Source organism: Sphaerisporangium sp. NPDC004334, from assembly GCF_053602655.1.
Genome location: NZ_JBSGDZ010000019.1, coordinates 1 through 111,049 on the forward strand (window position 1 = coordinate 1; position 111,049 = coordinate 111,049).

General features: G+C 70.8%; 114 protein-coding genes, 1 tRNA gene and 3 pseudogenes (1 of these 118 cut by a window edge). 36 read left to right on the forward strand and 82 right to left on the reverse strand.

Annotation, left to right across the window (positions count from 1 at the left end):
- Positions 1 to 158: 158 nt before the first annotated feature.
- The 11 genes from ACWEN6_RS24595 to dacB all read right to left on the reverse strand — a co-directional run bounded on the left by ACWEN6_RS24595 (position 159) and on the right by dacB (position 10,411).
- Positions 159 to 614, reverse strand: coding sequence for a DUF3180 domain-containing protein (locus ACWEN6_RS24595; protein WP_452573133.1), 456 nt, complete (start codon positions 612 to 614; stop codon positions 159 to 161).
- Positions 615 to 818: 204 nt separating this feature from the next.
- Positions 819 to 1,325 (reverse strand): 2-amino-4-hydroxy-6-hydroxymethyldihydropteridine diphosphokinase, encoded by a 507-nt coding sequence (gene folK, locus ACWEN6_RS24600; RefSeq protein ID WP_452573135.1) that lies wholly within the window; start codon positions 1,323 to 1,325, stop codon positions 819 to 821.
- Positions 1,325 to 1,681: a dihydroneopterin aldolase gene (gene folB, locus ACWEN6_RS24605; protein WP_354925488.1), complete on the reverse strand. Its 357-nt coding sequence runs from the start codon at positions 1,679 to 1,681 to the stop codon at positions 1,325 to 1,327. Before folB ends, folK begins: the two co-directional genes overlap by 1 nt.
- Positions 1,682 to 1,897: 216 nt before the next feature.
- Entirely contained in the window at positions 1,898 to 2,341 is a 444-nt protein-coding gene (locus ACWEN6_RS24610; RefSeq protein WP_452573136.1) for a nuclear transport factor 2 family protein, read from the reverse strand.
- Entirely contained in the window at positions 2,338 to 3,195 is an 858-nt protein-coding gene (gene folP / locus ACWEN6_RS24615; RefSeq protein ID WP_452573138.1) for a dihydropteroate synthase, read from the reverse strand. Before folP ends, ACWEN6_RS24610 begins: the two co-directional genes overlap by 4 nt.
- A 189-nt stretch (positions 3,196 to 3,384) precedes the next feature.
- Complete coding sequence (folE, locus tag ACWEN6_RS24620) at positions 3,385 to 3,972, reverse strand: GTP cyclohydrolase I FolE (RefSeq protein ID WP_354844294.1); 588 nt, start codon at positions 3,970 to 3,972, stop codon at positions 3,385 to 3,387.
- A 3-nt stretch (positions 3,973 to 3,975) separates the two neighbouring features.
- Positions 3,976 to 5,994, reverse strand: a complete 2,019-nt coding sequence (gene ftsH, locus ACWEN6_RS24625; protein WP_354925491.1) for an ATP-dependent zinc metalloprotease FtsH — start codon at positions 5,992 to 5,994, stop codon at positions 3,976 to 3,978.
- A gap of 282 nt (positions 5,995 to 6,276) precedes the next feature.
- The gene (hpt, locus tag ACWEN6_RS24630) at positions 6,277 to 6,834 is read right to left on the reverse strand and encodes a hypoxanthine phosphoribosyltransferase (RefSeq protein ID WP_354844288.1); all 558 of its coding nucleotides are present in this window, start codon (positions 6,832 to 6,834) and stop codon (positions 6,277 to 6,279) included.
- A gap of 13 nt (positions 6,835 to 6,847) precedes the next feature.
- Positions 6,848 to 7,825, reverse strand: coding sequence for a tRNA lysidine(34) synthetase TilS (gene tilS / locus ACWEN6_RS24635; RefSeq protein WP_452573140.1), 978 nt, complete (start codon positions 7,823 to 7,825; stop codon positions 6,848 to 6,850).
- Between the two features lie 62 nt (positions 7,826 to 7,887).
- Positions 7,888 to 8,979: a zinc-dependent metalloprotease gene (locus ACWEN6_RS24640; RefSeq protein ID WP_380827616.1), complete on the reverse strand. Its 1,092-nt coding sequence runs from the start codon at positions 8,977 to 8,979 to the stop codon at positions 7,888 to 7,890.
- Between the two features lie 28 nt (positions 8,980 to 9,007).
- A complete protein-coding gene (gene dacB / locus ACWEN6_RS24645; protein WP_452573142.1) occupies positions 9,008 to 10,411 on the reverse strand; it encodes a D-alanyl-D-alanine carboxypeptidase/D-alanyl-D-alanine endopeptidase in 1,404 nt (467 codons plus the stop codon).
- 99 nt (positions 10,412 to 10,510) lie between these two features.
- On the opposite strand from dacB, the gene ACWEN6_RS24650 reads away from it, so the two are divergent.
- On the forward strand, positions 10,511 to 11,035 hold the full coding sequence (locus tag ACWEN6_RS24650; protein ID WP_354844277.1) for an inorganic diphosphatase: 525 nt from the start codon (positions 10,511 to 10,513) through the stop codon (positions 11,033 to 11,035).
- A gap of 277 nt (positions 11,036 to 11,312) precedes the next feature.
- On the opposite strand, the gene ACWEN6_RS24655 is transcribed toward ACWEN6_RS24650, so the two are convergent.
- From ACWEN6_RS24655 to ACWEN6_RS24675, 5 genes are all read right to left on the reverse strand, one after another.
- Complete coding sequence (locus tag ACWEN6_RS24655) at positions 11,313 to 11,975, reverse strand: hypothetical protein (RefSeq protein WP_452573144.1); 663 nt, start codon at positions 11,973 to 11,975, stop codon at positions 11,313 to 11,315.
- Complete coding sequence (locus tag ACWEN6_RS24660) at positions 11,959 to 13,629, reverse strand: RNA polymerase sigma factor (RefSeq protein WP_452573146.1); 1,671 nt, start codon at positions 13,627 to 13,629, stop codon at positions 11,959 to 11,961. Before ACWEN6_RS24660 ends, ACWEN6_RS24655 begins: the two co-directional genes overlap by 17 nt.
- 290 nt (positions 13,630 to 13,919) lie before the next feature.
- Entirely contained in the window at positions 13,920 to 15,023 is a 1,104-nt protein-coding gene (locus tag ACWEN6_RS24665; protein WP_354844268.1) for a saccharopine dehydrogenase family protein, read from the reverse strand.
- A gap of 86 nt (positions 15,024 to 15,109) precedes the next feature.
- A complete protein-coding gene (locus ACWEN6_RS24670; RefSeq protein ID WP_452573148.1) occupies positions 15,110 to 15,934 on the reverse strand; it encodes an FxLYD domain-containing protein in 825 nt (274 codons plus the stop codon).
- 184 nt (positions 15,935 to 16,118) lie between these two features.
- Positions 16,119 to 17,729: an ABC-F family ATP-binding cassette domain-containing protein gene (locus tag ACWEN6_RS24675; RefSeq protein ID WP_452573486.1), complete on the reverse strand. Its 1,611-nt coding sequence runs from the start codon at positions 17,727 to 17,729 to the stop codon at positions 16,119 to 16,121.
- Positions 17,730 to 17,914: 185 nt separating this feature from the next.
- Here ACWEN6_RS24675 and ACWEN6_RS24680 point away from each other — a divergent pair, with 185 nt between their 5' ends.
- Entirely contained in the window at positions 17,915 to 19,135 is a 1,221-nt protein-coding gene (locus ACWEN6_RS24680) for an MFS transporter (RefSeq protein ID WP_452573488.1), read from the forward strand.
- Here ACWEN6_RS24680 and ACWEN6_RS24685 read toward each other — a convergent pair.
- Positions 19,125 to 20,588, reverse strand: coding sequence for a multicopper oxidase family protein (locus ACWEN6_RS24685; protein ID WP_452573149.1), 1,464 nt, complete (start codon positions 20,586 to 20,588; stop codon positions 19,125 to 19,127). The two genes, ACWEN6_RS24680 and ACWEN6_RS24685, sit on opposite strands and share 11 nt — an antisense overlap.
- A 301-nt stretch (positions 20,589 to 20,889) precedes the next feature.
- Here ACWEN6_RS24685 and ACWEN6_RS24690 point away from each other — a divergent pair, with 301 nt between their 5' ends.
- Positions 20,890 to 21,375, forward strand: a complete 486-nt coding sequence (locus tag ACWEN6_RS24690; protein WP_354844260.1) for an MSMEG_6728 family protein — start codon at positions 20,890 to 20,892, stop codon at positions 21,373 to 21,375.
- 240 nt (positions 21,376 to 21,615) lie between these two features.
- Positions 21,616 to 23,022: a glycoside hydrolase family 6 protein gene (locus tag ACWEN6_RS24695; protein WP_452573151.1), complete on the forward strand. Its 1,407-nt coding sequence runs from the start codon at positions 21,616 to 21,618 to the stop codon at positions 23,020 to 23,022.
- Between the two features lie 166 nt (positions 23,023 to 23,188).
- Here ACWEN6_RS24695 and ACWEN6_RS24700 read toward each other — a convergent pair whose 3' ends face one another.
- Both ACWEN6_RS24700 and ACWEN6_RS24705 read right to left on the reverse strand, forming a co-directional pair.
- A complete protein-coding gene (locus ACWEN6_RS24700; protein ID WP_452573153.1) occupies positions 23,189 to 24,409 on the reverse strand; it encodes a CU044_5270 family protein in 1,221 nt (406 codons plus the stop codon).
- Entirely contained in the window at positions 24,406 to 24,933 is a 528-nt protein-coding gene (locus ACWEN6_RS24705; protein ID WP_452573155.1) for an RNA polymerase sigma factor, read from the reverse strand. The genes ACWEN6_RS24700 and ACWEN6_RS24705 overlap by 4 nt, the downstream gene beginning before the upstream one ends.
- Positions 24,934 to 25,216: 283 nt before the next feature.
- On the opposite strand from ACWEN6_RS24705, the gene ACWEN6_RS24710 reads away from it, so the two are divergent.
- Complete coding sequence (locus ACWEN6_RS24710; RefSeq protein WP_452573157.1) at positions 25,217 to 25,954, forward strand: SDR family NAD(P)-dependent oxidoreductase; 738 nt, start codon at positions 25,217 to 25,219, stop codon at positions 25,952 to 25,954.
- 25 nt (positions 25,955 to 25,979) lie between these two features.
- Here the strand turns inward: ACWEN6_RS24710 and ACWEN6_RS24715 are convergent, their stop codons facing one another.
- Positions 25,980 to 26,810 (reverse strand): alpha/beta fold hydrolase, encoded by an 831-nt coding sequence (locus ACWEN6_RS24715; protein WP_452573159.1) that lies wholly within the window; start codon positions 26,808 to 26,810, stop codon positions 25,980 to 25,982.
- Between the two features lie 301 nt (positions 26,811 to 27,111).
- On the opposite strand from ACWEN6_RS24715, the gene ACWEN6_RS24720 reads away from it, so the two are divergent.
- From ACWEN6_RS24720 to ACWEN6_RS24740, 5 genes are all read left to right on the forward strand, one after another.
- On the forward strand, positions 27,112 to 29,103 hold the full coding sequence (locus ACWEN6_RS24720) for an FHA domain-containing protein (protein WP_452573161.1): 1,992 nt from the start codon (positions 27,112 to 27,114) through the stop codon (positions 29,101 to 29,103).
- A 189-nt stretch (positions 29,104 to 29,292) separates the two neighbouring features.
- Complete coding sequence (locus tag ACWEN6_RS24725) at positions 29,293 to 30,537, forward strand: MFS transporter (RefSeq protein WP_452573163.1); 1,245 nt, start codon at positions 29,293 to 29,295, stop codon at positions 30,535 to 30,537.
- A gap of 39 nt (positions 30,538 to 30,576) precedes the next feature.
- A complete protein-coding gene (locus tag ACWEN6_RS24730; RefSeq protein ID WP_452573165.1) occupies positions 30,577 to 31,371 on the forward strand; it encodes a methyltransferase domain-containing protein in 795 nt (264 codons plus the stop codon).
- 107 nt (positions 31,372 to 31,478) lie between these two features.
- On the forward strand, positions 31,479 to 32,333 hold the full coding sequence (locus tag ACWEN6_RS24735) for an arsenate reductase/protein-tyrosine-phosphatase family protein (protein WP_452573167.1): 855 nt from the start codon (positions 31,479 to 31,481) through the stop codon (positions 32,331 to 32,333).
- Complete coding sequence (locus ACWEN6_RS24740; RefSeq protein WP_452573169.1) at positions 32,330 to 32,755, forward strand: VOC family protein; 426 nt, start codon at positions 32,330 to 32,332, stop codon at positions 32,753 to 32,755. Before ACWEN6_RS24735 ends, ACWEN6_RS24740 begins: the two co-directional genes overlap by 4 nt.
- Positions 32,756 to 32,779: 24 nt before the next feature.
- On the opposite strand, the gene ACWEN6_RS24745 is transcribed toward ACWEN6_RS24740, so the two are convergent.
- From ACWEN6_RS24745 to ACWEN6_RS24760, 4 genes are all read right to left on the reverse strand, one after another.
- Positions 32,780 to 33,667, reverse strand: coding sequence for a cellulose binding domain-containing protein (locus tag ACWEN6_RS24745; protein ID WP_452573171.1), 888 nt, complete (start codon positions 33,665 to 33,667; stop codon positions 32,780 to 32,782).
- A gap of 201 nt (positions 33,668 to 33,868) precedes the next feature.
- Positions 33,869 to 34,633 carry a hypothetical protein gene (locus tag ACWEN6_RS24750; RefSeq protein ID WP_452573173.1) on the reverse strand — a complete coding sequence of 255 codons (765 nt, stop codon included), beginning with the start codon at positions 34,631 to 34,633 and terminating at the stop codon, positions 33,869 to 33,871.
- A 139-nt stretch (positions 34,634 to 34,772) separates the two neighbouring features.
- Complete coding sequence (locus ACWEN6_RS24755; protein WP_452573175.1) at positions 34,773 to 36,920, reverse strand: prolyl oligopeptidase family serine peptidase; 2,148 nt, start codon at positions 36,918 to 36,920, stop codon at positions 34,773 to 34,775.
- A gap of 459 nt (positions 36,921 to 37,379) precedes the next feature.
- Positions 37,380 to 39,065, reverse strand: coding sequence for an MDR family MFS transporter (locus tag ACWEN6_RS24760; RefSeq protein ID WP_452573177.1), 1,686 nt, complete (start codon positions 39,063 to 39,065; stop codon positions 37,380 to 37,382).
- 378 nt (positions 39,066 to 39,443) lie between these two features.
- Here ACWEN6_RS24760 and ACWEN6_RS24765 point away from each other — a divergent pair, with 378 nt between their 5' ends.
- Together ACWEN6_RS24765 and ACWEN6_RS24770 are read left to right on the forward strand one after the other, a co-directional pair.
- The gene (locus ACWEN6_RS24765; RefSeq protein ID WP_452573179.1) at positions 39,444 to 40,469 is read left to right on the forward strand and encodes an ATP-binding cassette domain-containing protein; all 1,026 of its coding nucleotides are present in this window, start codon (positions 39,444 to 39,446) and stop codon (positions 40,467 to 40,469) included.
- Positions 40,466 to 41,302 (forward strand): ABC transporter permease, encoded by an 837-nt coding sequence (locus tag ACWEN6_RS24770; RefSeq protein ID WP_354924748.1) that lies wholly within the window; start codon positions 40,466 to 40,468, stop codon positions 41,300 to 41,302. The genes ACWEN6_RS24765 and ACWEN6_RS24770 overlap by 4 nt, the downstream gene beginning before the upstream one ends.
- Before the next feature lie 1,689 nt (positions 41,303 to 42,991).
- Here ACWEN6_RS24770 and ACWEN6_RS24775 read toward each other — a convergent pair.
- Positions 42,992 to 44,545, reverse strand: a pseudogene (locus ACWEN6_RS24775) (AfsR/SARP family transcriptional regulator); the annotation flags it as partial.
- Between the two features lie 407 nt (positions 44,546 to 44,952).
- The gene (locus ACWEN6_RS24780; RefSeq protein ID WP_452573181.1) at positions 44,953 to 45,312 is read right to left on the reverse strand and encodes a hypothetical protein; all 360 of its coding nucleotides are present in this window, start codon (positions 45,310 to 45,312) and stop codon (positions 44,953 to 44,955) included.
- Between the two features lie 200 nt (positions 45,313 to 45,512).
- Here ACWEN6_RS24780 and ACWEN6_RS24785 point away from each other — a divergent pair, with 200 nt between their 5' ends.
- The 6 genes from ACWEN6_RS24785 to ACWEN6_RS24810 all read left to right on the forward strand — a co-directional run bounded on the left by ACWEN6_RS24785 (position 45,513) and on the right by ACWEN6_RS24810 (position 50,970).
- On the forward strand, positions 45,513 to 45,875 hold the full coding sequence (locus tag ACWEN6_RS24785; RefSeq protein ID WP_452573183.1) for a nuclear transport factor 2 family protein: 363 nt from the start codon (positions 45,513 to 45,515) through the stop codon (positions 45,873 to 45,875).
- A gap of 197 nt (positions 45,876 to 46,072) precedes the next feature.
- The gene (locus tag ACWEN6_RS24790) at positions 46,073 to 46,957 is read left to right on the forward strand and encodes an ABC transporter substrate-binding protein (RefSeq protein WP_452573185.1); all 885 of its coding nucleotides are present in this window, start codon (positions 46,073 to 46,075) and stop codon (positions 46,955 to 46,957) included.
- Positions 46,948 to 47,841: an amino acid ABC transporter permease gene (locus ACWEN6_RS24795; RefSeq protein ID WP_354844204.1), complete on the forward strand. Its 894-nt coding sequence runs from the start codon at positions 46,948 to 46,950 to the stop codon at positions 47,839 to 47,841. The genes ACWEN6_RS24790 and ACWEN6_RS24795 overlap by 10 nt, the downstream gene beginning before the upstream one ends.
- 11 nt (positions 47,842 to 47,852) lie before the next feature.
- Positions 47,853 to 48,605: an amino acid ABC transporter ATP-binding protein gene (locus tag ACWEN6_RS24800; RefSeq protein WP_452573490.1), complete on the forward strand. Its 753-nt coding sequence runs from the start codon at positions 47,853 to 47,855 to the stop codon at positions 48,603 to 48,605.
- A complete protein-coding gene (locus ACWEN6_RS24805; protein WP_452573187.1) occupies positions 48,602 to 50,191 on the forward strand; it encodes an N-acyl-D-amino-acid deacylase family protein in 1,590 nt (529 codons plus the stop codon). Before ACWEN6_RS24800 ends, ACWEN6_RS24805 begins: the two co-directional genes overlap by 4 nt.
- Positions 50,188 to 50,970, forward strand: coding sequence for a serine hydrolase (locus ACWEN6_RS24810; RefSeq protein WP_452573189.1), 783 nt, complete (start codon positions 50,188 to 50,190; stop codon positions 50,968 to 50,970). The genes ACWEN6_RS24805 and ACWEN6_RS24810 overlap by 4 nt, the downstream gene beginning before the upstream one ends.
- A 137-nt stretch (positions 50,971 to 51,107) precedes the next feature.
- Here the strand turns inward: ACWEN6_RS24810 and ACWEN6_RS24815 are convergent, their stop codons facing one another.
- Complete coding sequence (locus tag ACWEN6_RS24815; RefSeq protein WP_354844195.1) at positions 51,108 to 52,019, reverse strand: LysR family transcriptional regulator; 912 nt, start codon at positions 52,017 to 52,019, stop codon at positions 51,108 to 51,110.
- Positions 52,020 to 52,834: 815 nt separating this feature from the next.
- Here ACWEN6_RS24815 and ACWEN6_RS24820 point away from each other — a divergent pair.
- Positions 52,835 to 53,335, forward strand: a complete 501-nt coding sequence (locus ACWEN6_RS24820) for an NBR1-Ig-like domain-containing protein (protein ID WP_452573191.1) — start codon at positions 52,835 to 52,837, stop codon at positions 53,333 to 53,335.
- Between the two features lie 85 nt (positions 53,336 to 53,420).
- On the opposite strand, the gene ACWEN6_RS24825 is transcribed toward ACWEN6_RS24820, so the two are convergent.
- Complete coding sequence (locus tag ACWEN6_RS24825; protein ID WP_452573193.1) at positions 53,421 to 54,317, reverse strand: peptidase inhibitor family I36 protein; 897 nt, start codon at positions 54,315 to 54,317, stop codon at positions 53,421 to 53,423.
- Between the two features lie 136 nt (positions 54,318 to 54,453).
- Positions 54,454 to 55,299, reverse strand: a complete 846-nt coding sequence (locus tag ACWEN6_RS24830) for a peptidoglycan-binding domain-containing protein (RefSeq protein WP_452573195.1) — start codon at positions 55,297 to 55,299, stop codon at positions 54,454 to 54,456.
- A 578-nt stretch (positions 55,300 to 55,877) separates the two neighbouring features.
- Between ACWEN6_RS24830 and ACWEN6_RS24835 the strand changes: the two are divergent.
- The 3 genes and pseudogenes from ACWEN6_RS24835 to ACWEN6_RS24845 all read left to right on the forward strand — a co-directional run.
- Positions 55,878 to 57,347, forward strand: a pseudogene (locus ACWEN6_RS24835) (ricin-type beta-trefoil lectin domain protein); the annotation flags it as partial.
- A 232-nt stretch (positions 57,348 to 57,579) separates the two neighbouring features.
- Positions 57,580 to 58,548 (forward strand): glycoside hydrolase family 2 TIM barrel-domain containing protein, encoded by a 969-nt coding sequence (locus ACWEN6_RS24840; RefSeq protein ID WP_452573197.1) that lies wholly within the window; start codon positions 57,580 to 57,582, stop codon positions 58,546 to 58,548.
- Positions 58,549 to 58,902: 354 nt separating this feature from the next.
- Entirely contained in the window at positions 58,903 to 60,393 is a 1,491-nt protein-coding gene (locus ACWEN6_RS24845; RefSeq protein WP_452573199.1) for a hypothetical protein, read from the forward strand.
- A gap of 18 nt (positions 60,394 to 60,411) precedes the next feature.
- On the opposite strand, the gene ACWEN6_RS24850 is transcribed toward ACWEN6_RS24845, so the two are convergent.
- The 3 genes from ACWEN6_RS24850 to ACWEN6_RS24860 form a co-directional block, all read right to left on the reverse strand.
- On the reverse strand, positions 60,412 to 60,789 hold the full coding sequence (locus tag ACWEN6_RS24850; protein WP_452573201.1) for a GntR family transcriptional regulator: 378 nt from the start codon (positions 60,787 to 60,789) through the stop codon (positions 60,412 to 60,414).
- Positions 60,786 to 61,610, reverse strand: coding sequence for a hypothetical protein (locus ACWEN6_RS24855; RefSeq protein WP_452573203.1), 825 nt, complete (start codon positions 61,608 to 61,610; stop codon positions 60,786 to 60,788). Before ACWEN6_RS24855 ends, ACWEN6_RS24850 begins: the two co-directional genes overlap by 4 nt.
- 188 nt (positions 61,611 to 61,798) lie before the next feature.
- Complete coding sequence (locus ACWEN6_RS24860; RefSeq protein WP_452573205.1) at positions 61,799 to 64,393, reverse strand: tetratricopeptide repeat protein; 2,595 nt, start codon at positions 64,391 to 64,393, stop codon at positions 61,799 to 61,801.
- Positions 64,394 to 64,404: 11 nt separating this feature from the next.
- On the opposite strand from ACWEN6_RS24860, the gene ACWEN6_RS24865 reads away from it, so the two are divergent.
- Entirely contained in the window at positions 64,405 to 64,707 is a 303-nt protein-coding gene (locus ACWEN6_RS24865) for a hypothetical protein (RefSeq protein WP_452573207.1), read from the forward strand.
- A 355-nt stretch (positions 64,708 to 65,062) separates the two neighbouring features.
- Positions 65,063 to 65,533 carry a hypothetical protein gene (locus ACWEN6_RS24870; RefSeq protein ID WP_452573209.1) on the forward strand — a complete coding sequence of 157 codons (471 nt, stop codon included), beginning with the start codon at positions 65,063 to 65,065 and terminating at the stop codon, positions 65,531 to 65,533.
- A gap of 86 nt (positions 65,534 to 65,619) precedes the next feature.
- Here ACWEN6_RS24870 and ACWEN6_RS24875 read toward each other — a convergent pair whose 3' ends face one another.
- Complete coding sequence (locus ACWEN6_RS24875; protein WP_452573492.1) at positions 65,620 to 66,123, reverse strand: NADAR family protein; 504 nt, start codon at positions 66,121 to 66,123, stop codon at positions 65,620 to 65,622.
- 863 nt (positions 66,124 to 66,986) lie between these two features.
- Here ACWEN6_RS24875 and ACWEN6_RS24880 point away from each other — a divergent pair.
- Positions 66,987 to 67,205, forward strand: a pseudogene (locus ACWEN6_RS24880) (tyrosine-type recombinase/integrase); the annotation flags it as partial.
- 336 nt (positions 67,206 to 67,541) lie between these two features.
- On the opposite strand, the gene ACWEN6_RS24885 reads toward ACWEN6_RS24880, so the two are convergent.
- Positions 67,542 to 68,162, reverse strand: coding sequence for a DUF6461 domain-containing protein (locus ACWEN6_RS24885; RefSeq protein ID WP_452573211.1), 621 nt, complete (start codon positions 68,160 to 68,162; stop codon positions 67,542 to 67,544).
- A 402-nt stretch (positions 68,163 to 68,564) separates the two neighbouring features.
- Here ACWEN6_RS24885 and ACWEN6_RS24890 point away from each other — a divergent pair, with 402 nt between their 5' ends.
- Positions 68,565 to 68,780 (forward strand): hypothetical protein, encoded by a 216-nt coding sequence (locus ACWEN6_RS24890; RefSeq protein ID WP_452573212.1) that lies wholly within the window; start codon positions 68,565 to 68,567, stop codon positions 68,778 to 68,780.
- Between the two features lie 367 nt (positions 68,781 to 69,147).
- On the opposite strand, the gene ACWEN6_RS24895 is transcribed toward ACWEN6_RS24890, so the two are convergent.
- Positions 69,148 to 69,399 carry a hypothetical protein gene (locus ACWEN6_RS24895; protein WP_452573214.1) on the reverse strand — a complete coding sequence of 84 codons (252 nt, stop codon included), beginning with the start codon at positions 69,397 to 69,399 and terminating at the stop codon, positions 69,148 to 69,150.
- Between the two features lie 105 nt (positions 69,400 to 69,504).
- Between ACWEN6_RS24895 and ACWEN6_RS24900 the strand changes: the two genes are divergently transcribed.
- From ACWEN6_RS24900 to ACWEN6_RS24925, 6 genes are all read left to right on the forward strand, one after another.
- Positions 69,505 to 69,690, forward strand: a complete 186-nt coding sequence (locus ACWEN6_RS24900; protein WP_452573216.1) for a hypothetical protein — start codon at positions 69,505 to 69,507, stop codon at positions 69,688 to 69,690.
- A gap of 116 nt (positions 69,691 to 69,806) precedes the next feature.
- Entirely contained in the window at positions 69,807 to 70,469 is a 663-nt protein-coding gene (locus ACWEN6_RS24905) for a DUF6907 domain-containing protein (protein WP_452573218.1), read from the forward strand.
- A 158-nt stretch (positions 70,470 to 70,627) separates the two neighbouring features.
- The gene (locus ACWEN6_RS24910) at positions 70,628 to 71,398 is read left to right on the forward strand and encodes a DUF2637 domain-containing protein (protein WP_452573220.1); all 771 of its coding nucleotides are present in this window, start codon (positions 70,628 to 70,630) and stop codon (positions 71,396 to 71,398) included.
- Entirely contained in the window at positions 71,395 to 71,628 is a 234-nt protein-coding gene (locus tag ACWEN6_RS24915; protein ID WP_452573222.1) for a hypothetical protein, read from the forward strand. The genes ACWEN6_RS24910 and ACWEN6_RS24915 overlap by 4 nt, the downstream gene beginning before the upstream one ends.
- Complete coding sequence (locus ACWEN6_RS24920) at positions 71,625 to 72,008, forward strand: hypothetical protein (RefSeq protein WP_452573224.1); 384 nt, start codon at positions 71,625 to 71,627, stop codon at positions 72,006 to 72,008. The genes ACWEN6_RS24915 and ACWEN6_RS24920 overlap by 4 nt, the downstream gene beginning before the upstream one ends.
- Positions 72,008 to 74,044, forward strand: a complete 2,037-nt coding sequence (locus ACWEN6_RS24925; RefSeq protein ID WP_452573226.1) for a hypothetical protein — start codon at positions 72,008 to 72,010, stop codon at positions 74,042 to 74,044. The genes ACWEN6_RS24920 and ACWEN6_RS24925 overlap by 1 nt, the downstream gene beginning before the upstream one ends.
- A 311-nt stretch (positions 74,045 to 74,355) precedes the next feature.
- Here the strand turns inward: ACWEN6_RS24925 and ACWEN6_RS24930 are convergent, their stop codons facing one another.
- Both ACWEN6_RS24930 and ACWEN6_RS24935 read right to left on the reverse strand, forming a co-directional pair.
- Positions 74,356 to 74,625 carry a hypothetical protein gene (locus tag ACWEN6_RS24930; protein ID WP_452573228.1) on the reverse strand — a complete coding sequence of 90 codons (270 nt, stop codon included), beginning with the start codon at positions 74,623 to 74,625 and terminating at the stop codon, positions 74,356 to 74,358.
- Positions 74,622 to 74,888, reverse strand: a complete 267-nt coding sequence (locus ACWEN6_RS24935) for a hypothetical protein (RefSeq protein WP_452573230.1) — start codon at positions 74,886 to 74,888, stop codon at positions 74,622 to 74,624. The genes ACWEN6_RS24930 and ACWEN6_RS24935 overlap by 4 nt, the downstream gene beginning before the upstream one ends.
- Positions 74,889 to 75,091: 203 nt before the next feature.
- On the opposite strand from ACWEN6_RS24935, the gene ACWEN6_RS24940 reads away from it, so the two are divergent.
- Positions 75,092 to 75,349, forward strand: coding sequence for a GntR family transcriptional regulator (locus ACWEN6_RS24940; RefSeq protein ID WP_452573232.1), 258 nt, complete (start codon positions 75,092 to 75,094; stop codon positions 75,347 to 75,349).
- Between the two features lie 82 nt (positions 75,350 to 75,431).
- On the opposite strand, the gene ACWEN6_RS24945 is transcribed toward ACWEN6_RS24940, so the two are convergent.
- The 41 genes from ACWEN6_RS24945 to ACWEN6_RS25145 all read right to left on the reverse strand — a co-directional run bounded on the left by ACWEN6_RS24945 (position 75,432) and on the right by ACWEN6_RS25145 (position 106,151).
- Positions 75,432 to 75,632, reverse strand: coding sequence for a hypothetical protein (locus ACWEN6_RS24945; RefSeq protein ID WP_452573234.1), 201 nt, complete (start codon positions 75,630 to 75,632; stop codon positions 75,432 to 75,434).
- Between the two features lie 90 nt (positions 75,633 to 75,722).
- Entirely contained in the window at positions 75,723 to 76,103 is a 381-nt protein-coding gene (locus ACWEN6_RS24950; RefSeq protein WP_452573236.1) for a hypothetical protein, read from the reverse strand.
- Entirely contained in the window at positions 76,100 to 76,909 is an 810-nt protein-coding gene (locus ACWEN6_RS24955; protein WP_452573238.1) for a peptidoglycan recognition protein family protein, read from the reverse strand. The genes ACWEN6_RS24950 and ACWEN6_RS24955 overlap by 4 nt, the downstream gene beginning before the upstream one ends.
- Positions 76,899 to 77,234: a putative phage holin gene (locus ACWEN6_RS24960; protein WP_452573240.1), complete on the reverse strand. Its 336-nt coding sequence runs from the start codon at positions 77,232 to 77,234 to the stop codon at positions 76,899 to 76,901. The genes ACWEN6_RS24955 and ACWEN6_RS24960 overlap by 11 nt, the downstream gene beginning before the upstream one ends.
- The gene (locus tag ACWEN6_RS24965) at positions 77,215 to 77,427 is read right to left on the reverse strand and encodes a DUF7620 family protein (RefSeq protein ID WP_452573242.1); all 213 of its coding nucleotides are present in this window, start codon (positions 77,425 to 77,427) and stop codon (positions 77,215 to 77,217) included. Before ACWEN6_RS24965 ends, ACWEN6_RS24960 begins: the two co-directional genes overlap by 20 nt.
- A 7-nt stretch (positions 77,428 to 77,434) precedes the next feature.
- Positions 77,435 to 77,749 (reverse strand): hypothetical protein, encoded by a 315-nt coding sequence (locus ACWEN6_RS24970; RefSeq protein ID WP_452573244.1) that lies wholly within the window; start codon positions 77,747 to 77,749, stop codon positions 77,435 to 77,437.
- Positions 77,750 to 77,973: 224 nt separating this feature from the next.
- Positions 77,974 to 78,396: a hypothetical protein gene (locus tag ACWEN6_RS24975; protein WP_452573246.1), complete on the reverse strand. Its 423-nt coding sequence runs from the start codon at positions 78,394 to 78,396 to the stop codon at positions 77,974 to 77,976.
- The gene (locus ACWEN6_RS24980; protein WP_452573248.1) at positions 78,393 to 80,225 is read right to left on the reverse strand and encodes a hypothetical protein; all 1,833 of its coding nucleotides are present in this window, start codon (positions 80,223 to 80,225) and stop codon (positions 78,393 to 78,395) included. Before ACWEN6_RS24980 ends, ACWEN6_RS24975 begins: the two co-directional genes overlap by 4 nt.
- A gap of 21 nt (positions 80,226 to 80,246) precedes the next feature.
- On the reverse strand, positions 80,247 to 82,043 hold the full coding sequence (locus ACWEN6_RS24985) for a LamG-like jellyroll fold domain-containing protein (protein ID WP_452573250.1): 1,797 nt from the start codon (positions 82,041 to 82,043) through the stop codon (positions 80,247 to 80,249).
- A 13-nt stretch (positions 82,044 to 82,056) separates the two neighbouring features.
- On the reverse strand, positions 82,057 to 82,566 hold the full coding sequence (locus ACWEN6_RS24990; RefSeq protein ID WP_452573252.1) for a hypothetical protein: 510 nt from the start codon (positions 82,564 to 82,566) through the stop codon (positions 82,057 to 82,059).
- 10 nt (positions 82,567 to 82,576) lie between these two features.
- Positions 82,577 to 83,020: a hypothetical protein gene (locus tag ACWEN6_RS24995; protein WP_452573254.1), complete on the reverse strand. Its 444-nt coding sequence runs from the start codon at positions 83,018 to 83,020 to the stop codon at positions 82,577 to 82,579.
- Positions 83,020 to 83,409 (reverse strand): hypothetical protein, encoded by a 390-nt coding sequence (locus tag ACWEN6_RS25000; protein ID WP_452573256.1) that lies wholly within the window; start codon positions 83,407 to 83,409, stop codon positions 83,020 to 83,022. The genes ACWEN6_RS24995 and ACWEN6_RS25000 overlap by 1 nt, the downstream gene beginning before the upstream one ends.
- Entirely contained in the window at positions 83,406 to 83,654 is a 249-nt protein-coding gene (locus tag ACWEN6_RS25005; RefSeq protein WP_452573258.1) for a hypothetical protein, read from the reverse strand. Before ACWEN6_RS25005 ends, ACWEN6_RS25000 begins: the two co-directional genes overlap by 4 nt.
- Positions 83,655 to 83,688: 34 nt before the next feature.
- Positions 83,689 to 86,307 carry a phage tail protein gene (locus ACWEN6_RS25010; protein WP_452573260.1) on the reverse strand — a complete coding sequence of 873 codons (2,619 nt, stop codon included), beginning with the start codon at positions 86,305 to 86,307 and terminating at the stop codon, positions 83,689 to 83,691.
- A gap of 35 nt (positions 86,308 to 86,342) precedes the next feature.
- Entirely contained in the window at positions 86,343 to 86,693 is a 351-nt protein-coding gene (locus tag ACWEN6_RS25015; protein ID WP_452573262.1) for a phage tail assembly protein T, read from the reverse strand.
- Positions 86,690 to 87,070 carry a hypothetical protein gene (locus ACWEN6_RS25020; protein ID WP_452573264.1) on the reverse strand — a complete coding sequence of 127 codons (381 nt, stop codon included), beginning with the start codon at positions 87,068 to 87,070 and terminating at the stop codon, positions 86,690 to 86,692. The genes ACWEN6_RS25015 and ACWEN6_RS25020 overlap by 4 nt, the downstream gene beginning before the upstream one ends.
- Positions 87,070 to 87,582: a hypothetical protein gene (locus ACWEN6_RS25025; protein WP_452573266.1), complete on the reverse strand. Its 513-nt coding sequence runs from the start codon at positions 87,580 to 87,582 to the stop codon at positions 87,070 to 87,072. The genes ACWEN6_RS25020 and ACWEN6_RS25025 overlap by 1 nt, the downstream gene beginning before the upstream one ends.
- A 9-nt stretch (positions 87,583 to 87,591) precedes the next feature.
- The gene (locus ACWEN6_RS25030) at positions 87,592 to 88,005 is read right to left on the reverse strand and encodes a phage tail tube protein (protein WP_452573268.1); all 414 of its coding nucleotides are present in this window, start codon (positions 88,003 to 88,005) and stop codon (positions 87,592 to 87,594) included.
- Positions 88,006 to 88,014: 9 nt separating this feature from the next.
- Positions 88,015 to 88,416: a DUF3168 domain-containing protein gene (locus ACWEN6_RS25035; RefSeq protein ID WP_452573270.1), complete on the reverse strand. Its 402-nt coding sequence runs from the start codon at positions 88,414 to 88,416 to the stop codon at positions 88,015 to 88,017.
- Positions 88,413 to 88,772 carry an HK97 gp10 family phage protein gene (locus tag ACWEN6_RS25040; protein ID WP_452573272.1) on the reverse strand — a complete coding sequence of 120 codons (360 nt, stop codon included), beginning with the start codon at positions 88,770 to 88,772 and terminating at the stop codon, positions 88,413 to 88,415. The genes ACWEN6_RS25035 and ACWEN6_RS25040 overlap by 4 nt, the downstream gene beginning before the upstream one ends.
- Complete coding sequence (locus tag ACWEN6_RS25045) at positions 88,769 to 89,104, reverse strand: head-tail adaptor protein (protein ID WP_452573274.1); 336 nt, start codon at positions 89,102 to 89,104, stop codon at positions 88,769 to 88,771. Before ACWEN6_RS25045 ends, ACWEN6_RS25040 begins: the two co-directional genes overlap by 4 nt.
- Positions 89,101 to 89,631, reverse strand: coding sequence for a hypothetical protein (locus ACWEN6_RS25050; protein ID WP_452573276.1), 531 nt, complete (start codon positions 89,629 to 89,631; stop codon positions 89,101 to 89,103). The genes ACWEN6_RS25045 and ACWEN6_RS25050 overlap by 4 nt, the downstream gene beginning before the upstream one ends.
- A gap of 3 nt (positions 89,632 to 89,634) precedes the next feature.
- Positions 89,635 to 89,817, reverse strand: a complete 183-nt coding sequence (locus ACWEN6_RS25055; RefSeq protein ID WP_452573278.1) for a hypothetical protein — start codon at positions 89,815 to 89,817, stop codon at positions 89,635 to 89,637.
- A 67-nt stretch (positions 89,818 to 89,884) separates the two neighbouring features.
- Positions 89,885 to 91,207 (reverse strand): phage major capsid protein, encoded by a 1,323-nt coding sequence (locus tag ACWEN6_RS25060; protein ID WP_452573280.1) that lies wholly within the window; start codon positions 91,205 to 91,207, stop codon positions 89,885 to 89,887.
- A 14-nt stretch (positions 91,208 to 91,221) separates the two neighbouring features.
- Complete coding sequence (locus ACWEN6_RS25065) at positions 91,222 to 91,968, reverse strand: HK97 family phage prohead protease (protein ID WP_452573282.1); 747 nt, start codon at positions 91,966 to 91,968, stop codon at positions 91,222 to 91,224.
- Complete coding sequence (locus ACWEN6_RS25070; RefSeq protein ID WP_452573284.1) at positions 91,968 to 93,902, reverse strand: phage portal protein; 1,935 nt, start codon at positions 93,900 to 93,902, stop codon at positions 91,968 to 91,970. The genes ACWEN6_RS25065 and ACWEN6_RS25070 overlap by 1 nt, the downstream gene beginning before the upstream one ends.
- On the reverse strand, positions 93,899 to 94,120 hold the full coding sequence (locus ACWEN6_RS25075) for a hypothetical protein (RefSeq protein WP_452573286.1): 222 nt from the start codon (positions 94,118 to 94,120) through the stop codon (positions 93,899 to 93,901). Before ACWEN6_RS25075 ends, ACWEN6_RS25070 begins: the two co-directional genes overlap by 4 nt.
- 24 nt (positions 94,121 to 94,144) lie before the next feature.
- The gene (locus tag ACWEN6_RS25080) at positions 94,145 to 95,890 is read right to left on the reverse strand and encodes a terminase large subunit (protein WP_452573288.1); all 1,746 of its coding nucleotides are present in this window, start codon (positions 95,888 to 95,890) and stop codon (positions 94,145 to 94,147) included.
- Complete coding sequence (locus ACWEN6_RS25085; protein WP_452573290.1) at positions 95,862 to 96,320, reverse strand: phage terminase small subunit P27 family; 459 nt, start codon at positions 96,318 to 96,320, stop codon at positions 95,862 to 95,864. The genes ACWEN6_RS25080 and ACWEN6_RS25085 overlap by 29 nt, the downstream gene beginning before the upstream one ends.
- Positions 96,321 to 96,823: 503 nt before the next feature.
- Positions 96,824 to 97,897 (reverse strand): hypothetical protein, encoded by a 1,074-nt coding sequence (locus ACWEN6_RS25090; RefSeq protein ID WP_452573292.1) that lies wholly within the window; start codon positions 97,895 to 97,897, stop codon positions 96,824 to 96,826.
- Positions 97,894 to 98,256, reverse strand: a complete 363-nt coding sequence (locus ACWEN6_RS25095) for a hypothetical protein (protein WP_452573294.1) — start codon at positions 98,254 to 98,256, stop codon at positions 97,894 to 97,896. Before ACWEN6_RS25095 ends, ACWEN6_RS25090 begins: the two co-directional genes overlap by 4 nt.
- A 142-nt stretch (positions 98,257 to 98,398) precedes the next feature.
- Positions 98,399 to 99,094 carry a GIY-YIG nuclease family protein gene (locus tag ACWEN6_RS25100; protein WP_452573296.1) on the reverse strand — a complete coding sequence of 232 codons (696 nt, stop codon included), beginning with the start codon at positions 99,092 to 99,094 and terminating at the stop codon, positions 98,399 to 98,401.
- Positions 99,072 to 99,740, reverse strand: a complete 669-nt coding sequence (locus tag ACWEN6_RS25105) for a hypothetical protein (RefSeq protein ID WP_452573298.1) — start codon at positions 99,738 to 99,740, stop codon at positions 99,072 to 99,074. Before ACWEN6_RS25105 ends, ACWEN6_RS25100 begins: the two co-directional genes overlap by 23 nt.
- Positions 99,741 to 99,806: 66 nt before the next feature.
- Positions 99,807 to 100,142 carry a hypothetical protein gene (locus ACWEN6_RS25110; RefSeq protein ID WP_452573300.1) on the reverse strand — a complete coding sequence of 112 codons (336 nt, stop codon included), beginning with the start codon at positions 100,140 to 100,142 and terminating at the stop codon, positions 99,807 to 99,809.
- 73 nt (positions 100,143 to 100,215) lie between these two features.
- The gene (locus tag ACWEN6_RS25115) at positions 100,216 to 100,503 is read right to left on the reverse strand and encodes a hypothetical protein (protein WP_452573302.1); all 288 of its coding nucleotides are present in this window, start codon (positions 100,501 to 100,503) and stop codon (positions 100,216 to 100,218) included.
- A gap of 11 nt (positions 100,504 to 100,514) precedes the next feature.
- Positions 100,515 to 100,760, reverse strand: a complete 246-nt coding sequence (locus ACWEN6_RS25120) for a hypothetical protein (protein ID WP_452573304.1) — start codon at positions 100,758 to 100,760, stop codon at positions 100,515 to 100,517.
- Complete coding sequence (locus ACWEN6_RS25125; protein WP_452573306.1) at positions 100,760 to 100,948, reverse strand: hypothetical protein; 189 nt, start codon at positions 100,946 to 100,948, stop codon at positions 100,760 to 100,762. The genes ACWEN6_RS25120 and ACWEN6_RS25125 overlap by 1 nt, the downstream gene beginning before the upstream one ends.
- Positions 100,949 to 101,189: 241 nt before the next feature.
- Positions 101,190 to 103,808, reverse strand: coding sequence for a hypothetical protein (locus ACWEN6_RS25130; RefSeq protein WP_452573308.1), 2,619 nt, complete (start codon positions 103,806 to 103,808; stop codon positions 101,190 to 101,192).
- Positions 103,805 to 105,400, reverse strand: coding sequence for a DEAD/DEAH box helicase (locus ACWEN6_RS25135; protein ID WP_452573310.1), 1,596 nt, complete (start codon positions 105,398 to 105,400; stop codon positions 103,805 to 103,807). Before ACWEN6_RS25135 ends, ACWEN6_RS25130 begins: the two co-directional genes overlap by 4 nt.
- Complete coding sequence (locus ACWEN6_RS25140) at positions 105,397 to 105,756, reverse strand: hypothetical protein (RefSeq protein WP_452573312.1); 360 nt, start codon at positions 105,754 to 105,756, stop codon at positions 105,397 to 105,399. Before ACWEN6_RS25140 ends, ACWEN6_RS25135 begins: the two co-directional genes overlap by 4 nt.
- A gap of 71 nt (positions 105,757 to 105,827) precedes the next feature.
- On the reverse strand, positions 105,828 to 106,151 hold the full coding sequence (locus ACWEN6_RS25145) for a hypothetical protein (RefSeq protein ID WP_452573314.1): 324 nt from the start codon (positions 106,149 to 106,151) through the stop codon (positions 105,828 to 105,830).
- Positions 106,152 to 106,946: 795 nt separating this feature from the next.
- On the opposite strand from ACWEN6_RS25145, the gene ACWEN6_RS25150 reads away from it, so the two are divergent.
- Positions 106,947 to 107,546 (forward strand): helix-turn-helix domain-containing protein, encoded by a 600-nt coding sequence (locus tag ACWEN6_RS25150; protein WP_452573316.1) that lies wholly within the window; start codon positions 106,947 to 106,949, stop codon positions 107,544 to 107,546.
- Complete coding sequence (locus tag ACWEN6_RS25155) at positions 107,539 to 108,807, forward strand: tyrosine-type recombinase/integrase (RefSeq protein ID WP_452573318.1); 1,269 nt, start codon at positions 107,539 to 107,541, stop codon at positions 108,805 to 108,807. The genes ACWEN6_RS25150 and ACWEN6_RS25155 overlap by 8 nt, the downstream gene beginning before the upstream one ends.
- A gap of 177 nt (positions 108,808 to 108,984) precedes the next feature.
- Here the strand turns inward: ACWEN6_RS25155 and ACWEN6_RS25160 are convergent.
- Positions 108,985 to 109,057, reverse strand: a tRNA-Arg gene (locus ACWEN6_RS25160).
- Positions 109,058 to 109,214: 157 nt separating this feature from the next.
- Positions 109,215 to 109,448 (reverse strand): RNA-binding S4 domain-containing protein, encoded by a 234-nt coding sequence (locus ACWEN6_RS25165; RefSeq protein WP_354844155.1) that lies wholly within the window; start codon positions 109,446 to 109,448, stop codon positions 109,215 to 109,217.
- Positions 109,449 to 109,632: 184 nt separating this feature from the next.
- Between ACWEN6_RS25165 and ACWEN6_RS25170 the strand changes: the two genes are divergently transcribed.
- Entirely contained in the window at positions 109,633 to 110,202 is a 570-nt protein-coding gene (locus ACWEN6_RS25170) for a sensor histidine kinase (protein WP_452573320.1), read from the forward strand.
- A gap of 265 nt (positions 110,203 to 110,467) precedes the next feature.
- On the opposite strand, the gene ACWEN6_RS25175 is transcribed toward ACWEN6_RS25170, so the two are convergent.
- Positions 110,468 to 110,923, reverse strand: coding sequence for a MaoC family dehydratase (locus ACWEN6_RS25175; protein WP_452573322.1), 456 nt, complete (start codon positions 110,921 to 110,923; stop codon positions 110,468 to 110,470).
- A gap of 9 nt (positions 110,924 to 110,932) precedes the next feature.
- Positions 110,933 to 111,049, reverse strand: the 3' end of a protein-coding gene (locus ACWEN6_RS25180) for a TIGR03668 family PPOX class F420-dependent oxidoreductase (protein ID WP_452573324.1). 348 nt of this gene lie beyond the right edge of the window; 117 of the gene's 465 nt are visible here — the last part of the coding sequence; the start codon falls outside the window, past its right edge; its stop codon occupies positions 110,933 to 110,935.

Sequence of the window (111,049 nt, forward strand, 5' to 3'; positions counted from 1 at the left end):
CCCCGCCTCGTGCGTCCGGCCCCGCCTCGTGCGTCCGGCCCCGCCTCGTGCGTCCGGCCCCGCCTCGTGCGTCCGGCCCCGCCTCGTGCGTCCGGCCCCGCCTCGTGCGTCCGGATCCGTTCGGGACGGAGGGCGCCGCTTCGCAGCGGGCGTCCTGATCAGGCTCGGGTGTCCTCGCCGGGCTGCTTCGGCACCTTGCAGCAGTGCTCCAGGTACAGGGCCGCGCAGATGAGGATCACGCAGGAGAGCAGCGAGCCGCCCGCCAGGAAGAAGTCGCGCCGCGGCGTGTCCTGGTCCAGCATCTGCAGGACGTGGAGGACGACCCCGGCGAACATCCCGGCGAAGGCGGCCCCGACGTAGGCCGACGCCTTGGCCAGGGCCGCCAGCCGGGCCACCGCGAGCGGTTCCACCGGCTTGGTGTCGGGCTTTCGCTCGATGCGCGCCCGGGTCATCCACCCGCTGTAGGCCTCGCCGACCGCGAGCAGCAGCACGGTGGGGATCGCCGTCCACGGGACGGTCGGCAGGTCGGAGTAGACCTTCTGCAGCAGAGCCCACGTCACGACCGCGAAAGCGACCAGCAGCAGGACGAGCACGCCGGGACGGCTCGGTTTCACACGATCCTCCTCGTTCGCCGGCGGCGGACCGGTCTCGGCCCCGCCGGTCGGTCCGCCGTCATCGCCGGCCGGCCCGCAACCGGGACACGACCCTGCCCACAACAACCCCGCACCATGGGGAAAACGTTCCGGCCCGCCCCTGGCGGTGTCGCCACCGAGCTCAGGCGGACGCCCGCCCCCCTGGGAGAGGCGCCTGCACCACGCTCAGCCGGGCGGCTGGAGCGCCAGATCGGGGCGGAGCCGGACGCCCTTCTGGTCGAGGTCGGCGAGCAGGCCGGCGACCGACCCCCGGCCCGGGAGCACCGCCCCGGGGTCGGCCTGCGACCACGGGACCAGCACGAACGCGCGCTCATGCGCCAGAGGATGCGGAAGCGTGAGCTCAGGATCGTCCGACAGCAGCTCACCCACCATGATCAGATCGACGTCGAGGGTGCGCGGCCCCCACGGCTCGGTGCGCACCCGGCCGAACGCGGTCTCCACGCCGAGCGCGCGCTCGAGGATGGCACGGGGCCCGAGCGTCATGGTGCTCCCGATCACGACCGCGTTCAGATAGGGCCGCTGATCGGGCGGGCCGCCGACCGGGTCGGTCTCGTACACCGGGGACACCGCCACGAAGTCGAGCCCGGGCGCGTCGAACAGCGCGTCCACCGCGCCTTGCAGCGTCTCGAAACGGCGGCCGATGTTGCTGCCGAGCGCCAGAACGACCTTCATTACCGCCTCCTCCTGACTGTCACCACCACGTCGTCGAACGGAACGGGGATGGGTGCGGCGGGCTTGTGCACTTTGACCTCGGCCTCCTCGACCAGCTCGGCGGCCAGGCAGGCGTCCGCCAGGCGATGCGCCAGCGTCTCGATGAGGTTGACCGGCTCACCCTCGACGATGGCGGCCAGCCGCAGCGCCAGCTCGCCGTAGTCGACCGTCTTGGTCAGGTCGTCGCCCGCGGCGGCCGGGGCCGTGTCGAGGTGGAGCGTGACGTCCACCACGAACTCCTGGCCCAGCTCGCGCTCGGCGGGCAGGCACCCGTGCCTGCCACGTGCCCGCAGGCCGACCAGGCTCACGCTGTCCATGGTGCTCATCCCCCTGACCGATCGCCCATCACTATCCCCGCCACCCGGCCGCGGAACCGGCCCCGCCCGCGCCCGCCCGCGCACGACGGGACCCACGGGCGGAAGAACCCGGCAGAGCATAACGACACCCGCGCGCCGCGAAGCCCGCCCGGACGCTCTCCCCGCGGCCCGCAGGCCCCCGCAGGGCCGCGAGGAGGGGGAAGAGCCGCGGGAAGGTCACTCGTCGCTCTCTTCTTCGTCGTCGTCGCCGTCGGCCTGCAGGACCGGGGACCCGTGGTGGAACCACAGCCGCCAGCCGCCGGTGGTGCGGACGAAGGTGTTGGTCGCCACCACCCGGCCCGCCGCGAAGGTGGCGTCCTCGGTGTCGGCGGCGGTCAGGATGTTCTCGGCGCAGGTCAGCACCGCCACATCGCCGATCACCGTCGTGCGCACGTCGGTCAGCACGAACTGGATGTAGGGGGTGTTGGCCATGATGAGCGCCCACGAGCGCAGCACCTCGGCGCGCCCGGTGAGCATGGGCCAGCCCGGATGGACGCACATCGCCACCCGGCCCTCGCCGTCGTCGGCCCAGATCTCGGTCATGCGGTCGAGGTCGCCGCCTTCGATGGCGGTGTAGAACGCCTCGTTGAGCTTCTCGATCTCAGCGTGGGTCGTGCTCATCGAACCCCCTCCGCGCCCCGCCAGGCCGCCGCGACGCGGACGGCGTCGGCGTTGGGCCGCACCTGGTGGACCCGGACGCACCAGGCGCCGGCGTGGGCCGCCAGCGCCGTGACGGCGAGTGTGGCGTCGTCTGACCGGTCGAACGGCCTCGGCGTGCCGTCGGGACCGGCGAGCAGGCGGCCGAGGAACCGTTTGCGCGAGGCGCCGATGATGACCGGGTAACCGAGCTCGCCGAGCCTGCCGACGGCGGCGAGCAGCGGCCAGTTGTGCTCGGCCCGCTTGGCGAAGCCGAGCCCTGGATCGACGACGATCTGCCGCTCGTCGACGCCCTCGGCCAGCACGGAGTCGACGCGCTTGCGAAGCTCTTCGGTGACCTCGGTCACCACGTCGGAGTAGACGGCCCTGGCTTCCATCTCGTGGCTGTGGCCCCGCCAGTGCATCACGACGTAGGGCACCCCGGCGGCGGCGACCACGCGGGGCATCGCCGGGTCGGCCAGGCCGCCGCTGACGTCGTTGACCAGGGCGGCGCCGGCCCGCACGGCCGCCTCGGCGACCTCGGCGCGCATGGTGTCGACGCTGACCGTCACCCCGTGCTCGGCGAGCGTGCGGATGACCGGCTCGACCCGGCGCAGCTCCTCGGCCAGGGGGACGCGCGCGGCGCCGGGGCGGGTGGACTCACCGCCCACGTCGACGATGTCGGCGCCCTGCTCGACCAGGTCAAGGCCGTGTCGCACCGCGACGTCGGGATCGAACCACTCCCCGCCGTCGGAGAAGGAGTCAGGGGTGACGTTGACCACGCCCATGACCAGACAGCGCCCCTCGTGGAGCAACCCCGGCACCCTCCATGCGGTCATGGCGTCAAGCCTAGGTGCTCCCCGATGACGATCTGTGCCATGGGTCCGGCTTGTGGATAACGAATCGACCCGACACGGACCCGCCCGGGATGTCCCCATCGCCACCTGTGCGTGCGCCGGGCTCTCGCCTGACGCGCCCGACCGGCCGACGGGCGTCACGCGGAAGCCTGGGTGGGCCGGAGGAAGGGATCAGTGACGGCCGAGGATGAGGGCCATGGCCTCGGCGCGGGTCTTGTCGCTCTCGCGGAAGTCGCCCCGCACCGCCGAGGTGATGGTCTTGGCGCCCGGCTTGCGCACGCCGCGCATCGTCATGCACAGGTGCTCGGCCTCGATCACGACGATGACCCCGCGCGGCGCGAGCACGCCCATCAGCGCGTCGGCGATCTGCGAGGTCATGCGCTCTTGCACCTGGGGGCGCCGGGCGTAGACGTCGACGAGCCTGGCGAGCTTGGACAGACCGGTGATCTGCCCCTTCTCGTTCGGGATGTAGCCGACGTGGGCGACCCCGTGGAAGGGCACCAGGTGGTGCTCGCAGGTGGAGAAGACCTCGATGTCCTTGACCAGGACCATCTCGTCGTGGTCGGCGTCGAAGACGGTGGTCAGGACCTCTTCGGGACTCTGCCCCAGCCCGGCGAACTGCTCGGCGTACGCGCGGGCGACCCGGGCCGGGGTGTCGAGCAGGCCGTCTCGGTCCGGATCTTCACCGATCGCGAGCAGGATCTCGCGAACGGCCTTCTCGATCCGGTCCGAGTCGACCTTGAGCGGCTTCACGGACACCCGTCAGGCCTCGTCCTGGGGCGCCGGGTGGTGGTCGTTGGTCAGGCCCGTGCCCGGGACGGCCGGGGAGCCGGCCGGGAGCGCGGCCCCGTTGCCGTTGCCCGCGATCTCCTTGGGCGTCAGGATGGGCGGGCGGTCGGAGGGGAGCCGCTTGCCGTAGCCGGAGTAGGACGGCCGCTTCTCGCGCACGACCACGGAGGCGAAGATCTGCAGCACCTGCTCGCGAGAGAGGGTCTCCTTCTCCATGAGCTCGAGCACCAGGTTGTCCAGCACGTCGCGGTACTGGACGAGGATCTCCCACGCCTGGTCGTGCCCGGCCTCGATGAGGCGCCGGACCTCCTCGTCGATCGTGGAGGCGATCTTCTCGGAGTAGTCGCGCTCGTGGCCCATGTCGCGGCCGAGGAAGACCTCGCTGTTGCCGGTGCCGAACTTGCGGGCGCCGAGGTGCTCGCTCATGCCGTACTCGGTGACCATGCGCCGGGCGATCGAGGTGGCCTTCTCGATGTCGTTGGCCGCGCCGGTCGTCGGCTCGTGGAAGACGAGCTCCTCGGCCGTGCGCCCGCCGAGCAGCATGGCGAGCTGGTCGAGCATCTCGGACCGGGTGGCGAGGAACTTGTCCTCCATGGGGAGGGTCATCGTGTAGCCCAGCGCCCGGCCCCGGGACAGGATGGTGATCTTGTGCACCGGGTCGGAGTTCGGCAGGGCGTGCGCCACCAGGGCGTGGCCGCCCTCGTGGTAGGCGATGATCTTCTTCTCCTGGTCGGACATGACCCGGCTCTTGCGCTCGGGACCCGCCATCACGCGGTCGATGGACTCCTCGAGGGTGTTCATCGTGATGAGCTTCTGGTCCTGGCGGGCGGTCAGCAGCGCCGCCTCGTTGATCACGTTGGCCAGGTCGGCGCCGGTGAACCCGGGCGTGCGCCGCGCGATGACGTCGAGGTCGACGTCCTGCGCGAACGGCTTGCCGCGCCCGTGGACCCGCAGGATGCCCTTGCGGCCCTCGAGGTCGGGACGGTCGATGACGACCTGGCGGTCGAACCGGCCGGGACGCAGCAGGGCCGGGTCGAGGATGTCGGGCCGGTTGGTGGCCGCGATGAGGATCACGCCGCCCTTGACGTCGAAGCCGTCCATCTCGACGAGGAGCTGGTTGAGCGTCTGCTCGCGCTCGTCGTGGCCGCCGCCGAGGCCCGCGCCGCGGTGCCGGCCGACGGCGTCGATCTCGTCGATGAAGATGATCGCGGGGGCGTTGGCCTTGGCCTGCTCGAACAGGTCGCGGACCCGGGAGGCGCCGACGCCGACGAACATCTCGACGAAGTCGGAGCCGGAGATGGAGTAGAACGGCACGCCCGCCTCGCCCGCGACGGCGCGGGCCAGCAGGGTCTTGCCGGTGCCGGGCGGGCCGTAGAGCAGCACGCCCTTGGGGATCTTGGCGCCGATCGCCTGGAACTTGGCCGGGGCCTGCAGGAACTCCTTGATCTCCTGGAGCTCCTCGATGGCCTCGTCGGCGCCGGCGACGTCGGCGAAGGTGGTCTTGGGGGTGTCCTTGGTGATGAGCTTGGCCCGGGACTTCCCGAAGTTCATCACCCGGGAACCGCCGCCCTGCATCTGGTTCATGATGAACAGGAAGATCAGGACGATGATGACGATCGGCAGGAAGCTGATCAGCAGGCCGACGAGGAAGTTCTCGGTCGGCACCGTGATCTTGTAGCCGTTCGGCAGCTTCTTGGCGTCGACCTGGGCCTGGAGCTGCCGCTGCAGCTCGACGCCCTGACCCTGGACCCAGTACGCGTAGAAGCGGTCCTCTCCGTTGACCTTCTGGAGAGTCTTGATCTCTATGCGCTGGTCCTTGTCGACGATCACCGCGTTGTCGACATTGCCACTCTGGATCTGGCTGATGACGAACGAGGTGTCCTTCTGGGCATAGTTGCTGTTGCCGCTCCAGAATGTGGAGGCGAGCAGGAGCAGCACGACGATGCCCAGGATCCACAGCAGTGGCCCACGTGTAAATCGCTTGAGATCCATCCGATGCGGAACCCCTGCGGGCCCGTCCCTTCCTGAACACGGCCTGACGCCCCGGGCGAACCCGGGGTTAGCGGCATCCCGAACCGCTCCTGCAAATGACCACCCGGAGGCGATCACACCTCCGGAGACCTCCGAAGGTACACCGGGCCGCCGCGCAGGGTCACTGCTCCGGCGACACCGGCTTTGTCCTACCAACGTACGTCAGGCGGTCCCGTGTTCCCCACGGCGAGACCGATTGACGGTGTATTACAGCACTTGGCGAGTTGGAACTTCGCTCAGGGCTTACTCGGCCCCGTAGACGTGGCGGGCGAGGGTGCCGATGAAGGGGAGATTGCGGAAGCGCTCGGCATAGTCCAGCCCATACCCGATCACGAATTCGTTGGGGATGTCGAAACCGACATATTTCACATCGATCGGCACCTTCACCGCGTCGGGCTTGCGGAGCAGGGTGCAGATCTCCACCGACGCCGGGTTGCGCGACTGCAGGTTGTGCACCAGCCACGACAGGGTCAGCCCCGAGTCGATGATGTCCTCCACCACCAGCACGTGCCGCCCGGCGATGTCGGTGTCGAGGTCCTTGAGGGTGCGGACCACGCCCGACGACTTGGTGCCCGCCCCGTACGACGAGACGGCCATCCAGTCCATCTGCACCTCGACGTGCAGGGCGCGCGCCAGATCGGCCATGATCATGACCGCGCCCTTGAGCACCCCCACGATCAACAGGTTCTTGCCCGCGTAGTCCGCGTCGATCTGTCCGGCGAGCTCCTTGATCTTCGCCTGAAGTTCTTCCTCGGGAATGAGGACCTTCTCCAGGTCCATGCCCATGTCGGCTGCGTCCACCTGCGGTTTTCCTTCATGTGAGGGTGCTGGCGAATATCAGGGTGCCATACCGCCGCACCACGCCCACCCCCCCGGGTAGCTCCACCATCCGCTGGCCCCGCCAGGCGGTGATCAGGCGGTCCACCTGCTCGATGTGCACGGCCGCCAGCGCCGAGCCCGCCGCGCCCGCCGCCAGGGCCGCCCGCTGGATCACCCGGCGGCGCACGGCGGCCGGCAGACCGCTCAGCTCGTCGACGGCCAGCCCGGCGCCGGTGTCACCGAGCCGCGCGCAGACCTCGTCGGCCCAGGCGTCCAGCGCGTCGGCGTCGTCCCTGCAGAGCCCGGCGGTTCGGGCCAGCGCCTCGGTGACGCCCGGCCCGAGCGCCCGTTCGAGCACCGGCAGCACGTCGTGGCGGACCCGGACCCGGGTGTAGGCGGGATCGGCGTTGTGCGGGTCCTCCCAGGGCACCAGGCCCAGCGCCTCACACGCGGCGCGGGTGGCGCGCCGGGCGACGCCGAGCAGCGGCCTGCGGTACAGCCCCGCGGCCGCCGGCATCCCCGCCAGCGACCGGGTGCCGCTTCCCCGCGCGAGCCGCAGCAGCACGGTCTCGGCCTGGTCCTCACGCGTGTGCCCCAGCAGCACGGCCGACGCGCCGAGCCGCTCCGCCGCCGACGACAGCGCCCCGTACCTGGCCTCCCGCGCGGCGGCCTCCGGGCCGCCCGCCGTGCCCACCGTCACCGTGAGCGCCTCGGCCGGCTCCAGCCCGAGCCCGGCCGCCAGGCGGGCGACCTCCTCGGCCCGTTCGCGGGAACCCTCCTGCAACCCGTGGTCGACCGTCAGCAGCCCGGCGCGCAGGCCCAGGCGCGGCGCGGCGAACCCCAGGCAGGCCGCGAGCGCCAGCGAGTCGGCGCCCCCGCTGCACGCCGCCAGCACCAGGGCTCCCCTCGGCAGGCCGGCCAGCGACAGGCGCAGCTCACGGCGGATCTGGGCGACGGCGGGATGAGGTCCCATGCGTCCTAGTGTGGTGCGCCCGGCCGGCGGCGCCGACCACCGGCCGGGTCAGGACGCCGTGGTCAGGCGTGCCCGTTGGCGGAGGGCAGTTCGGGGGCGCGCACCACGCGCGCGATCCACGCCTCGGGGTTGCGGATCTCGCTGTGGTCGGGCAGCGTCGTGGGCGATCCCCACACGCGGTTGAACCCGTCGACGCCGACCTCCTCGACGACCTTGCGCACGAAGGCCGACCCCTCGGCGTACTGCTTGAGCTTGAGGTCGACGCCGAGCAGCCGCCTGACCGTCCTGTCGAACCGCGAGCCGCCGTGCCTGCGGTGCTGGAACTTGGCGCGGATGTCGGCCACCGAGGGCACCACGGCCGGCCCGACGGCGTCCATCACGTAGTCGCCGTGGCCCTCGACCAGGGTCATCACGGCCGTCAGCCGGTCGAGGATCTCCTTCTGCTCGGGGGTCTGGATGGCGTCGATGAGGTTGCCCTCGCCGCCCTTGATGGCGTCGGCGACGGCGTCGGAGGCCGCGCGCAGGCGCTCGAGCATGGTTCCGAGGTCGATGTCGGAGGCGAGCAGGAACTCGGTCATCTGCGCGCGCACGTACTCGCGCAGCCACGACACGCCGGTGAACTGCACCCGGTGGGTCTCTTCGTGCAGGCAGACCCACAGCCGGAAGTCACGGGGGTCGACGCCCAGCTCGCGCTCGGTGTGGACGATGTTGGGCGCGACCAGCGTGAGCCGGCCGGTGGGCGCCTGTCCGCTCGGGTCGGGCGGAAGGAACAGCTCGTACTGCCCGAGGACGCGCGTCGCCAGGAACGCCAGCACCGCGCCGACCTCGACGCCGGTGACCCGCGAGCCCACCGCGCCCACCAGGGCGGGGATCTGCGTGCGCCGGGCGTTCATGCGCTCGGTCAGGGGCTCCAGGACGACCCGGAACCCTTCCACGTTGGCGCGGATCCAGCCCGGCCGGTCGACGACCGTCGCCTCCTCGGGCTCGGCCGCGCCGTTGATGCGCGCGAACTCCTGTACGTGCCCCTCGGCCTCGCGCGAGAGCCGCCGGAGCTCGGTGACGGCGTGGCGGGCCTCCTCTCGGCTCACCTGCGGCCCGGGGCGCACAAGACGGACACCGGTCGAGACGGCCAGATCCCAGTCGATCACCTGCATGTTCACCACCGTACGTCGTGCGGTGCGATTATGGGCAACCGCATCCGCTGACGAGCGCGGCCAGCCGGTCGAGCGCCGCCACGGCCCCGTCGGGATCGCTCACCTTGTCGGCCATGAACGCGAAGGCCACCAGCCGGCCGTCGGCGGTCCTGGAGAGACCGGTCAGGGTGTTCACCCCGTTCAACGTGCCCGTTTTGGCCCGTACCACTCCCGCAGCCGACTTGCTGTCCTTTTTGTCGTACCGGTGGCCGAGCGTGCCGGTGAACCCGGCGATGGGCAAGCCGCTGATGACGGCGTGCAGGCGGGGATTGGCCGGGGACGCCGACAGGGCGATCAGGCGGGCGAGCGCGGCGGGGGTGATGCGGTTGCGGGTGGACAGCCCGCTGCCGTCGAAGACCGTGACGCCTCCGGCGACGCCCAGCCGCTTCAGCGTCCCGGTGACGGCCCGGGCGACGCCCGTGAACGTGCCCGGCGCGCCCTCCTTGACCGCCACCAGGTGGGCGAGCCCCTCGGCCAGGTCGTTGTCGCTCTGGGTCAGCATGTGCTCGACCAGCTCGTACACCGGCGGCGACTCCACCCTGGCGACCTCGCGGGCGGCGGCCGGGGCGCCGGACCGCCCGGGCGACTTGGCGACCTTGATGCCGCCGCGGCGCAGCAGGGACGCGAACGCCTCGGTCGCCGAGCGCGGCGGGTCGGCGTACCGCGCCGAGCCCCGCGGGTCCTGGCGGCCCTCGTCGATGGTCAGCGCCGTCACCGGCGCGACGCTGCCCTCCGGCACGTACCCGGGCTTCCACCCCGGCGCGGTGCGGGGCCCGCTGAACAGGGAGTCGTCGTAGGACAGGCGCACGGAGGACACGCCCGCGGCCTTCAGCGCCTGCGCCGTGCGGGAGGCCAGCATGGCCAGCGAGGCGAAGCGGGGATAGGAGGCGGACAGGTTCGCCCTCGGCCCGGCGAGCGTCGGGTCGCCGCCGCCGACCAGGATGATCTCGCCGGGCTTGCGCTGGACGACGCGGGTGGCCACGCGGGTGTCGGGGCCGAGGGAGGTCAGCGCCGCGACGGCGGTCGCGACCTTGGTCGTGGAGGCCGGGGTGAGGCCGGTGTCGGCCCTGCTGCCGTACAGGGTGCCCCCGCCTGCGACGTCGACCACGACCGCGCCCACGCTGCCGCCGAGCGCGGAGTCGCCGAGGGCACTGGAGAGGCGGGAGGCCAAAGTACCCTTCGCGGGGAGAGGCCCGTCGGGTGCGGCGGCCAGCACCGGGCCCGCCGTCACGATGGCGGCGGGCGGGGAGGTGCGTGGCGAACCCGCGACCGGTGGCTTCGCCCGAGGGGAGCCCGGCTCGCCGCGGGTGAGGAAGTACGCGCCCGCCGCGCACACGAAGAGCTGGAGCAGGGCGAGGGTCGTCACCGCGACCAAGCGCTCGCGCCGCACCACCTCACCGACCTCTTTCCCGAATGCGTCATCCTGGATATACGCCTACGAGACATTAACGCCGCCCCGGACCATCCGGGAGGCTTGAGCGGAGGAACCGCAGTGGAGTTCGACGTTGTCGTTGAGATCCCCAAGGGACAACGCAACAAGTACGAGGTCGATCACAAGACGGGCCGCATCCGGCTGGACCGCCTTCTTTTCACCTCCACGCAGTACCCCGCCGACTACGGCTTCATCGAGAACACCCTCGGCGAGGACGGCGACCCGCTCGACGCGCTGGTGCTCCTCCAGGAGCCGACGTTCCCCGGCTGCCTGATCAGCTGCCGGGCCGTGGGCATGTTCCGGATGACCGACGAGAAGGGCGGCGACGACAAGGTGCTGTGCGTCCCGGCCACCGACCCTCGCATGGAGCACATCCGCGACATCCACCACGTCCCGGAGTTCGACCGGCTGGAGATCCAGCACTTCTTCGAGGTCTACAAAGACCTCGAACCCGGCAAGTCGGTCGAGGGCGCCAACTGGGTCGGCCGCACGGAGGCCGAGATCGAGATCCAGCGCTCGATCAAGCGCCACCTCGACCACGAGGCCGCCTTCGGGAGCGAGCACCCCGGCGCCGACGGGCACTGACCGTCCCGGCACATGACCCGGCACACGTCGCGGCGCATGGCCCGGCACACGTCCAAGCGCAGGTCGCGGCACATGGCCCGGCACACGTCCAAGCGCAGGTCGCGGCACATGGCCCGGCACACGTCCAAGCGCAGGTCGCGGCACATGGCCCGGCTCGCGCCCCGGCCGCCGCGGCGGGCGGGCGCGCCCGGGCCCTCCCCGGGCGAGCGGCGGTCGCGGCGTCGTGTGGCACATCTCACGGGTTTTCCCCGCGTCGGTGGCGCACACACCCGGACGACTACGCTGAGTCACCATCCAGGCGGAGCAGGCGGGAGATCCACGGCCGCACCCCGGCCGGTGGGGGGAGCGGGGCGCGCGGGTAGGTGAAGACGGGGGCCGGGCGCCCGTACGCGGCGCCCAGCTCGGCGGCCTTGCACCAGTCGGCGAGCGTGCGGCACACGGCCCAGGCGGCGCCCAGGGCCGGCCTGGCCTCCGCGTGCCGCTCCCAGATGCGCATCAGCGTGACGGTGGCCTGGGCGGCGGTGTAGCCGTCGTCGGCATAGGCGGTGCCCGCCAGGTAGGGGGCGGTGACCTGGCCGGCGAAGCGCGTGTCCAGCACCCAGGTCCAGTTGGCGACGACCAGGCCGAGCACGGGGCCGGGCACCGCGGAGGCGGCGCCGTACATGAGCTGCTGGCGCGGCCCGGCGAGGCGGCGGCCCGGCCACAGCCAGCTCACGTCGGCCGGAGGTTCGCCGTCCGACAGCCAGGAGAGCACCGCGAGCCCGCGGGCGGTCTGCAGTCGGCACAGTTCGAGCACGTCGCGCAGCATGCGCGGCCCCGGGTCCAGCCAGACCGGCCAGTCGGCGCGGTGGACGCGGGGGACCAGGACGGTCAGGCCGGACGCGACGGGCCGAGGGAAGACCCGGCAACCCAGGGGTGAGTCGTCACTGACGGTGAACACGGCCCGCGCCCTGGGGCCGGGCCGCCCGGACGACCATGCGCCCGGCCGGAGCGGACCGGCCCGACCCGGCCGACGCGGAGGAGGACGACCGGCCGGAACCGGCCGACGCGGAGGAGGACGACCCGCTCGAATCGGTCGGCGCGGAGGAGGACGACCCCGCCGAGCCGGTCGGCGCGGGGGACGACCCCCCGGTCGGCGCGGGGGACGACCCGCCCGAGCCGGTGGGCGTGGGGGTGGCGGCCGGCGCCGGGCGCGTCCTTTGGGGGCACGGGGTGCGCCTGGGGTGGTTCTGGTGGGTGTGCGACGGCCGGGGGACGGGGGGCCGCTCGCGCGGCGGGCGGGGAGGCGTGGGGGGCGCCGAGGGCGGGGCGGTGGGCGGGCCCTGCCCCGGAGGCGTGGCGGTCGGCGGGGCGGACGGACGGGGGGTCGGGGCGGAGGGCCGGGCGGTCGGGGCGGGCGAGGACGGCCGCGGCGGCCGGGGGGCGCGCGTGGTCGGCGAGGCCGGGAAGGAGACGCGCGGCGGGGCGAAGGCGGCGGCCGTGGGCCCGATGGCCACGACCGGCGCCACCGGCAGGACCACCGACCGCCCGGGCGGGGCGGAGGAGGTGCCTGCGGCGATGGGCGTGAGCGAGGTGTGCGGCCGCGTGGAGGCGCCCGGCGAAGCGGGGACGGAGGAGGACGCGTCCGGAGCGGGCAGAGCGACGAAGCCGGTGCTCACGGCCGGGCCTTCGGCGTCGCGCACCGCGCCGACCAGCGCGGCGGCGGCTACGACGATCGCCAGCGCCGCCACAGCGCCCGCAACCAGCGCAGGCGCCCGCCGAGCCCTTTTGGTCTCGTGGACGGGAAACCCGGCGGGGTCGAGCAGGCCGGTGCGGCGGGCGACCAACCGGCGGTAGGGCACGAGCTCGGGATCGATGAAGCAGCTCATCACGCGCACGCGCAACGTCTCGGGCAGCTCGGGGAGGGGCAGCAGGTTGAACACCTTGGCGGCCGAGACCTGGCGCTCGCGGTGGGGGGCGCAGACCGTGCAGTGATCGATGTGCTCCAGCAGCAGCTCGCGCGTCCGCTGGTCGAGCTCGCCGGTGAAGCCGTCCAGGACGCGCTCCCTGCCGTCGCAGTCGGGCGAGGCGTTGCGCGTGAGGATCTCGGTGGTGACGAGATCTTGCAGGCGGTGGCAGGCGGACTGGTGGAGCTGCTCTGCGTGCTCGGCCGTGGTGCCGAGCACGGCGGCGAGCTCGTGCTCGGGGATGCCGTGCCGGGTGAGCAGGTCGAGGACCTCCCGCTCGTCCTCGGGCAGGGCGGCGACGGCGTTCACGGCGACCAGCCGGAGATCGCCGTCCGCACCGCCGGGAGCCGCCGGCGCGGCCTCGGTCTCGTCGCCGGCCTCCATCGCCCGCAGTGCCGACCGCCTGCGCACGCACTCGCCCCGCGCCAGCGCGTAGAGCCAGACGCGCAGCCGCCCGGGGTCGGCCAGGGCGTGGACGTGGGCCTCCGCCGCGATCAGCGTGTCGCGCAGCGCGACCTGGGCGCTGTCGGGGCCTTCGAGCAGTGTCCGGGCGTATCTGTAGATGCTCTCGGCGTAGGTGTCGTAGAGGGCAGCGAGGGCCCCAGGATCGCGGGCGCGGAGCGCCTCGACCAGGACGCTGTCATTCATGTGACCGACAGTAAAGGCTTGGTAACTGCTCGCTCCACCGTTTCCCGGACAATGACCTGCCTTGTATTAATACCGTAATGAACACCGGCAAGATTGTCCGGGACTCCTAGCCGACGATATGCGCATCTAATTCGACAAATCACCATTAGATGGCCAGCAAGGCGATGAGCTGGGCAGATGTTCGCCGAATGGAGGTGACCCCGCGGCGCCGGACACCCTTTCATCACCTTATGACGGGTGATTTCCGGCACGGCCGAAAGACGCATCGGGGATTCCCGGGACACGCCCGTTCAGGTCGCCGCCCGCATCCCCGCCTCCTCGCAGCCGCGGGCGAGGGCGTCCAGGCCGAACGCCTCCGCCGGTCCCACCGCTCCACAGGCGCCCACGCCGCCCGTGGCCGCGGTGACGGCCGCCCACGCCAGCACGCGCGCGGTGAAGTCGTACGGGTCTCCGCCGTGCAGCTCGACCTCGGCCAGCCGTCTGCCGCTGACGTCGTAGGCCTCGGCGACGATCTGCGAGGTGATCCCCTCGCCGCCCGGGACCGCCGCGCCGTGACCCCCCGACCGGACGATCCGGTCGGCGGCGGCCTCGGTGACCCGCTTGGCGCCCGGGATCGCCGCGATGAACGGCGTCGCCTTGGACAGCACACCCGCGGCCCTGGTCAGGCCGCCGAGCCACCCGAGATAGACGTTGACCTCCCGCAGCCCCGAATGCGTGCGAGGCAGGGCGAAGTGCTCGGAGGCGCCCACCGACAGCGCGTGCCTGTCCCGGCCGTCCACGGTGAACAGGCGGGTGCGCCCGTGCTCGCGCAGGATGCGACCGTCGCGGAAGCCGTACATCGGCTCCAGGACCATGCCGAGGGCCGAGGCCCGCGTCCCCGCGCTCGCCCGGCGGGCCATGTTGCCGCGGACGAAGTACCCGACGTCGACCCGGACCGCTTCCGGGCCCGCCTTGCGCAACGCGAGCTCGGCCGCGAGGTTGCCCGGCACGTAGTCGTACCCGAAGGCCGTGAGCAGCGTGGCGCCCGACGCGGCCGCGGCCGGCCCGTACCGCTGGAAGATCCGCCGGATGAACGTCGGTTCTCCCGTGGAGTCCAGGTAGACGCCGCCCGCCTCGATGGCGGCCTCCACGGCGGGCTCACCCCACCGGGCGAACGGCCCCACGGTCGAGATCAGCACCGTCCCCGGCTCGATGATGCGCCGCAGCGTCGCGGGCCGGTTCACGTCGGCGACCGCTGTGGGCAGTTCCACCGGCAAGGACGAGGCCAATGCCGCCAGGCGCCGCGGGTCACGTCCGGCCAGGACCGGGTGGGCGCCGCCGGCGAGCAGGGCCTCGGCCGTGAGCCGGCCGGTGAACCCGGTGGCGCCGAAAAGGACTATCCGGGGGGATGTCATGTAAGTACCGTAACCCGCCGGTGATTTCAAGATCCATAGTGCGGCCGGGCGTCCGTCGCCGGGGACGGGTCCCGCCAGCCCGGCGCTCACGGCCGTCGGTCGACCGGCATCGCCTGGTATCCGCGATCCCTGGTGAAGGGCGGGGTCCGCGGACGGACGGTGCTCGCCGGGACGGCGCCGCTCAGGGCCAGCTCCTCGTAGGGCCTGCCGCTCGACCCCCACGTGCGGGCGGTGATGTCGGTGCTCGCCACCGCGCCGGCCCCGTTGAGGCTGTCCACGGTGAGCACGAACCGGCGGGGGGCGCCCGCGTGCACGTCGTCCACGTACGTGCTGGCGCCGCCGACCAGCTTGCCCGCCCCGTCGCGCAGCAGCGCGGTCACCACCAGGCTGGTCGCGGCCTTCGCGTACGGGTTGGCGACCGCGCCGGTCACCAGGTAGGAGCCGTTGCCGAGCTTCTCGGTGCCGGCCGAGGAGATCGGGAACGGCACGTACGCCGACGGCACGCGCGAGGCCCGCCGCCAGACGGCCGGCTTGTAGGTGAGCTTCACGTCGACGGGCCGGGCCGAGGCCGTGGCCTGGCCGGTGAACTTCAGCGCCCCCGACGGCGGCACGGCGTCCAGAGGCTGCTCCATGCGCACGACCTCCTTGCCGGCGGCGTCGCGGCCCACCACGGTCGCGGCGACGTTCTCGCCGAAGTACCAGCGGTTCGGGTTGGCGACGACGCCCGCCCACGTCACCACGTAGCCACCCGCCCCCTGGGTGACCGACGACGTCTGCTCCTTGATCACGAGTGGCTTGAGCCGGGGCCCCTCGGGCCCGCGCTCGTCGCCGCCGCACCCGCCGAGCGGCGCGGCCGCCGCCAGGACGAGTGCCAGTGCGAGTGCTGTCGTGTGTCGACTACGCTGGGTCACAAGGCCGTCATAGCCCGGCCAGTCGGGCGCGACTCCTCCGACACGCGCAAGCCGCACCAAATCTTTACGAGCCGGCCACCCCGCCCACGCCTCGGCGCCCGCGCCCGCCCCGGCCCACGCCACGGCGCACGCACACCGCGATGGCCCACGCTGCAGCGTTCGTGGACCCGCGATGGTCCACGCCTCAGCGCTCGCGGACCACCCTGGCCTCGTCCCAGACCGGCTCCGGCGCCTCGTACACCCGGCCGTCGGCGCCGAAGACCAGGAAGCGGTCGAAGTCGGCGGCGAACCACCGGTCGTGCGTCACGGCCATCACCGTGCCGTCGAAGTGGCCGAGCCCTTCCTGCAGCGCCTCCGCGCTCGCCAGGTCGAGGTTGTCGGTCGGCTCGTCCAGCAGCAGGAGCGTCGCGCCCGACAGCTCCAGCAGCAGGATCTGCAGGCGGGCCTGCTGGCCGCCCGACAGCGTCTCGAAACGCTGCTCGGCGACGGCGCCGGCCAGCTCGTAGCGCGCCAGCGCCTTCATCGCCTCGTTCTTGAGCCTGGCGTGCTCGCTCATGACGATCTCGCAGGGCGTGCGCCCGCGCAGCTCGGGCCGGGCGTGCGTCTGGGCGAAGTGCCCGGGGACGACCCGCGCGCCCAGCCTGGCGACGCCGCTGTGCCGGACGTCGTCGCCGCCGAGCAGGCGCAGGAAGTGCGACTTGCCCGAGCCGTTCGAGCCGAGCACGGCGACGCGCTCGCCGTACCAGACCTCCAGGTCGAAGGGGCGCATGAGGCCGGTCAGCTCGAGCCCTTCGCAGATCACCGCCCGCTTGCCGGTGCGACCGCCGCGCAGGCGCATGCTGATGAACTGGTCCTTGGGCGCGACCTCGGGCGGCCCGGCCTCCTCGAACCGCCGCAGGCGCGTCTGGGCCGCGTGGTAGGCCGGGGCCATGCCGTCGTTGTACATGGCCTTCTGCTTGAGCATCGCGACCAGGCGCTTGATCTTGGCGTGCTCCTCGTCCCAGCGGCGGCGCAGCTCGTCCAGGCGCTCGTTGCGCTCTTTGCGGGCGGCGGCGTAGGTGGCGAAGCCCCCGCCGTGGATCCACACGTTGCCCGACTCGACGGTGACGATGCGGTCGGCGGCGTTGGCCAGGAGCTGGCGGTCGTGCGAGACGAGCAGGACGGTCTTGGGCGTTTCCCTGAGCGCCTGTTCGAGCCACAGCTTGCCCGGCACGTCGAGGTAGTTGTCCGGCTCGTCCAGCAGGAGCACCTGGTCGGGCCCGCGCAGCAGGGCCTCCAGCACCAGGCGCTTCTGCTCGCCTCCGGACAGCGTGTTGACCTCGCGGTACTTAACGTTGTCGTACGGGGCGCCGAGCGCGGCCATGGTGCAGGTGTCCCACAGGACCTCGATGTCGTACCCGCCGGCGTCGGTGAAGTCGGTGATGGCCTGGGCGTAGCGCATCTGCGTCTTCTCGTCGTCGCGCTCCATCATTGCCAGCTCGGTCTCGTTGAGCCGGTGCGCGGCCTCGCGCACGCGCTCGGGAGCCACCGAGAGCAGCAGATCTTGGACCGTGCGGCCGTCGCGGATGCCGCCGATGAACTGGCGCATGACGCCGAGGCCGCCGGAGGAGGCGACGCTGCCCTCGACCGGCCGCACATCGCCGGCGATGAGCCGCATCAGCGTCGTCTTGCCCGCCCCGTTCGGCCCGACCAGGGCCGCCTTGACCCCCTCACCGACGCGGAAGGACACCTCGTTCAGCAACGGGCGTCCGTCCGGCAGCACGTACGTCAGACGGCCGACCTCTACATGCGCCACGACGACCTCCCCAGCCTTCACCGCGGAGAGTATCCAGCGCGGGCCCGCCGGCGCACCTTCATTTCCCGCCGCCCGAATATCACTTCCGCCGGGCCCGCGCACGCGCGTATGGTCGGGTCATGAAGTGGCGACATTGATCCTCACCTGAGAACCGTCTTGCGGGAACGCTGTACGCCTACGCGTTCCTGGGCGATTTCGTCCTCCTCTATCCGGTGTACGCCCTGCTGTTCGCGGCCGCCGGGCTGTCCACGGCCGAGATCTCCTCGCTGTTCGTAGTGTGGGCGCTCACCTCGACCCTGGTCGAGGTTCCGTCCGGAGTGTGGGCCGACGCCTACTCCCGCAGGCGGCTGCTGGCCCTGGCCCCGCTCGTCACCGCCGCCGGCTACGCCGCGTGGACGTTCTTCCCGTCCTACGGCTCCTTCGCGCTCGGCTTCGTGCTGTGGGGCGCCGGCGGGGCGATCAGATCGGGCACGCTGCAGGCGCTGGTGTACGAGGAACTGGCCGCCCTGGGCCGGGCCGGCTCGTACGCGCGGCTGACCGGCCGCGCCGAGGCGATCGGCATGATCGCCGTCATGGCGGCGACCGGCCTGGCGACGCCGGTGATGGCCGCGGGCGGCTATCTCGCGGTGGGCGTCGCCAGCGTGGCGGCCCTCCTGCTCGGCGCGCTCGTCGCGCGCCGCTTCCCCGAGTCCCGCGCCGCACCGGGCCCGGCCCCCTCCTCTGCCGCGGCCGAGCCCGGGGCCATACTCGCGACCGAACTCGGCGCGGATTCCGCGGTCGAGCCGAGCGGACCGTCCGGGGACGGGTCCGGCGCCGGGTCCGGGCACGAGAAGGGCCTTCGCGCGGTGCTGCGCGCCGGCCTCGCCGAGGTGCGCCACACGCGCGCGGTCAGAAGCGCCATGGTGCTCGTCGTGGTGCTCATGGGCGTGTACTCGCTCGACGAGTACCTCCCGCTGCTGGCCGGGGCGACCGGCGCCGGCGACGCCGCCGTGCCGCTGCTGGTGCTGCTGGTCACGGCGGCGACCGCGCTCGGCGGGTGGTTCGCCGGGCGCGGCACGCGCTGGGCGGCGCCGGCGCTGGCCGTCGCCGCCGTGGCACTGGCGGCCGGCGCCCTCAGCGGCCGTCCCGCCGGCATGATGCTCGTCGCCGCCGCCTACGGGGTCTTCCAGTGGAGCATGACCGCCGCCGAGACCCGCCTGCAGGGACACCTCACCGACCGGTCCAGGGCGACGGTGACCTCGATCGCGGGCCTCGGCGCCGACCTGGTGACCACGCCGGTGTACGCCCTGTACGGCCTGGGGTCCACCTGGCTCGGCCCCGGCCCGCTGTTCGCCCTGGCGGCCGTGGTCTACGTGCTCATCGCCCTTGGCCTGTGGCTGGGCGGCCGGCGTCCCGCTAAGGAATGATCTCCATCTGAGCCATCATCCCGATCGAGGAGTGCTCCAGGTAGTGGCAGTGGTACACGTACCGCCCGACGTAGTCGGTGAAGGTGGCCTGGACGCGCACCGACCCGTTCGCGGGGAGGTGCACCGTGTCCTTCAGCCCGGCGTCCTGCGGCAGCGGCGCCGCCCCGTTGCGGTCGAGCACCCGGAACTGCACCAGGTGCATGTGGAAGGTGTGGTCGACGCCGATGGTGTCGGCGTTGCTGACCCGCCAGATCTCGGTGGAGCCGCGCTTGATCTGGAAGTCGACGCGGTTGGGGTCGAAGGGCTGGCTGTTGACCATGCCGATGGGGTTGGTCCCGGTCAGGTCGAAGCTCATCGCCACGTCCCGCGTGACCGTCGCCGCGGGCAGGGCGGGCAGCGGGCGCAGCGTGCCGGGCAGGCGGCTGTCGTCGGTCGCCGTCCGGGTGACGTCGAAGCGCAGCACCGGCGTGGAGCCGTTGGACAGCACGAGCTGCGAGCCGACCGGGTAGCGCGCGAAGTCGATCACGATCTCGGCGCGCTCGGCGGAGGCGAGCACCAGCTCGGTCAGCGGCACCGGCGCGGGCAGCAGGCCGCCGTCCGAGGCGATCTTCACCATCTCGCGGCCGCCCAGGTTGAGCTGGAAGACGTGCTCATTGGAGGCGTTGAGCAGCCGGAACCGGTACTTGCGCGCGGCGACGGGGAAGTACGGCTGGATCGCGCCGTTGGCGAGGATGGTGGTGCGGTTGGCCGGGTCGTCGAAGAAGAGCAGCTCGCCGTTCTGCTCGAACTCGACGTCGCGCAGCATGATCGGCACGTCGTACGCGCCGGAGGGCAGGCGCAGCGACCGCTCGGCCTCGTCCTCGATCAGGTAGAACCCGTGCAGCCCGCGGAAGACGTGCTCGGCCTCCGTGCCGTGGCTGTGGTCGTGGTACCACAGCGTCGCGCCCTGCTGGGTGTTGGGATAGTCGTACAGCCGCGCCTCGCCGGGCTGGATGAGGTCCATCGGGTGGCCGTCGCTGGTCGAGGGCACATGGCCGCCGTGCAGGTGCACGTTCGCGGGCGCGTCCAGCCGGTTGCCGTACACGATCTTGACGGGGCGTCCCGTCCTGGCGCGGATGGTCGGGCCGACGAACTGGCCGCCGTAGGTGAGCACCGGGGTCTGCACCCCGGGAAGGATCTCGGCCACGGCGGGCTTGATGACCACCTTGTAGACGTCGGCGGAGCTGGTCGACTGCGCCGGCTGGAGCACCTGCGGCACCGGCATCCGCACCGAGAACGGGCTGACGGACGGGGTGAGGGCCTTGGCGGTCCCCCGGGCGCCGAAGCGGCGCGCCTTGGCGGCGGGCGCCTTGACGTCGTTCGCGCCCGCCCCGGTCAGGCCGGTGAACGGGAGCAGCATCGCCCCGCCCACGGTCGTGGCGCCGGCCGCGATCAATCGTCGTCGGTTCAGCATCGGTTCCCCAATCGCTGCGCGTCCGGGGCGGCCCCCTGCGAACCGCCGCATCCCCCTGGCGAGACACTCGCCCACCAAGAACGTGCCATCCGCGGCTATTGGCGTGCTTCCTCCAAATTGCTCGCCCTGGCGGTCCGACGGAACGTCAACTCGGCGGTGAAGCCGGGGAACGCGGCCACGGCCCGCCGAGGCGGGCTCCGAGCGGCGGCCGCGCACGAGCTTCGTAGGATGGAGAACGACGGCCGCGCACGGGCTTCGCAGGACGGAGAACGGGCTTCGCCGGAACGCCCGGAGGGCGGCGATGCAGACCTTCCTTCCCTATCCCGACTTCACCGCCACGGCGCGGGTGCTGGACCCGCGCCGGCTCGGCAAGCAGCGGGTCGAGGCGCTCCAGGTGCTGCGCGCGCTCACCGTGCGCGGGTACGGCTGGCGCCACCACCCCGTCGTGCGCATGTGGGCCGGCTATGAGGAGGCCCTGGTCGCCTACGGCGTCGCCGTGTGCCATGAGTGGTGCTCCCTGGGCCGGGCCGACACCTGCCTGGGCACGATGACCCGTGAGCTGGCCGAGCACTGCGCCGTCGCCGCGCCCCGGCCGCAGTCGCTGCTGGGCGGGGCCGACGAGCTGCCGCCGTGGCTGGGGGACCGCGCCCTGCACCTGAGTCACCGCTCGGCGCTGCTGCGCAAGGCCCCGGAGTTCTACCGGCCGATCTTCGGCGACGAGCCCGACGACCTTCCTTATGTCTGGCCCGCCTCCGACCGGCTCCCGGCCTGCCTTCCGCCGGAATGACCTGGCTTCCGCCGGAGTGACCTGGCGCGAACGGAGCCGGATGTGCCCGCCCATCACTGCCCGCGCAGGGCGGTTGTGCTGAAAGTTTCAGCTGCGATACCGGTCCTGGAGGCGTTCTTCCTGCGGGTATAGGGGCCGGCGGCCACCTGCGCCATATGGGGCCTTCTGGGAGGGGCACGCGGCTACCTACCATCCGGACAAAGCGGTGGGAGCGCTCCCACCTTAGACGGGAGTTATCGCATGGCTCGCAGAAAGACCCTGTGGACGACCGTCCTGGGCGCGGCCACCACGGTCGCGGCCGGGGCGGTCGTCCTCGCCTCACCCCCCGCCCAGGCCGCCGACTCCGCCTTCTACGTCGACCCGCAGACCAACGCCGCCAAATGGGTGGCCGCCAACCCCAATGACAGCAAGACCGCGGTGATCAGGGACCGCATCGCCGCCGTCCCGCAGGGCCGCTGGTTCGCCAGCTACAACCCCACCACCGTGCGGAGCCAGGTCGACGCCTACGTCGGCGCCGCCGCCTCGGCGGGCAAGATCCCGATCGTGGTCGTGTACGAGATGCCGAACCGCGACTGCGGCGGCGCCAGCGCGGGCGGCGCGCCCGACCACTCCTCCTACCGGGCCTGGATCGACCAGGTCGCGGCCGGCCTCGGCGGGCGCCCGGCGACGATCATCCTGGAGCCCGACGCCCTGGCGATCATGCCCAACTGCATGAACTCCTCGCAGCAGGCCGAGGTTCAGGCGTCCATGGCCTACGCCGGCAAGAAGTTCAGGGCCACCTCCTCGCAGGTCAAGGTGTACTTCGACATCGGCCACGACGCGTGGCTGTCGCCCTCCGAGGCCGCCAACCGGCTGAGGGGCGCCGACGTCGCCAACAGCGCCAACGGCATCGCCCTCAACACCTCCAACTACCGGGCGACCTCGGGCCTGGTGTCCTACGCCAAGAGCATCATCTCGGCGACCGGCGTCTCGGGGCTGAAGGCCGTCATCGACACCAGCCGCAACGGCAACGGGCCGGCGGGCAGCGAGTGGTGCGACCCGGGCGGGCGTGCCACCGGCACTTGGAGCACGACCAACACCGGCGACTCCGCGATCGACGCCTATCTGTGGACCAAGCCGCCGGGCGAGTCGGACGGCTGCATCGCCCCCGCGGGGCAGTTCGTGCCGCAGCGGGCCTACGACCTGGCCATCGCCGCGCCGCCGCCCACCAACACCCCGACGCCGACCCCGACGCGGACTCCCACTCCCACTCCCACGCCCACTCCGACTCCGACTCCGACTCCGACTCCCACGCCGACGCCGACCCCGACTCCCACTCCCACCCCGACCCCGACTCCCACCCCGCAGCCCGGAGGATGCTCGGCGGCCTACAAGCTGACCAACAGCTGGTCGGGCGGCTTCCAGGGTGAGGTGACGGTGACGGCGGGCAACGCCGCCATCCGCGGCTGGCGGGTCCAGTGGACCTTCTCCGGCGGCCAGTCGATCACGCAGGTGTGGAACGGCACCCTGTCGGCGAGCGGCGCCAACGTCAGCGTCACCAACGCGAGCTACAACGGCAGTCTGGGGGCCGGCGGGAACACCAACTTCGGCTTCCTGGCCAACGGCAACGCCTCGGGCACGCCTTCCCTGACCTGCACCGCCTCCTGAACCCGGGCGGGCCCCGGCCCGTCCCGTGAACCGCCGAGCCTCTGCGCACCGCCCGCCGCGCAGAGGCTCGGTCACGTCCGGGGCCGGGCGGGCCCGGGACCCCGTCCGCGGGAGAATCGGGCGGCACCTACGTCCGCCAGGCGGACCGCCCTTCCGCGAGCCCCCGTCAGGAGGCGCTGGACCGGGCCGGGCCGGGGGTGTCGTAGTGGTCCGGCTTCACCGGCTTGTCGTCGGTCCATCCGGCCTTGGTGATGGCGTGCCACCAGGTGGCGGTGCCGGGCTCGGCCCAGGCGTAGGCGCCGCCGGGGTGGACGGCGACGATCTGGTCGGTCAGCAGGACCCCCGTCGCGGGGTCGATGATGATCTGCCGCTCGAAGTCGCCGCCCGACCAGCTCTCGGCCCGCGCGATGCCCTGGCCCTCGCGGCCCAGCGCGTCGGTGACCTCGCCCAGCGATCGGACGCCGCCCAGCCCGGCGAGCACCTTGTACGCCGCCGCCCGCACGGCGGGCTTCACCGGCATGTCGCTGAGCAGGCCGGAGGTGACCTGGTAGAGCCAGGAGTCGGCGTCCATCTTGTCCCCGGACTCGGTGCCGTGACCGGCGTAGCCCTGGAGCAGGCGCCGCTTCAGCGCGTCCGCGGTCGTGGGCAGTGCCTGCAGTTCGGCCACCGACACGTTGCGGCCGGCCAGGTCGGCGACCTTGTCCCCGACGTTGATGGGGTTGCCGAACGGCCTGCCCGGCTCGCTGTCGAGCTCAAGGCGCTTGGAGGCGGGCCTGTCGCCCTTCTTGGGGACGGGCAACTCGACCGTCCACCTGCCCGGCGAGCCGTCCCGTTTCCACGCCTCCTCCGCGCCCGGCGCGGGCCGGGTGCCGAGGTCCTGGCTGACCCACCAGCTCGTGCCCCGCGGCGAGCGTGCCGTCCACGTGCGGTCCCGGCTGGTGCTGTGCACGATGTACCGGACGGCGTCGCCGGCCTCGTAGGCGCTGCCGCCCTGGGACTCGACGTACCAGTACGCCCCGGTCGTGGCCGGGGCCTTCAGCGACGACTCGGCCGCGGCGAGCAGCACCTGCTCGGCCGACAGCCGGACGACCGGCCCGCCGGTCGAGGTCGAGGTCGAGGGAGCGGGCAGGGCGAGGCTCGGCGCCGGCGCGGAGCCGCCGGTGCCCGCCACGGCGACGGCGACGGCCGTGGCGGCGGCCGCGGCGGCCAGACCGCCCAGGACCCACGCCGGTCTGCCGTCACGTGCCCGGCGCGTCCGGCCGGCCGCACGCCGCGGCGCGGGTCCCGCCATGGCGGCGGAGAGCTCGGCGGCCCGGGTGCGCGCGTCCACCGGCGCGTCGTCGAGGTGCGCCGGGCGTGCCGCCCGCAGCTGATCCATCGGGTTCATGACCACTCCTCACTGAGATTGCGCACCCGGGTGGGACGGTGGGGCGCCGGCGCCGTCCTCATCGCCTGGACCAGCCGCTTGCGGGCCCGGTGCAGCCGCACGCGGTAGGTCGCCTGCGAGCATCCGACGACCCGCGCCGCGTCGCGCGGGGTCAGGCCGTGCCACGCCACGAGGATCAGCAGCTCGCGATCCTCCTCGGTCAGGGAGGTCATCGCCCTCAGGACGGCCAGTCGCTCGGTCACCTGCTCGGCGGGGTCCTCCTCGGTCCAGGCGCGCAGCTCGGCGGCGAGCGACTCGCGCCTGATCTCCGCGCGGATGTTGTCGCGCAGCACGTTGCGGGCGACGACCAGCAGCCACGGCAGCGCGGGTTCCGGCATGTCGCCGAACCTGCGCCAGGCGATGGCGAAGGTCTCGCTCACCACCTCGTCCGCGACCTGCCGGCCTGCCTGGCCGACCACGTAGGCCCATACGCGCTGGCGGCACTGGTCGTACATGGTGGTGAACCGCTGGGCGTCATCCGTCACCGCCCGCCCCCTTCGTCCCGGGTGTTCGTTCCGACACGAGGTAGTGGGCCGAGCCCGCCGAGTGTTACAAAAAAGCTCAAATCCCCCGAAGTCTCCCGACGTTACCAACCACCGCCCCGTGCCAGGGATGACTTGTCCCTGGATACGGACGACATGGATCCGCCCGGCCGCAGCCGTCAGTGTGGAAGGCGCCGGAAATCGCGCGGTCCGGCCGGCGGGAGCGAGGCCACCCGTCGCGCCCGCGCCGCACCGGCGTCATCCACACGAGGGGAAGGAAACAGCGATGAGTGATTCGCTCCATGGGAAGGTCGTCCTGGTCACGGGGGCCTCGTCGGGCATCGGCGAGGCGACCGCGCTGGCGCTGTCCAAGGCCGGCGCCCGGCTGGCGGTGGGCGCGCGGCGGGCCGATCGGCTGGCCGACCTCGCCGGACGCGCGCCCGGTGAGGTGCTGACGCTCGATCTGGACGTCGCCGACGAGGCCTCCTGCCGCGCGGCGGTGGCGGCGGCCGTCGAGCACTACGGCGCGCTCGACGGGCTGGTGAACAACGCCGGGGTCATGCTGAGCGGCCCGATCGCCGGCGCCGACACCGCCGAGTGGACCACGATGGTGCGCACCAACCTGCTCGGCACGATGTTCACCACGCACGCCGCGCTGCCCCACCTGCTGCGCAGCAAGGGAACCGTCGTGCAGATCTCCTCGACGTCGGGCCGGGTGGCCTCCGCCGGCGGGGGCGTCTACTCCGCGACCAAGTTCGGCGTGAACGCCTTCTCCGAGGCGTTGCGCCAGGAGGTCACCGGCGAGGGGGTGCGCGTGGTCCTGGTCGAGCCGGGTTTCGTCGCCACCGAGCTGACCAGCCACATCAGCGACCCCGCGATGCGGGCCATGGCACGGCGATTGGCGGACTCCATGCGCACGCTGCGGCCCGAGGACGTGGCGGGCGCGGTGCTGTACGCCCTGGCCCAGCCCGACCACGTGGCCGTCAACGAGATCCTGGTCCGCCCCACCGACCAGACGGTGTGACCGCCGCGGGGCGCGCCACCCCGCCTCAGGAACCGGTCTCGCCCTTGATGAAGTCCAGCAGGTCGGCGTTGAGCCGGTCCTTGTGGGTGACGAAGATGCCGTGGCCGCCCGTGGGGTACTCCTTGTAGGCGCAACCCGGCACCAGCGCGGCGGTGCGGCGTCCGGTCACCTCCACCCGCGCCGACTGGTCGGCGGCGCCGTGCACCACCAGCGCCGGCACGGTGATCGCCCGCAGCGCCGCCCGGTGGTCGGCGCGGAAGCTCGCGCGCCAGATCTGGACGGTCGCCACCGGGGAGGTGGCCAGACAGCGCTGGACGCCGAGGCCGACCAGGGCCGGGGAGACGTCGTTGCCGAGGTGGGTGGCGAAGAACCCCTGGGCCCGGTCGTGGAACCACTTGGGCCGGTCGGTGAGGAACCGCCCGACCGCCGCCTCGGACAGTTCCTCGGGAGCGCCCTCCGGGTTGTCCTCGGTCCGCATCATGAACGGCAGGACGGCCGAGACGAACGCGACCCTCGCCACCCGCTCCTCGCCGTGGCGGGCCAGGTAGCGGGCGACCTCCGCGCCGCCGGTCGAATGGCCCACGAGCGTCACCTCGCGCAGGCCGAGGTGCTCGATGAGCGCGGCGAGGTCGTCGGCGAGGGTGTCCATGTCGTACCCGCCGGACGGCCGGTCGGAGCGGCCGTGCCCGCGCCGGTCCAGCAGGACGCACCGGTATCCCCGCTCGACGAAGAACGGCACCTGGTACTCCCACATGTCGGCGTCCAGCGCCCAGCTCGCCGCGAACACGATGGGGGCTCCGGTGCCGTAGTCCTCATACGCCAGACGGGTGCGGTCGGCGGTCTCGAAGAACGGCATCGTGGTCTCCTTCCGGCCTGCCGGCCGTGCGTTCGACGCGGCCTCCCGGTCCATCCGGCGGCCGATGAGGGAAGCATGGCGGCCCGGCGGGACGTTCGTCGATTACCTGGCAGGTAGCCCGCTATGGACCGTTTCCTACGGAAGCCTGGCGTGGCACGATAGGGAGTCGCCCGAGCATTCCCATAGAGAAATCTCGTGGTGTACCTGGTCGACCGGCACACGGAGTAGTGCACAGCGCTTCTGCGACCGATGTTCGTATCGATCGCATCAGTTCTCTGACCTATGGAAAGTGGTGCGACCCATGCCAGCTGCGATCGTCGGGCGTGAAGGTCCTCTCGCCGGTCAGCGATTCGTGATCAGCGACACCCCGATCACCTTCGGCCGCAAAGACGACAACAGCGTGGTGATCGCCAGCGGCCGGGCTTCGCGTCACCACGCGCAGGTCCTGCGGGAGAACGGCGAATACGTCGTCAAGGACCGCGGCAGCCGCAACGGAACCATGGTCAACGGCACTCCCGTCACATCCCAGGTGCTCCACCCCGGCGACGTGATCACCATCGGCGACGAGACCTTCTCCTTCGAGGCGGCCGGCGACATGGAGACGATCATGGACGCCCCGCTGCCGAAGGCGTTCGCCCGATCTCAGGCGCGCATCGACCCTGGCCCCGTGCTCAACGTCACGATCTCGGGCGGCGGGCCCGTGGGACTCGGTTTCGCCCTGCTCCTTGACCACCTCATGGGCCGGCGCGTGTCGGTCACCGTCTACGACGGGCGCTGGACGCAGGACGGCCCCCGCATCGTCTGGAAGAGCGAGAAACAGGGGAACATCCGGCGGCAGCAGGTCGTGACCGTGCAGAGCCGGCAATATCTGAACCTGCCGGAACCCGTTCAGGAACGGCTGTTCACCGAGGGCGCGTACACCGAGATGTGGCCGACCGGCCCGGACTCCATTCGCGGATACGGGCCGCGCAACATCCGCATCGCCTATATCGAGGACACGCTGCTCGATATGGCGAACGACAAACCCGACCGCATCCGGCTGGTGCCCGCCAACTTCTATCCCACCGAGCACCATGAGACCGTCGTCAAGGACCATGTTCTGGCCATCTGCGAGGGCGGGCGCTCGGGAACGCGCGACTTCTTCACCAACAAGTTCGGCAACGCCGACAAATCCATTTACTCGCTGGAAGGCACCCATATCCAGGACGTCGTCCTCGGCTTACGGGTGAAGTCCGACCTGTCGGACCCGATGACCGTTCTGCTGACCGTGGCGCAGAACCGTTTCCTGCTGAACGCGCTGCGCGGCGAGGGCTTCCTCAACATGCGCCTCACCGACGAGGAGGCCAAGGAGGTCGTCGGCATCGACCCCGTCCGGCACGTGTTCACCGAGTGCATCGCCTCCCGCCCGTGCCTGATGGGACGGACAGACCAGGGCGAGTACCTCTGCTCGACCCACAGCACCCTGTTCCTGCCGGCGCTGATCAAGAGCTCGGCGCTGTGGAAGCGGGTGATGGAAGGGCTCGCGCTCTTCGGTGTCGCCGAGGAGAACCTGCGGGCCGTCACGGCGTTCCGGCTGGACATGGTGCAACGGCCGAGGTTCACCGCGCAGCTGTACTCCGCGACGTCCAGCACCCCGGGCACCTACGGCTTCCTGCTCGGCGACGCCGCCAACGCCATCCACTTCTGGCCGGGGCGCGGGCTGAACAGCGGGCTGGCGTCGGCCATCTCGCTGGCCCGCGCGCTGGACCGGGCATGGCGCGGACGTCCCTTCCGCGACGCCGACTTCCTGCGCCACGAAGCGGCGATGTCGATGCTCCAGTACCGGCACAAGAGCCGCGCCTGGAAGGCGATGGTGACCACCGACGAGAACGGGGTCACCTGCGCGATCAAGGACAAGATCGTCCAGGGCATCGAAGAGGGAGGCGCCGACGCGGAGCGGGAGGCCGACATCGAGGCGCTCATGGAGCGGCTGCGGCAGATCAGGAGCCGCCTCGCGCCGCGCATCCCCGGCATGCCCGATGACGAGACTCTGCGCGCCCACCTGGGAGGGCTCAAGGACGAGACCTTGCACACGCTGCTGGTCAGCGGACCCTGGGAGACGCTGATCGTCGGCGGCGAGGAGGTCGACATCGACATCTTCGACCAGGACCCGCCCACCGCCCCCCAGCCGGAACCGGCCCCGGTGGCGGGCTCGGTGGCGGGCTCGGTGGCAGGCTCGGCGCGCGCCGAGGAACTCCCTGAGCACACCAGGTTGATCTCGCGGGGACCGACCGACTCGGTCACCCCCGGCTGACCCTCCGACCTGGGCATCCGACCGCCCGTCTCCCGGTGAGCGTCTTGCCGCGATTTCCCTTTGGGATACTTAGGGGGGGATGCCGGGTAGCAGGGTTGACGTCACCCTGGTCGCGTCTTGGGGTGAGCGTCCGAATAGGCTCACTCGGGCGTGCGGTCATCCAGGGAGGTCGAGGCGAGGCCGGTGCCGGTGAGTTCACCTCGGGTGTCCCTCAAGAGCGTGGCGCCCGCGGTCTTCCTGCCCGCGCTGGTCTTCGAGACCGGGATGGGCGCGCTCACCCCCATGATCGCGCTGAGCGGGCGGGCGCTCGGCGCCTCCGTCGGCGAGGCCGGGCTGGTCCTGGCGCTGCTGGGCGTCGGGCAGATCCTGGGAGATGTGCCCGCGGGGGCCCTCGCGGCCCGGCTCGGCGACCGCAGGGCGATGCTCGTCGCGGCCGGGGTGGCGATCGTGACGCTCACGGGGTGCGCCATGGCCCGCACGGTCTGGCAGCTCGGACTGGCGGTCGCGGCCACCGGGGCGACCAACGCCGTGTTCGTCCTTGCCCGGCAGGCGTACCTCACCGAGATCATCCCCATGGCGCTCCGGGCCCGCGCCCTGTCCACTCTGGGCGGCATGAGCCGGGTCGGGGCCTTCATCGGGCCGTTCATCGGCGCCGTGGTCGTCCACGACCGGCCGGTGGGCGCCGTCTTCTGGCTCACCGTGGGGTGCACGGTCCTGGCCGGGCTGATCGTCCTGCTGGTCCCGGACGTGGCGGGCCCCGCCGCGGACCGGGCGCGCCGTTCCCGGCCGGTCTCGGTCCGGTCGGTGGTGGCGCGGCATCACCGGGTGTTCCTCACCCTCGGCGTGGCCGTGTTCCTCGTCGGGTCGGTGCGCGCCACCCGGCAGACCGTCCTGCCTCTGTGGGCGGAGCATCTCGGCCTGAACCCCTCGATGACGAGCGTCGTGTTCGGCATCGCCGGCCTGGTGGACACCCTGACGTTCTACCCGTCCGGAATGGTCATGGACCGGGCCGGCCGGCTGTGGATCGCCGTTCCGTCCATGCTCGTGCTCGGGATCACCCAGGGTCTGCTGCCGCTGACCTCCGGACCGGTGTCGCTGACCGTCGTGGCGATGCTCATGGGATTCGGCAACGGCATCGGCGCGGGCATCCTGATGACCCTCGGCGCGGACGTCGCGCCTCCGCAGGCCCGTTCGAAGTTCCTCGGCGTGTGGCGCCTGTGCGCCGACTCCGGGAGCGCCGGGGGGCCGCTCATCGTCTCGGCCGCGGCCGGGCTGGGCAGCCTGGCCGCCGGCATCACCGCGATGGGCGCGGTGGGAGTGCTCGCCGCCGGCGCGCTGCTGCGCTGGGTCCCGCGGCACTCCCCCTTCGCCACCCGGGGGACGAGGTCGACCGGCCCGGCGCATAAGGACGCCGACCGCGCGCGAGTTCGGTGAACCGCGCCCGTTGAGGCGAGGCCCTGCCACGATTGCGGGATGTCACGAGAACGGCTGCGAGCCACCTTCGACAGCGCGGCGTCCCTGTACCAGAGGGCGCGCCCCGACTATCCGGACGAACTGTACTCCGACCTGCGCGCGATCACGGGCATCGAGCCGCCCGCGCACCTTCTCGAGGTCGGATGCGGCCCGGGGAAGGCCACCCCGCCGCTGGCGCGGGCCGGTTTCCCCATCACGGCGGTCGAGCTCGGCGGCGCCCTCGCCGCGGAGGCGCGGCGCCGGCTGGCCGCGTTCCCCGGCGTCTCGGTGATCACCGCGTCGTTCGAGGAATGGCAACCGCCGGCCGGCGTCCGCTTCGACCTCCTCTACGCGGCCACCGCCTGGAAATGGGTCGATCCCACGGTGAAGTACGCCAAGGCGGCCGCTCTTCTCCCCTCGGGCGGCCACCTGGCCGTGTGGGACGCCCAGCACGCCTTTCCCGCGGACTTCGACCCGTTCTTCACCGAGATCCAGCGGGTGTACGACGAGATGGGGGAAGGCGACGGCTCCCCGTGGCCACCGCCGGCGCCCGAGGACCAGCCCGACTCCACCGCCGAGGAGTTGGAGGCCTCGGGACACTTCACGGTCGTCGCCACCCGGCGGTACGTATGGGCCCTGCGCTACACCGCGGAGGAGTACATCGCCCTGCTGGACACCTTCTCCGGGCACATCGCCATGCGGCCGGACCGGCGCGACCACCTCTACCGCGAGATACGCGCCCGCCTGGCGGCGCGTCCGGACGGGAGGCTCACCCGCCACTGGCTGGCCGTCCTCACCGTCGGCCGGCGCCGGTGAGGTCGTCCCCGGACGCATAGGTCCGCGCGGCGACGTCCGGCCTCCTCCTCGGCCGCACGCCCCTCGGGGGCTATTCCATCAAACCGGTTTGATGTATCGTCCCGACCATGGTGCCGCAGCGTCAGCCCGTACCGCCCGCTCCGCCGTTCCTGGGGCTGGTGGGTCATCCGCTGCGCTGGCGGCTGCTGGCCGAGCTCGCGCGCAGCGACCGGCGGGTCGCGGAGCTGGTGCGCCTGACCGGCCGGCCGCAGAATCTGGTCTCCTACCACCTCGGCAGGCTGCGGGCGGGCCGTCTGATCACCGCGCGGCGCAGCAGCCTCGACGGCCGCGACAGCTACTACCACCTCGATCTGGCCCACTACGCCGAGGAACTCGCCGCGACCGGCACGGCCCTCCACCCCGCCCTCCACCCCGGCCTCCGGCCGCGCCCCGCGCAGCACGCGACGTCCTCGACCGGCGCGCCCCTTCCGGCCGGTCTCCTGCCGCCCCCCGCACAGAGCGCCACGCCCGCGGCCGGACCGCGCCGGGCCCGCCGCTCGGTGTTGTTCCTGTGCACCGGCAACAGCTCCCGATCACCGATGGCCGAAGCCCTCCTCCGGCACCGGGCGGGCGACCGGGTCGAGGTGACCAGCGCGGGCACCCACCCCAAGCCGCTGCATCCCAACACGCTGCGCGTCATGCGCGACTACGGCATCGACCTGAAGGGGCGAGCTCCCCGGCACCTCGACACGCTCGCCGACCGGAGGTTCGACCAGGTCATCAGCCTGTGCGACAAGGTACGCGAGGCATGCCCGCCCTTCCCCGGCGACCCGGTCCTCACCCACTGGAGCCTCCCGGACCCCGCGGCGGCGGCCGAGGACGAAGCGGCCGGCCATCCCGCGTTCCAGCGCACCGCCGCCGAACTGGACGCCCGCATCCGGTTCCTCCTGCCCACCCTCACCCTCGAAGGAGAAGCACAATGACGGCGACCGGCACCGAACGGCTGGCACACATCCGCTACATCGTCGACGACGTGGAAGCGGCCATCGACTTCTACACGGGGCATCTCGGCTTCACCGTGCGCGTCAACGCCGCGCCGGCCTTCGCCGACGTGGTCCGCGGCCCTCTGCGGCTGCTGCTGTCCGGTCCCGCCAGTTCAGGGGCCCGTCCGATGCCGGATGGCGCCCGGCCGGTCGCCGGCGGCTGGAACCGCATCCACCTCGTCGTGGACGACCTCGAGGCCGAGATCGACCGGCTACGCGCGGCCGGGGTTCCCTTCCGCAACACCGTCGTCAGCGGTCCCGGCGGCCGGCAGATCCTCCTCACCGACCCCGCCGGCAACCTGGTCGAACTGTTCCAGCCTGCCCCGCACCCCCGGCCGGCCACCGCCGCGCCCTCGCTGTAGCGGCCGCGCCGCCAGGGCGCGAAGTCAGCGGCAGGTGGAGCCGTTGAGCTGGAAGGTCGACGGGGAGGGGTTGGCGCCCTGGTTGCTGCCGTTGAAGCCGATGGTGACCGACCCGCCGGGCGCGATGACCTGGTTCGACGCGAGCGCCGTGGCCGTCACCGTGGAACCGGTCTGCGACCAGTCCGCCGACCATCCGTTGGTCAGGTGCTGCGCCGCGTCGGGGAAGGCGAAGGTGAGCCGCCACCCGGCGATCGTGGTCGCGCCGGTGTTGCTGATCGACACCTGCGTCGTCATGCCGCCGTACCAGCCGTAGGAGTAGTAACCCACGTGGCAGGCGAGCGTGGGCGTCGGGGTGGGGGAAGGGGTGGGCGTCGGAGGCAGGACGACGTCGTTGTAGATGGTCACCTTGACCGTCCCCGACGGCGGGCTCTCCGCGCCCCACCGGTCGAAGGCCACGACGTACAGGGTGGCCACGCGCGACTGCGTGCCGTACGGCGGCCAGTCCACGTAGAACGTGCCGTCGGTGACGTCCGGCCCGAACGTGGCGACCTTGATCTTGACGCCGTTGCGGTCCTCGAACACCTGGTAGCAGGCGAGCCCGTCCGGGTCGGAGGAGGCGGCCCAGCGCAGGTGCACGTAGGGGCTGACGACCTGCACCACCTGCGGGGTGCCGGGCGCGGTCGGTGGCGTCAGCGGAGGCGTGCTCGGCGGGAAGGTCCGGGGGTCGTAGCAGGGCCACAGCAGCGACGGCGACGGGGTCGGCGTGCGCGGTGGCGTCGTCGTCAGGGCCGAGGTTCCCGCGCTCCCCGCGCCGCCCGCGCCCCCGGAGGACGCGCTCGCCACCGCGGGGATGAGGAAGGCCGCGGCCACCACCATCGCGACCGCCCAGGAGACAGCCCATCGTCCATTCATGGATGTGCCCTTCCACGTGGCCCGGATGCCGTCCGAATTCGAGCATGAGAGAGGGACACGACCCGGTCAACGCACGCGCGCGGCGGACGGACGGACCCGGCGGAAGATGGGCAGGTCGCGGGGTACGGCGGGGATGCCGCACCCCGTGGCCGCGTGAACCTTTCAGCGACCGCCCGCTCCCGCGTGGCCGGTGCCCGTCGCTCAGGCCTTGCCCTCGTCGGGCAGCAGGTACCGCCAGGAGAGCACGAACAGGGACCCCGAGCCGGTCTTGTAGAGCGGCCGGCCATGCCCCTGACCGGCGGGAACCGCCTTGGCGACCGCGCTCGCCGCCGTGCCCTCGAGGTCGGTCCGCCAGACCGGGTCCACCGCGCCCGAAGGCTCCGGCACCCCCGCGGGCCACGGCGACGGCCTGCCCTCCGCCGACGCCGCGCCTTCGGCGACCACCCGGACGCGGGTCGCGACATAGTCGGTGCCCTCGGCCCCGGCGGCACGCGTCCCCAGGCCTTCCATCAGCTTCTTGGCCTCCGAGAGCTCCTTGGGGTAGAAGGCCGCGACCTGGTCCAGAGCCTCTGCCCGCACCTGCGACATCTTCCCGTCCTTCCCCCGCACGGCGAGGACGGTGGTCGGCACGTCCGTGACCATCGGCGCGCCCGGCCTGGGCTGCGCGGTGGGCGGCTGCGCGCGCAGGTACTTCTCCATCGAGGCGACCGTCGCGGCCGTCTCGGCGTCGCTGAGCCGCACCTGCCTGGTCGCCTCCGCGATCACCAGGCCGTCGCTGTACAGCACCACCCTCGGAGGACGCAGCACGTTGGTGGTGGCGGTGACGTACCCGCCTTCGGCGCCCCACAGGGCAACCGGCTCGGGCGGCCCGTCGTCGGCCGTGGCCGCCGACATATCGGATTCCGCCCGTCCACAGGCCGCCGTCAGCGACAGCACCGCCACGAGCAGGGTCATTCGTAGTCTCACGATGGGACAACGTAAGCCCTGGTCATGTGGTTCATCCGGCGGCGTCCGGGTGTGCGTGGCCCGTCCGGCGAGCGCGAGCGCCGCCGCAGGTTGCCATCGCCGGCGCCGGACCCGGGGGCCGGGCGCGGTCAGGTCGTCGTCAGCGCGGTTCCGCGGCGGTTCGGCGCGGGCGCGTGGCCGCACTCGCCGGTGACAGACCGGTGTACTCGCCGGCGAAGGCCAGGATGTCCGCGGTCAGGGCGCGCTCTTTGCTCGCCGGAGAGGCGGCGTGGGCGGTGTCGGGCTCCCGGCGCATGAGAACCGGCCGGTCACCGTCACCGGCGTGCTGGAGGGCCGCGCACATCTTGGTGACGTGGGCCTCCCCGGTCTGCAGATCGGTCACGGCGCCGGTGAGCAGGAACGCGGGGTAGGAGGTCCCTGGGGTGATGTTGTGATACGGCGAGTATCCCAGCAGCCATCGGAGTTGTTCGGGCTCGGCGGCCGTGCCGAATTCGTCGACCCACGTGCACCCCAGGCCGAATCTCTCATAGCGCACCATGTCGCACAGGGGGCCTTCCGCGATGACCGCGGCGTACAGGTCGGGACGCCGCATGGCGGCGGCGGTGACCAGCAGGCCGCCGGCGGACTGGCCGTGGACGGCCAGTTGGCCGGGGGTGGTCCGGCCGGTGTCGATGAGCCAGGCGGCGGCGTCGTTGAAGTCGCTGATCGCCCGGTGCTTGTGCGGTCCGCGGCCGGCGTCGTGCCAGTGCCGTCCCTCTTCGCCGCCGCCGCGCACACAGGCCATCGCGTAGACGCCGCCCGCGCTCACCCATGCGGCCGCCATCGGCAGGAACCACGGGCGCATCGGCATGCCGAAGCTGCCGTAGCCGTAGAGCAGGGTGGGCCGGGGGTCGTGACGGTCCTCGGCCGGGGTGTACAGGAACATCGGGATCTCGGTGCCGTCCCCGGCCCGATAGCGGATGCTGTGGCTGCGGATCGGCGGCGGGTGGCCGGCCGTCGTGGCGCCGGTCTCCCGTTCGGTCGTCCCGCTCATCGCGTCGTAGCGGTAGATCGTGGGAGGTGTGGTCGCGTCGCAGTAGGCGAACCACGCGTGCCGTGCGTCGGGCACGCCGGTGCGCAGAAATGACACGACGCCGGCGCCGGGAAGGGGCAGCTCCGCGAGCGGCCGGCCGTCGGCCAGGTCGTGCAGGGTGAGCATCGAGGTGCCGTGACGGGCGCGCGCCACCAGAAGCAGGCCGCGCGCGAGCGCCGGGTCCTCCAGCACCGCGCACTCGTCCACGGGCGCCTCGGGATCTTCGGCCACCAGCTCCCGCCATCGGTCCGGGTCGGTCTCGTACCGAGGTGCACGGCAGACGCGGCCGTACGGTGCGCGGTGGTCGGTGACCAGCAGGAGATCGCCGTCCGCGAGGAAGCGCGGGAGAACGCGGGCGCCGGTGGTCGCTCCGTCGACGATCTTGGTGAGCCGCGGGGTCGCCGGATCGCCGGGCTCCGCGAGCTCCGCGAGCTCGGCCACGTACACGTCGTTGTGCGAGGCGGGCCCGGCCGTCGCCGTGATCGCCAGGAAGCGGCCGTCGGCGCTCACGGTGAGCCCGTAGTAGTGGTCGGGGGCATGCTCGCCGCCGAACACCACGGTGTCCGCCTGCCAGGGCGAACCGATCCGATGCAACCTCACCCGCCGCTGCAGACGCGGGTCGCCGGGGGCAAGCTCCTCATCGGGAACCCGGCTGACGTAGTAGAACGCCTCCCCTCCCGGCAGCCAGGCGAGCGAGGTGTTCCTGGCGCGCGGCAACGGCCCGTCCACCCTCTCCCCGGTACGCACGTCCAGCACCAGGACGTCGCTGCCGGGCTGCTCGGCGACCTCCAGTTGGACGGCGACCCGCTCGCCCTCGCGCGACGGCCACCAGGCGTACAACCCGGTATGGCCGGACGGGTCGACCTCGACGGGATCGACCAGCACCCGCCTGTTCCCCTCGGCGTCGACGACGAGCAGGCGCCGTTGCTCATCCCCATGGAGCTGCTCGGCGAGGAACATCACCGAGCCACGCGCCATCGGCGGCTCCACCACGCCGAAGGACGACACCTGGTCGAGCAGGGAGGCCCACGACGGCGTGTCGCGCCATCCGGCGCGATACGCGCGGAAGAGGCGATCTTGGGCGGCGGCCCAGTCGCGCACGCGCGGGTCGTCGCCGTCCTCCAGCCACCGGTAAGGATCGCGGACCAGGATTCCGAACAGATTTTCGACCGCATCGTCGCTACGCGGAGCGGCAGGGTAGAACAATCGCGCCACAAACGCCCCCCGGTGTGTCGTCGCGCCGGTGACAAGTCGAGGCACTGCGGCATGAACGCACCGCAGCACCTCGCCTCACTCAGTTATGACTGACCGCGAAGAATGTCGGCCTGCCAGCCGCGCACGCCGCCGACACGGGCAGCCGGACCGGTCTCGCGATAGGGTAGATATCCGGTCATTTCAACCTCCGGATGTGGACGTTTCGCCCCATTTGGGCGATTTCCACAACGACCATCCCCTTGCCTCACGGCCGATAAACACCCAGGTCACCGCGCCCCGACGAGCGCCGGTCCCCCGAAATGCCCGGCACCCAAGGACACGCGAGCCGGCATCGCCATACCGCCCATTGTTCTGCATAATCTCCTTCAACGGCGGCGGGCGCCACGGAATGCCAGGGGAAGACCGACCCCATACAGCAGCAAATCCGCGGCCGTTCAGAAACGAATGTCGTGACTTCCGTCAGGCGACGCTCACACCGGCATGGCGCTCCGCGCCGTCCACGGCGCTGCCCGTTTGGTCCGCGCCGTCCTCGTGGTCCACGCTGCGGGCGTGGTCCGCACCGTGCGTGTGGTCCGCGCTGCCGGTGTGGTCCACGCCGTCCTTGTGATCAGCGCCGCCGGGGTGGTCAGCGCTGTCCTTGTGATCAGTGCTGTCAACGTGGTCGGCGCTGCCGGCGTGGTCGCCGCCGGCGTGGTGGTCGCCGCCGGTGTGGTCCGGGCCGTCGGCTCGGGCCGGGAGGAGGATGGCGGTGACGATCACGACGATGGACAGCACGGCGCCGATGATGAAAGCCAGCCGCATGCCGCCGAGAGTCGCGACCACCTCCGTGGCCCCCGCGGATCTCAGGGCATCGGCTCGCGCGCTCATCACGGTGATCACCAGCGCGGTGCCGATGGCCGCGGCGACCTGCTGCAGCGTGCTCAGGATCGAGCTGCCGTGGGAGTAGAGCGACGGCGGCACGGCTCCGAGCCCGAGGGTGAACACCGGGGTGAAGGTCGCGGCCAGACCCACCATCAGCAGCGCGTGCAGGCCGAGGAGCTGCCAGAACGGCATGGTCATCGTGACCTGGGTGAAGCCGGCGAGGGCGAGCGTGATCGCGACCGCGCCGGGGATGACCAGGACCCGGCCGCCGAACCGGTCGAACAGGCGGCCGACGGTCGGGCCGAGCAGCCCCATCGCCAGCCCGCCCGGCATCACCAGCAGCCCGGTCTGCAGGGCGCTGAGCTGACGGACGTTCTGCAGGTACAGCGGCAGCAGGATCATCGAGCCGAGCATCGCCATGAACGACACCGCCATCAGGATCAGCGCGATCGTGTAGGTGCGGTGGCGCAGAGTGCGCAGATCCATCAGCGGCACGCCGCGCTTCTGCAGCGACAGCTGGCGCAGGACGAAGACGGCGATGGCGGCCAGGCCGGCCGCCACGATCGCGGAGGCGACCCCGGCGTCACCGCCCTCGAACCGGCTGAGCCCGTACACCAGGCCGCCGAACCCGGCGGCGGCGGTCACCACGCTCAGCCAGTCGATGGTGCCGGCCTGCGTCTCGCCGACGTTCTTGAGCTGCTTCAGCCCGAACCAGGTGATCACGCCGGCGATGGGGAGCACCACGGCGAACAGCAGCCGCCAGGACCCGAACTGCAGGATCACCCCAGAGACCGTGGGGCCCATGGCCGGCGCCACCGAGATGGCCAGGCTGACGTTGCCCATGACCCGGCCGCGGTCGGACTCGGGCACCACCTGCATCAACGTGGTCATCAGCAGCGGCATCATCACCGCCGTGCCGGACGCCTGGATGATGCGGGCGCCCAGCAGCACCTCGAAGGTCGGCGCGACGGCGGCGAGCGCCGTGCCGAGCAGGAACAGGCCCATCGCGGTGGTGTAGGCACCGCGGGTGGACACCCGCTGCAGGAACCAGCCGGTGATCGGGATGACGGCGGCCATGGTGAGCATGAAGGCGGTCGAGAGCCACTGTGCGGTCTGCTCGGTGATGTGCAACGCGCCCATCAGCCGCGGGATCGCGTTGATCATGATCGTTTCATTAAGAATGACCACGAACGTGGCGAGCACCAGCAGCCGGACCACGGCCGGGGTGCGGCCCGCGGCGGCGGCCTGGGATTTGGCGGGCGAGTCGAGCTGTCGAACGGACACGGCTCCTCAATCGGGTCGTCGGATATGACGTCGTCACGGCTGGCTGCCCAGCCTTTAGGTCTCACAAGAAGTTGCGGTCATTGCTCAGCCTGACCGACACCACCGACAAAACTGATCGGCCCAGCCCAGCATTCCGGCAAGTGATGCGAGATGTCACCCGGTTTTCGCCGGGCACCGAAGCTTCATCTCCACTCCGACCTGCGGCAATACGAATTTTCCGCTGAGGAGGGACGTCCGCGCCTGCCTCCGCCTTCGCGGTGCGGCCATCTCGGGCCCGCACTCGAGGAGCGGCCGACCCCCGCAGCGCGGGCGCCGCTCCGGCAACCGGTGAAACCCGGCCGAGGGCGCCGTGAAACCGTCGCCGCCGAGAGTGGGGCCATGAGCATCACAGAACTCGGACCCACGCGGAGCGGCCCGGCCCCCGGCGGGGGCGGCGAACCGGCCGTTCGCGCGGCGGGGCTGGTGAAGACCTTCGGCGGGCATCGCGCCGTCGACGGGATCGACCTGGAGGTCCGCCCCGGTGAGATCTTCGGCGTCCTCGGCCCGAACGGCGCCGGCAAGACCACCACGCTACGGATGCTGGCCACCCTGTTGAAGATCGACGCGGGCCGCGCCGAGATCTTCGGGGTCGACGTGGCCGGCAACCCGCACGTGATCCGCCAACTGGTCGGCGTCACCGGACAGTACGCGTCGGTCGACGAGAACCTGACCGCCCGCGAGAACCTCTACCTCTTCAGCCGCCTGCAGGGCATCGGCGCGCCGCGCGCCCGGCGCATCGCCGCCGAGCTCCTGGCCCAGTTCGGCCTGGAGGACGCCGCCGGCAGACCGATCTCCCAGTTCTCCGGCGGCATGCGCCGGCGGCTCGACCTGGCGGCCAGCCTGATCACCAGGCCACCGCTGATCTTCCTGGACGAGCCGACCACCGGTCTCGACCCGCGCACGCGGGGCCAGATGTGGGACACCATCCGCGGTCTGGTCGCCGGCGGCTGCACGGTGCTGCTGACCACCCAGTATCTGGACGAGGCCGACCAGCTCGCCGATCGCGTCGCCGTCATCGACCACGGCCGCAAGGTCGCCGAGGGAACTCCCGACGAGCTGAAGACCGCGGTCGGCAACTCCGCCCTCCAGCTGGTGCTCGCCGAGCCGGGCGAGGTGCCCGCCGCCGTGGAGGTCGTGCGGCGCGTCCTCGGCACCGACCCGATCACCAGCCCGGAGCAGGGCCGCCTCAACGTCGCCCTCGACCAGGCCGACCTGGCCGCGGACGTACTGATCGCGCTGCGCACCGCCGGAGTGTCGATCTCCTCGGTGAGCGTGGCCAAGCCCAGCCTTGACGAGGTGTTCCTCGCCCTCACCGGCCACGAGACCGACGCCGACCGCGGGACCGGCACGCAGGAGGACCGATGAGCACCATGACCGCACCCGCCCCCGAGGCGGTCAGGGCCGCCGACCGCGTGGCGGCCGCCCGGCGGCGCGTCTCCATGCGGGAGACGCTCGGCCAGACCATGATGATGGCGTGGCGGGCGCTGAAGAAGATGCGCCGCAACCCGGAGCAGTTCTTCGACGTGGCGCTGCAGCCCATCTTGTTCACCGCGATGTTCGCCTTCATCTTCGGCGGCGCCATCGCCGGCGACGTGCAGAGCTACCTCCCCCTGATGATCCCCGGCATCCTCGCCCAGACGGTGCTGACGACGTGCATGGCCACCGGGACGCAGCTCCGCGAGGACATGGAGAAGGGCGTCTTCGACCGGTTCAAGTCGTTGCCGATCGCCCGCATCGCGCCGCTGGCCGGCCCGATGGTGGCCGACCTGCTGCGCTACACGATCGCGGCCACCCTGACCTTCGGCATGGGCCTGGTGATGGGCTACCGTCCGGGCGGCGGCGCGGGCGGCCTGCTCGCCGCGATCCTGCTGGCGATCTTCACGGGCTGGTCGCTGGCGTGGGTCTTCACCTTCGTCGGCACGATCGCCCGCAGCGCCCAGGCCGTGCAGGGCATCTCCATGATGATCCTGTTCCCGCTGACGTTCCTGTCGAACGCGTTCGTCCCCGTCGAGACCCTGCCCGGCTGGCTGGCCGCGTTCGTCCGGATCAACCCGGTCTCACACCTGGTCACGGCCGCCCGCGACCTCGCCAACGACGCCCTGGTCAGCGGAGAGGTGGCCTGGACGCTCCTGGCGTGCGTGATCGTCATCGCGATCTTCGCGCCGCTGTCGGTGCGCAGCTACAAACGGCACATGTGACCCTCGCCGGTCCCGGCCGGAGACCCGATCGAGGAGGCGCCGCGCCTCGTCGAGCAGGTCGGAGCCGCGCCGATCGCCGTACTCGGCCCGTACGGCGGCGATCATCCCCGGCGCGGCCCGCTCGGCGTGCGGCTCGATGCGCTCGTAGGTCAGGCTGGGCATGCTGCTGATGTACGCGAACCGCTCGGCCAGCACCAGGAGCCTGATCGCGTCGTCGGGGGCCAGGGCGTTCCGCAGCACCCCCCAGGTGCCGAGCGCGAACAGCATCAGGCCGCACATCGGATAGTCAAGGACGGGGCTCTGCTCGGCCAGCACGTCGTGATCCCGGAGGGCGGAGAACAACTCCTCGCCGTACCCGGCCTCCTCCGGCGGGGCGTGGTAGGCGTACGCCGTCAGGGCGACCGCCACCGCGACGGTCGTCCACGGCGTCAACTCCGCGGGCGGCAACCCGGGCAGCCGCATGTCGCGTGCCCGCCGGACGGCCAGGCGGTACTCCGCGAGCGCGGCGGCCGTCTCGCCACGGGCGAGGGCGAGCTCGGCCGCGTACAGCGAGACGATGGCCTTCCCGCCGAGCACCGCCTCGCCGTCGTTGATCCCGACGATCTCGGCGAGCTCGGCCTGCGCGGCGCCGAGGTCGCCGTCGGCGAGCGCGGAGACCAGCAACACGGCGCGTAGCTGTATCTCGTCGTCGGTGGCGCCGAGCCGGCTCAGCACCGGGATGGCGGTGCGCGCGTGGGCGACCGCGCGCCGGCGGTCGCCGCGCTGCATGACCAGATGGGCCAGCTCGCCGTGCATGATCGCGCTGAACCACGGCCCGTCCCTCTCGGAGAGCATCGCCAGGGTCCGCTCCGCGGCCTCGATCGCCCCGGTCACCTCTCCCGCGTTCTCCAGCACGTGGACGCTCATGTGCGTCGCCGCCAGGACGAGGTCGGGGTCGGTGCTCCGGCACAGCTCCGCCAGCCGGCGGCGCACCTCGGCACCGTCGGCCGCGTCGCACGCGAGCAGCACCGTGGCCATCGCCGCCACCCGGCGATCGCTCACGTCACTGGTGGGCAGCCTGCGCAGCAGAGCGCGCAACGGATCGCCCCGGCGGTCGCCCATGATGACGACGTTCATGAGCGTGACCAGCATGGCGGCCCTGGTCACCTCGGTGAGATGCGGCGGCACCGCCCAGCCGTCGACCACCTCGGTGATCGCTCCCCAATGGACGAGCAGCCGAAAGTGTTCGCCACGGATCGACCAGAGCGCGCCGACACTGGCCAGCAACTGGACCGTCGTGACCGGATCGCACTCGCCGAGAGCCTGCCGGAGCGTGTCGGCGAGGTTGGTCTCTTCGGCGCGCAACGCGTCGACCGCCGCGAACTGCGCCGGGCCGAACAGCTCGAAGGCGTGGTCGAGGGCGTACGCCGTCGCCCAGGCCCGCTGTGCCGCCCGGGCGGACGCCTCCTCGCCGGCCTCCCCCAGCCGCAACCGCCCGAACTCCCTGACGGTCTCCAGCATCCGGTAGCGCAGGCCGTACGCCGTCTCGCGGACGCTCAGCATCGACTGTTCGGTCAGCGCGTCCACGGCGCGCAGGGCGTCCGGGCCGAGGATGTGCTCGGCCGCGGAGAGCGTGAAACCGTCGCCGAACAGCGACAGCCACCGCAACGCCCGCCGTTCGGGCTCCTCCAGCAGGTTCCACGACCAGTCGATGACGGCCAGCAGCGTCTGGTGCCGGTCGGGGGCCGTACGGTTGCCGCCGCGCAGCAGGGCGAACCGGTCCGCCAGGCGCCGGGCGATCTCCTCCACCGACATCACCCGCACCTTGGCCGCGGCCAGCTCGATGGCGAGCGGCAGGCCGTCGAGGCGGGCGACGACCTGCTCGACCATTCCCTCGTCGATCCGCACCCCGGGGCGGGCGGCCGTGGCGCGCTGGCGGAACAGCTCCACCGCGTCACCCGTGGGCAGCTCGCCGAGCAGGTAGACGCGTTCGGCCGGGATCGACAGGGGGGCGCGGGAGGTGACCAGCACCCGCAGGTCGCGGGTCGTCACGGTCAGGAACGCCACCAGGTCGGCGACGGCCTCGATCACGTGCTCGCAGTTGTCCAGGATGAGCAGCGCCGGAGCCTGGTCGAGGTGCTGGGCGATCCGGGCGCGGACATCGGAGCGCTGCCTGGCGGTCAGGGCATGGCGCCCGCTGACCGAGTCGCGGACCCCGAGCGCCGACCCCACCTCGCCCACCACGCCCTCCGGCGAGGAGACGCCGACCAGCTCGACGAAGTGGGCGACGGGCTGGGCGGCGTTCCTGCCGACGACATGGGCCAGCCGCGTCTTCCCCAGCCCGCCGGGACCGACGATGGAGACCACCCGAGTGGAGGCCAGCAGGGCGTGCAGCGCGCGGATGTCGGCCTCGCGGCCGAGCAGTGAGGAACCGTCGAACAGGATGCCCTCGCGCACCGGCCGATCGGCGAGGAGGAGTCCGGCGTACACGCGGGCGAGCTCGGGCCCTGGTTCGGTGCCGAGCCGCGCGGCCAGACCCGCTCGATAGCGCTCATAACGCTCCAAGGCGGCGGCGACCCCTCGGACGGCGGCCTCGCTGCGCAGCAGGCAGGCGAGCACCTGCTCATCGTGCGGCCGTTCGGCCGCGGCCTCCTCCAGCAGCGGCAGCGCGGTCTCGTGGGCGCCGCCGCGGCCCCAGGCGATCGCCGCGACCCGTCGCGCCTCGGCCACCCACCCCGCGGCCATGCCCCTCAGCTCGTCGAGCGCACCCGTACCGCCGTCGGGGCCGCCCACGGCACCGGTCGATCCGCCGCCCAAGACACCGGTCAAGCCACCGCCCAAGCCGCCGGTCAGGCCGCCGCCCAAGCCGCCGCCTGAGACACCGGCCGGCCCGCCGGCCGATTCGGGGACCGGGCCGCGGGCCGGGCCGCCGTCCGATCCGCGCGCCGCGCCGCCGGTCACCAGGTCCCCGCCGGTCACCAGGTCCATGGCCTCTTCGGCGCGGCGCCGCGCGAGCGCCACGTCGTCTTCGCCCAGCGCGGCCCGTGCCTGCTCCACCAGCGCGCCGAGCAGCAGCGCGTCCACCTGATCGGCGGGCAGCCCGAGCCGGTAACCACGCGGCATCCGCACCACGACGTCGGCGCGGGTCGCCGCCCTGGTGCGCGAGACGACCACCTGAAGCGCCTTGGTGGGGTTGGCCGGGGCCTCGTCGGGCCACAGCTCCTCGACCAGGCGCTCGTCGGCGACCCCCGCACGCCCGTGCATGGCGAGCACGGCCAGCAGGGTCCGCGCGCGATCGCCGACCACGCGGGCACCCTGCCAGCGGACGCCGTCGAGCAGGACCAGTACGGGGGACACACCCCCAGCTTACGGACGAGTCCCACCCCGGGGGCGTGTCCGCGCGCACCCCCGCGAGCGGATCCGGACGAGTCCCACCCGGAACGTGCCCGCGCGTACCCCTGCGAGCGGATCCGGACGAGTCCCACCCCCGGAGCGTGTCCGCGCGCACCCCCGCGAGCGGATCCGGACGAGTCTCACCGCGGAAGCGTGCCCGCGCATACCCCTGCGAGGGGATCGGGACCCACCCGCCGGAACGCGATGGATCGACGCGCGGTCCGAACGGCAGGCGGGCTGATCCGGGCGGGGCCCTTCACAGAATCCGCCCTACCGAACTACTCCAGCCACCGCAGGGCCGCCTCCAGGCAGTCCTCGGGAGTGCTGTTGAAGGCGATGGCCGCGTCGGGCGCGTGCCGCCGGACCAGGTTCACCACCTTCTCGAAGAGGCCGAGCATCGACTCGTCCTTGCGGATGCCACCCCCGATCACCACGCAGGCGTAGGCTCCACGGATCAGCGCCTCCTCGATCGCTCCTTCGGGGTTCTCGTCGGGTGCCACCAGGCACCAGTCGGCCTCGATGCCGTGATCGACGAAGCGGGCCCGGCCGCGTGCGATCCCCGTCTGGATGGGCTCGGGGTCCCAGCCCTGGAGCTTCGCGGGGTCCAGACCGATCACCAGCACTCGCGCGTCCGCCACGCGTCCTCCTCATCGCAGAACCGGCACACCGGCACACCGGTCGATCGCAGAACCGGCACACCAGCGGCCCCCGCCCGCTTCACCTTCCGCGCCGTCCGAAATCCTCACGGCCACGGGATCCCCACCCTCGCGATAGTTGCCCGCCGATGTCCACTCCGTATCGTCCCCCTCAGTGACCCCGGGCGCGCGAAAGGACGGGCATGACGGAGGAAGTGGTGCGACACGTGTTCGAGCGGGTCGATTCATTCGACCCTGAGAGGTTCACCCAACTCCTGGCCGAGGATGCCACGCTGGTGTTCGGCAACGCCGAGCCGCTGGCGGGACGCGAGGCCATCCTCGCCGGGCTGCGGGCCTTCTTCTCCACGATCGACGGCCTGCGGCACCGGATCGTCAGGAACTGGCAGGTGAGCGCCGACATCATCGCCGAGACCGAGGTGACCTACCGCCGGCTCGACGGCAAGGACGTCAGCGTCGTGGCCGTGTCGATCTGGCGCACCGGCGACGATGGCCTGATCTCGGACTACCGCATATTCGTCGACCTCGCCCCCGTGTACGCGGCCTAGGGACCGAACCGGTCCACCTTGCCCCCGCGAGCCCCACGCGAGCCCCCGCGGAGCGCACGTCACCCCACGTCTCGTGAGCGTGGCCGACCTCAGCATCGAAGATTTCGACGCTGAGGGTCACAAGCATTCACGAGTCTTGGGATTCTCCCCTCCCGTCGCCACCATATGCACAACCACTGCGCGAACTGGGAGTTTGCATGACAAAGCGCCTTTACGGGGTCGCCGCAGCCGTGCTCGTCGTCACGGCGCTCGCGGGCGGGTGCGGCCGCTCCTCTTCGGGGACGAGCACGGCCCAGGGCGCCGCGACGGCCAAGGGCACGACCGCCAAGGACCTCGTGCCGGCCGACCTGCGCGAGCGGGGCGTGCTCCGGCTGGCGACCGCCGAGGGCTACCCGCCGATGGAGATGTACAAGAAGGGCACCCAGCAGCTCACCGGCGTGGATCCCGACCTCGGCGCGGCCATCGCCGAGAAGCTCGGGCTGAAGTGGACCATCACCAACGCGGCCTTCGACGGGCTCATCCCCGGTCTCCAGAGCGACCGGTGGGACCTCGTGCTCTCCTCGATGAGCGACACCGAGGAACGCCGGGCCGCCGTCGACTTCGTCGACTACTTCAACGCGGGCGGGGCCGTCATGGTGAAGAAGGGCAACCCGGAGGGCGTCAAGGACCTCGCCGACCTGTGCGGCCGTACCGTCGTGCTCGCCAAGGGCAGCTCCAACCTGGCCATCGGCGAGAAGCAGAACGAGAAGTGCGGCAAGAAGATGACGATCATGCAGAGCGAGGACGCCCCCACCGGCCTGCTCAGCATCGACTCCGGCCGCGCGGTCGCCACCATCGTCGACTCCCCGGTGGCCGCCATGTACGCCGGCGAGACCGGCAAGTACGAGGTGCTGCCCGGCCAGTACGACGCCGGGCCCTGGGGCATCGCCGTCGACCGGCGCGACACCGGCCTGCGTGACGCGGTGGCCGGGGCCATGCGGGAGCTGATCGCCGACGGCGGCTACAAGAAGGTTTTGGACACCTACGGCGTGGCCGCCAACGCCGTGCCCGAGGCGATGGTGAACACCAAGCCGTGGAAGTGACCGAGCTGCCCGTGGACGCGGTACGGCCACCGCGCCCGGGACGCTGGCTGGCCGCGGCGGCGGCCGGGCTGTTCCTGGTCTGGCTCGCCTACACGATCATCGTCAACCCGAACCTGCACTGGGACGTGATCGTCGCCTTCCTCGGCGACGGCAGGATCCTCGGCGGGCTGTGGGTCACCATCCAGCTCACCGTGCTGTCGATGGTGATCGGACTGGCCCTCGGCGTGCTCACGGCGGTGACGCAGCAGTCGGGCAACCCGGTGCTGCGCGGGTCCGCCGCGCTGTACACGTGGTTCTTCCGCGGCACGCCGCTGCTGGTCCAGCTGATCTTCTGGTTCAACATCGGCCTGGTCTTCCCCACCATCGCGATCGGAGTGCCGTTCGGCGGCCCGAAACTGGTCGAGTGGCAGGCGAACGAGCTGGTCACGCCGTTCACCGCGGCGCTGCTCGGGCTCGCGATCAACGAGGGCGCCTACATGGCGGAGATCGTCAGGGCGGGCATCCGCTCGGTCGACGCGGGCCAGCGGGAAGCGGCCGAGGCTCTCGGCATGTCGCACGGCCAGGTACTGCGCAGGGTGGTGCTGCCCCAGGCGATGCGGGTGATCGTGCCACCGACCGGCAACCAGTTCATCTCCATGTTGAAGACGACGTCGATGGTGTCGGTCATCGCGGGAGCCGAACTGCTGACCGTCGCGCAGCGGATCTACCTGGGCAACTTCGAGGTCATCGCGCTGCTGGTGGTCGCGTCCATCTGGTACGTGGTGCTCACCACGATCGCCAGCGTCGGGCAGCACTTCATCGAGCGGCGGTTCGAGCGCGGCCACGACACGCTGCCCGCCAGGATGCGCCGCAACCTGCGGCCGTTCGCCGGAGGTGGGGTCTAGTGGGCCGTCCCATGGTGGAGATCCGCTCGGTGCGCAAGCGCTTCGGCGCGCTGGAGGTGCTGAGGGGCGTGAGCCTCGACGTGCCCGAGGGCGGCGTGGTCTGCGTGGTCGGGCCGTCGGGGTCGGGCAAGTCCACCCTGCTGCGCTGTGTCAACCGGCTGGAGACGATCGACGCCGGCCGGATCCGCGTGGACGGCGAACTGATCGGGTTCGAGGAGCGCGACGACAGGCTGCGCCACCTTCCCCCGGCGCGGCTGAACCGGCAGCGCCAGGACATCGGCATGGTCTTCCAGCGCTTCCACCTCTTCCCGCACCGCACGGCGCTGGAGAACGTCATGGAGGGGCCGCTGGTCGTCGGCCGGGTCCCCCGGCGGGAAGCCCGGCGGCAGGCCGAGGAGCTCCTCGACCGGGTGGGCATGACCGATCGGGCCGGCCACTACCCGGCGCAGCTCTCCGGCGGCCAGCAGCAGCGGGTGGCGATCGCCCGCAGCCTGGCCATGCACCCCAAGGTGATGCTGTTCGACGAGCCGACCAGCGCGCTCGACCCCGAGCTGGTGCAGGAGGTGCTGGCGGTGATGCGCGATCTGGCGGCCAGCGGGATGACCATGATGGTGGTGACGCACGAGATGGGCTTCGCCCGCGAGGTGGGCGACCACCTGGTCTTCATGGACGACGGCGTGATCGTCGAGCGGGGCGACCCGCGTGAGGTGCTCGCGCAGCCCCGCAACGAGCGCTTCCGCGCGTTCCTCGGACGGGTGCTGTGAAGCTCGACCTGCTGGTCCGCGGCGGGTTGCTGGTCGACGGCACCGGCGCCCCGCCGCGGCCCGCCGACGTGGGCGTGGCCGGGGGGCGGCTGGCGGTGCTGCCCGCCGGGTCGGGCGTGGACGCCGGCCAGACCCTGGACGCGGCCGGGCTGGCCGTCGCCCCCGGGTTCATCGACGTGCACACCCACTCCGACGGCATCGCGCTGCTCGGCGGCGACCGGGAGCTGGTCCGGGCCCCGGTGCTGGCCGGGGTGACGGCCGAGATCTGCGGCAACTGCGGCTCCGGGCTGTTCCCGGCGCTGCCCGGACGGCTGCCGGAGCTGCGGGCCGAGGCGTCCGTCGGGTTCGGCGGCGACGTCGGCTTCTGGGAGGACTTCGCCGGGTTCGCCGCGGCGCACGCCGCCGTGCCGCGCGCCAACCACATCGCCTCCCTGGTGGGCCACGGCACTCTGCGCGCCGGGGTGCTGGGGCCCGTGGACCGTCCCGCGACCCCGGGCGAGCTGGCGGCGATGTGCTCGCTGCTCGACCGGTCGCTCGCTCAGGGGGCCGCGGGCCTGTCCACCGGGCTGATCTACACGCCCGGCACCTACGCCGACACCGGCGAGGTGGTCGCGCTGGCCGCCGTCGCGGCCCGGCACGGCAAGCCGTACGTCACCCACCTGCGCGACGAGATGTCGCGGGTGGAGGAGGCCCTGGAGGAGGCCGTGGAGATCGCCTGCCGGAGCGGCGCGGCGCTGCACGTCTCGCACCACAAGACCGCCGGCAAGTACGCCTGGGGCCGCACCGAGCGAACCCTGCCCAGGCTGGCCGGCTTGCGCGCCGAGGGCCTCGACGTGACGTGCGACGTCTACCCCTACACGGCGGCCAGCACCCATCTGTCGGCGATGCTGCCGCCCTGGGCGTCCGACGGCGGCACCACCGCGCTGACCGCGCGGCTGGCCGCCCCCGGGCAGCGCGACCGGATGCGGGCCGCGATCGCCGAGGGCGTGCCGGGCTGGGAGAACACCGTGGGCAACGGCGGCTGGGACCGCGTCGCCATCGCCCGCGCCCCCCGGCATCCGCACACCGAGGGCCGCACGGTCGCCGAGCTGGCCGCCGCGCACGGCCGCGACCCCTTCGACGTGGCCGCCGACCTGCTGCTGGCCGAGCGAGGCGAGGTCATGATCATCAGTCACTCGATGGTGGAGGACGACGTGCGCCGGGTACTGGCCGCGCCGTACGCGATGATCGGCTCGGACGGCGTGCCGAAGCCGGGCGGGCGCCCCCATCCCCGCTGGGCGGGCACCTTCCCCCGCGTCCTCGGCCGTTACACCAGGGAGCTCGGGCTGCTCGACCTGGCGACGGCGGTGCGGAAGATGACGGGCATGGCGGCGAAGCGGTTCGGGCTGGCCGGACGCGGGGTGATCGCGGACGGGGCGCACGCCGATCTGGTGGTGTTCGACCCGGCCACGGTGGGCGACGGCGCGACCTTCGCCGAGCCGCTGCTGCCGCCGGAGGGCGTGCACACCGTGGTGGTGGCGGGGCACATCGTCGTGCGCGAGGGCGAGGAGACGGCCGCGCGGCCGGGAGCGGTGCTGACGCCATGATGATCGCGATCGCGGTGCCCGGTGAGATCGCGGTCGGCGAGGACGCCGAACTGCCGCTCGCCAGCGTCGGCAAGCTGCCCCTGCTGGCGACGGTGGCACGAGCCATCTGCGCGGGCACGCTGGACCCCGCCGAGCCGGTCGAGCTGCGCGAGGAGGACCGCGTGGGCGGGTCGGGACTGCTGCGAGCCCTGTCGGGACGCCGGTGGCCGGTCGCCGACCTGGCCCTGCTGACCGCCGCGGTGAGCGACAACATCGCCACCAACGCGCTGCTGCGCCGCGTCGGCCTCGACCGGGTCGCCGAGGAGTCGCGGGCGCTGGGCCTGCGGCGTACCCGCGTCCTGGACCGCATCCGCGAGCCGCGCCTGCCCACGGACCCGCCCGCCTTCGCCGTCGGCACGGCCGGTGAACTGGCCCGGTTCGCCGCCTCGCTCGACGGGCGGGAGGAGTGGACCCGGCTGATGCTCGGCTGGCTGGCGCACAACACCGACCGCTCCCTGGTGCCCGCCCTCCTGCCGCACGATTCCGAGGACCGCCGGCCGGCGACGACGGCGCCGCCCGGCACCGTGTGGGTGGCCAACAAGACCGGCACCGACGACGGCGTGCGCGCCGACGTCGGCGTGATGGTCGGCGACCGGCGCATCGGCTACGCCGTCCTCGCGTCCGGGCCGCCGGGAAGCGACCACGAGCTGGTCACCCGCGTCCGCGCGGCCGGCATCGGCATCGGCCGCCTCGTCGGAGCCGCCCCGGCCGCAACGCCCGGGCCTGTTCCCGGCGGGTAGCGGACTCCCCGGCGGCGCCGCGAACGGCGGAAGCGGACACGGCAGCAGCGGACACGGCGGCAGCGGACACGGCGGCAGCGGGCACGGCGCCAGCGGGCAGGGAGGCAGCAGGCACGGCCGCAGCGGTACGGAGGGCCTCAGGCCGTGGTGCTGCGCAGGCGGCCGGCGGCGTCGCGCAGGTAGTCGAGGAACGACCGCAGGGCCGGGTTCGGGTTGGTCGGCCGTACGGCGGCGCCGATCTTCCGGTGCAGCCGGAGCCCCTCCACCTGGCACACCTGCACGCCGGCGGCCCCGTGAGCGCCGAGGCTCGGCACCAGGGCGACGCCGAGCCCGGCCCTGACGAGGCCGAGGGTCACCTCGTAGTGGTCGCTGCGGCAGCGGATCCGCGGGCTGAACCCCTCCAGCGCACCGGCCCGTTCCAGCACCGAGATGGGCGCGTCGGTGCCGTAGGTGGTGATCCACGGCTCGTCGGCGAGGTCCGCGAGCCGTACTCTGGCGGCCCGGCCCGCGGGATGCCCGAGGGGCAGCACCAGGAACTGCGGCTCCTCCAGCAGCGGGGCGATCTCCACGCCCTCGGGAGGCGGCCACGGATCCAGGGCGTGCTCGAACACCACCAGGACGTCGAGGGCGCCGCGTTCCAGGTCGGGCATCAATTCGTGCGGCTGTCCCTCCACCAGGTCGAGGTCGACGGCGGGGTGGCGGGCCACGAACGCCGACAGCGCCAGCGGTAGCAGCCGGTAGCCCGACGAGGCGAAGAAGCCGATGCGGAGCTGACCGGCGTCGGCCCTGGCCTGGGCCAGCAGGTCCTTCTCCGCGGCCTCGATGAGGTCGAGCACCTCCTGCGCCCTGGTGGCCAGCCGCCGCCCGGCCGCGGTGAGCCGCAGGCTCTGCGCCCCCCGCTCGACCAGCCCCACCCCGGCCTCCTCCTCCAGCCGGGACAGCTGGTGCGAGACGGCGGACGGCGAGAGCCGCAACGTCCGCGCGGCTCCCGCGATGCTCCCCGTCCTGAAGACCTCCCTGAGAACCCGCAGGCGGTGACTGCTCAACACGCCACCAGTATCCGCCCGATCGCCGGAGCACCCCTTCCGGGCATGGCCGAATGTCCGGCGACTCGCCGCGTCGGTCTCGGGCGCACACCCGGCCGGGCCGGGAGCCATCCCGCTCAGGCCGGCATCCGCGCTCGCCTTACTTCGCCCGCCTTTGTGGGTCAGAGCGCCAGTGAACACCGGGGGCGCTGTGTTAGCTTGCCCCGGTGGACGACATGCGTGCACGAGCGGAGGCGATCGAGGAGTTCGCGGCGGCACTGCGAGAACTTCGCAAATCCGTCGGCAACCCACCTTTCCGGGAGATGTCCGGCCGGTCGAGGGCGATCTCGCACACGACATTGCACGAAGCCACGAAGGCCAACCGGCTCCCCAGCTGGGAGACCACCGTCGAGTTCGTCAAGGCCTGCGACGCCGACCCGGCCGCGTACCGCGAACGCTGGGAGAGGGCGAACCTGGCGGTCAGATCCGCCGGGGCCGCAGGCCCTTCGGTCCACCCGGACGCCCTGGCGGCCGGTTCCTCTTCGGCGGCTGATCCCTCTTTGGCGGCTGTTCCGTCTTCGGCGGCCGGTCCGTCTTCGGCGGCTCGTCCGTCCGGTGAGCTCGGGGCCTCCACCGCGGGCGCCGCAGAAGGCCGCGTCGTGGCCGTCATCACCGGATCACAAGCGCAACGGTCGGCCGGTGAGACCTCGGCGCCTGTGCCCGGCCCCCCGACCGCGGGCGACGCGCGGCCCGTCCTCCCCGCACCTGGGGGCCGAGGGCGATTCCGGCCGAGCCGCCCGGTCGCGGCCGTGCTCGCGACCGTGGCCGCCGGTGCGGGAATGGCGGTTCTCATCATGGCCGTCGTCGATCGCGGTCCCGGGGCCGACGGGCACGGCCTGACCCCGTCCGGTGGCCCGTCGAGGGCCGCGCTGTCGGCGGCAGACTGCCCGGTGCGCCCGACCAACCCGCCGTGGGCCCCGCCGGCGAACAAGGGTGACTCGGCGGCGTTCCTCGGGGACATCACGCTTCCCGACTGCACGCGCGTCCGCCCCGGCCGCACCCTGACCAAGGTGTGGCGGCTCAAGAACGCCGGCGCCGTGCCATGGAAGGGATATTCGCTCCATCGCCTCGATCTCCCGCAGCGACCCGACCAATGCCAGACCATCTCCGACGTCCCGATCAGGGACACGCCGCCCGGAGAGACCGTCGACATCCCGACCGACGTCACCACGCCGAGGAACCCCGGCTTGTGTTATGTGCGGTTCAAGATGATGGACGGTGCGGGACGGGTCGCCTTCCCCGGAGGCCGGCCGCTCAACTTCCAGGTCATCGTGGGCTGACGCCCGTTCCCCGCCGTGCGTCACACGGCGGGGAACCCGGTTCCGGCGTCCGATGGAGTGGCGGTTCGCCACAGGCCGCCGTGCGTTAGCGGACGTTGTAGCCCTGGGAGACCCAGAACGAGTTCGGGTTCGGGTTGCTCAGGGTCGGGTCGCCGACGCTCTTGGCGGCGAGCTTCTGCCGTCCGGGGCGCATCTCGACGTGGGTGTGCGCGGCCCCGCTGGACGACACACCGTGCCACGCCTCGTCCGCGATGACCTGGCCGCGCGCGATCTGCTGCCCCACGCGCAGGGAGGACAGCGGAGCGGAGTGCAGGTAGATGATCGTCTTGTTCAGCGAGGCGTTGTAGACGGCGATCGTGGACAGCCCCGAGCCGCCGTTGCGCCCGCGCGCCAGGTAGATGAGCTGACCGGCGACCAGGGCGTGGACGTCGGAGCCCACGCTGCGGCGGATGTCGATGCCCTCATGCCGGCCCGAGGTGTGCACGTACCCGTCGAAGCCGCAGCTGATGCCGCCGCCGCCGGTCTTGTACAGCGCGTACGACATGTTGACGCGCGCCGACGACGACGGGCCGAACTGGTGGGAGGCGTTCTGGTTCTTCAGGCCGGCCTTGAGGTTGCCCTTGGCGCCGGGCGCGAAGTCCTGGTAGACGCTGCCGCCGTAGTTGCTGTTGAAGTAGACCCGGACGGTCTTGGCGCTGCGGTTCCAGACCGAGGCGGCCGCGTTCTTGACGCACTTGCCCTTGCCGGCGCCGGGCCCCTTGAAATCGAAGCAGGAGGGCTGCTTGGTGCCGTAGTCGCCGACCGATCCGGCGAAGTCGGAGACCGACCCCTGGTTGCCGCTGTTGAAGTAGTAGCAGAACTCGCCGCTCTCGCACACGCCGTTGCGGGTCGCCGCCGAAGCGGGCGAGGCGGTGGCGAGCGCCGTCCCGCCGAGCGCCGTCACGGCGGCCGCAGCGGCGAGGATCTTGTTGAGCGTTCCCATGGCGTTCTCCTTATGTCCGTGGTGTCCGGTGTTGTGATGTCCGTGGTGTCCGGTGTCGTGGTGGTCCTGGGGTGGGGGCGGTGTCCGCGGTGCCCGTCGCGACCTGGTCATGTCGGTGCGACCTGGTTTCGGACGGTCAACGGCGCCGGTACTCCTCCCAGGTGCGGATGGTGACCCTCGGACCGTCGTCCGGGCCGCGGCCGGCGAGCCCGTTCAGCCCGAGGTAGTAGTCACCGATCTGGTGCTGGGCCTGGCTGGAGAGGTCGGTGTCGTTGATGGCGGCGGCGTGGATGTGCCATGGCCAGTCGGCCTGATCGGGGCTGCGCACCCATGCCGCGAAGCCGACACCCCGCAACGCGCGGACGACCGCGGTGCGCGTGGCGGGAGTCATCCCCTTGACCGAGATGTCCACGACGCCGCCGCCGTCATGGGTGCCCGCGGAGGTGGGGTCGCCGCCACGGTTGTACGAGCCCTGCAGCAGCACGAGGTCGCGGCCCAGCAGCCGCTTCGCCTCGGCCAGCATGCTCCGCGTGCGCGTGTCGATGACGCCGCCGCCGACGGACACCCGGGCCCCCGGGCCGATGGTGTGGGTGAGCGTGAATCGACCGGCTCCGAGCCTGGTGAGCGACGCCTTGCCCGGCAGGCCGTTGGCCGCCAAGCCGGTGAAGCCGAGCGACTTCTGGTACTTCGCGAAGGCGGCGACCGTCGTGCTGCCGAAGTACCCGTCCACCCACTTCGCGTCGAGCAGGTGCCGGTCGCGCAGCGCCCGCTCGACGAGCAGCACGCTCGCCTTGGCACCCGGGGTCAGCGCGTCGTCGGATCGCCGAGGGTCGATCTGAGCCGCCTTGACCGTGGCTTCCATGTCCACGCTCGGAAGGGCCCTGGCGTCGGCCGCCTGCGCCGCCGGCATCCCGGACGCCGCGGTCAGGCAGGCGATCAGGGAGGGCGCCACGAGCGCGGCGGCGTACGAAGGCAGCTTCATCGATTCTCCTGGTTCGGACGGCGAGGGGGTGGTTCCTGCGGAGGAGTCCACCGTCGTGGATCACTCACGCCGTCCGCGAGGGAATCGTGTTGTCAGCCTGTCCGGACAGGCTCCGTACAGGCGTACGCGCCGCCTGACAGGTGATCCGAGGGCACGCCTTCTGCGGCCCTCCGGCCGCTCCGGCGGCTGAAACTTTCTCGTTGTACGTCGGAGGTCTTCATCGTCCCGGCGATGCCGATAGCACGATCGAACCGCCCGCCACCTGCTAATCGATCCGGCGATCTCGGTATCTCTGCCGCAGCGATGACAGGACCCCAGAGGTACATCGATCGGATGTATTGACGGAGATGGCCACGCCACATAGCTTCCCGGCCAGGAAAGCTAACTACCTCGACATCGAAAGTTTCGGTAGCCGGACACGGCCACTCGGGGCCGGGGGCGACCCCCGGACTTCTGGATGCTAACGCGCACAGACTTCGCAGGCACGCCGCCGCTTGGCCGCCGCGGTCAAGCTCCCACCCCCAGGAGGATCGTTGCATTCCCCCCCTCACTCCCGCAGGAAGGCACTGCTCGCCGTGATGGCGGCCGCGCTGGTGACGGTGCCGGTGGCGGCACTGGCATGGGCGGCGCCGGCGTCGGCGGCGGCGTCGCCGTTGGTCAGCGCCTCCTCGGGCCGGTGTCTCGACGTCGCGGGAAACACCGACGCGGCGGGTACCGCCCTGCAGATCTGGGACTGCAACGGGCAGGCCAACCAGGCGTTCGAGTTCACCTCGGCCGGTGAGCTGCGGACCTACAATGGCACGCGGTGCGTGGACGCCAGCGCCGGAGGAACCTCGCCGGGCACGAAGGTCGTCATCTGGACCTGCAACGGGCAGAACAACCAGAAGTGGCGGCAGAACGCCGACGGGTCGGTCACCGGCGTGCAGTCGGGTCTGTGCCTGGACGTGAACGGCAATGGCACGGCCAACGGGACCGCGGTCATCCTGTGGACCTGCGGTGGCCAGGCCAACCAGAAGTGGAGCACCGCCGGAGGCGGCCCCAGCCCGACGCCCACCCCCACCCCGACCCCGACCCCGTCACCCTCGCCGTCGCCGTCGCCGTCGCCGTCGCCGTCACCCTCGCCGTCGCCGTCGCCGTCGCCGTCGACCAGCCCGCCGCCCGGCACGAGTTCACGGCAGAAGGTCAACTTCAACCGGGGGTGGAAGTTCATCCGTTCGGACGTGACCGGCGCCCAGAACCCGGACTTCGACGACTCCCGATGGGTCCCCGTGGCGTTGCCGCACGACTTCGTCGCCCCCTACAACGTGGGCGGCTCCGCCGGCGGGGCGAGCTTCTATACGGGCGCGGGCTGGTACCGCAAGCACTTCACCGTTCCCTCGTCCTGGAGCGGGAAGCGCGTCGAACTGCAGTCCGAAGGCGCGTTCTCGGTCACCGATGTGTGGGTCAACGGCACCAAGATAGGCACGCATCGGGGCGGCTACACGGGGTTCGCCTTCGACATCACCGCCTCTCTCCGTACCGGTGACAACGAGATATCGATCCGCGTGGACAACCGCTGGCAGGCCGACCTCGCCCCCCGGACGGGCGACCACCAGTTCAGCGGCGGCCTCTACCGCGACGTCTCCCTGAACGTCACCGACAACGTCCACGTCACCTGGTACGGCGCCTTCGTCACCACCCCGGCGCTCACCAATCCGGCCTGGGACACCGGCAACGCCGCGTACTACAGGAACATCGACCTGTCGCAGTACCCGAGCGACACCGACCTGCGCGCGAACCTCGCCGCCCGCCGTTCCAACGTGAGGGCGCAGACCGAGGTCCGCAACGACGGCTCCGCCGCGGTCGACGTCTACGCCCGCCAGGAAGTGCGCAAGCAGGGATCGAGCACCGTGCTGGCGAGCTTCGACTCCCCGGCCAGGACGCTCGGCGCCGCGGCCACGACGACGCTCGACGCGCTGAGCGGATCCCTCTCCAACACCTCCGCCATGCTGCAGGGTCTCGATCTCTGGGCGCCGAACAACCCCGCGCTCTACACCGTGACCACCTCACTGGTGGTCGACCGCACCCCGGACGGCGTGGTCAATGACGGCACCGTGGTCGACGCCTACGACACCACCGGACGCCACCGACAGGCTCGGCGTCATGTTCTGGTCGGAGGCCACCTTCTGGGCGACCGCCACCGCCGGCAAGGAGCCCACGCCGACCGGCACCGTCAACGACTACCAGGCGGACGGCTATCCGCAGAAGACGGCCGACCAGGCGGCCTTCGAGCAGAGCGCCATGGACGGTCTCCGCGACATGATCCGCGTCAACCGCAACCACCCCTCGATCATCAATTGGTCCATGGGCAACGAGGTGTTCTTCACCTCCTCATCCACCCTGGGCAACGCCAAGGCGCTGGTGAGCAAGATGCGCGACTACTCCCACCAGCTCGACCCGACGCGCAAGGCGGGGATGGGCGGCGTGCAACGCAACTCGCTCGACCAGCTCTCGGTCAGTGACGTCGCCGGGTACAACGGCGACGGCGGGAAGATCACCAACACCTGGATGCCGAACGTCGTCTCGGAGTACGGCTCCTACACCTCCGACCGGCCCGGCACGTACGATCCGACGTACGGCGACGTCAAGGACCCCTCCGACGGCACCAGGTTCAAGCTCACGACCGGCAGCGCCGGACTGGCGATCTGGGCGGGCTTCGACCACGGCACGATCATGAGCGCCGCCTACGCCCGAATGGGCATGATCGACTACTACCGGCTGCCCAAGGACCAGTGGTACTGGTACCGGGCCAACAAGTCGAGGTGGTCGGGCAGCACCAATATCGCCGACCCCACGCAGGTCGCCCGCGAACAGTCCACCAGCGGAACGGCGACCCGGATGACCCTGGAGGCCGGCAGGAACTCGTCCACCACCATCACCGATGACGGCACCACCGACACCCAGCTCGTGGTGACGATGCGGAATTCGTCGGGCGCCTGGGTCAACGACACCCGCAACGTCACGCTGACCGTCACCAGCGGCCCGGGAATCCTGCCCGGCGGCAAGTCCTACACCTTCACCCCGGGCGTCTCGGCCTTCAACGGCAAGATGGCGATCGAGTTCCGCTCCTTCTACGCCGGCACCACGACCATCACGGCGAAGTCGTCCGGCCTGCCCGACGCCACCATCACCATCACGACCACCGACACCGTCGGAGCCGCGGGCGAGACCGAACCCGCCAACTTCGGCAACGCATCCCTCTGGGGCTGACCCACCCCGCACCGGGCCGTTTCCCGCGGAAAAGCCGCCGGGAAACGGCCCGGACCGGCCAGACCGGCCGAACATATACGGCCTGCTCCTTCTCGGCTCCTGTGACCAGCACGATAGGGGGAATCGCGCCGGGATCGAGGGCGGTTCCGCTGTGCTGCGGATGGACGCGACCCTCTCTCGCAGGTAGGAACCTCGCCCTGCTCGACGGCCATTGTCCCGTTCCAAAAGTTCCGATGAGCGCATTGACTCCGGCCGACCCGGCGTCGAGCATCAGGGGTCGAGCATCCGGGGGGGTGCCGTCACCATCATCGGTTCGTCCCAGCGCATGGGACGGGGGGAGCAAACATGTCCGTCATGTCCAGCGAGTCATCGGCTGGTGCGGCGTTACCCAAGGGCTGGCAGGCCTTCGCCGCCAAGCCCGACGAGACCACGGCCAAGGCCGTCGCCAAGGTGCTGCAGGAGGAGATGAACCCCTCCCAAGCGGACGCCTCCATGAAGCTCATCGCCAAGACGCTGGCCGAGCGTTCGGCGCGCGAGCGCAGCAAGCTGTCCCGGCTCATCGCCTCCCAGCTGCGCGGCGACATCGCGCGCGGCTTCGTCAAGGCGGCCGCCGCCACCCGTCTGGCCTACTCGACGGTGGAGACGCCCAAGGAGGAGGTGCCACAGGACAAGGACGTGCTGCACTACCTCGACCTCCAGCTGCCGAAGAAGGTCAACGCGCTACCCGAGAAGACCCCGGGAGGGCGTGACCGGCTGGTGCTGGAAGGGCTCGACCTCGCCGCGGCGGGCAAGGTCACCGTCGACCTGATCGCGCTGGAGGAGCGCATCGCCGACGAGTCCGACGCCTCGACGATGGGCCACCTGCGCAAGGCGCTGGAGCTGGTCACCACCATCGGCGGCAAGCCGGTGACCTACTCGGAGGAGCGCCGCACCGAGCTCGCCTCGACGGTGAGGGAGTTCGCCCGGGCCGAGGCGCTGCTGCAGGATCTCGTCCTCGACCTCACCGGGAACGACGAGGCGCAGCTCGTGATCCACATGCTCAGGCACGGTCATCGCGACGAGCTGGCGCTGGTACGCCACGCCGCCGGCAACGCCGAGTTCGTGGACGAGTTCTGCTGGCCGATCGACCCGAAGGACCGCAAGCTCGGGTCCTCGTACGTGGAAGGCATCCCCCTGCTCCTGCGCGGAGCGCCCACCGGCAGAGTCGACAAGCTGTTCGAGACCCTTGCCATGATCGACCGGCGCGACAGCTTCTCGTTCCTGCGGACGTCCTACGTCGGCGGCATCCCGGGACCGTACGCGCGCATCAACACCGGCCACGAGTCCAGGGAGTCGATGGTCGAGTACTTCTACGCGTTCGGCCACCTGGCGACCAGCACGCTCCCAGGCGCGAAGGTGCCGAGCACGACGCCGGTCGGCCTCGACCCGCTGAAGCTCGACTCGGTGAAGGAGCACCTCGCCGCCCTGTTTCTCATCACAGACACCGACGATTCCGGGATCAAGCGGTACCGGAACAACATCGTCGCCTCGTACTGCGCGTTCGGGATCCAGAACGTGCGGCCCAAGCCGCACATGGTGCCTCTCCTCATCGACTTCTTCGCCGAGTCGACGGGCGGCGTCACGATCGAGACCCAGCGCTACCTCGCCCGGGAGCTGTTCCCCTGGGTGCAGAAGGACCCCATCCCGGCGGACCTCAAGATCCTCACGGCGCTGTACCACGCGGCGCTGATCCTTCCCTCCTGGTCCTTCAAGCCCTTCGCCGCACAACTCAAGCTCGACACGGTCGGCGACTCAGAACAGGCCCGCCGCCTGCGCGCCCTCGTCGGCAAGACCCTCACGGGTTGACCGCGGCGTGAAGAACGGTCATGACGAGGCCGGCGCCGCCGCGCCGGACGTCAAGGCCGCCTGGACGATGCGGATCGCTTCGCTCGTGTCGAGGCCGACGCTGGCGATCACGGCCGCGTAGTCGGCTGCGGCCCGGCGGGCCCGCTCGCGGCCCTCCTCGCCGGCGGCCGACACGAACGAGCCCGCCCGCCCGCGCGTCTCGATCAGCCCGGCCTCCTCCAGCTCACGGTAGGCCCGGCCGACCGTGTTGACGGCCAGGCCGAGGTCGGCCGCGAGGTGACGGATGGTCGGCAGCCGGGCGCCCACGGCCAGCGTGCGTTCCTGGATCTGCCGGGCGAGCTGCGCCCGCAGTTGTTCGAACGGCGGCACCGGCGAGGCCGCGTCGATGACGATCATCGGACGCTCATGGCCCGCCGGGCCACCGTCGCGCTCGACGGCGTCCTGGCGTGCAGGGCGACGCACGTGGCCACGCCCAGGAGCAGGTAGGCCACCGCGGCGGCGCTCCACCAGCCGGGCGCGGTGCCGAACAGCAGCACCACGGGCAGCGCCCACTGCGTGCTCGGCGTGGAGAGCTCGCGGGCGTCCTCGACACGCATGATGACGTCGGCGGTCAGCGACTCCTCGTCCTCCGCCACGACCGGGCGCCGCAGCAGGTGGTGCAGCTGCACGGCGAGGATGGCCGTCACGCCGAGCATGCCGATCAGCAGGACGACGGCCAGTCGCCGCACCGCGGGGTCGGGAACGGCCAGGGCGCTCCCGGTCAGCACCATCGCACCGGCGAACGTGGCGACCACGAAGACGGCGTGCGGCCGGCCGAGCACGGCCCGCCAGCCGGGCTGGATCAGATGGGCGGCCCTGCGCGACAGCGTCGCGCCCGCCCGCTGGTCGACGCGCCGCACCCACCAGTCGAGCAGCGACTGTGCCACCAGCAACCCGGCCACCAGCGTGGACAGGGCCACCAGCGGCAGCGGGCCACGCGATGGGAAGCCGCCACCGGTGAACCCACCATAGGTCGCGGCGAGCGCGCTGCCCAAGATCAGCACGGCCAGCATGACGCTACCGGCGATACGGGCGCGCCGCCGTGCCGCCAGGCGGCTGGCGAGCAGCGGGGTCGGACGGGCACCGGTCAGGTCGTGCCGGGCCAGCCACTCGCCCGCCAGTCGCAGATCGGCCTCACGCGCCGATGGGCCGGCGTCGGATAACGGTTCACGAGTCACAGCGCCTCCTTTGTCGCAACCTTTGTATCAAGATGATGCGTCATACCTTGCGACAAAGTCAACGTCCCCTGCTCGGGCACCGTCCGGACAGAGCAGAAGGCCCGCCCCGGGTTTCCCTGGTGACGGGCCTTCCTGGCCGGCGCTGCCGAGAGGACTCGAACCCTGGCCCTCTGGTTCGTGAAGGAGCGTCAGACTGTCCCTGCCAGGCCTTTCAGATGGGCGGCGACCTCGTCCGCCTCGGGGACGTCGAGCGCCTGGTAGATGGCCAGTGCCTGTCGCCAGTGATGGCGCGCCTGGTCGATGTCGCCATCGGCCTTCCTGGCGTGGGCCAGGCCGTTGTGGGCGCGGGCCTGCTGGTACCGATCCCCCAGCTGACCGGCGAGGTCGAGCGCGAGGATGTGCTGGTGGCGGGCCTGCTCAGGCCGGCCACCGGCCAGATGTGTCTCACCCAGATCGTTGCGGACGTCGATCTCGCCCATGGGGTTGCCGATCTCGTGCCAGAGGGCGAGGGAACGGTGGAGATGGTCCACCGACTTGTCGAGATGGCCCTGCCTTCGGTACGCCGCGCCCAGGTTGTTCAGCGCCGCCGCCTCGCCGGAGCGGGCCGCGATCTGCCGTGCCACGGCCAGCGCCTGCCGGTGATGGTCGACGGCCCGCTGGTACCGGCCGAGCCGCTGGTGCACGTAGCCGAGCTCGTCCAGCGCATGCACTTCACCGATCCGATCGCCCAGTTCGCGAGCCACGGTGAGGGCCCGCTGCTGGTACTCGAGGGATTGTTCGTAGTGCCCGAGCCGCTCGGCGACCACGCCGAGGTTGCCGAGCGCACGGATCTCACCGATCCGGTTGCCGATCCTGCCGAACAGGCTCTGGGCCTGCTGGTGGAAGTCGATGGCCTCCCGGTAGCGGCCGGACCGCTCGGCCACCACACCGAGGTTGCCGAGCGCGCGAGCCTCCCCGGCAGGGTCGTCGATCTCCCGAGCCAGGCCGAGAGACCGCCGAAGATGTTCCGCTGCCTGGGAGTGCCGGCCCTGACGTAGGTAGCCGATCCCAAGGTAGGTCAGCGCATGGACCTCGGCGGCACGGTCGCCGCTGCTGTGGGCGGCATCGCGCGCGTGGGTGTGAGCGGCGACGGAATCGGCATAGTGGCTTCCGGCATCGAGGTAGCGGAACAGGGTGGTGGCGATGCGGGTGGCGTGGGCCGGCCAGCCATGCGCGGCGGCATGACCCGCCGCGGCGATCAGATTCGACCGTTCGTCGTCGAGCCATCCGCGGGCGGCCGCGAGATCTTCCAGAGGCGGAACGGACATGACGGAGGGCGGTACGCGTGGCCGGCTGTGCTGTTCGGCCGGGATCAGAAGGTCCATCGCGGCCGACGCCGTGAACAGGTGGTAGTCGAACAGGCGGGTGAGAGCGGCGCGGCGGGCGGCCGGGCGATCCTCCTCATCCGCACGATCGGCGGCGTACGCACGAACCAGATCGTGGAAGATGAATCGGCCCGGGACGCTCTGCTGCAGAAGATGATCGCCGCATAACTCGTGCAGCCGCCGGCCGGTGGTCCGCACGTCGTGGTCGGTCAACGCCGCGGCGGCGTACGCGTCGAAGTCCTGGCCAGGGTGGACCGCGAGGAGACGCAGCAGCCGTTGACGGTCGGGCGAGAGGCCCTGGTAGGACAGCCGGAGCGCCATTTCGACGCCGGTGTCCAGCCGATTGTGGCGGTGGCGCGCTTCGAGCCGGTCCGCGTGGTCGGTGACCGTCCAGTCGGCCTTGGCCCGCATATGCCCCGCCAGCAGGGCCAGCGCCAGCGGCAGGTGCCCGCAGCGACGCGCCACCCTCTCCAGGGCGGCGGGATCGTCACCCATGGCGACACCCGGCACGGCCGAGACGAGGTAGTCCTGCGCCTCGCCGGGCGCGAACACATCCAGCGTCACCTGCGTCGATCCCGGAAGGGTCGTCAGGCTGCGCCGGCTGGTGACCAGGGCGACGCATCGGGGGTCATCGGGTAACAGGGGCTCGACCTGCTGCTCGGTGGCGGCGTTGTCCAGTACGACGAGAGTCCGGGTGCCGGCCAGCCGTCTGCGGTAGGCGGCCGCGCGGTCCGCGAGGCGGGGTGGGATGAGCGTTGCCGGCATGCCCAGGAGCCGGAGAAACCCGTCCAGAACCGCATCCGGCTCGGCAGGTGGCTGAGCCGGGTCGGGGTGGAAGCCCCGGAGATCCACGAACAACACGTGGTCGAACGGCTCGTCGGCGGCCAGCACCCGGCCCACCTGGAGTGCGAGCTGCGTCTTCCCGACGCCGGCCATGCCCTGAATCGCCGAGACGACCGAGGTCGCGCCGGCGTCTTCGCCCTGTCGTAGTGACCGTCGAAGCCGGTCGATCTCGGAAGAACGCCCGATGAAACCGGAAACGCTCCCGGGCAAGGTGCCCTGGACCCGTACCTGACGCGCGGCCTGCGTCTCACCGTGGATGACGCGGAGCACCTGACGCCACTGCGCGAGATAGCCGGCATCGTCGTGCAGCGCCTGGACCACCGCGATCAGCAGGTCCTCGTTCACCCGCCGGCGTCCGGGCCGGAAGCAGTCCGCGATGGTGCTCCTGCGTGCCAGCTCACCGGAGGGCCGGCCCGCCGCGAGCCAGGCGGCGTTGATACGGTCCTTGATCACGTTGTACGACGGGTTGCCGGCCCAGATCTTCAGCCGCTGGACCCTTTCGATCAGTTCGTCCAGTGACCGTGCCTCGCCCGGATCCGGTAACGGGACACCGTCTGCGGCGGCGGATGTGCGCACCAACTCTCCTCATGACCTCCGCCGCCCCCGCGGCGTCCGATCTTCGCAACGGTAGTGCGCGCCTTGGCGCCCGCCAAGTGCGAGCGTCCGGGATCGTCCGGGAATCCGGGCCACTGACCCATCCGCGCGCCACGATCGACGTCACGCCGGCCGTGCCGGCCAGTGTCCAGACGACGTCTGGGGTGGATCACCCAGCCCGAACGGGGAGAGAACATGCGACGAAGCATCCGGATCACACGGACGCACTGCCGACGCCGTACGTCGGCGACCTGATGAACGACAATGTGCTGACGGTCAAGATCTGGCGGGGCTGACCCGACGCACCGGATGGCTCACCGGCCCGCCAGGCGGTGAGCCATCCGCCCGCCCGCCGACGGCTCACTCGGAAACAACACACCAAGTGAAGCCAGGCCGCCACCGCGGCTCGCGTCACGTGACGACGCGGCCGGCCCGGCTGTCGGTGTTCGTCCCGGTCAGGCGAAGCAGCTCGACTCGCACGAAAGCCGATTCGGACGGAGCGGCATCGACGTAACTTCCAACGCCAATCGCCTACTTATTGACATCAACAAGACTTCCTTGACCGGAGGTCGCAGAAAAAAGCAGATGACCCCTCGCAGAAATAGGTAAAGTCGGCGCGACCGCACTGCTTGACCATCGAATGGGAACAACATGCGTCCGCACCCTCTGTCACTTGCCCTTCTGCTGTCCTCCCTGACCGTTGCGGCCTGCGGCAGCGGCGAGCCCGAAGGCGCGGACACACCGCAGGAGACATTAACGAGACTCACCGCGTACATCGCCGACGACAAGGGCGAGGACGCTTGCAATCTGATGTCGCCGGCCGCGCAGGAGTTGTTCGCGCGCGAGAATGAGATGAGCACCTGTGAGCAGGCCGTCAACCTGTTCCACGGCAGGATCACCGATGCGGACGCCTATCGGAAGATGGTTCCCTCCGGCCTCAAGACAGAAGGCACCAAGGCCGAGGTCAGTGGATATTGCGGCGAAGGATGGACTCTCTCCGCGGGCACGAAGCCATCGGAGACCCCCAACAGGCTGGGAACCTTGACGCTGCGCAAGACGGAGAAGGGCTGGCTGATCCACGAGTACCTCAGCAGCAGGAGCTACTCCAGTTGCGGCGGGTGAGCCGACGCGATCACCTCCGCGACGCCAAGCCGCCCTCGCGCAGCGACGCCCTGTTCCGGTTCCGGAAGACCCGCCCCGGCACGCGATCATGCCATGACCGGTGGCGAGCGCCGAAGAACCTGCCTTACCTCCATTAGAGCGAACCCCAGCAGGTTCAGTCCGTGCCACGACTCCGGATTCCCGGCTTCCTCGTCGTCGGCCGCCAATCCGATCCCCCATACACGATCGACGGGACTCGCTTCCACCAGCACCCGCTCACCAGTGCCCAGCAGGAACTCCCGCAAGTCGGCATGCTGCTCGAACTTGGCGAGATTGCCGCGCACCACCAGGTCGAAGCGGGCCGCCGCCCACCTTCCCTCGTCGAAACCCCGCACCGATCGCCCGAGATCCTTTGCCTGCTTCGGATGGCCGGCCGCCACGATCGCCGCGACGGATTCTTCGTCACCGAACAACCGCGCCTTCTCCGCCATCATGAAGTGCTCCGCGGTGCGGTAGACCACGCCGTCCACAACGAACTCCGCCGGCCACCACTGCGACAGGCACCCGGCCCCGGCCCCACCGGAACGCGAAGGTCGATGCCCCCAGAACATCAAGTACTTGATCCGCTCCCCCCGCTTCGCCACCTCGACCAGTCCAGCCACATCCCGCACATCGACCGCCTCCGCCATTGACCGCCGCACCGACACGAACAGCAGACGAAAACCCATGCAGCGACGGTGTCAGGCTGTCCGCGTTATATAGCGCCTAGACGCTACACATATACGTGAAGCCGGAAATCGTAATCTCGTGATGCAAAGCATGAGGAGAACGCCGCGGGCTGTATCTGCTGCGATCAAAAGAATGACCACAAGCGGCCGGATCCAAGCGACGGTGATGCGCCGAGCGACGGTGCTGCAAGAGTTACCCGTCGCGTAGCACGATCGCCGGCATCCGTCGGGTCCTACGTTCCGCGCTGGAACAATGCCATCGGAGAAGGTTGATCTCGCAGAACGTCGCCGCGCTGACAACGTCGCCGCACACGAGCAAGTCCAAGAAGAAGCGGCGACACGGGGTGTGAAGCGTTGACGAGGCCCGGCGGCTGCTTGAGCACCTCCGGGAGGAGGACGACCCGCTTTACGCGGCCTACGTGCTGATCCTCGTGTTCGGCCTGCGCCGCGGCGAAGTGCTGAGCCTCGCATGAGACTGCGTGGACCTCGCCGGCGAACAGCTATGGGTCTCACGTGAGCTCAATCGTGTCCGGAGACAGCGCCTCAACCGCGAGACCACCAAGACCGATGACTCGACGGCTTCCCTCCCACTGCTGGGGCTCTGCGTCTCGGCGCTGCGCCACCGTCAGCGAGTCCAATGACGCGCGCGAGAAGGCGGGGGACAAGTGGCACGGATCCGACCTGGTCATCACGACGCGCAACGGCACGCCTATCGAACCGCGCAATTTTAACGGGCCTTCGAGGCGCACCGCCGGAAGGCGGGCGTTCCGCCTATCCGGGTCCATGACACTCGGCACACCTGCGCCTCGCTCCTGGCCGCCCTCGACGTTCACCCGCGGGTGGCGATGCGCATCATGCGACACTCGCAGATCTCGATGACCATGGACGTCTACACACAGATCCCGTCGGCCGAGACCAGGAGGGCGCTCGACCGGCTGAACCAGAGTTCGGACGGTGACGACTGACGGCGTTGCTGTATACCCCTGCTGTACGCCAACGACAAAGGCCCTCCGGATGATCCCGGAGGGCCTTTGACCTGCTGCGCGGCCGAGAGGACTCGAACCCCTAACCTTCTGATCCGTAGCCAGTTCGAGATCGTCCACAGACATCCACTGCTGTCAGAAGCGCCTGCTCAGCGGCCCCTCCGTCTTGATCATTTTCCAGAGGCGTCCAGCGCTGTCCAAGGACGTCGTTAGCACGGGCGTTAGCAAGAACGATTGGTCTGGTCGCCATCCCTAGGTTGGCATACCGGCCTCCCGGCCTCCTCAGACCTGGCTGGGATCCGCGGTCGCCGCTTCTCCTCAGTCCGCCACGGGGTCGTGACACGTGAGATACGGACGCTCCTGCTCAAGCCACTCCAAGCTCAGCCTGGCCCCCGTGGTCAGCTCGATCGTCGCCAGCGCTGCCGCCCGCCAACTCTTGCCCCTCCTCCATCTGAAGTGTGGCGCCATCGCCATCAGCTCCGGCCAACGCGAGAGATTCGGCTCGTGCACCCACCTCTCCGGGTACATGGCATCGAGCATGAGGAGCATCTCCCCGTCGGCGGCGAAGCCGACGTGGTTCGTGGCGTTCACGTTCCAGTACACGCTGTAGGCACGACCACCAGCGCTGAGACGCGGAAGCACTGGGGGACAGACGCTGTGAAACCCGTTGTACTCGAACAACTCGGTCGCCGAGCCGGACTGGCCCACCAGTACCGCCCAGGCGCCATCGTCGGAGTAGTCGTCCTCGAAGCGCGCCGCCTCGTGGAGTTCGTGACTTACGCCGCCACTCACCCGTTCGCCGATCTCGGTCAGCGTGAGCGGCTTTCCGTCGTCGGCAACGACAACGGTCCAGCAGATGCCGGTCTCCAGCCAGTGATCCTTGAGTAGCCGCTGGTAGTAGCGATACACCTCAGACCCCGCAGGCCCGCCATCGCTCATTTATGAAGCTCCATCGCTTTCAGGGGAGTTGATGTGCAAGATCTTCGCAGGTAGATAAGACAAGATTGCGCCCCTTTAGGACGAACTGCTGCCAGGGGTCCAGCAGGCCCGCGCTGGCCGAGCTCCAGCATCTCGAGGCCGGCACTACTCGCAAGCGGTAGCACCGTCGGCACCCGCGGCGAGCCGCATATCGGGCTTCGAGATCGCAGGATGGACTTTCTCGGCTCGTCGGCAGCGAATGTAGGTCCTACAGCACCTCGGCCTGCTTGCGCGCCAGCGCCGCCACATACCGCAGCTTCGACACCTGGATGTCCCGGGCGAGTGGCCTACTGTCAACGGCATGACCAACACCCGGAGCGCAGCACACGCGGCAACAAGCAGGCGCTTCCGCCCATCAAGAGCATGATCCACATCAGTGGGGTTGAAGATCTGCAACGGACGTGCCGGATCCTCGCCGTCCTGATCTGTCCGGCGCCCGAGAATCACGCAGCGGTACAGAACGGCGCACTCCTTCCCCTCGCGAAGGAGGGGCTGTTGGAGATCAGCAAAGAGCGACTGGAGCAGGTCTTCCCCGCCGATTGGGTTCGCCGCCTCCGAGATGACCTCGGCGGCGCCTGAGCGAGCGCCGGCCTTGGCCGCCCGAGGACCGTTCTCAGCTCCCACGAAAGTCACGCGTCTCAACGAGCGGTGTCTGCCGACGGCCGTCTACGTGTGGCCGCGTTGCTGTACTTCACTGCTGTACGCATAGCAAAAGGGCCACCTCCGATGATCGGAAGTGGCCCTTGAGCTGCGGCGCGGCCGAGAGGACTCGAACCCCTAACCTTCTGATCCGTAGTCTCCGGCGGGGGGTTTTCACAGGTTCGGACAGGTTCGTTTTGGCTGGTCTTGCCCCTGTGCGAACTCTCGCGAACTCACGTGAACTAACCGCCGTTGCTACACCCGTTGCTACACCACGCCGTTCTTACTTCCGCCTCGCGCGACAGCCTCACGCGTCGCCGGCCACCTTCCGGGGCCGGCCTCCCTTCCGTGCGCGCCGCTCGGCCAACTCCGCGTCCCCTTGCGCGAGCGCCTGGAGATCCTCCTCGTCACCATGCTGCTCGATGTCGGCACGGATCAGCTCCAAGATGCGGGCCGTGCGGTTGGTGCCGAGTCGTTCGGTGACCCGGGCGTATGTCTGCCACCAGACGAGCGGTAGGCGGAATCGCTGCTGGTGGGTGTGGTCGCCGTCGTCGGCCATGATCGCCCCTTTCCGTGGACCCCCAAAGTTTCTCACAGAAAACCTTGAACCTCCATAGTTAACGCGATACTGTGAACCCACAAGGTTCGAGCAAGGGAGAACGAAATGACCGCCACCGCCTTCAAAACCCTCACCGAGAACGACCGGGCCACCCGCCTGATGATCGCCATCCTGGCGGAGATCAGCCCGGCCGAGGTGATCGAGAAGGTCGTGGCCCAGATCGACCCGGCGCAGCGCCTAGAGCTCGTCGACATCGTCACCGAGCACCGCGCCCGCCAGGCCCGCCGCTAGGCGGCAGGGCGGCCCGTGGGGGCGGGCCGCCCGCAACCCCCGAAAAGTAAGACGGCCCCCGCCAAGCGATACCAGCGCGAGGCGGAGGCCTTGCACAGGAAGCGAGCTCCTGCACCATGAACCAGCGTAAGGGCGTCAACGCCGACGCCAGCACCCCCGCCACCACTACCACCTACGACCGGCCGTACTGGCTGACCCAGCCCTGCCCCACGTGGTGCACCACCGGTCACCGCGCCTCCGACAGCCCCGACGACCGACTGCACGAGAGCGACACCCGCTCGGTGCCACTCATCCTCGAGCAGGCCGAGCAGTTCGGCCCGTACGCCGAGCCGCCGGTCTACCGCTACAGCCCGCCGTCGTTGATGGCGTCGCTGCTGCAGGACGTCCGCGAGGCCGGCCCCGTGGTCGAGCTGCACGACAACCGCGACGCCTACACCGTCCGGGTCACCCTCGACGAGGCCGCCGAGTTCGGTGCCGACCTGATCGAGCTGGCCATCACCGGGCGGGTCACCACGCAGCCTTCGGCGCCCGGGGGGGCCGCCGAATGCCAGCCGTGGTGCACCCGCCATGACCCCGACGTCCCTGAGCTGTGCACCGGCGACGACGAGATCGTTCCCCTGGCCCGCCAGGGCGACGCCCGCATCGGGCTCACCCACACCCCCGACGACGGCACGGTCATCGAGGTCGACGGCCACCTGTACGGCTCGGTCGACGAGGCCGAGGCGCTCGTCGTCGCCCTTCTCCGCCAGATCGGCCGGGCCCGCAAGGGTCAGCCGTAATAAGCCGGCCCCGGCCTGGTGTGCAACCACCTGGCCGGGGCCTTGACCGGACAGTGGAGGTCCGATCCATGGCCCACTTTAACGGCGCGTTGATCGCCGTACCTCGCCGTGTTCTCGCGCGGCTCACCGCGCCGATACGGCGCCGTCGAGAGCGGTCTGTGCCGCTCGTTGAGCCGTCCACGCAGACCGGCACAAGCGCCAGCGGTGACCGCCTCATCCGAGGCGTCGCGGTGCTCGTCCTGCTGGGCGTCGCGGGCGCCGCGGCGTACGTCTCGTACCACCACTTCTACGGGCTGGCCATCGCCCTCGGAGAGCGGCACGACATGGCCGTGCTGTACCCGGCGATGTCCGACGGCGTCATCGTGATGGCGTCGCTGGTCATGGTCTACTGCTCGCGGCGGCGCCTGCCTGTGCCGGTCCTGGCGTGGGCGTCCCTGGCCGTCGGCGGCATCGTCACCCTGGTCGCCAACGTCGCGCACGGATGGAACGGCGGCATGGGGTCGCGCCTGCTCAGCGCCCTTGCGCCGGTCGCGTTCGTCGGCGCCTACGAGCTGCTGATGTGGCTCGTGCGCACCGGCCGGAAGGCAACCGAGAGGGTCACTTCGCCCCCCGCGGAAGTGCACGTGTGCCGCCCCGTGGAGAAGGTCGTCGAAGTGGAGCGGATCGTGCAGGTCCTGCCCATCGACCGTTTCGAGGCGGCACGCCTCGCCTTCGAGGACAGCCTCAAGCCGGGCAACAAGCGGGTCGGCCGGCGGGCCCTCATGAACCGGTGGGGACTGGAGCAGCGGGAAGCCGAGGAGATCATCACCGAGGCGGAACAGGCCCACTCCGCAATCGCATGGCCAGCCGCCCCGCAGATGGTGGCCGCTGCGCCCGCCGTGCCGTCTCTCAACGGGTCGTCCACGGCCGGGACGACGGTGACGCCGTGAGGACCGTGTACGTCGTCACCGACGCCCCCCGTGCTCGCCCTGTCCGCGCTCGCCTGCTCGCCGCGCTCGCCGTGCTGCTGCTGGCGCTGGCCTACCTCGGCCACGTGGTCGTGCTGGCGGCCGGCGCGGTCGACGCGCTGCTCGCCGCGGCGCTCGGCACCCGCCGGATCTCGGTGCTGTCCCGCCAGTTCGCCCACGTGGCTCGCGACACCTGGAGAGATGACCTGTGAGCAACGACAGGCCCGGCCGTAGCCGGATTCCCGAGCTGTCGGCCATCCCCTGGGAGGGCCCGGTGGCCGTCACCCAGTACGCCAAGGTGGGGCGCGACCTGTGCCGCGACCTGGGCGAGGAGTTCAACGTGGGCGCCGACGAGCTGTACGCGGTGCTGATCCGGTCGTTCGTCGGTCACCCGGTGCTGGCGGTGCTCGGCGCCCCTGATGTGAAGCTGCGGGCCCGCCGCGTGGTCCGGCGGCTCAAGCGCGCCGCCGAGCTGGAGAAGGGCGCCGGGGTGGAGCTGGTGAAGTTCCACGCCCAGTTCCGTAAGGAGTTCATCGACGTGTTGCCGCAGGCCAAGCCGAAGAAGTCGACGTTCGATTGGGGCAAGGAATGATGGCCACCCGCACCCGCGAGATCGCCACCGTCGAGGAGTCCTCGCTGGCCAAGGTCGCGGCCCGGGAGGTGTCCAAGGCTGCGGCGATCCTGATGCCGTGGCTGGTGGGCCTGCTCGGCTACGGCCTGGCGACCGCCCTGCACTTCGTGCTGTACAGCCCGGACCCGGGCACGATGGGCGCGTGGGCGTCGGTGGCCACGGTGTGCGTGGTCATCCTCACCGGCGTCGCCTACGGCCAGTCCCACGCCCGGGGCGTGTGGGGCAAGACCCACACCACCGCCTCGACGTTCCTCGCGGGGGTCTGGTCGATCGCGTGCATCATCGCCGGGCCCGGCCACCCGGTGATCTGGCGGCTCGGCGTGCTCGGCGGGGTCACCATGGCCCTGACGTGGAACATCCGCACCGTCATCCGGCTGAAGGGGTGGGACGACCCGGGCGCGGTCGCCGACCCGCTGGCGCTGCTGTTCGGCCAGGGCGCCGCGCGCGCCGGGATGCCGGCCGTCGAGGCGCGCACCGTCAAGGCCACCGCGCACAAGGTCGAGGGCGAGGTCCAGTTGGAGCCCGGCCGGCAGACGGCCGACGACCTGCAGAAGAAGGTCGCCTACGTGGAGTCGGGGATCCCGCTGCCGCCCGGGTCGATCGTGACCGCGATCGACCCCGACGACGCGTCCAAGGCCAAGGTCACCATCTCCGACCCCCGCGTGATGAAGCACCCGATTGTGTGGCCGGGCCCGTCCCGGCCGGGAGGATCGATCGCCGACCCGATCCGACCCGGCCTGTGGCAGGACCTGGACGAGATCGCCTACGTCATCGTCGGCCACCACGTGCAGATCATGGGGCAGACCGGCGCCGGCAAGTCCATCGGCGGGGCGTGGAACTTCCTCGCCGAGATCGTCACCCGGGACGGCAGCGCGGACGACAGCGAGGCGGTCGCTGTCTTCGCCATCGACATCACCAAGGGAGACCAGACCCTCGGCCCGCTCGCCGCGGCGCTGCACCGCTTCGAGACCACCAAGGCCGGCGCCAAGGCCCTGCTGAACGAGATGCAGGCCAAGGTGAAGCCCCGCACCGACCAGCTCGCCGCCAAGGGCCTGCAGAAGTGGGTCAAGGGCTGCGGCCTGACCTACTGGGTGCTGTGGATCGAGGAGTTCCCCGACGTCTACGACGCGCTGACCGACAAGGAACAGGAGTCGTTCCTGTCGCTGCTCAAGGCCATCCGCTCGGCCGGCGGCACGGTGGTGCTGTCCCTGCAGCGCTCGGACTACACCCAGATGCCGACCCTGGCGCGCGGCCAGCTCGCCAAGATGTGCTTCGGCGTGGAGAACGCCGCCGATGCGTCGTTCGGCCTGTCGGAGCCGCAGCAGGACGCCGGCGCCCGGCCGGAGCTGTGGTCCAACAAGCAGCCCGGCATGGCCTACCTGGACGCCCCCTCCATCGACGACGGGCGCATCGCGATGCCGCTGCGCACCTTCGCGTGGGGCATCGTCGGCGACGTGTTCGACGACGAGCAGGCCAACGCCGCGATGCGCGCCCACGCCGCGCAGTGGCCGGCCGCTGCCAAGCAGATCGACCCGGGCACCGCCGAGCTGTCCCGCCTCACCCGCACCCCGCACGACGCCGCGGCGCCGCAGGACGCCCCCCTCGACGAGCAGGCCGCCGGCGACGACGATGAAGAGGTGCGCAACGTGGCCAGCGAGTACCTGAACACCGACGACCCCGACCCGACCGTCCAGGCCGGCCTCGACGACGAGATCCCCGACCTCAACGAGGGTGAACCGCCGCTGACGTTCACCGGGCCCGCCCAGCGGATGACGCCCGAGGAGCGAGGCGCGGCGCTGATGCACCACTTGCAGGTGCTGTGGGGCGTGGGCGCCCGGGACTTCTCCTCCGGCGACCTCAAGCCGCTGTGGGAGACCACCGACATGTCCCGGTCATGGGTCCAGAAGCAGCTCAAGCGGCTGGTCGAGGCGGGCATCCTCGGCGGGTACGACGACGAGACGCAGCGCTACCTGATGCCCAAGCGACCCGAGGTCTGATGATCGCGTGGCACCCCTGCGGGTGCCACGGGCGGGGGCATGGGGGGAGGGTTACAGGTCAGAAGGGGTGCCACGGATCGTGGCACCCCTTCGTGGCCCCCTCGTGGCACCCGTCGGTCGAGGGCGTGGCACCCTGCCGTGGCACCCCGTGGCAGCAAGATCAAATCTTGTGCGCGCGCAGCCCACGCGCAGCCGTGCGCGCGCATGGATGGGCGCGACGGCACACCCCGATACACCCGGCGAGGGTGGATGTGTGCCGCCGCGCCCTGCCCGCCCGGCCCTCGGCGACGGTTGCCAGGCCGGGCGGGGGCTCAGTCGTGGTCAAGTTGGCCGAACCACAACCGCACCTGCTCGACACACCACCACTCGGCGGCCTCGCGGGAGTAGTGCACCTTGGCTGGGTACTGGTCGCCGAGGACGAAGAAGCCCTTGCCCTCCCACATGCTTCCGCCGCGGTAGAAGACGGCGCACACCTTGGCGGCGAAGACGTAGCCGGCGAGCGCCTTGGGGTGCGTCACAGACGGCCGCCACTCGACCTTCAGGTCTTTCAGCAGGCAATGCCAGCAGGCGCCCTCGCTCACGGCCGCCGAGCCAGTTCGATCGCCTCTTCGATGGCGGCGAGGGCTGCCAGGTTCGGCGCCATCTCCGCGAGGGCCTCCTGGGCGGCGATGCGCATGCACACGCCTGGCAGGTCGTCGCCGTCGACCGTGCGCCACGCGCCGGCCTTCTCGGCGGCTTCGTCGAACCGGCGCTCGCGGGTCGCCCAGTAGCGGCCGCGGTCACTGCGGAAGATCCGCCAGCCGGTCGCCGTCTCTTCCAGGGTGGGGGGCCTAAGGTTGTCCACGGGTCAGGACCTCGATTCCTGATCAAGGGCCCGTCGCGGTGGTAGCACACCCGGCGGGCCCGCCACGTCACGCGACCCACACTCCACGCTGAGTGACAGCCTTGTGACTCTCCATGAGCGACAGGGTACGCCCGCCTGTACCTACCTGTCACCACCTGTACCTACCCAGGGAGCATCGTCCCAGGTCACCTAGGGTCGAGCATGTGAGCATCGACCTGCTCGGGCCCGAACCGATCTACCGGCAGATCGCGGCCGTCATCACCGAGCGGATCACAACCGGCGTCTACGTTCCGCGCCGCGCCATCCCGTCCGAGGCCGCCCTGGGCGAGGAGTTCGACGTCTCCCGCAACACCATCCGCGCCGCGATCCGTCTCCTCGGTGAGCAGGGCTGGGTGACCACCGTGATGGGCAGAGGAACTTTCGTCGCGGCGGAGGAGTCCTGGCCTGCCGCCAAGGACTGACCCCGGGCATGACGGAAGCGCCCCCGCCCCCTCCGCGTGGGAGGGAGCGGGGGCGTGCCGAGGCGATCCGCAGCCTGGGGAACTAGCGGATCACCTCGCGCCGGTCGGACTGGGCGGCGTTCGGGACGACGTAGGTGATGCCGAGGGCGCCGAGCACGGCGAGCACGATGGTCACCCACTCGCCGGTGACGATGACGCCGTCGCCGCTCGCGGTGTAGAGCGCTGCGACGCCAGCGGCGGCGCCGGACACGATGGCCTTGGCCACAGAACCGATCTTGAGCATGGCCTCTCCAGGGAGGACAGGGCCGCCGGATAGCGGCCGGGACTCGGGGTGGTGTGCTCCACGCCCTCGAGCGCGGGGCGGGGTCGCCGGTTAGGAAGCCGGCGACGGGGACGGACTCGGCGCCGGCGTGAAGGTGCAGGAGAACGTCCACGTCGCCGACGTCGACTGCGCGGTCACCTTGGTGCACGAGTCGGTGCCCGCGGGCTTCCTGAACACGAGCTTGGTCGGGAGCGCAGGCACGCCGGTGACCGACGGCAGGGTGATGCGCCGCTCGGTGGACTTGCATGCGCCGGCCGAGCTCTTGGCCAGGTTGTTCCGCTCGAGCACCCGCAGGTACCCGGTGCTCTTGGACACGCAGCCGCCGTACGCCTTGGCGGGCTCGGTGGCGGTCGCCGCGGCGCTGGCGCCGACGGTCGGCAGGGCGACCAGGGCGAGCGCAGCCACGGCAAGGACAGGCTTGGTCAGCCTCATTTCTTCTCCTTCGGTTCCGGCTCCCACACCCATGTGAGCAGCCAGGTCTCGGCGTCGACCACGCCGTTGATGGGCATGCCGACGGTGCGCTGGACGGTCTCGGCGGCCCGCTTGGAGTCGGCGCCGAACACCCCGTCCACGTCCAGCGGGGGCACGAACCGGCGGGCGCCTCGCTGCCAGGTGGCCACGTCGTCGCCGCGCATCATCGGCATCTTCAGCCGCAGCTCGCGCACGTACTCGGGGACGGGGTTGTCGTCGCCGTCCACCGGCTTTGGGGCGGGCTTTGAGGGGGTGACACCCGGCCGGGGCGCGCCGCGCTTCACCCACGCGTACAGCGGGCCGCCGGGGCAGTCGGTGGCGTATCCGTCGCGGTGGCCCTTGATCTCGTGGCCGGCGCCGCCGTGGGCGCGCAGGTAGTCGATGGCGTCGAGGATGCCGAGCAGCATCCCGTCGGGCGGCTGCACCAGGCCCGCGTTCCCGACCAGGCCGAGCACGGCGTAGTGGTCGCTGTTCAGCCCGGGGCCGTTGGCGGCCGGCAGGTGACCGGGGCCGCGGCCCACGAACACCTTGCGGTGCGGGCAGGCCACCATCGAGTAGCCGATGTCCAACCAGCCGTTGCCGTCCATGTGCATGCGCTGGATGGCCCGGACGGCGAGGACACACCGGTCGTGGTCGTCCACCACGCCCGGGTCCACCCGGCCGCCGGTGTAGTGGACCTTGACCCCGTGGGTGGAGCGCAGCGTGCTGTAGGAGCCCTTGGGGGCGCGGGCGCCCCACTGGGCGCGGGTCACCAGGTCAATGGCCACGGCGGGCCCCCTTCCGTCGGCGGACGTCGTTGCGCTTGCCCTTGATGAGCAGACGGAGCCTGTCGGCGAGGATCGCGGCGACCGCCGCCAGTGCCAGCCGCGCCCACTCCATCGGGGTGGCCGGGCGGTCCTGCCAAGCGGTGCCGCCGGACAGCAGCAGCGCGGTCCACATGCCGAGAACCAGAGCGATCACGCCCATGAAGGCGAACAGGTGGCGGCCCTCCTCTGAGGTCCACCAGCGGAACCAGCAGCCGTAGAAGACGGCGCAGGTGAACGCGAGGACCGCACACAGCAGCACCAGGGCGCTACCCAGCGGATGGATCACCGGTCCCCCTCACCGCGCGCCGGAACATCTCGGCGAACCCGTTGCGCTCCAAATGCCGGCGAGATTTCGCCACCACCTCGTGCACCTCCGGCCACCGGTCGCACACCTCGGCCAGCCGCTGCTCGGCTTCCTCGCGCGCGCGCCGGGCCTCCTCGATGCGCCGCAGCGCCTCCGGGCTGGGTTCCACCTGCATGTGTCGTCTACGGCGCCACCACATCGCGTTCCTCTCCGCCGTGGTGCGCCAGCGACTCGACGATCGCGTTGGTCGTGCGCGCCGTCTGCAGCAGTTCGCCGATCTGCGCCACCGATTCGCGGCTGGCCGCGGTCGTCGACTCGGCGGCCGCCTTCCATTCGCTGGCCTCGGAGGTCTTCTCTTCGATCCGCTTTTCGAGGACGGCGAGCAGCTTGTCGACGTAGGGCTTTGGCATGAGCCGCCCGGTGAACACCATGCCGAGGACGACCAGGAGCAGGCCGAGGGCCCCGAGTTGTACGACGGGTAGCTGTACCCAGTCCATCGATCACCGCTCTCGTCAGGTGTATGAGGGGTGCCGCCCGCGCGCGTTCCCCGGTGCGTTGAGTCCCTTCACCGACATCGGGGTGCCCAAGGGCGCGGACGGCACGTGTGTGGGGGTAGGGCTCGGGTGCCGCCCGGACGGAGATGAGGGACCGGGCGGCACGACTCGTGAAGGTGCGAGTGCCGCCCGCGCCCGAGCCGTCACGGGCGGCACGATTGGCCGGGTCAGGAGTCCAGCAGGCCCGCGTTGATCAAGGAGATTCTCAATGCGTTGTGCGCGTCCTTGACTCCGGTGAGGCCGACCCAGATGTTGTGGCCCCAGGTGCTGTTGTAGGTGGCCGGCCCGTCACCCGAGACGATGGCCGGGGCCGGGTCGACGGCCGCGGCCTGCGGGATCTCCGGGAGCGTGGAGTAGGAGCCGATCGGGGTGTGCACCCGGATCACCGAGCCATCGAACTGGAGGACGGCGCCACCGCTCGGCGTGCCGGGGTCACCGGTCAGGGGGATGAAGAAGGCGGTGCTGGCCTGGGTGATGGGCACGCCGGTGACGGTGGTGACCTGGGCGGTGAGCCGGTCCAGGTCGCGGCGTAGCTGGGTGACGAGCCGGACAAGGTCGGGGCCTTGGGTGGCGTAGGGGTCGAATTTCACGCGGCCTCCTCAGCGATGATGAGTTCGAGCATGTCCTTGCCGTCGCTGCGGGTGGCCGGGGTGAAGCCGTAGCCGATGAGCCGGCGGGCGCGCTGGGCGTTGCCGAACCAGTCGTCGTTGAGCACGAAGCGGATCATGGCGCCGATGCCGTTGAAGTTGAACGCCGCGCCCTTGCCGAGCACGACGTTGGCCGAGAAGACGCGTGTGACGCCCGCCGTACGCCTGGCGTAGTAGGTGCCGTACCGCTCCAGCTCGGTCATGTCGGTGGATGCGAGGGGGTGCTGGGGCCGCTGGTCGATGAGGGGCCATCCCGCGAGGAGGTGGCCTGTCGCCTCGATGAGGGAGGACCGCATGGGGACGGTCGTCTGGGTGGCGTCCTCGGCCTCCGGTGTGCCGCCGATGGCGCGGAACCGTGTGCCGCCCTGCAGCGCGCTGTAGATCTCTTTCCACTCGGTGACCTCGCCGCCGTGGTAGCCCTCGGTGAAGACGTACTCCTCGTCCAGCACCATGTGCGGAGACCCGAAGTCGATGCGCCGCTGGATCGTCCCGCCGACCAGGGTGGGGTTGGAGACGTAGGCGAACCCGTCATGGGTCTGCGCGTAGTCGCGCAAGACCTTGCCGTAGAAATCGTCCACGTTCGCCACCAGCGGCCGAACAACGCCGGAGGTTCCGCCGGCGAGCTGGAACCCCGGGTTGGAGCGGGGGTCGGCGGCCATGTGCAGGATGAACGCGCGCGCGACGTCGAGTTGGTCGCCGTCCAGCTCGACGTCTTCGGTGAGCGCGACGGACTGCATGTAGGCGTCCAGCGTGGAGCCCTGCAGCGTTACGCCCAGGCCCAGCTTGCTTGACTTGGCGGGGATCGCGGTGTGCAGCCAGTTCGCGCCGACGAGTTCGCCGGACCGCCAGGAGTGCACCACGAGCCGGCCGGGCCCGGTGGACAGGTCGGTCGGGTCGAGAGGGACGATCTCATACAGCTTCCGGGCCTCGCGCCGGTTGGCGATCGGCACGAAGCCGGTCCAGGCGCCGGCCTCGTCCTCGCGCCGGTCCATGTGGACCTGGTCGAGCTTGTCGAGGTCGCCGCGGTACTCGCCGGTCAGGTAGTCGTGCACGGTGTAGCGCATCGTCGTGTTGCCCCGGGTGGGGGTGAACGACGGGAATCCGGGCGGGGTCGGGGGTGTCCCGCCACCGCCGACGCTGGTCTTGGAGCCGACGATGATGGTGACGCCGACGTAGGAGCGCACCTGTCCGTCGATGGCCGGGAACGCCACGATGGGGAGCGGCTCGGACGACACCAGCGCGCGGGTCGCCAGGGTCGAGACCAAGAAGACGCTGGAGTCCTGGATGGCCTGCTCGGTGAACCCTGCCGGGACGCCGATGTGGTCGGCGGGGGTGCCGCCAGTGGGGACGGCGGAGACGAACCGCACGTCGAGGCTGGAGGCCGTGGCCGGGGTGATGGCCGGCGTCAGGGCCGTGTCGGTGACGAATGTCAGCTGGCGGACGTCGACCTGGACGGCTGAGGGGTCGCCGCCCTTCACGGTGAGCACGGCCAGGGTGACGTCCGCGAATTCCTCCGGCGCGGGGACGTCGTACTCGTCCGGCTCAGAGGAGGTGGCGGTCTTGCGCCACACCCGGACGCCGCCGTTGTCGAGGCCGACCTGGTCGACGATCGGCGTCCCCCAGCCGCCCGACGGCGGGCCGAGCTCGCCCAGGGGGTCGACCCACGTGCTGGCGAACAGGAACATCACGTCGCCCGCGGCGACGGCCGGGCGAGGGATACTGCCCGAGCCCTCATGTACGACGGCCGTGACATCGCGCACATCAGCGGGCACGCCGGCTACCTCCCGTCAGGGTCAGATCCACGCGTGGCGCCATAGCGCAGTTGCGGCCGGGGCGGTGCCGGTCTCGGTGGTGTAGGTGATGTACGAGGAGCCGCGGCCGAGCACCCAGTCCGGGACGCCGACGTTGGAGTCGGTGGTCAGCGCGCGGATCTTGGAGTCGTCGCCGATGGCCGCGGTGCCGTTGAACGGGTCGATGATGAGGTTCTGGCCCGCCGGTACCTCCAGGTCGAACCCGATGACCCGCACGTCCTCGGTGCCGTCGGCGAGCGTCCGTTCGATCACCAGTTCCGGCCCGTTGGCCGGTCCGGGGCAGCGGATCAGCGGATGGGTGGTCGTGTTGCCGGTGTTGAAGACGCCCACCGTCCCGCCGTCGGGGATCGTCGCGGAGTTGAGTTCCCGCGAGTAGAGCCGCGGGTTGGCGGCCGTCCATTGAACGATGGCTTTCACCAGTCCAAACCGCCATGCCTGCTCGACGGGCGCGGCGCGGTTGGTCACCGCGGCCTGGATGACGCGGATGTCATCGCCGAGTTGGATGGCCAGCGGCAGTTCCTCGTCGGCCTCCGCCAGGGGCAGCGCGTCGAGGAAGTCCTGGGCGGCCTGGTGGATCTGGCCGGCGGGTGCCCGGATATTCAGCTGGTATTCGATGATCCGGGGCTTGGCGAGCTTGCGGCCGGACATGGCGCCGTGGCTGGAGGGGTTGTCGACGTTGCCGTTGTCGATGGGCGGCAGGTCGACGCCGGCGCCGATCAGGTCCAGCCACTGGTAGCGGGTGAAGCCGCCCATCTTGAAGCCGTTGTAGGACAGCTGGGCGTGGCCGTCGAGGTCGTCGCCGGGGTTCACCGGGACGATCACCGTGGGGGCCGGCACAGCCCAGGCGGCGGCGATCGGCGCGGGGGACACCGTGACGTTCTTGAACGCCTCGACAGCGGGCGCGGGCATCGTCCAGGCGGCCGAGACGACGGGCGGATCCACGGGGGTGACCGGGTCGCCGGTGTAGACGCTCGGAGCGGGGATCGTCCACGGCGCGCCGACGGGCGCCGGGCCGGTGCCGGTGCCCAGCGACACGGCCGGCGCCGGCACCGTCCACGGCGCGTTGACGGGGCCGGGGGTGGCTTCGGCGGGGATGGCGACGGGGATGCGGGCCTTGCGCCGGCCGAGACGCCAGGCGATCGGCGGCCCGTCCTCGGTGGTGGCGCCGGTGCCGCCGGACAGGGTGCGCCCGCCGCCGCCATAGTCGGTGGTCTCGGCGCGCACGAACGGGTACCAGGCGCGCAGCTCGTCGGGCGCGGAGGTGGCGCGGGCGGGCATGTACTGGAAGGCTTCCGCCTCCAGCTCCGACTGCGACAACGTCGCGCCCCAGATCTTGAGCGCGGCGATACAGCCGTTGAGCTGCCGGTTGTCGTACACCGGCTTGCCGATGCGCAGGTTCGTCGCGGTGACGCTGCTCGACCCGTTCGTCCAGGTGGACACCGTGAAGCTGGTGTCACCGGCGGCGCGGGTGAGCATCGTGCCGTTCGCGCCGTTCACCGAGATGCCGACGTAGTACCAGGTGCCGACGGTGATGGCCCGGGCGCCCTGCACCGTGCCGGCGTTGGAGTCGCGGAACTGCAAGGTGGTGCCGTCGGTGTCGGTGCGCAGGTAGGTGTTGCCGAAGCCCGAGCTGTTGCCGTCGTCCAGCGACCAGATGCCGGCGATGTCGTTGGTGTCGGTCGAGATCTTGACCCAGCAGGTGACCGAGTACTGGGTGATGGCGCCCCAGGTCAGGGTCTTGGTGTACTCCTGCCCGGTGCTGGAGAACCTGACCGCCACGACTCACCGCCTATCAGGTGTCGGAGTAGGAGAGCCGGACCGAGGACAGCGCGGCGTCGTTGGCGAGGTTGTCGTTGGCGTGTGAGCCGAGCCGGGACACCCGGAGCCACACCTCGTCGGCGGCGGCGACGCTGTCGAGGGATGTGCTGGAGATCGTCACCGTCGCCTTGTGTAGGCGCTTGCTGGTGGTGCCGAGGTGGGCGTCATCGACGGCGACGGCCGTGGCGAACGCCTTGGTCTCGACGTCCTGGCTGTCCGACTCGGGGGTGATCGCGGCCAGCGCGACCTCCCAGCGGACGGTGCCCGTGGTCGCGTTGACGGCGTACCAGATGATGTCCACGGTCCAGTTACCCGAGCCGTAGCCGAGCGCCTCCAGCTTGAAGTACGCCTTCTCGTCGGCGCTCGCGTCGTAGAGCAACCTGGTGACGGGGAAGTTCGTGCCTTGGATGCGATCGAACGCCGGGAACGCCGACGCGGCGAACTGCGCCTCCTCGGGGAGGAGGTCCTGCCTTACGGTGGCCACGCGTCCCTCCCTATGGGGTGTAGTCGAGGCGCGCGACGCCGGACGGGTCGTTGGTCACCAGGAACGTGCCGTCTTGGGTTTCGAGCGGGGCCCCGAACCACACCGCGAGGAAGATGCGGTTGGACTTGTTCGGCCAGTAGTTGATGTATCCCTCGGCGATGATCGTGCTGTTGGGGATGGAGATGTTGTCGTAGTCGTAGACCATGACCCCGCTGGAGGCGACGAGGGTCGTGCCGGTGACCGTCGGCCCGCCGGCGGTGTACCCGGCGCCGGAGGACTGGCCGCTGTTCCACGGCGCGGCGTTGTAGGCCGTGTCGGTGTTGAAGTTGGGGGTGATCGAGCTGCCCCAGAAGGCGGCCTTGCCGTCCTCGGCGGTCAGGTCGATCGCCAGGGCGGTCGGGTCCCACTGGTCGACCTGGGTGGCCCCCATGAGGCCGCTGGCGGTCCAACCCATCAGGAACCTCCTCGGCTCGCGCGGGCGCGTGCGCGGATGGTGGGCGGGGTGACGGCGACCGATCCCTCGGGCACCGGGTCGGCCGACGGCTGCCCGGACACGGTGGTACCGGACAGCGCCTCCATGGCGGCGATGAGCGGGCCATGGTCGCGCTGGAGCTGGGCGAGCCGCTCGCCGTCGCCGTCTCGTTCGGCCTTGGCGATGGCATCGATGGCGCGCAGCCACCTGCGGGTCTCGGCGTAGGACGCCATAGCTTGCTTCTTGGCCGCCCGAGAGTCCTCGGTGGGTTCCTCGGTGTGCGCGTCCTTGGCGGCCTGAAGCTGGTCGAACTCGTCATCGCACGCCGCTTCGAGCTCCCGCTCCGCGCGTGCCCTGCCTCGTAGCCTCACCGGCCACCTCCAGAGATCAGCGACCCGCGAACGACGGCGGGGCGCACGGTGACGTCCTTGTGGTCGCCCTTGTGCCAGTGCTCGCGGGTGAGGACCAGGGCGCCGGAGTCGGTACGCCACCGGACCAGGCGGACCATGCGCAGGCCGCGCCGGAACTCCTTGCGCTGCGGGCGGGACCGCCCGGGGTCGAACTGCAGCGACCGCAGCCGCTTCAGATCGGCCATGGTGTACGGCTGGATGCCCATGGCGAAACCGCCTTCCTGTGCTGGTGGGGGGTGGTCAGACGGCGCCGCGCATCGAGTACTGCAGGCCCATCTGTGAGCCCATGCGATCGATGTCGGCGTCCTCGCGGATGACGGGGTCGTGGACGTGGACGACGACCGGTGGCTGCCCGCCTCCGGCGTAGGAGGAGGGCTCGACGGACCCGGGTGGGTTCTTGGGCGGGTTGCGGTCGTAGGTGACGTCGTTGGGGTCGCTGCGCCGCGGCGGTTTGGGCGGGTCGGGCGCCGGCGGCGGTTTGATCGCCTTGACGTCCAGGCCGAACTTCGCGCCGCCGAGCAGGCGGGCGATCTCGCCGTCGGCCGCGTTGACCCCGAACAGGTCGGCGGTCTCGTTGCCGCCGAGCACCTGGGCGATCTTCTTCTTCGCCTTCTTCATCGTGGCGGAGATGACGCCGTCCAACGTGGCGGTCAGGTGTCCCTCGCCGGACTTGATGCCGTTGGCGAAGCCGAGCATGACGTCGCCGCCGATCTCGTGGAACACCTTCGACGGCGAGGCGATGCCGAGCAGGTTCTTGGCCCCTTGGATCGCGTCGCCGATGACCTTCTTCACCGAGTCGATGACCTTGGATGCCATGGCCTTGACCCCGTTGATCAGGCCGTTGATCAGGTCCTTTCCGGCCGAGAGCAGCAGGTTGCCAAGGTTGCCGAGGGCGGACAGGATCTTGCCGGGCAGGCCCTTCACCAGGGTGATCGCGTTGGAGATGCCGGTCGTCACCGCGGTCTTGATCTTGGTCCAGGCGTCGCCGATGAACTTGGTGACGGTGTCCCAGGCGAGTTTCGTGCCGGTCTTGATCACGTTCCACGCGCCGTCGATCACCGACTTCACCGCGTCAACAGCACCCTGGAAGATCGACTTGATGCCGTTCCACAGCCCGGTGAAAAAGGACTTGATCGCGTTCCAGATGGTGGCGTTGGTCTGCTGGATCGCTGCCCACACCCGGGCGATCAGGTTGCGGACCCATTCGACGTGGGCTTGGAAGACGGCCTTCAGCGCCGACCAGAAGTTCGAGAACCATTCGGTGATCGAGTTCCAGACGGCGACCGTCTTTTCCTTGATCCACTCCCAGGCGGCGGCGATGGCGGACTTGATGGTGTCCCAGTTGGCGACGATCAGCGCCACCAGGGCGACCACCGCGGCGATGATGATGCCGATGGGGCCCATGGCGATCAGCCAGGCGGCGGCGACCCGGGCGGCTTGCAGCAGGGACTGCGCGCCCATGAGCACCCAGCCGGCCACCACGCGGACCGCGGTGAGCGCCATGGAGGCGACCATCCGGGCGGCCTGGGCGGCGAACTGTCCCGCTGCCACCGCCGCGGAGGCGACGAACCGGCCGAGCGCGGCTACGGCTTGAGCGGTGCCGGTGACCGCGGCGGCCCCGATCTTGCCGAGCCACGCGCCCGCGGACGCCAGGCCCTGGGCCGCTGGGCCGATCTTGCCGATGCCGTCGACGAGCAGGCGGATGCCGGACACCGCCGGGCCGAGCTTGGCGCCGAGGGTGCCGGCCACCGCGGTGAAGGCGAGCACCTTGGCGACCACCTCTTGGGCGGGCGCCGGCAGGGAGGTCAGGACCGAGGCGATCGCGCCGAGCGGGCCGACCAGGACCGGCAGGACGGAGCCGAGCGAACGCGCGGCCTGGCCGAGCAGGGAGAACACCGTGGCGATCTGCTGCTGGCCCTGCGCCGACTGCGACCAGGCGGCGAACTTCGAGGTCAGGGATTCGATCGTCGCGAGCAGGTCGCCGCTGCCCTGGCCGGCGTTCTTGAAGATGTTGATCAGCCCGGTGCCGATGTCGCCGGCGATCCGGCCGAGGGCGGCCAGGGTGTCGCCGGCCCGCTGGACCACGCCGGCGAGCTTGTCGGCGCCCTCCTTGGAGGTGAGGAACGCGGCGGCGGTCTTGGCGCCGGCCACTGCCCACCCGGCCATGCGCTGCATGAGGGGGATGCCTGCGGTGGCGAGCTTGAGCACGATGGTGACCAGCGGGCCGACCGCGCCCTTCAGGGTGTTGAGCGCCCCGGTCGTCCCGGTGAAGATCTTGGATAGCGCGCCGCTGAACATGGGCGTCGTGGCGGTCTTGATGGCCTCTTTGGCCATGCCGTTCAGCGCGCCTGCCACCCCCACCATGCCGCCCTTGACGACGGGCAGCACGGGAAGCAGGCCGGACAGTTGCTTGCTCAGTCCGGCGAACAGGGTCTCCTGGATGGCCGACTGCGCGGACTTCAGGGGGCCGATGAACTTGCCCGCCTCTGTCGCGAAGGCGCGCGCCGAGGGGGAGAGCGCGTCCAGGGCGGCCTTGGCGGTCTTGGCGTCCCCGGTGGCCAGCGCCCCCAGGGCCGTGCTCATGCCCTCTACGCCGACTTTGGCGGTCAGGGTCGCGACCTTGACGGCGGCCATGGCGGCGGGCATCGCCAGCATCGCGCCGGCCGCCGGAGCCAGCGCGGCGCCGAGTTGCACTGCCCCGCCGGCCAGCGCGACCATGCCGGAGGCTTTGGCGACGCCGTTGAACTTCTGCGCCCGGGCCACCAGGGAGTCCATGCCGCCCAGGGCCTGGTTGACCCCCGACTTGAACTGCTTGGTGTCCATGCCGAGCTTGACCAGCAGGCTCTTGAGGGTGGCCATGTCTCACCCCCTGGCGGTGCTGTATGGAGTTGTCGTCAGTCCTGCGGGGCGGGTTGAGCGTCGGCGCCGCCCAGGACGGCGTTGATCCTCCGGGCCTTGGCGTACAGCTCCTCGGGGGCGACCGGCTCGCTGGCGTCCCAGCGCAGCAGCACGTCCTCCATGCGCAGGGCGCGTTTGTTCTTGCCGCGGTTGGCGTTGAGCAGGTTCGTGGTGATCTGCGCGGCGTGGTAGTCGCCGCGGACCGGGCCGAGCGGGCCGGTCATCTTCTCGTAGACCATCCACTCGGTCAGCTCGCGCGAGGAGATCTCGGCCAGCAGCCGGCCCACGGTCATCCCCAGGTGGGAGGCCAGGCGGAAGGCGAAGCGCCGCTCTGGGCGGCGCCTCATTCCCCCTCGAGTTCCTCCATGTCCTTATCCGTGAGGCCGGACAGGCGCTGAGCTGTCTCGAAGACCTGCTGCAGCGCGGCCGCGCTCTTGAGCGACAGGGCGCGGACGTCCTCCTCGCCGAACACCAGCTGCCCGCGCTCGTCGACCATGGACAGCTGGGCGAGCTTGGCGCGGGCGCCCAGCACGCGGGGGGCGCCGGACTTGTCCAGCAGGCCGGCCTCGAACTTGTCGCGCTCGCGGCCGGTGAGCGACCGGACCCGCACGGTGCCGCCCCACTGCGGGACGGGCACGTCCTCGTAGACGCGGTCGTCGGCGGCCAGGATCTGGTCGCGGGTCAGGTACCCCGTCGCGGGCTTGTCGGTGGTGCTGGTGGCCATCAGGCGGATGCTCCGATCAGGACGATGTCGTAGACGACGGCGCTGCCGGCGCCGGAGTTGGCGATCTGCAGCAGGTCGCCGGTGGAGGGGGTGACGGCGTAGCCGGTGGCGTCGGCCTGGCCGGCGGCGAGTGCCAGCAGAGCGCCGGGACGAAGGACGATCTTGTCGGTGGCGTCACCGAAGGCGGTGGCGAACCCGTTGGACGCGGCGCCGCCGACGACGACGTTGTTGACGTTGGTCTTGGCCGCGACGATGAGGATCGCCTTGATGCGGGCGAAGGTCAGGGAGGTGCCCAGCGCGTCGGTGAGGCCGGCCGCCAGGTCCAGGGAATCGCTGCTGGAGGCGGCGACGGTGCGGCGGTCGGAGAACACCAGGTCGGCCTTGCCGGCGCCGGTGCCGCTGGTGAGCTCCAGGACCTGGCGCACGCTCAGCGGCACCTGGGCCGAGGCCAGGTCGAGCGTGCTGGCCTGCGTGGCGGTGAGAGCCACGATGAGTTTGGTATCCAGGGACACGCGATCCTCCTAGGAGATGACCGGCTGGCCGGTCACCTTCAGCGTGATCTCGGCGGTCAGCAGGTCGTCGTGGGGTCCCTCCGGGGAGAACCCGGTCATGATGGCCTTGAAGTCCCACTGGGCCCCGGTGATGGCCGGCCAGATCAGCCGGTAGTCGCGCGGCTCGTCGTCGTCGAAGTCGCCGACCAGCACGTCATGCAGCCGCGGGTCGTAGCGCAGCTCCAGGCTGACCTCGCCGCCGTCCTTCAGCCCGCCGACGAACTCCCGCCACCCGTTCGGCGAGGAGTGGTGGGTGGCGTCGTAGGCCTCGCGCTCCATCTCCGGGCCGCCGATGTTGGCCACCGCGGCGATGGAAGTGAACACCGGACTGACCTGCATGTCGGACCGCTGCAGCTGGCAGCCGTACCCGTCCACACCGGACATGTCGATCTCCTATCTGGGTTCGGTGAGCCAGACCCGGTACCGGGCCTGGCCTTGCCTGAGGTTGGGGTCGGCGACCCGGCGCACGCCGTTGGCGACCCGGGCGATGCTGACCAGCTCCCAGCCGTCCACCTCGAGCTCGACCCGGTCCAGCAGCCGGTCCAGGTGGCCGAGGATCTGGGCGGACTGGCCGAACCCGCGGTAGGCCGACCAGACGTTCAACGTGACCAGGACCTCCCAGCCCTTGCGGTCGTGGGTGTCCATCGGCTTCTCGGTGATCTCGGCGAACGCCACGTAGGGGTTGTCCTTCGCCTCGGGGACCTCGTCGAACACCCCGGCGATCAGCGCGCCGAGGTCGGCGTCCCCGGCGAGGCGGGCGTACACCGCGCGCTGCACGGCCCAGATCGCGCTCATCCGGGTAGGTGCCTGTCGATCGCGCGGCGGGTGAACTCCTCCAGCCGGTCGTTGCCCTCCTCGGCGGCCGGCTCCAGGAACGGATCAGCGGTGATGGACTCGGTGCCGCGCTCGATGAACGTGCCGTAGTAGGCGTCCTTGTCGAACACGCCCACCTGGGCGGTCATCTTGGTCGCCGAGACCCGCTTGTCGATGTGGGCCTGCAGGAACCCGGTGTCGACCCGCACGTCGGCGACGGCCAGGGCCTGCACGTGGTCGGCCCACTCCTGGGCCACCTCGGCGCCGGCCTCGTCGATGTCGTGGGTCATCCGGTACAGCTGCCGTCGCAGGGGGCCGGCGTCGATGTCGATCTTCACGCGTCCTCCTCGCTTTGCCGCCGCCGGCAGTCGGCGCGCAGGTAGACCGGTTCGGAGGGGGTGTAGACCTCGGTGACCAGCAGCACCCGCTCGCCGTCGATGAGCTGGTCGCCGCGGCGGACGTCCGCTTCGGGCAGCAGGTACACCGGGTAGGTCAGGTCGGCGCCGTACTGGTCGCCGGTCTCCCGCTCCACCGCGGTGGGCTGGGAGAGGCGGGCGCGGACGGTGCCGGCCGCCTGCCAGGTGGTGACCTGGCCGCCGCCTCCGTCGCCGGTGGTGTGCGGCCGCCGTACCTGCAGGGTCCGGTTGAGAAGCCGGTCGGGGATTCTCATGGCAGCCGGTAGTGGTCGAGCAGGGCGGTGTCGGCGCCGCTGAGCACCACCTTGTCGGACTTGCTGTAGGTGACCGCGTAGTCGCCGATCGATTCGGCGGCGTGCCCGGACGGGTTCGGCAGGCGGCGCGCCACCGCGGCGCACACCAGCTCGAGGATGGAGGCGGGTATCGGGTCGTAGCCGCATGTCCAGGTGACGCCGATCGACTGGTAGGTGTCGGGCCAGCATCCGCCGTCCAGGCGTTTGACCAGCCCGATCACCGACCAGCGGTAGGCGGTCGGGGCGAGCTCGACATCGTCGATGGTGACGGCGGTGATGTCGGTGACGTGCAGCGCGGGCAGTTGCAGGACGCGGCCGCCGCTGCCGTCCACGGTGATGGTCTCGGGCCCGGTCTGGGAGATGGGCCACCCGCAGTAGTCGCGCACCGCCTGGGAGGCCGCCTCCAGCAGCATCTCGGCGCGCGCGGTGTTGGTGACCGGTGCGTCCAGGTAGGTGCCGAGCTGGTCGACGGTGGCCAGTGGTGCCACGGGTCAGCCCTTGTCGTCGCCGGCGGCCGCGGCCTTGTTCGCCGGGCGCGCCGCCTTCCTGGTGTCGCCCTGCTCGTCGGCGGCCAGGTCCTTGGCGGTCAGGCCGCGCTCGCGGGCGTCCTCCTCGGACAGCAGGAGCGTGGTTTCGGTGTTGTTGATCCGCACCCGGTACGGCTTGAGATCCATGGTGTCCCCTTCTCGTGCAGGTGGTGGCGTCGGCCCGCCCGGCGAGGGTGTGGGCGGGCCGACGGGTCTACAGGCCGGTGACGGTGACGAACGCGGTCGGCCGGGTCACGGCGAACGCGATCCGCTCCTCGGCGAGGATGGCCACCAGGTTGCGGATGAAGAAGTCGGCGTGGCTGTCGGTCATGGTGACCGTGGTCTGCTCGCGGTCCCACAGCACGGCCTTGGAGAAGTCGCCGAGCAGCGCGGTGCCGGCGGAGATGGCCTCGGACTCCACCACCGGGACGCCCCACAGGGTGCGCGGGCCGATCCCGAAGGGGCCCTGGCCGTAGAAGCGGGTCTGGCCGTCCACGGCGGTGTCGACCTTCTCCACCTCGGCGGGGTTCATCACGATGCCGTTGGGGGCGACCCGGCCGACGGTGCGGGCCTTGGTGAGCGCCTTGCGGACCGCGACGAACAGGGTGTCGCTGCCCTTGGCCTGGGTCTGGATGCCCGAGGTGGACAGGATGCCGGTCAGGTTCTCCCCTGAGCCGGACCCGCTGAGGATCTGGGTCTCCTCGGTCTCGGCCAGGTCGGCCTCCAGCTCGTCGTTGATGAGCCCTTCGAGCTGGGCGACGTCGGCCAGGGCGCGCTTGGTGGCCGGCACCCACTCGGCGATCGTCTTGACGGTGGCGGTCTTGCGCTGGAACGCCCACGCCCCCTCGGGCTTGTAGCCGCCGTTGGCGTCGAGCACCAGCGCGCCGGCGGTGCCGGGGGCGGTCGGCGCGGCCGAGCTGGTCGCCTCGGCCACCGGCGCCGCGGCGTTGGTGTGGGAGGTCTGCACGACGTACTCGACGGTGTCGGAGCCGGTGCGCCGCACCGAGATCAGGTCGCGCAGGCGCAGCTCCCTGCGGCCGAGCGGCTCGACGATGTCAGTGCGGTCGGGGACGACGAACGCGCCGGCGCTGGTGGCCGATCCGCCGACGAACAGCCCCTTGACCTGGATCGGGTCGGACTGGACGCGCTGCCGCTCCGGGATGTGCTTGCGGCCGAACTCGTCGGTGCCGAACGCGCCCATCATGGCGGTGAACTGCGCGGACTTGACGACCTGCTGGGCGAGCGGGACGCGGGCCGAGCCGGGGACCAGGATGCCCTTCTGGGCGTCCAAATCGGCCTTGGCGCCGTCCATGCCGAGCTCATCGGCCAGGGCCTTGGCCTGGTCCAGCACGGCCTCGTCCGCCTTGGCCGCGCGGATCTGGGCGAGCAGGTCGCGGCCCTTGGCCATGTGGCCGTCGAACTCGCCGCGCTCCGCGTCGGTCATGGCGCGGGATTCGGCCTGCGCCTTCTCCGCGATCTCGCGGGCCGCCTTGGCGGCGGTGTTCGCCTCCTCCTGGAGGCGCTGCAGCCGGGTCATGGCTGTCCTCTCTTCTACAGGGAGTGGAGGGCGCGTTCGAGGTCGAACGCGTCCAGCGCCGACAGGTCGTCAGCGGCACCGGGCCGGGCGGGCTCGTCGACCTTGCCCCGGGCGGGGTCCTCGGTCTTGGCCGGCGGGGGCGGTGTGGCCTTGCCTTCGTCGGTGGGGGTGGTGTCGAGTTCCGCGAGCACGTCGCGGATCAGCCCGGCGGCCTCACGCAACCGGGACTCGTTCTTGGTGCTCAGCACGCGGCCGGCCTTGCCCAGGGCGGCCTTGACGTCGAGCAGGTCGGTGTTCTGGTTGGCGCCCACCAGGGTGGGGCCGACCTCGTACAGCTTGAGCTTGCGCAGCTCGTAGTAGGGGTCGGCGTCCTTCTCCTCCACATACGCGCCGTCCTCGACGTCGTAGGCGAAGGAGAACTGGGTGACCCGCCTGCCTTTGAGCAGCCGGTACACCTGGGCGGCCTTGGGGGCGTCCAGGTCCAGGCGCGCCTTGACCCACAGGCCCTCGCCGCGTTCCTCCGCCTCGAGCACCTCGCCGATGTGGTAGTCGGGGTCGTGGGACATGTGCGACCACAGCACCGGGATCGGGTTGCCGGCGGCCTTCCAGTCGGCGAGGGTGCCGGCGAACGCACCAGGGATGATCTTGTCTCCGACGCTGTCGAGGTCGTAGGTGGCGACGATGGCCTCGAACACGCCTTCGTCGGTGCCCTCGTGGGTGCCCGCGGCCTTGATGTGGACTGGGCAGGTCTTGATCCGCATCAGCTCTCCTCGCGGGTCAGGGTCATGTCGCAGGTGCATCCGGCCCGCTCGTCGAGGGCGAGCTTGGGGTCGCCGGGCCAGCGGCCGCCGTTGGAGAACAGCTCACCGACGGCGGCCTTCTGGCCCGACAGCGCCGCGTGGCTGGGCCGCGGCCGCGGGTGGGTGGTCAGCCACGTCTTGTGGGTGTAGCCGGCCCGTTTGGCGGCGTCCTCGGTGGCGAAACCGCTGATCGCGGTGACCTGGGTGCGGGCGATTTGCGGGCCGCGGGAGCCCTTGGCGATGGTGAAGACCGTCTTGATGGCCTCCAGCGGGTCGGTCTCGGCCAGCGCCAGGGCGATCTGCGCCGCGGTGGTGGCGCTGACCCCTTCGGCGACGCCGGCGGCGTTGGCCTCCAGCCAGCCGACCATCGCGGCGACGGTCAGGGTGCCCGGGTCGACCTCCAGCACCTGCTGCAGCTTGGCCAGCACCTGCTCGGCGATGTCGGTGTTGAGCTGGGCCAGGATCGAGGTGAGCTCCTTGGCCCACCGCGGCACGTCGAACAGATCTTCGACGGTGAGCGAGGTGTCGGCGCCGGCCCGCGACAGCACGCTGCGCGACTGCCGCTCGAAGAACTCGGTCAGCAGCTTGGTGGCCTGCTCCACCAGGTCGTCCCCGGCCATCGCCTTGACCGCGGTCAGGTGGAGCGCCTTGACGCGGCGGGCCTTGGGCGCGGCCTCGGGCGGCGCCGAGTCGGTCGGGGATGCCTGCCCGCCGGTCAGCACGTTCAGCGGCACGATCAGCTCGTCCGCGCTGTCGATCTGCGGCAGGTTCATCCGGGCGCGGGCCTCGTTGCGGGTCAGCCACGGCCCGCCGACGGCGGTCTGCAGTTGCCCGGCCTGCTCCTCGAAGGATCCGCGCAGCTTCTCGGCCAGGTTGAACTCCACATACACCTGGCCGGAGTCGTCCAGGTCGGGCAGCAGCTGCAGGTGGATCTCCTCGGAGATCATGGTGAGCCACGGGCCGAGGGTGTCCTGGTAGAGCTGCTTGTGCTGCTCGGTGATGTTGGAGAACGTGGCGTTGTCCAGCAGCCCGACCATCGGCGGCGGGATGTGGTAGGCCGCGGCGACCTCCTCACGGGTCAGCTTGCGCGCCTGCACGTACTGGGCCTGCTCGGCGGTGAAGGCGACCTTCTCGAACGTCATGCCGTCCTCGAGGATCGGCGTCCCACCGGCCTCCGGGCCGTCCCCGGCGTACAGCGACCGCCAGCCCTCCTTGAACCGGCGGCGCGCGCCGTCGGACCAGTTCGCGCCGGCCGGGCGGGTGATGATGCCCGACATGCGTGCCCCCGACCGCCACATCTGCTGGCGGTACCGGCCGGCCTCGTACTCCTCGATGAGCAGCTGGCGCAGCGTCTCGATCGGCGAGGTGCCCACCCGGGCGTCGTCGGGGTTGTAGCCGCGGAAGTGGATGACCTGGTCGGCGGGGAAGTCGCGCTGGCCGTGCTTGCCCTTCAGCCGGAACCGCTCGGCGCCGAACATCAGATCACCCAGCGGGGTCACCTTGCGCGGGTCCAGGCGCAGCAGCGCGCCCGGGCGGCCGTCGTCGGCCTTCAGCTTGAGCTGGTAGGCGACGTCGTAGATGCCGATGTCGTGCACCAGGGTGTCGATCCACCGGTAGCGGGTGGTGCGCGGGCTGGGCCGGGCCAGCAGCACGCTCAGCGGGTGGTCGCTCAGCCGGCGCCGGTCGACGTCGGAGATCCGTTCGAAGGTGTGCAGGCCGAGCTGGGCGATGTTGCGGGCCAGGAAGTCCACCACCGTGCGCACCGCGGGCTGGGTGCGCCAGATGGTCGCATAGTCCTGGGTCAGGGTGTCCGACAGCTGGACGCGGTAGGCCGGGGCGGCGCTGCTGGACTCGCCCAGCCGGCGCAGCTGCCCTTCGGAGACGACGAACGTCACGCGCCACCTCCCGGCAGGACCTGCACCCACGACACCCGGGAGCGTTCGATGACGACTTCGCCGTCCACACCGGTGGGCCCGTCGGCTGCGAGCAGCTGGGCGTCGCGCAGCACCAGCAGCGGGCCGCGGCGGGCCCAGATGATGCCGGTGAAGGCGGTGCCGTCGACCAGGGAGACCACGACGCGGCGACGGGCCATCGTGCGCCAGAACGCGAACACGGGCACCTCCTGGTCTGCGGGGTGTCAGGCGGTGTCGACGTCGTGGTCCTCATAGGCCGAGCGGACGACCTGGCGCAGCATCGCCCGGGCCAGCGCGGTCACCATCGCCGAGACGGCGTCGATGTTGTCGCCGGACTTCTGCTTGTCCGGCTTGTAGTTGCCGGCGGCGTCCATCGCCACCGCCAGGTTGTCGACCATCCACCGCACCAGCGGGTGCCCGCCGTGCCGGAACACCGGCCGCTCGGCGGTGCCGCGCAGCAGCAGCGTCGCCAGCTCCTTCATCGGCGGCGACATGGAGGCGAACCCCTGGCCGATCGGCACCATCGGGGCGCCCTCGCCGGTCATGTCGGTGATCAGCTGGGTGGCGTTCCACCGGTCGTAGCCGACCTCGGCCACCTGGAACGCGGCCAGGTCCAGCCGCATCTGCGTCTTGATCAGCTCGTAGTCGATGACGTCGCCCGAGGACACCTGCAGCAGGCCCTCGCGGGCCCACACGCTCGCCAGACCGGCGGTGCGCTTGTCCAGGTCGGGCATGCGCGCCTCGGGCACCCAGATGCGCCACAGCGCGTCGTAGCCGCCGCCCTCGTCGGGGAACAGCCACGCCAGCGCGGTCAGGTCGTGGGTGCGCGACAGGTCCAGCCCGCCGTAGGCGGCGCGGCCGCGCAGCGCGGTCTCATCCACCAGGCCGGCGTTGCGGTCCCAGACCTCCAGGGTGATGTAGCGGGACTCCTGCTTGGTGCGGATGCCCAGGTGCAGGCGCAGGAACCGGGCCAGGTTCGCCGGCGACTGCCGGGCCTTGGTCGCCTCGGCCCGCATGAACTCCCGCGTCGGGGAGATGCCGTACCCGGGGTTGGCCTTGCGCCAGGTCTCCTCGAGGAACGGCGCCTCGCCGTACTGGTCGTCATCCTCGGTCGCCCACACCACGCCGTAGAACGTGGCGTCGACCAGCGCCCCGCGCGCCAGCTGCTCGCAGTAGTGCCGCTTCTCGGCGTAGATCGTGCCGCGCCGGCCGTCGTCCGCGGTGGTGATGATGATGATCAGCGGTTGGGCGCGGGCGCCAGTGCCGGTCTCCAACGCGTCCACCAGGTCGCGCGACTTGTGGATGTGCAACTCGTCGATCACCGCGGCGTGCACGTTCGCGCCGTGCAGCAGGTCGGCCACCGACGACACCACCGTGAAGTACGACCCTGACCGCTTGTGCACGATCTTGCTGGCGGTGCACTTCACGTGCGGCGCCAGGAACGGCGACTTCTCCGCGATCAGCTTCACCGGTGCGAAGCAGTACCCGGCCTGGTCCTTGCCGGCGGCCGCGGCGATGACCTGACCGCCCTGCTCGCCGTCCGCGCACGTCAGATACGCGGCCTGCCCACCGGCCAGCGTCGTCTTGCCGTTCTTACGCGGGATGTCGACGTACTCGGTGCGGATGATCCGCACCCACACCCCGCGGTCGTTCTGCCGCACCCACCCGTACACCGGAGCCAGGATGTAGGCCACCTGCCAGGGGTCCGGCTTCAGCGGCCGGCCCGCCCACTCGCCCTGGGTGTGCCGCAGCCTGCCGAACGCCGCCAGCACCTTGTCCACCCGCGCCGGGTCGAACCGGGCGCCGGGCAGGTTGCGCGGCTCGGGGGTCTTCCACCTCGGCGGGCAGTCCGGCAGCGGGATCCCCCGCGACAGCAGATACCACGCCACCTCGGGGGACAGCTTCAGCCTGGCGAGCTCGCCAGCGTCGGGCAGCTCGACGTCAGGCGAACGGGTTGTCGTCCTCCCCATCGCCCTCGCCCTTTCCGCCGACCCGCTGCTCCGCCGAGGGGGTCAGCCCGAACTCCGCCGCCCACGCGCGCAGCTCCTTGGAGGCGGCCTCCACGATCGCCACCGCCGGGTGCCGGGTCCGGCCCTGGCTGTTGGTGTGCAGCAGCCCGTCGCGGGCGATCTCCTGCTGCGCCGACACCAGCCGGTCCCACGTCAGGCAGTACGCCGCCAGCGCCGCCCGGTCGATCTCCTTCAGCAGGCCCAGCCGGGTCAGCTCCGGCACGACCCGCTCCCACTCCGCGCGCGCCTCATCCGGCAGCCACGACGGCGCCTGCGGGGGCAGCCGGCGGAACGCCGCGGTGTCCTTGACCTTCCGGCCGCCCGAGTCCCGCCCGGGGCGCGCGCCCTCCACCAGCTTCAGCGCAACGGGCCGAGGCTTGGGTGATGGCATCGGCCTCACCTCCAAGGGGAGTCCCCAGCTTGATCATCTGTGTGCGTCACCCACCCGGACGGTCCGGAACCCCTCCTCCAGGGATCTTGACCCCCCTACCGGGTCGGTCGGTCCGTCGTCGTCGGCCGCCGGTTCCATCCACCGGGGCGGGTTCGCGCGGTCTTCGCGTTGTGACAGGGCCCGCAGCGGGGCACCAGGTGGTGCCAGGCGTCAGGGTCGGGGTCTCCCATGGCGACCAGTTCGGCGCGCTCTACGGGGTCGTGGTCGCCTACTGTGGCCTGTCCTCCGCAGTCGGCGCACACGGGGTGCTGCAGCAGGAAGCCGGCGACGCTGGTCTGCCATGCCGAGCCGTAGCCGCGCTGTGCTGCGCTGGGTCTGTCGTCCTTGGCTCGGGGCGGGATGTGCTGTTCGCATCGGCCGCCACCTGGCACGAGGGTGGGGCATGGGGGCCAGCCCTTCCAGGTGCAGGGGCTGGGCGGGGATGTGGGCATGTCAGCCTCGCCTTACGCCAGCGGAGGGCCGTAGTTCTTCAGCCGCCAGTACCAGGGGTAGGCGGCGCTCGCGAACAAGGTTCCTGTGCCCGCGCCCTTGACCACCATGGCGATGGTGACCTGCCCGCTGCTGATGTCGCCGGACTCAACGTCCAGGCCGCGCCCGCCGGGCCAGGTGTGGAAGGCGGCGGCAGGGTACAGCGCGGGGTCGCCTTCGCCGCCCGGAGTGCTGCTGTCGGTGGACAGGTAGCGCACGACGCTGCCGCCCACGACGACCGCCAGGTCCAGGTAGCTGCCGCTGGTGTGACTGCGCATGCCCCACAGGGAGATGTCGATGTAGTCGCCGGCGGCCGCGGCGATGGAGATGGCCAGGGGGGTGATGTTGTCGGCCTGGTTGAGGATCTGCCAGGCGCCGCTGGTGTTGGGCAGGGTGATGTCGCCGGAGGTGATCCGCTGCTCGACGACACGGATCCTGGGGCCGTCGGCACCATCCGCGCCGGCCGGGCCGGGGTCACCCTGCGGGCCCTGGTCGCCGGTAGCGCCGGTGGGTCCCTGCGGCCCGCGGATGTTGCCCATGAGCGTCCAGGCGCCCGTCTGCTGGGCGTACAGGTCGCCGGTCGTGGTGCGCAGGTAGAGGTCGCCGTCGGTGTGCAGCGTGCTGGGGGCGGCCGTCCCGGAGTACAGCTGCGGGGTGTGGCCGGGCGGGCCGTCGGCCCCGGGCTCCCCGGGGTCGCCTGGCGCGCCGGGGACGCCCTGGATGCCTTGAGCACCCTGGGCGCCGGCCGGGCCGGGGTCGCCTGCCGGGCCTTGCGCGCCCGTGGCGCCCGCCGGTCCCTGAGGGCCGCGGAGCTGGCCGTGCAGCACCCAGGCGCCCGCCTGCTGCTGGTAGAGGTCGCCGGTGTCCCGCAGGTAAAGGTCGCCCTCCACATGCAGGGTGCTCGGGGCCGCGGCGCCGGAGTAGAGCTGCGGGGTGTGGCCGCTGATGGCCTCGCCGGTGATCTGGGTGTAGCCGACCTCCACCACCTCGACGGCGGGCTCGGTCACGACGACGACGGTGTTGTCGACGACCTCGACGATGTCGCTCACGTCGTGACCTCCGGACTGAGCACGAAGGGGCCGTGGAGCAGCCGCCGCACCAGCGGCGGGGTCGCCGAGGGGTAGGTCAGTTCCAGGTCGTAGTAGGCCAGGCGGAACTGCCATCCGGAGGTGGCGGAGGCGGCGACCAGGAGGCGGATGGTGCCGGCCGCGCCGCCGAGGGTGATGGTGCCGTCGGCCTCGCCGGCGCTGGCCAGGGTGGCGTAGAGCGTCCTGCCGCTGCTCGAGCGGATCTGCATGCGCCCGGTCCACCCGGTGATGTCGATGGGTGCCCCGGCGGCGTTCTTGTAGGTGAGGGTCCGGTCCAGGGTTGTGCCCTGGTCGTGGGTGAAGGGGTAGAGGCCGGACACGGCACCTCCTGCTCGGGGCGTGCCCGTCCTCAGCGCGCCGAGGGGGCGAAGGTAGGTGCTGACATGCGAAAGCCCGGCGCGATGGCCGGGCTCGGGCATACGTCGCCTGCTGCGTGGTGACGTACTCATGGTACATAACCACTCAGGTTGCTTGATCGCCGTCATGAGTGTGCTCTGCGACGAACTTCAAGATGTCCTCGTGCGGGTGGAACCACTCACCGCTGATGCGGTGCTCCTTGAAGATCTCGTGTAGTGCGCTCTCGTGGGCGCGGGTGCCGGGGAGGACGAGGAGGAGCTCGTCGTAGGGGACCTCGCTCATTCGGCGCCTGAAGTTGGCCGAGTAACCGATCTTAATGCGGTCGCCGAATCTCAGGATGTACACGACGTCCCGGTGGCCGGCTGCCGCCAAGCGCTTGTCCTCATCAGGGGTGGCGGTTCGCTGTTCAAGGCGGCGGATGGTGGCCTTGTACTCGGCTCGGGCGTTGTAGACGAACTCCAGGCAGGCGAGCAGGTGGGCGCGGCACAACACGGCGGGGGCGCCCATGACGGCGGGTTCTGGGCAGAGGTCGCCTCCGGTGCACATGCCATGTGACGGGGGTTGCAGCGGAAGGTGTTCGAGCCGTTCCACGCTGACGGCCTTGCGGCGGTTGGTCTCTGCGTTGATGACGTCGTCGAGGCGGTAGAGGGTTTCGCGTCCGCGGGTGCCGTGCGGTGGGAGTCGTCCGTCGCTGGCCCATTTGCGGATGACCCAGTCGGGGACACCGAGGTCCTCGGCTGCTTCTCTGGTGCTGACGAGTACCGGCGCGACCGCGGTGTCAGACTGCTGCGTCGAGGTCATGGGCGAGCTTCTTCCACTCGGGCTCGTACCACCGGTGGGTTCCGGGGCGGGGGTGGGTCCGGCAACGGCAAGCGGGGTCGTTGCAGCGGCACGCCGAGTTGACGCAGACGATCACGCCGCGTTCAGGGAATGCCTTGAGGGAATAGCAGCGGCAGTGAAGGCAGTACCCATCGACCCGGCGGACGGGTTCGGTGTCGCCGAGGGCGCTGCGGGCCTGCCGGCGCATCCGGTGGCCCTCGTCGTTGACGTGCTCGGCGAGGTCGTTGTGCTCGTCGATCCGGCCGAGGAGGACCTGGAGGTCGGCGAGCCGCTGGTCGGTGGACGCGCCGGCGCGCACGGTGAGGCCGAGGCGCTCGCAGACGGCCTGCTCGAGCTCGGCGGTCGAGGTGGTGATGTCGGTGATGGTGTCGAGGACGTCGAGGGCCAGGGGGGCGCGGCCGTCGCCGAGGGCCTTCAGTCCGCGGGCGAGGTTGGCGTGCTTGGTCTCCCGCTCGGCGCGGGCCAGGGCGTCCATGCGGGCCCGCTGGTCGTCGGTGAGGTCGCGCTGCGCCCACCGCCGCGGCGTGCCCGGCAGGAGCGCCTCGTCGAGCAGGGGCAGGGCGTCGCGGAGGTCGGCGAGGACTTCGTGGGTGCGGTCGATGTTCACGGGCTCCCCCTGGGATGGTTCGGGTGGTGCGAGGGCCGGGGACGTGGTGTCCCCGGCCGGAGAGGGTCAGGAGTCGGTGACGATGGCGAGGTGGCGCGGCCGGGGGACCTCCGGGTCGTCATCCTCATCGAGCAGCCCGCCGTTGGCGGCGGCCTGGAGGGCGAGGCCGGCGTCCACCGACTCCCAGCCGAGCTCGTGGTCGAGCTTGCGGGCGGTGAGGCCGAAGAACTGGGCGACGATGACGCGCAGGGTGACCTTCAGGTAGGCGGAGTGCAGGCCGGTGGACAGGCTGGCGAGGTGCCGGTCGATGACGGCCTTGACCTGGTCCTCGTTGTCGCGTGCCCGGCACAGTTCGACGCAGAACCGCAGGATGTCGTTCTCGGTGATGGGCGGGGTGGTCACGTCGGCCTCCGGGGCGTCGTGGGATGGTGGCGGTGGCCGCCCCCGATAGGCGCGGGGGCGGCCGTTGTGCTGTTCACGGGGCGCGGTTGCCGCTGCCGAGCTGGGCGCGAAGGTGGTCGATCTCGGCGAGCAGGTGGGGGATGTCCTCGTTGAGGACGGCCTGGAGCGGCTCGGGGTTGGGGCAGAGCACCTCCGCGATCAGGGCGTGCTCAGGGTCGGCGGCGGCCCGGTCAACGAGCCAGTACCGGCCGGTCTCGGCGCACAGCTCGATGCGCCAGTCGCGGCGCTGGAACGAGCTGCGGATCGCCGCGATCTGGTCGGGCTCGGCGTGCAGGGCGGGGCGGGAGTCAGTGGTGGACATCGGTGCTCCATTCACAGGGGGTCGTGGCCGTTGACGGCGCGGAGGCGGTTGGTCAGGCCGGTGAGCTGCTCGGCGCGGCGGAGCGTCTCGGCGGTCATCTCGGCGCGCAGGGCGTGGTTCCGCTCGACCTCGGCGCGGCGTTCGGCGTGCGCGTCGCCGACCATCTTCAGCAGGGCCTTGGCGTGGCTGCGGTAGACGCCGGCCAGGCACAGCGCTGCGAACAGGGCCACGGCTAGCGCGGTGGCGATGGTTTCCATCAGGTCCTCCTCTGGCCGAGGTGTGCGGCTTTCGCCTCGGCGACCAGGTGGATGACCTGCGCGGCGTGGTGGCCGCAGATCGCGATCGCCTTGTCGTCGTCGGACAGGGCCTCGTTCGGGCAGGGGTTGCTGTCCCGCTGGAGGTAGCGGCAGCGGCGGGCGCGTGTGGCGACGGGGATGGCTGGCATGGATGAGCTCCTCGGTGGTGAAGGGGGCATCTGTGGACGTGTACACGGTCGTCGCGGGGGCGTGTACATGTGGACATGTACACGGGGGTCGGAGGGGCCCTTAAACGCGTGAGCACATTTTTTTTCTTATTTATCCAGGTCAGCGACTTGCGGGGTTCCACGGGCGAGTGCGTCTCGCTCTGCGGCCGTGTGTACACGCGTCCACATGTACACACGATCTCTTGGCTGCTCCGGGCGCCTGTCATGCCGGCATCGAGTCCCCGGGGCTCAAGTCGTCGCCTTCGACAACGAGCCAGCCACGAGCCTCGGCCAAGTCGACCGCCATGCCGAGCATCCTGCGGTCCCTGTGGGCAGTCGCTCGGTTCAGAGCGCCTCGAGTCATTCCGTTCGCCTCGCGGACAAGTTTGACCGCGCGCCGGGCCACCCGTTCCACGTCGCGCTCGGTCGCCACCTTGGCGGCGTGGGCGCGCACCTCACGGTCCACGTGAGCCCGGGTGCGCTTCTCCGCCTCCTCGGCCTGGTGCCGCGTCCCGAACTCGATCAGAGCGTCACGGAGCTCGCAGGACGTCTCCCACATGACGAGTGCGAGTTGCCAGTCCTCCACAGTGACGTGAGTCCGGTTGGCCAGGATCGCGAGCAGCGACGCGAGCTTGATCCGCATGAGCGGCTTGTGGGAGTCGAGTGGCGGCAGCTTCACCGCTCCGGTGGCCCGCTCCCAGTCGTCTCGGCGGATCTCACGAAGGATGTCCGAGGCAAAGGTGATCTTCGGGTTGTTGCCGAACCCGTGCCTGATCAGTGCGAGGTCCAGCGGGCCCGGGTCCTTCACGATGTCCTCGGGGATGGTTGGGTCGGTGGAGGAGACCCAGAGGAACCGCTGCGGGGTGCCGGCGGCAGCGTCGTCTAGGAGCGGCAGCGCCGTCTCGGGCTGGAAGCCGACCACGATGCCGAGCGAGTAGGTCCCGCCGTTGATCACACGCGTATTAACCTTCTGGCCGTTGAACTGGCCGATGGTGCCGCCGTTCCATGCGCGCCGGACGGCCTCGCCGATGGTGGCTCCGTTCCGGCCGAACAGCTGCTTGGTGAGGGACTCCCCCTCATCGGCGTAAAACAGGGCGTTTGCGCGGGCCTGTGTCCGAATCCGTTCGGTCTTGGGCTTGCCCTTGTTCGGCCCGCTGGCGTAGATCTCGCCGGTCTCGACGGCCTTCTCTCCCATGAACGCCTCAGCGATTCCCTCGCCTGTTCCAAGAGGCAGTTCGTCGAGGTAGTCCAGGCCCGGGGGCGGCGTGATCAGCTGCCGGGGGATCCACGCAGCCGAGGACTTGCCTGACCCGGAGGGGCCGAGCAGATTCACGAGCAGGTTCAGCGAGGCCGGGGATCCGACCCCTGTGTCGGCTTGGAGCTCGGGCGGGACCAGGGACGCTACGCGCGCCAGGACGCCGCCTAGGACGATGTCCGCAGAGCGTGCACGTGCGTGCGCGGCCTGCCGGATGTGCTGGAGCACGGGACGGGCCGCCCAGAAGTCCTCCGGCAACCGCCCGCGGCGGCGCACCGGTCCGCTCGCCCATCCTTCGGTTTCCTCGGAGTCGGGGTCGGGGGGCGGCGGCGCGTCCTCTGCCCACGCCGCAGGGCCCATCCGTGCTCCGTCGTCATCCAGGCATCGCCGATTCACCTCAGCGAGCACTGCGGCGGGCAGCTGCGCCGCAGGGCCTGCTGGGCGCCCGCCTGCCGCGCGCATGATGTCGGCTGCGGCCTCGCTGGCATTGCCGCCATAGTTGAGCCAGGCGTAGAGCGTGGGCACGGTCAGTTTCTGGCCGCCGGGCTGCGCCCCGACGGGCAGGTCAGCGCGATCGGAGAAGTTCACGGCTACGTGGTCATCGCAGAGCAGGCTGTAGGCGCTGCTCGGCCGGTCGCCCCCGGCCGCCGGCCGTAGCCACTTGTGGCGGCCGTCGCTGTGCACCCCGAGGTAGGTGAACCCGGCCGGCTGCAGCAGGTCGGCGAAGTCGAGCATGTCGGCCAGGACGTCGAATGGTCCATCGCCGCTCGCCGGGCGAGGCGCTCGCGATGTGCGGGGCGGCGCGGCCGGGTTTCCGAGCCGCGCAGCCTTACGTGCCTGTTTCTGTCGGGCGGCTTGATCCATCACCTGACGGGCCTCGTCAGCGAGCTGGTCCGCCGCCTGGATGAGCTCGTCGAGGGTGTAGCGGGGGCCGCCGCCGGGGCCGATGTAGGTCTCGCGGTCGAAGCCCTCCTTGCGGTTGACGGTCCCGGGCAGCCGCATCAGCCGGTCGAGGTTGCCGACCTCGCTGTCCCATGACCAGCCGTGCCGGTGGGCTTGTGCCGCAAGGATGGTCTGCCACGCGCTGGTGAGTCTTTTGATGCGGACACGATCGGCTTCGTCCTGGATGGTGTGGGTGTCGGCGAGCATCCACACCGGGTTGTATCCGCCGCCCGAGCAGGTCCAGCCCGTCGGCTCAGGTAGGCCCGACTCGGCGACGACTTTGACCACCGCGTCGGCGTCCGGCGGTGCGGGCAGGTCGTCGAGTCCAGGCTTGTGGCCGACAGTGCCGAAGTCGCCGTCGGCCCACAGGTGGGACAGAGCGTGGGCGAGGTCTTCGCCGCCGCGGCCGCGCGCCGGTCGCTCTCGAAGGGTGGTGACCTGGGTGTAGATCCCCATAGGTCGCTGGCCGTCGAGTTTCACCGCATAGGCCGCTGCGGCAGCGATCCCCTCCTCGTCGGTGGTGAACCGCCGGCCGGTCCATCCATCGGCGTCGGAGCACACGCTGATGAACCCAGGGCGGCCGGCGTATACGTGCGCGAGCCAGGTGCCGATGGTGCTGGAGTCCGCAGACATGGCGGTGCTCACGCAGCGGCCGCCATCAGCCGGCGAACCGTACTCTGTGCGACGTGCCGGGCCATGAGGTCGCTGGCCGCCCCGCTCGTGCTGATCTCGTTCAGCACCCGCGTGTACCCCATCCGCACCAGCGCGGCCCTCTGTGCGGCACTAGGCGGCTTGTCCCGCCACGCCGCGTCCCGGCGGGACAACACGCCGCCTCGAGCGCGGGCGATCTCCTCACCGACGCCCATCGCGTAGCCGATGTCCAGCCCTCGGGATGCGATCTTGGGCGCTGCTCCGCGGGGGTGCTCGTAGACGTCCCACACCCCGCCCGCTCGCGGGATCAAGAGCATGGTCGTCGTCTTCCCTGCGGGCAAGATGAAGGCGTCCCCAAGGGGCAGCCACCGCAGCGCCGACCGCGCGAACAGGTCGATCTTCCGAGCGGTGAGCGGCCTCGCCGCGGAGGTCCTGGGTGCGGTCAGTACGAGCCGTTCGGCGGCTTCGGCGAGAGTCTCACCGGGCTTGACGCTGCCCGGCGGCAGCCCGGCCAGGTCGGCGATGGTCATCAGCCCGTTGTCGCCCGCAGCGCCGGCGACGTCGATCAGCAGCGCCTTGTCCTTACCCGGGTAGGGGCGCAGCCCTCGGCCCACGGACTGAACGAACAGGACGGGCGACTTGGTGGGCCGCGCCATGAGGACGCAGCTCACCGAGGGCTCGTCGAACCCTTCGGTGAGGACGGCGCAGTTGGTGACGACCTGCGTCTTGCCAGTCCGAAGCCGCTCGAGCACCGCGCCCCGGTCGTCGCGATGCATGGTGCCGTCGATCGGTTCGGCGGAGATGCCCTGGGCGCGCAGGTCGCCGGCGAGCGTCTCGGCAGTGGCCACCGTGGGTGTGAATGCGATGCCCTTGCGGTCGCGGGCGTACCTCTTGTATGCGTGCGCGGCGAGCTCCAGCGCGCCCGAGCGCTCCAACTCGGCGCCGATCTGGGCGCCGACATAGTCGCCGCCCTTAGTGGCGACGCGGTCGAGGTCGAAGTCGCTGTCGATCGCGAGCGCTTCGATGTCGCACAGGTACCCTTCGGTGATCATCTGGAGGATGCCGCGCTGGTAGACGATCTCCTGCCACACGGCCTTCAGTCCGACGCGGTCGCCACGCCCGGCGGTCGCGGTGAAGCCAACCGTGAGCGGGCCGTCGTCGCGGAAGGCGCCAAGGTCATCGAGCACCGTCATGTACGTGGCAGCAGGCGCGTGGTGGGCCTCATCCACGATGACCAGATCGAACCGGCCGATCTTCTCCCGGCGTGATGGCTGGGCGAGGGTCTGAATGCTGGCGATGACCACCTGGGCGTCGGCCTCGTTCTCCCCGGCCTTCACGATCCCGGTCTCCAGGCCGGGCGCCACCTGGCGCACCTTGTCACGGGCCTGGCGGAGCAGCTCGTCCCGATGGGCGATGATCAGCGCCCTCCCACCGACACGCGTGATCAGATGCGCGAAGGTGACGGTCTTACCGGCTCCGGTCGGCAGCACGACGAGCGGCCGCCGGACACCCCGACCCACGGCCTGCGCCACGGCATCCAGCGCCTCCACCTGGTATGGGCGGGGCGCCATCGGCCGGCCGTTCACGGTGCCTCCTCGGGCGCCTCGAGGCCGAGGGCTTCGCGCAGCAGGAAGACGAAGGTGGCGCCGTCCAGGGTGACGAACCAGTCGCCGGGTGATCCCTTGCCGCGCCGCTTGTGCCACACGGCGGCGATCTGGGCACCGTCGTTGTCGGCCTCGGCGTTGGCCTCATCGGCCCACGCGGCCAGCTCGACCCGGGTGCAGTTCTTGACCTCGATCACGGTGCCGACGACACCGGCGATGTCGCCGCGGTCGTTCGTGCCGCCGAGGGCTCGCCGTTCGGCGTGCGGGAAGCCCTGGCTGCGCAGGTAGTTGACGACGGCGGTCTCGGCGGCGGTGCCCCGAGATTTGTTCTTGCTCACGGGACCCCTATCTGAAGATGTGCTTGATAGCCCCTCGCCGAATGGGCGGGGGCGGGCTCAGATGGGGTGACCTACGACGCGGCTTCGCGCCGGGCGTCGGCCATGAGGGTCTCCAGCCACTCGACGAACCACTCGCGAGGGATGCGGCGAGTCTTCGGGGTGGGGAGCACGCTCTTCAGTCGGCCGGACTTGAGCTCGGCGAAGACAGTGGTCTTGGAGAGGCCGCTCTCGCGCTGCACATCGCTGACCTTCATGAGCGCTGGCAGGTGTGCGTAGCGGACAGAGATGGGGCTGATCTGCGCCGATGCGGGGAAGCGCAGCTCACCAGAGGTGGAGGAGGGGGTTTCGACCTGCGCACAGACATGCGTAGAATCAAGGCCGACTTGGCCAGCCATTGCTGACTCCTGTTCGTGGAAGTTCAGGGGGAACCGCAGCAGTGCACGCAGGTCAAGTCATCGGCCCTCAGTGGGAACACGTGCGACCGTCGGAGCTGCAACTCCGCCTGCCGGCACCCCACTGGGGGCTAAGTCCGTTCTGAGCAACATGTGTTCAGATACACCCGCGTGAACTGACGGGGTCATTCTGCCCGGTCCCTCACATGGACGCAAGCCGACCAGAGAGCACCGAGCTTGCGGAGCGTGTCTCCCGCAACAAACCGCAACATGCGTCGTGCGCAATGACGCGGTTAGGCGCGCACAACGACGGACCGGGACATACCGTAACGTCGCTGGTAGGACGGCATGATGAGCACTAATAGGGTGCGTCGGGCGGGTCCCCGCGCCCCCTGCAACACCGGGCAGATGAGTCATCCGCCTTGCCCGGGGGCAACGTTTGTGCAGAGCAGTGACCGGTGCCGCCCGGCACAGACCGGTGTCGGACAGCACGAACCAGTGTTGATTCGACACGATCAACTTCTAAGACCTTCACCATGACAGGAAGCCACAGGAAAGTGCGGAAAAGTGCGGTAATTCCGCTTACCTGAGCCAGTGCACATTGCTCACATCAACTCACGGGATGGATGCCGTTGACCTGCGTGCGCGGCCAGTGGACTTGCTTGCACGCAAGTCGTCGAGCTACTCTCCCATGCGTGACCTTCCTGTCATGTTCATCGAACTGTTACGTCCGGGTAGGTCTCACCAGGTCTCACCAGGTTTCAGCAGGCACTGAACCTGATCTTCGGAAGGAATCGCATGGAACCCGCCACCAGCGCCTTCGCCGACTGGGTTAATGCGACGGCGCGCGGTCTTGGCTACCGAACCGATGCGCAGTTAGCCGGGGCGATCGGCGTTCAGCAGTCGACCATCACACGATGGCGGCAGGGCGCACAGCCGCAGATCAAGCATCTGGTTGAGCTGGCGCGATTGTTCAAAATGCGCATCGATCCACTGCTTGCGATGTCTGGTCATGTCCCTCCTGACTTGCTTGGCGATGCCCGGCCGAGCGGGCCACCTGTCACTGAGAGCGTCCACCGCATACGTGCTGCGCAGATCACTGACGAGAGTAGGAAGCTGCTCTTCAACTACTGGGACGATCGACTCTCAGAGGAGCGGGCACGCCTGTATCTGCTGATCGAATGGATCGCTGATGTCGAACGGGAGGGCCCCGGTACTCGAGAGACCCTGATCGGCTCGATCGCCGATTTGCTGCAGAGTGACCTTGAAGTGCAGGTGATGCAGTTGCTCTTTGAGATCGCAGGAGTTGAGACCAGATCACGCAAGCGACGTCGGAGAGTCGAGAAGCCGACACCGCAGCAAGAGCTCTTATCCGAGCCTGGAGGAGAAGATGGCTAAGCCTCGGGCCCGCGCGAACGGCGAGGGGAGCCTGTATCAGCGCAGCAGTGACGGTATGTGGGTAGGTGCGGTGACCTTGCCGAGCGGAAAGCGCAAACCCGTGTATGGCAAGACACAGAAGGCTGCCCGCGAGAAGATGCGCGAGTTGCAGCGGCAGATCGAAGAAGGTAAGCCGATCACCGCGGGGCGTGGGGTCACGCTCGAACGCTTCCTGGCTCAGTGGTTGGAAGGCACACTCAAGCAGCGGGTCGCCGCCGGCAAGATGGCCGAGTCCACCAGGATTTCCTACGCCGACCACGTGCGGCTCCACATCGTCCCCCACCTCGGCGGCGAGCAGTTGCAGAAGCTCTCCCCCGCGCGCTTGCGTGAGTGGATTCTGCAGCTGCAGAGCAAGCCGTCTGCGCGCCAGAAGAAGGCTAAGCCCGGTGAGGACGCGCCGCCCGTCGTGCTCTTGTCGGACCGGACGGTGAACTACACGCACGCGATCTTGCGCGCCGCTTTGAACAGCGCACGCAAGGACGAGTTGGTGTCCCGGAACGTCGCCGAACTCGTCGAACCACCCTCCGGCAAGAGCAACCGCGGCACCGCCTTGACGGCCGCGGAGGCGGAGGCGCTGTTCGCCGCCGCGGTCAACGACCGGTGGGGCGTTCTGTGGATGACGATTCTGGGGCTCGGCCTACGCCGCGGCGAGGCGCTGTCGCTGCGCTGGGATGACCTTGATTTGGACGCTGGCATGGTGGACGTCGGGCCATCCCTGCAACGTGTCCGTGGTGAACTGGACAAGGACACTGGTCGCCGGCGCGGTTCCCTGGCCGTGGTGAAGTCCAAGACCGAGGGCTCCAACGCGACCTTGGCGATTCCCGCCTTCCTGGTCGAGGTGCTGAGACGGCACCGCAGGGATCAGGCAGCCGAGCGCCTGGCGGCGAAGTTCTGGGCGGACCCTGGGCTCGTGTTCACTACTTCGGTCGGTACGGCGATCGAGCCGCGGAATGCCAACCGCGCGTGGACCGCGTTGTGCGATCGGGTCGGCCTGAGCCGGCCCGACGGCCAGCGGGTGCGGATTCACGATCTCCGTCACACGGCCGCCACGTGGCTGCATGGCCAAGGTGTCGATATGAAGACCATCCAGGGCGCCCTGCGCCACACTCGGCTGGCCACCACGAGCGAGGTGTACACGCACCTCACTGCGGAGGTTCAGCGTCGAGCGGCGCAGTCCATGGACGTGGCCCTGTCCAGACTGGGCGACAGGAAAGCGGAGTGACTGGAGCGTGCCCGAGATCTGCGCCGCAGAGCCGACGCTGAACTTAGACGAACCACAGCGAACGGTTAGGAAGGAAGTAAGTCATGGCGAGCGGTTGCTACAACCGTTGCTACACCACGACCCCATAAACGACTCAGGGAGCCCCTTCGGATCAAGGGACTCCCTGGTCAAACGGTGCGCGGCCGAGAGGACTCGAACCCCTAACCTTCTGATCCGTAGTCAGATGCTCTATCCATTGAGCTACGGCCGCCTGCTTGCCTCGATAAGCATAGCGGGTCTTCGGGGGTGCGCCGAACCGATATCGGGGGCGAGTTCGCGTCCGGTGGGAGTGGCTGCTGGGAGGGCAACCGGGCGGGCGCGGTGGTTGCGGAGAGGGTGAGGGGATGGGCAGGGTGACCGGGCGGGAGTCAGGGGGCGGTGATCACGTGGATTTCGAAGCCGTCGCCGCTGACCACCTGGCCGGAGCGGATCTTGGCGCGTTTGCGCAACTCCACCTCACCGTCGACCATGATCTCGCCATCGACGATGAGCAGCCCCGCCACCCCGCCGGTTTCGGCGATGTCGCAGATCTTCAACAGGTCGCACAGCGGGATGTACTCGGTGTGCAGGCGGAAGGTCTCCTCCCGGAATCTCGCGTTCACGTCATCAGCATAGGCATCACCCGGCAGGCCGGAGACATCGGTGATCGAGAGCGGGCGGGCCGCCAAACCGGACAATACATCTGCAAAGTTTCGCGTTCGTGGGCGTGGCGCGATCCGGGGGCGGCAATGAACCACCTCGATCACATGAGGTGGCTCTGAGGGTCAGGACCTGCGGATTGAAGGCATGAACCATCAGCCAGGGATGTTCGGGACGGGCGGTCTCTCGGCGCAGGTCGCCGTGGCCATCGCGCTGACCTGCCTCGGAGCCGTGGTCGTCGTCGCGGCGCTGCTCATGCGACGGCGCCACAAGGCGGTGGTGGCGCAGGCGCACACGGAACACGTCACCGAGCTGACCCGGAGCCTGCTCCGCACCCAGTACGACTATCCGCGCCCCAGCCTGGCCGACCTGGTGCAATCGAGCCGGAAGAGCGGCCTGACGATACGCCTCCACGTGGCCGGCTCGCCGCAGATGCTCCCCGATCCGGTCGACCTCGCCGGTATGCGGATCATCCAGGAGGCGCTGACGAACGCCGTCAAACACGGGACGCCGAACGCGACCGTGGTGCTGGGGTACGGGCCGGGGCTGCTGACGGTGACCGTGGACAGCCCTATGAACGGGAAGACGCCCGCCTCCCGGGGTCCGCACGAAGGACTGGCGACCATGCGCCGGCGCGCCGAGAAGATCGGCGGCTGGGTGTCGGCCGGGCCGTACCAGGGCGGCTGGCGGGTTCACGCGGAACTTCCGTTCCGATAGGTGCCGGCTGCCACGCTCAGTCGGCGATGAGTCGAGCCCGTGCGTCCAGTCGGCCGTACCGCCGTACCGCAGGTCGAGCACGGTGGCGACGGGCAGGACGACGTCTGTCAGTGGCACGCATGACAGCAGCGCGACGCCGAGTCCGCGACCGCGAAGACGCACGTCAGCCGGATGCTCGGCAAGCTCGGCGGAGCTCGGGCTTCGCGGCCGCGTCCAGGCGGCGATCCTGTACGCGGGCCGTAAGGTGAGCACCCGCGCTGCGAGGTCAGTCGGTGATGTAGAGGGAGAGGGACTCGGCGATGCAGGCCGGGCGGCGTTGGCCTTCGACCTCGATCGTGACGCGGAGGTTGGACAGCGTGCCGGAGGGGGTGCCCTTGACGTCCACCAACTCCGCTCCGGCGCGGATGCGGCTGCCGACGGGCACCGGCGCCGGGAAGCGGACCTTGTTCAACCCGTAGTTGATGCCCATCTTCAACCCGTCGACGCGGAACATCTGCGTCATGAAGGACGGGAGCAGGGCCAGGCTGAGGTACCCGTGGGCGATCGTCCCGCCGAACGGCCCGTCCTTGGCCCGTTCTTCGTCGACGTGGATCCATTGGTGATCGTCTGTCGCGTCCGCGAACAGGTTGACCTGTTCCTGAGTGACCTCGCGCCATTCGGTGTACCCCAAGTGCTCACCGACGGCGGCTTTCAGCTCGGCGACTCCGGCGAAGATCCGCATGCCCGAATCTTATTCGGCCTTCTCGGGCACGGCCAGAGCCGACCAGCCCGAGTAGCGCGTCACCTCGACCAGGATCACCGGCCCCTCCGGCACGCGATCACGATATTGCAGGTACTTCGCGACAAG

What these genes read in the sequence shown, in the direction of transcription:
- ACWEN6_RS24925 (WP_452573226.1), top strand. Translation starts at nt 72,008, where the DNA reads ATGGCCACCCGCACCCGCGAGATCGCCACCGTCGAGGAGTCCTCGCTG.
- ACWEN6_RS25020 (WP_452573264.1), bottom strand. Translation starts at nt 87,070, where the DNA reads ATGGCCACCAGCACCACCGACAAGCCCGCGACGGGGTACCTGACCCGC.
- ACWEN6_RS24785 (WP_452573183.1), top strand. Translation starts at nt 45,513, where the DNA reads ATGACGGAGGAAGTGGTGCGACACGTGTTCGAGCGGGTCGATTCATTC.
- ACWEN6_RS24685 (WP_452573149.1), bottom strand. Translation starts at nt 20,588, where the DNA reads ATGCTGAACCGACGACGATTGATCGCGGCCGGCGCCACGACCGTGGGC.
- ACWEN6_RS24610 (WP_452573136.1), bottom strand. Translation starts at nt 2,341, where the DNA reads ATGAGCACGACCCACGCTGAGATCGAGAAGCTCAACGAGGCGTTCTAC.
- ACWEN6_RS25035 (WP_452573270.1), bottom strand. Translation starts at nt 88,416, where the DNA reads ATGAGCGCGATCTGGGCCGTGCAGCGCGCGGTGTACGCCCGCCTCGCC.
- ACWEN6_RS24885 (WP_452573211.1), bottom strand. Translation starts at nt 68,162, where the DNA reads ATGAGCGATGGCGGGCCTGCGGGGTCTGAGGTGTATCGCTACTACCAG.
- ACWEN6_RS24715 (WP_452573159.1), bottom strand. Translation starts at nt 26,810, where the DNA reads ATGCCGTTCTTCGAGACCGCCGACCGCACCCGTCTGGCGTATGAGGAC.
- ACWEN6_RS25120 (WP_452573304.1), bottom strand. Translation starts at nt 100,760, where the DNA reads ATGGAAACCATCGCCACCGCGCTAGCCGTGGCCCTGTTCGCAGCGCTG.
- ACWEN6_RS25015 (WP_452573262.1), bottom strand. Translation starts at nt 86,693, where the DNA reads ATGAGGCGCCGCCCAGAGCGGCGCTTCGCCTTCCGCCTGGCCTCCCAC.
- ACWEN6_RS25065 (WP_452573282.1), bottom strand. Translation starts at nt 91,968, where the DNA reads ATGCGGATCAAGACCTGCCCAGTCCACATCAAGGCCGCGGGCACCCAC.
- ACWEN6_RS24640 (WP_380827616.1), bottom strand. Translation starts at nt 8,979, where the DNA reads ATGCAGGTGATCGACTGGGATCTGGCCGTCTCGACCGGTGTCCGTCTT.
- folK (WP_452573135.1), bottom strand. Translation starts at nt 1,325, where the DNA reads ATGAAGGTCGTTCTGGCGCTCGGCAGCAACATCGGCCGCCGTTTCGAG.
- ACWEN6_RS25010 (WP_452573260.1), bottom strand. Translation starts at nt 86,307, where the DNA reads ATGGCCACCCTCAAGAGCCTGCTGGTCAAGCTCGGCATGGACACCAAG.
- ACWEN6_RS24810 (WP_452573189.1), top strand. Translation starts at nt 50,188, where the DNA reads ATGATGATCGCGATCGCGGTGCCCGGTGAGATCGCGGTCGGCGAGGAC.
- ACWEN6_RS24700 (WP_452573153.1), bottom strand. Translation starts at nt 24,409, where the DNA reads ATGAACCCGATGGATCAGCTGCGGGCGGCACGCCCGGCGCACCTCGAC.
- ACWEN6_RS24695 (WP_452573151.1), top strand. Translation starts at nt 21,616, where the DNA reads ATGGCTCGCAGAAAGACCCTGTGGACGACCGTCCTGGGCGCGGCCACC.
- ACWEN6_RS24865 (WP_452573207.1), top strand. Translation starts at nt 64,405, where the DNA reads ATGACCTCCGCCGCCCCCGCGGCGTCCGATCTTCGCAACGGTAGTGCG.
- ACWEN6_RS24745 (WP_452573171.1), bottom strand. Translation starts at nt 33,667, where the DNA reads ATGAATGGACGATGGGCTGTCTCCTGGGCGGTCGCGATGGTGGTGGCC.
- ACWEN6_RS25125 (WP_452573306.1), bottom strand. Translation starts at nt 100,948, where the DNA reads ATGCCAGCCATCCCCGTCGCCACACGCGCCCGCCGCTGCCGCTACCTC.
- ACWEN6_RS24740 (WP_452573169.1), top strand. Translation starts at nt 32,330, where the DNA reads ATGACGGCGACCGGCACCGAACGGCTGGCACACATCCGCTACATCGTC.
- ACWEN6_RS24970 (WP_452573244.1), bottom strand. Translation starts at nt 77,749, where the DNA reads ATGGACTGGGTACAGCTACCCGTCGTACAACTCGGGGCCCTCGGCCTG.
- ACWEN6_RS24830 (WP_452573195.1), bottom strand. Translation starts at nt 55,299, where the DNA reads ATGAAGCTGCCTTCGTACGCCGCCGCGCTCGTGGCGCCCTCCCTGATC.
- ACWEN6_RS24995 (WP_452573254.1), bottom strand. Translation starts at nt 83,020, where the DNA reads ATGGGTTGGACCGCCAGCGGCCTCATGGGGGCCACCCAGGTCGACCAG.
- ACWEN6_RS25145 (WP_452573314.1), bottom strand. Translation starts at nt 106,151, where the DNA reads ATGGCTGGCCAAGTCGGCCTTGATTCTACGCATGTCTGTGCGCAGGTC.
- ACWEN6_RS24900 (WP_452573216.1), top strand. Translation starts at nt 69,505, where the DNA reads ATGACCGCCACCGCCTTCAAAACCCTCACCGAGAACGACCGGGCCACC.
- ACWEN6_RS24790 (WP_452573185.1), top strand. Translation starts at nt 46,073, where the DNA reads ATGACAAAGCGCCTTTACGGGGTCGCCGCAGCCGTGCTCGTCGTCACG.
- ACWEN6_RS24710 (WP_452573157.1), top strand. Translation starts at nt 25,217, where the DNA reads ATGAGTGATTCGCTCCATGGGAAGGTCGTCCTGGTCACGGGGGCCTCG.
- ACWEN6_RS24870 (WP_452573209.1), top strand. Translation starts at nt 65,063, where the DNA reads ATGCGTCCGCACCCTCTGTCACTTGCCCTTCTGCTGTCCTCCCTGACC.
- ACWEN6_RS25175 (WP_452573322.1), bottom strand. Translation starts at nt 110,923, where the DNA reads ATGCGGATCTTCGCCGGAGTCGCCGAGCTGAAAGCCGCCGTCGGTGAG.
- ACWEN6_RS25005 (WP_452573258.1), bottom strand. Translation starts at nt 83,654, where the DNA reads ATGGGCATCCAGCCGTACACCATGGCCGATCTGAAGCGGCTGCGGTCG.
- ACWEN6_RS24875 (WP_452573492.1), bottom strand. Translation starts at nt 66,123, where the DNA reads ATGTTCTGGGGGCATCGACCTTCGCGTTCCGGTGGGGCCGGGGCCGGG.
- ACWEN6_RS24735 (WP_452573167.1), top strand. Translation starts at nt 31,479, where the DNA reads ATGGTGCCGCAGCGTCAGCCCGTACCGCCCGCTCCGCCGTTCCTGGGG.
- folP (WP_452573138.1), bottom strand. Translation starts at nt 3,195, where the DNA reads ATGACCGCATGGAGGGTGCCGGGGTTGCTCCACGAGGGGCGCTGTCTG.
- ACWEN6_RS24905 (WP_452573218.1), top strand. Translation starts at nt 69,807, where the DNA reads ATGAACCAGCGTAAGGGCGTCAACGCCGACGCCAGCACCCCCGCCACC.
- ACWEN6_RS25150 (WP_452573316.1), top strand. Translation starts at nt 106,947, where the DNA reads ATGGAACCCGCCACCAGCGCCTTCGCCGACTGGGTTAATGCGACGGCG.
- ACWEN6_RS24660 (WP_452573146.1), bottom strand. Translation starts at nt 13,629, where the DNA reads ATGAATGACAGCGTCCTGGTCGAGGCGCTCCGCGCCCGCGATCCTGGG.
- ACWEN6_RS24720 (WP_452573161.1), top strand. Translation starts at nt 27,112, where the DNA reads ATGCCAGCTGCGATCGTCGGGCGTGAAGGTCCTCTCGCCGGTCAGCGA.
- ACWEN6_RS24850 (WP_452573201.1), bottom strand. Translation starts at nt 60,789, where the DNA reads ATGATCGTCATCGACGCGGCCTCGCCGGTGCCGCCGTTCGAACAACTG.
- ACWEN6_RS24765 (WP_452573179.1), top strand. Translation starts at nt 39,444, where the DNA reads ATGAGCATCACAGAACTCGGACCCACGCGGAGCGGCCCGGCCCCCGGC.
- ACWEN6_RS24845 (WP_452573199.1), top strand. Translation starts at nt 58,903, where the DNA reads ATGTCCAGCGAGTCATCGGCTGGTGCGGCGTTACCCAAGGGCTGGCAG.
- ACWEN6_RS24690 (WP_354844260.1), top strand. Translation starts at nt 20,890, where the DNA reads ATGCAGACCTTCCTTCCCTATCCCGACTTCACCGCCACGGCGCGGGTG.
- ACWEN6_RS25060 (WP_452573280.1), bottom strand. Translation starts at nt 91,207, where the DNA reads ATGACCCGGCTGCAGCGCCTCCAGGAGGAGGCGAACACCGCCGCCAAG.
- ACWEN6_RS24665 (WP_354844268.1), bottom strand. Translation starts at nt 15,023, where the DNA reads ATGACATCCCCCCGGATAGTCCTTTTCGGCGCCACCGGGTTCACCGGC.
- ACWEN6_RS24965 (WP_452573242.1), bottom strand. Translation starts at nt 77,427, where the DNA reads ATGCAGGTGGAACCCAGCCCGGAGGCGCTGCGGCGCATCGAGGAGGCC.
- ACWEN6_RS25170 (WP_452573320.1), top strand. Translation starts at nt 109,633, where the DNA reads ATGAACCATCAGCCAGGGATGTTCGGGACGGGCGGTCTCTCGGCGCAG.
- ACWEN6_RS24730 (WP_452573165.1), top strand. Translation starts at nt 30,577, where the DNA reads ATGTCACGAGAACGGCTGCGAGCCACCTTCGACAGCGCGGCGTCCCTG.
- ACWEN6_RS24820 (WP_452573191.1), top strand. Translation starts at nt 52,835, where the DNA reads ATGGCGGTTCTCATCATGGCCGTCGTCGATCGCGGTCCCGGGGCCGAC.
- ACWEN6_RS25055 (WP_452573278.1), bottom strand. Translation starts at nt 89,817, where the DNA reads ATGGATCTCAAGCCGTACCGGGTGCGGATCAACAACACCGAAACCACG.
- ACWEN6_RS25085 (WP_452573290.1), bottom strand. Translation starts at nt 96,320, where the DNA reads ATGCCATCACCCAAGCCTCGGCCCGTTGCGCTGAAGCTGGTGGAGGGC.
- ACWEN6_RS25030 (WP_452573268.1), bottom strand. Translation starts at nt 88,005, where the DNA reads ATGTCCGGTGTGGACGGGTACGGCTGCCAGCTGCAGCGGTCCGACATG.
- ACWEN6_RS25080 (WP_452573288.1), bottom strand. Translation starts at nt 95,890, where the DNA reads ATGGGGAGGACGACAACCCGTTCGCCTGACGTCGAGCTGCCCGACGCT.
- ACWEN6_RS24770 (WP_354924748.1), top strand. Translation starts at nt 40,466, where the DNA reads ATGAGCACCATGACCGCACCCGCCCCCGAGGCGGTCAGGGCCGCCGAC.
- ftsH (WP_354925491.1), bottom strand. Translation starts at nt 5,994, where the DNA reads ATGGATCTCAAGCGATTTACACGTGGGCCACTGCTGTGGATCCTGGGC.
- ACWEN6_RS25100 (WP_452573296.1), bottom strand. Translation starts at nt 99,094, where the DNA reads ATGACCTCGACGCAGCAGTCTGACACCGCGGTCGCGCCGGTACTCGTC.
- ACWEN6_RS25045 (WP_452573274.1), bottom strand. Translation starts at nt 89,104, where the DNA reads ATGAGAATCCCCGACCGGCTTCTCAACCGGACCCTGCAGGTACGGCGG.
- ACWEN6_RS25155 (WP_452573318.1), top strand. Translation starts at nt 107,539, where the DNA reads ATGGCTAAGCCTCGGGCCCGCGCGAACGGCGAGGGGAGCCTGTATCAG.
- ACWEN6_RS24890 (WP_452573212.1), top strand. Translation starts at nt 68,565, where the DNA reads ATGATCCACATCAGTGGGGTTGAAGATCTGCAACGGACGTGCCGGATC.
- tilS (WP_452573140.1), bottom strand. Translation starts at nt 7,825, where the DNA reads ATGGGACCTCATCCCGCCGTCGCCCAGATCCGCCGTGAGCTGCGCCTG.
- ACWEN6_RS24800 (WP_452573490.1), top strand. Translation starts at nt 47,853, where the DNA reads ATGGTGGAGATCCGCTCGGTGCGCAAGCGCTTCGGCGCGCTGGAGGTG.
- ACWEN6_RS24840 (WP_452573197.1), top strand. Translation starts at nt 57,580, where the DNA reads ATGGACGGTCTCCGCGACATGATCCGCGTCAACCGCAACCACCCCTCG.
- ACWEN6_RS24950 (WP_452573236.1), bottom strand. Translation starts at nt 76,103, where the DNA reads ATGAGGCTGACCAAGCCTGTCCTTGCCGTGGCTGCGCTCGCCCTGGTC.
- ACWEN6_RS24825 (WP_452573193.1), bottom strand. Translation starts at nt 54,317, where the DNA reads ATGGGAACGCTCAACAAGATCCTCGCCGCTGCGGCCGCCGTGACGGCG.
- ACWEN6_RS24945 (WP_452573234.1), bottom strand. Translation starts at nt 75,632, where the DNA reads ATGCTCAAGATCGGTTCTGTGGCCAAGGCCATCGTGTCCGGCGCCGCC.
- ACWEN6_RS25115 (WP_452573302.1), bottom strand. Translation starts at nt 100,503, where the DNA reads ATGTCCACCACTGACTCCCGCCCCGCCCTGCACGCCGAGCCCGACCAG.
- folB (WP_354925488.1), bottom strand. Translation starts at nt 1,681, where the DNA reads ATGGACAGCGTGAGCCTGGTCGGCCTGCGGGCACGTGGCAGGCACGGG.
- ACWEN6_RS24895 (WP_452573214.1), bottom strand. Translation starts at nt 69,399, where the DNA reads ATGGCCGACGACGGCGACCACACCCACCAGCAGCGATTCCGCCTACCG.